At 62.5% G+C, this 114,369-nt stretch carries 103 protein-coding genes, 1 tRNA gene and 1 riboswitch (1 of these 105 running past the window's edge); of the genes, 28 read left to right on the top strand and 76 right to left on the bottom strand.

The window, feature by feature from the left end; genetic code table 11:
* On the bottom strand, positions 1-1,313 hold the 5' portion of the coding sequence (locus D6Z24_RS11755; protein WP_246014648.1) for a proton-conducting transporter transmembrane domain-containing protein. The gene continues 664 nt to the left of window position 1, outside the view; the window shows 1,313 of its 1,977 coding nt (coding positions 1-1,313); its start codon is at positions 1,311-1,313; its stop codon lies off the left edge, out of view.
* 645 nt (positions 1,314-1,958) lie between these two features.
* Between D6Z24_RS11755 and D6Z24_RS11750 the strand changes: the two genes are divergently transcribed.
* The 3 genes from D6Z24_RS11750 to nrfD are packed head-to-tail and all read left to right on the top strand — an operon-like array spanning position 1,959 to position 4,461.
* The gene (locus D6Z24_RS11750; RefSeq protein WP_129126785.1) at positions 1,959-2,435 is read left to right on the top strand and encodes a multiheme c-type cytochrome; all 477 of its coding nucleotides are present in this window, start codon (positions 1,959-1,961) and stop codon (positions 2,433-2,435) included.
* Complete coding sequence (locus D6Z24_RS11745; protein ID WP_129126784.1) at positions 2,432-3,214, top strand: 4Fe-4S dicluster domain-containing protein; 783 nt, start codon at positions 2,432-2,434, stop codon at positions 3,212-3,214. Before D6Z24_RS11750 ends, D6Z24_RS11745 begins: the two co-directional genes overlap by 4 nt.
* 2 nt (positions 3,215-3,216) lie before the next feature.
* A complete protein-coding gene (gene nrfD / locus D6Z24_RS11740; RefSeq protein ID WP_129126783.1) occupies positions 3,217-4,461 on the top strand; it encodes an NrfD/PsrC family molybdoenzyme membrane anchor subunit in 1,245 nt (414 codons plus the stop codon).
* Positions 4,462-4,560: 99 nt separating this feature from the next.
* Here the strand turns inward: nrfD and D6Z24_RS11735 are convergent, their stop codons facing one another.
* From D6Z24_RS11735 to rnc, 6 genes are all read right to left on the bottom strand, one after another.
* A complete protein-coding gene (locus tag D6Z24_RS11735) occupies positions 4,561-6,555 on the bottom strand; it encodes a proton-conducting transporter transmembrane domain-containing protein (RefSeq protein WP_129126782.1) in 1,995 nt (664 codons plus the stop codon).
* Between the two features lie 2 nt (positions 6,556-6,557).
* Positions 6,558-7,235, bottom strand: a complete 678-nt coding sequence (locus tag D6Z24_RS11730) for a PTS sugar transporter subunit IIA (protein WP_129126781.1) — start codon at positions 7,233-7,235, stop codon at positions 6,558-6,560.
* A gap of 180 nt (positions 7,236-7,415) precedes the next feature.
* A complete protein-coding gene (locus tag D6Z24_RS11725) occupies positions 7,416-8,939 on the bottom strand; it encodes a cytochrome c3 family protein (protein WP_129126780.1) in 1,524 nt (507 codons plus the stop codon).
* Between the two features lie 268 nt (positions 8,940-9,207).
* A complete protein-coding gene (era, locus tag D6Z24_RS11720) occupies positions 9,208-10,104 on the bottom strand; it encodes a GTPase Era (RefSeq protein WP_129126779.1) in 897 nt (298 codons plus the stop codon).
* A gap of 137 nt (positions 10,105-10,241) precedes the next feature.
* A complete protein-coding gene (locus D6Z24_RS11715) occupies positions 10,242-11,294 on the bottom strand; it encodes an elongator complex protein 3 (RefSeq protein WP_129126778.1) in 1,053 nt (350 codons plus the stop codon).
* Complete coding sequence (gene rnc, locus D6Z24_RS11710) at positions 11,291-11,989, bottom strand: ribonuclease III (RefSeq protein WP_129126777.1); 699 nt, start codon at positions 11,987-11,989, stop codon at positions 11,291-11,293. The genes D6Z24_RS11715 and rnc overlap by 4 nt, the downstream gene beginning before the upstream one ends.
* 246 nt (positions 11,990-12,235) lie before the next feature.
* On the opposite strand from rnc, the gene tmk reads away from it, so the two are divergent.
* From tmk to metG, 4 genes are all read left to right on the top strand, one after another.
* On the top strand, positions 12,236-12,898 hold the full coding sequence (gene tmk, locus D6Z24_RS11705) for a dTMP kinase (RefSeq protein ID WP_129126776.1): 663 nt from the start codon (positions 12,236-12,238) through the stop codon (positions 12,896-12,898).
* A gap of 3 nt (positions 12,899-12,901) precedes the next feature.
* Positions 12,902-13,864 carry a DNA polymerase III subunit delta' gene (holB, locus tag D6Z24_RS11700; protein WP_129126775.1) on the top strand — a complete coding sequence of 321 codons (963 nt, stop codon included), beginning with the start codon at positions 12,902-12,904 and terminating at the stop codon, positions 13,862-13,864.
* Between the two features lie 73 nt (positions 13,865-13,937).
* On the top strand, positions 13,938-14,876 hold the full coding sequence (locus D6Z24_RS11695) for a PSP1 domain-containing protein (RefSeq protein WP_129126774.1): 939 nt from the start codon (positions 13,938-13,940) through the stop codon (positions 14,874-14,876).
* On the top strand, positions 14,873-16,402 hold the full coding sequence (gene metG, locus D6Z24_RS11690) for a methionine--tRNA ligase (protein ID WP_129126773.1): 1,530 nt from the start codon (positions 14,873-14,875) through the stop codon (positions 16,400-16,402). The genes D6Z24_RS11695 and metG overlap by 4 nt, the downstream gene beginning before the upstream one ends.
* Positions 16,403-16,552: 150 nt before the next feature.
* Here metG and D6Z24_RS11685 read toward each other — a convergent pair whose 3' ends face one another.
* A complete protein-coding gene (locus D6Z24_RS11685; RefSeq protein WP_129126772.1) occupies positions 16,553-17,149 on the bottom strand; it encodes a YdcF family protein in 597 nt (198 codons plus the stop codon).
* 104 nt (positions 17,150-17,253) lie between these two features.
* Between D6Z24_RS11685 and rpmB the strand changes: the two genes are divergently transcribed.
* Entirely contained in the window at positions 17,254-17,445 is a 192-nt protein-coding gene (gene rpmB, locus D6Z24_RS11680; protein ID WP_012531640.1) for a 50S ribosomal protein L28, read from the top strand.
* Positions 17,446-17,517: 72 nt separating this feature from the next.
* Here the strand turns inward: rpmB and D6Z24_RS11675 are convergent, their stop codons facing one another.
* The 12 genes from D6Z24_RS11675 to D6Z24_RS11620 all read right to left on the bottom strand — a co-directional run bounded on the left by D6Z24_RS11675 (position 17,518) and on the right by D6Z24_RS11620 (position 30,902).
* On the bottom strand, positions 17,518-17,898 hold the full coding sequence (locus D6Z24_RS11675; protein WP_129126771.1) for a RidA family protein: 381 nt from the start codon (positions 17,896-17,898) through the stop codon (positions 17,518-17,520).
* A 29-nt stretch (positions 17,899-17,927) separates the two neighbouring features.
* A complete protein-coding gene (locus D6Z24_RS11670; protein WP_129126770.1) occupies positions 17,928-20,078 on the bottom strand; it encodes a RelA/SpoT family protein in 2,151 nt (716 codons plus the stop codon).
* 120 nt (positions 20,079-20,198) lie between these two features.
* Positions 20,199-20,405, bottom strand: a complete 207-nt coding sequence (gene rpoZ / locus D6Z24_RS11665) for a DNA-directed RNA polymerase subunit omega (protein ID WP_085813544.1) — start codon at positions 20,403-20,405, stop codon at positions 20,199-20,201.
* 33 nt (positions 20,406-20,438) lie between these two features.
* Positions 20,439-21,047, bottom strand: a complete 609-nt coding sequence (gene gmk, locus D6Z24_RS11660) for a guanylate kinase (protein ID WP_129126769.1) — start codon at positions 21,045-21,047, stop codon at positions 20,439-20,441.
* A gap of 73 nt (positions 21,048-21,120) precedes the next feature.
* Positions 21,121-21,999: a YicC/YloC family endoribonuclease gene (locus tag D6Z24_RS11655; protein ID WP_129126768.1), complete on the bottom strand. Its 879-nt coding sequence runs from the start codon at positions 21,997-21,999 to the stop codon at positions 21,121-21,123.
* 25 nt (positions 22,000-22,024) lie between these two features.
* Positions 22,025-23,014, bottom strand: a complete 990-nt coding sequence (gene galE, locus D6Z24_RS11650; protein WP_129126767.1) for a UDP-glucose 4-epimerase GalE — start codon at positions 23,012-23,014, stop codon at positions 22,025-22,027.
* A 227-nt stretch (positions 23,015-23,241) separates the two neighbouring features.
* Complete coding sequence (gene pyk, locus D6Z24_RS11645; RefSeq protein WP_129126766.1) at positions 23,242-24,690, bottom strand: pyruvate kinase; 1,449 nt, start codon at positions 24,688-24,690, stop codon at positions 23,242-23,244.
* A 180-nt stretch (positions 24,691-24,870) separates the two neighbouring features.
* On the bottom strand, positions 24,871-25,464 hold the full coding sequence (locus tag D6Z24_RS11640) for a DNA-3-methyladenine glycosylase I (protein ID WP_129126765.1): 594 nt from the start codon (positions 25,462-25,464) through the stop codon (positions 24,871-24,873).
* Complete coding sequence (locus tag D6Z24_RS11635; RefSeq protein ID WP_129126764.1) at positions 25,439-26,116, bottom strand: hypothetical protein; 678 nt, start codon at positions 26,114-26,116, stop codon at positions 25,439-25,441. Before D6Z24_RS11635 ends, D6Z24_RS11640 begins: the two co-directional genes overlap by 26 nt.
* Before the next feature lie 26 nt (positions 26,117-26,142).
* Positions 26,143-27,918: a putative bifunctional diguanylate cyclase/phosphodiesterase gene (locus D6Z24_RS11630; RefSeq protein WP_162605122.1), complete on the bottom strand. Its 1,776-nt coding sequence runs from the start codon at positions 27,916-27,918 to the stop codon at positions 26,143-26,145.
* A 162-nt stretch (positions 27,919-28,080) separates the two neighbouring features.
* Positions 28,081-28,157, bottom strand: a riboswitch (cyclic di-GMP riboswitch).
* A gap of 181 nt (positions 28,158-28,338) precedes the next feature.
* Positions 28,339-30,345, bottom strand: a complete 2,007-nt coding sequence (locus tag D6Z24_RS11625) for a PAS domain-containing protein (RefSeq protein WP_129126762.1) — start codon at positions 30,343-30,345, stop codon at positions 28,339-28,341.
* Positions 30,346-30,389: 44 nt separating this feature from the next.
* Positions 30,390-30,902 carry a tetratricopeptide repeat protein gene (locus D6Z24_RS11620; RefSeq protein WP_129126761.1) on the bottom strand — a complete coding sequence of 171 codons (513 nt, stop codon included), beginning with the start codon at positions 30,900-30,902 and terminating at the stop codon, positions 30,390-30,392.
* A 671-nt stretch (positions 30,903-31,573) separates the two neighbouring features.
* Here D6Z24_RS11620 and D6Z24_RS11615 point away from each other — a divergent pair.
* The gene (locus tag D6Z24_RS11615; RefSeq protein ID WP_129126760.1) at positions 31,574-33,103 is read left to right on the top strand and encodes a sigma-54-dependent transcriptional regulator; all 1,530 of its coding nucleotides are present in this window, start codon (positions 31,574-31,576) and stop codon (positions 33,101-33,103) included.
* A gap of 22 nt (positions 33,104-33,125) precedes the next feature.
* Here D6Z24_RS11615 and D6Z24_RS11610 read toward each other — a convergent pair whose 3' ends face one another.
* Together D6Z24_RS11610 and D6Z24_RS11605 are read right to left on the bottom strand one after the other, a co-directional pair.
* The gene (locus D6Z24_RS11610) at positions 33,126-33,419 is read right to left on the bottom strand and encodes a hypothetical protein (RefSeq protein ID WP_129126759.1); all 294 of its coding nucleotides are present in this window, start codon (positions 33,417-33,419) and stop codon (positions 33,126-33,128) included.
* 334 nt (positions 33,420-33,753) lie between these two features.
* Entirely contained in the window at positions 33,754-34,110 is a 357-nt protein-coding gene (locus tag D6Z24_RS11605; protein ID WP_129126758.1) for a hypothetical protein, read from the bottom strand.
* A gap of 176 nt (positions 34,111-34,286) precedes the next feature.
* On the opposite strand from D6Z24_RS11605, the gene D6Z24_RS21645 reads away from it, so the two are divergent.
* Positions 34,287-34,451: a hypothetical protein gene (locus tag D6Z24_RS21645; RefSeq protein ID WP_198419545.1), complete on the top strand. Its 165-nt coding sequence runs from the start codon at positions 34,287-34,289 to the stop codon at positions 34,449-34,451.
* 168 nt (positions 34,452-34,619) lie between these two features.
* The gene (locus D6Z24_RS11600) at positions 34,620-35,516 is read left to right on the top strand and encodes a CHAD domain-containing protein (RefSeq protein WP_162605121.1); all 897 of its coding nucleotides are present in this window, start codon (positions 34,620-34,622) and stop codon (positions 35,514-35,516) included.
* On the opposite strand, the gene D6Z24_RS11595 is transcribed toward D6Z24_RS11600, so the two are convergent.
* The 14 genes from D6Z24_RS11595 to fusA form a co-directional block, all read right to left on the bottom strand.
* A complete protein-coding gene (locus D6Z24_RS11595) occupies positions 35,485-36,408 on the bottom strand; it encodes a M28 family peptidase (RefSeq protein WP_129126756.1) in 924 nt (307 codons plus the stop codon). The two genes, D6Z24_RS11600 and D6Z24_RS11595, sit on opposite strands and share 32 nt — an antisense overlap.
* Positions 36,405-36,992: a DUF4124 domain-containing protein gene (locus D6Z24_RS11590; RefSeq protein WP_129126755.1), complete on the bottom strand. Its 588-nt coding sequence runs from the start codon at positions 36,990-36,992 to the stop codon at positions 36,405-36,407. The genes D6Z24_RS11595 and D6Z24_RS11590 overlap by 4 nt, the downstream gene beginning before the upstream one ends.
* Positions 36,993-37,407: 415 nt before the next feature.
* Positions 37,408-40,980: a pyruvate:ferredoxin (flavodoxin) oxidoreductase gene (gene nifJ / locus D6Z24_RS11585; protein ID WP_129126754.1), complete on the bottom strand. Its 3,573-nt coding sequence runs from the start codon at positions 40,978-40,980 to the stop codon at positions 37,408-37,410.
* A gap of 43 nt (positions 40,981-41,023) precedes the next feature.
* Entirely contained in the window at positions 41,024-41,185 is a 162-nt protein-coding gene (locus D6Z24_RS11580; RefSeq protein WP_129126753.1) for a DUF6290 family protein, read from the bottom strand.
* Positions 41,186-41,223: 38 nt separating this feature from the next.
* The gene (gene sucD, locus D6Z24_RS11575) at positions 41,224-42,096 is read right to left on the bottom strand and encodes a succinate--CoA ligase subunit alpha (RefSeq protein ID WP_129126752.1); all 873 of its coding nucleotides are present in this window, start codon (positions 42,094-42,096) and stop codon (positions 41,224-41,226) included.
* A gap of 9 nt (positions 42,097-42,105) precedes the next feature.
* Positions 42,106-43,275 carry an ADP-forming succinate--CoA ligase subunit beta gene (sucC, locus tag D6Z24_RS11570; protein ID WP_129126751.1) on the bottom strand — a complete coding sequence of 390 codons (1,170 nt, stop codon included), beginning with the start codon at positions 43,273-43,275 and terminating at the stop codon, positions 42,106-42,108.
* A gap of 494 nt (positions 43,276-43,769) precedes the next feature.
* The gene (locus D6Z24_RS11565; RefSeq protein ID WP_129126750.1) at positions 43,770-46,019 is read right to left on the bottom strand and encodes an NADP-dependent malic enzyme; all 2,250 of its coding nucleotides are present in this window, start codon (positions 46,017-46,019) and stop codon (positions 43,770-43,772) included.
* Positions 46,020-46,161: 142 nt separating this feature from the next.
* Positions 46,162-47,478 (bottom strand): dicarboxylate/amino acid:cation symporter, encoded by a 1,317-nt coding sequence (locus D6Z24_RS11560; protein ID WP_129126749.1) that lies wholly within the window; start codon positions 47,476-47,478, stop codon positions 46,162-46,164.
* Between the two features lie 397 nt (positions 47,479-47,875).
* A complete protein-coding gene (locus D6Z24_RS11555; protein WP_129126748.1) occupies positions 47,876-49,282 on the bottom strand; it encodes a sigma-54-dependent transcriptional regulator in 1,407 nt (468 codons plus the stop codon).
* The gene (locus D6Z24_RS11550) at positions 49,279-51,093 is read right to left on the bottom strand and encodes a transporter substrate-binding domain-containing protein (protein ID WP_129126747.1); all 1,815 of its coding nucleotides are present in this window, start codon (positions 51,091-51,093) and stop codon (positions 49,279-49,281) included. Before D6Z24_RS11550 ends, D6Z24_RS11555 begins: the two co-directional genes overlap by 4 nt.
* A gap of 240 nt (positions 51,094-51,333) precedes the next feature.
* Entirely contained in the window at positions 51,334-53,319 is a 1,986-nt protein-coding gene (locus tag D6Z24_RS11545) for a heterodisulfide reductase-related iron-sulfur binding cluster (RefSeq protein WP_129126746.1), read from the bottom strand.
* Between the two features lie 112 nt (positions 53,320-53,431).
* Positions 53,432-54,391, bottom strand: coding sequence for a YbgA family protein (locus tag D6Z24_RS11540; RefSeq protein WP_129126745.1), 960 nt, complete (start codon positions 54,389-54,391; stop codon positions 53,432-53,434).
* Between the two features lie 47 nt (positions 54,392-54,438).
* Positions 54,439-54,621 (bottom strand): hypothetical protein, encoded by a 183-nt coding sequence (locus D6Z24_RS11535; protein ID WP_129126744.1) that lies wholly within the window; start codon positions 54,619-54,621, stop codon positions 54,439-54,441.
* A 150-nt stretch (positions 54,622-54,771) separates the two neighbouring features.
* Positions 54,772-56,859, bottom strand: coding sequence for an elongation factor G (gene fusA, locus D6Z24_RS11530; RefSeq protein WP_129126743.1), 2,088 nt, complete (start codon positions 56,857-56,859; stop codon positions 54,772-54,774).
* Between the two features lie 219 nt (positions 56,860-57,078).
* Here fusA and D6Z24_RS11525 point away from each other — a divergent pair, with 219 nt between their 5' ends.
* On the top strand, positions 57,079-57,513 hold the full coding sequence (locus tag D6Z24_RS11525) for a BON domain-containing protein (RefSeq protein WP_129126742.1): 435 nt from the start codon (positions 57,079-57,081) through the stop codon (positions 57,511-57,513).
* A 108-nt stretch (positions 57,514-57,621) separates the two neighbouring features.
* Here the strand turns inward: D6Z24_RS11525 and D6Z24_RS11520 are convergent, their stop codons facing one another.
* Complete coding sequence (locus D6Z24_RS11520) at positions 57,622-57,816, bottom strand: hypothetical protein (RefSeq protein ID WP_129126741.1); 195 nt, start codon at positions 57,814-57,816, stop codon at positions 57,622-57,624.
* 15 nt (positions 57,817-57,831) lie between these two features.
* Positions 57,832-58,191, bottom strand: a complete 360-nt coding sequence (locus D6Z24_RS11515; RefSeq protein WP_129126740.1) for a hypothetical protein — start codon at positions 58,189-58,191, stop codon at positions 57,832-57,834.
* A 242-nt stretch (positions 58,192-58,433) separates the two neighbouring features.
* Here D6Z24_RS11515 and D6Z24_RS11510 point away from each other — a divergent pair, with 242 nt between their 5' ends.
* Positions 58,434-58,856, top strand: a complete 423-nt coding sequence (locus D6Z24_RS11510) for a pyridoxamine 5'-phosphate oxidase family protein (RefSeq protein WP_129126739.1) — start codon at positions 58,434-58,436, stop codon at positions 58,854-58,856.
* Between the two features lie 73 nt (positions 58,857-58,929).
* Here the strand turns inward: D6Z24_RS11510 and D6Z24_RS11505 are convergent, their stop codons facing one another.
* From D6Z24_RS11505 to D6Z24_RS11420, 17 genes are all read right to left on the bottom strand, one after another.
* On the bottom strand, positions 58,930-59,556 hold the full coding sequence (locus D6Z24_RS11505) for a fibronectin type III domain-containing protein (protein WP_129126738.1): 627 nt from the start codon (positions 59,554-59,556) through the stop codon (positions 58,930-58,932).
* A 575-nt stretch (positions 59,557-60,131) separates the two neighbouring features.
* On the bottom strand, positions 60,132-60,533 hold the full coding sequence (locus D6Z24_RS11495) for a hypothetical protein (RefSeq protein ID WP_129126737.1): 402 nt from the start codon (positions 60,531-60,533) through the stop codon (positions 60,132-60,134).
* 245 nt (positions 60,534-60,778) lie between these two features.
* Positions 60,779-61,396 carry a hypothetical protein gene (locus D6Z24_RS11490; protein ID WP_162605120.1) on the bottom strand — a complete coding sequence of 206 codons (618 nt, stop codon included), beginning with the start codon at positions 61,394-61,396 and terminating at the stop codon, positions 60,779-60,781.
* Positions 61,397-61,509: 113 nt separating this feature from the next.
* A tRNA-Leu gene (locus tag D6Z24_RS11485) sits at positions 61,510-61,596 on the bottom strand.
* Between the two features lie 21 nt (positions 61,597-61,617).
* Complete coding sequence (locus D6Z24_RS11480) at positions 61,618-61,899, bottom strand: integration host factor subunit beta (RefSeq protein WP_129126735.1); 282 nt, start codon at positions 61,897-61,899, stop codon at positions 61,618-61,620.
* Positions 61,900-61,953: 54 nt separating this feature from the next.
* On the bottom strand, positions 61,954-63,705 hold the full coding sequence (locus D6Z24_RS11475; RefSeq protein ID WP_129126734.1) for a 30S ribosomal protein S1: 1,752 nt from the start codon (positions 63,703-63,705) through the stop codon (positions 61,954-61,956).
* 68 nt (positions 63,706-63,773) lie between these two features.
* Entirely contained in the window at positions 63,774-64,625 is an 852-nt protein-coding gene (gene ispH / locus D6Z24_RS11470) for a 4-hydroxy-3-methylbut-2-enyl diphosphate reductase (protein ID WP_129126733.1), read from the bottom strand.
* Between the two features lie 3 nt (positions 64,626-64,628).
* Positions 64,629-65,333 (bottom strand): (d)CMP kinase, encoded by a 705-nt coding sequence (gene cmk, locus D6Z24_RS11465; RefSeq protein ID WP_129126732.1) that lies wholly within the window; start codon positions 65,331-65,333, stop codon positions 64,629-64,631.
* A complete protein-coding gene (gene aroA / locus D6Z24_RS11460; protein ID WP_129126731.1) occupies positions 65,330-66,619 on the bottom strand; it encodes a 3-phosphoshikimate 1-carboxyvinyltransferase in 1,290 nt (429 codons plus the stop codon). The genes cmk and aroA overlap by 4 nt, the downstream gene beginning before the upstream one ends.
* A 99-nt stretch (positions 66,620-66,718) precedes the next feature.
* Positions 66,719-67,579: a prephenate dehydrogenase gene (locus tag D6Z24_RS11455; protein ID WP_129126730.1), complete on the bottom strand. Its 861-nt coding sequence runs from the start codon at positions 67,577-67,579 to the stop codon at positions 66,719-66,721.
* A 12-nt stretch (positions 67,580-67,591) separates the two neighbouring features.
* Positions 67,592-68,671, bottom strand: coding sequence for a prephenate dehydratase (gene pheA, locus D6Z24_RS11450; RefSeq protein WP_129126729.1), 1,080 nt, complete (start codon positions 68,669-68,671; stop codon positions 67,592-67,594).
* A gap of 93 nt (positions 68,672-68,764) precedes the next feature.
* Positions 68,765-69,508, bottom strand: coding sequence for a hypothetical protein (locus D6Z24_RS11445; RefSeq protein ID WP_129126728.1), 744 nt, complete (start codon positions 69,506-69,508; stop codon positions 68,765-68,767).
* A gap of 187 nt (positions 69,509-69,695) precedes the next feature.
* Complete coding sequence (locus D6Z24_RS11440) at positions 69,696-70,853, bottom strand: ABC transporter permease (RefSeq protein ID WP_129126727.1); 1,158 nt, start codon at positions 70,851-70,853, stop codon at positions 69,696-69,698.
* A 134-nt stretch (positions 70,854-70,987) separates the two neighbouring features.
* Complete coding sequence (locus D6Z24_RS11435; RefSeq protein ID WP_129126726.1) at positions 70,988-72,154, bottom strand: ABC transporter permease; 1,167 nt, start codon at positions 72,152-72,154, stop codon at positions 70,988-70,990.
* Positions 72,155-72,844, bottom strand: coding sequence for an ABC transporter ATP-binding protein (locus D6Z24_RS11430; RefSeq protein WP_129126725.1), 690 nt, complete (start codon positions 72,842-72,844; stop codon positions 72,155-72,157). It abuts the gene before it with no gap.
* Between the two features lies 1 nt (position 72,845).
* Positions 72,846-74,057, bottom strand: coding sequence for an efflux RND transporter periplasmic adaptor subunit (locus tag D6Z24_RS11425; protein WP_129126724.1), 1,212 nt, complete (start codon positions 74,055-74,057; stop codon positions 72,846-72,848).
* Between the two features lie 51 nt (positions 74,058-74,108).
* Entirely contained in the window at positions 74,109-74,414 is a 306-nt protein-coding gene (locus D6Z24_RS11420) for a DUF503 domain-containing protein (protein ID WP_129126723.1), read from the bottom strand.
* Positions 74,415-74,735: 321 nt separating this feature from the next.
* Between D6Z24_RS11420 and D6Z24_RS11415 the strand changes: the two genes are divergently transcribed.
* From D6Z24_RS11415 to rdgC, 3 genes are all read left to right on the top strand, one after another.
* A complete protein-coding gene (locus D6Z24_RS11415) occupies positions 74,736-75,851 on the top strand; it encodes a WD40 repeat domain-containing protein (protein ID WP_129126722.1) in 1,116 nt (371 codons plus the stop codon).
* Entirely contained in the window at positions 75,851-77,125 is a 1,275-nt protein-coding gene (locus tag D6Z24_RS11410) for a multiheme c-type cytochrome (RefSeq protein ID WP_198419544.1), read from the top strand. Before D6Z24_RS11415 ends, D6Z24_RS11410 begins: the two co-directional genes overlap by 1 nt.
* A 239-nt stretch (positions 77,126-77,364) precedes the next feature.
* Complete coding sequence (gene rdgC, locus D6Z24_RS11405; protein WP_129126721.1) at positions 77,365-78,558, top strand: recombination-associated protein RdgC; 1,194 nt, start codon at positions 77,365-77,367, stop codon at positions 78,556-78,558.
* A gap of 197 nt (positions 78,559-78,755) precedes the next feature.
* Here the strand turns inward: rdgC and mnmA are convergent, their stop codons facing one another.
* Positions 78,756-79,835 carry a tRNA 2-thiouridine(34) synthase MnmA gene (gene mnmA, locus D6Z24_RS11400; protein ID WP_129126720.1) on the bottom strand — a complete coding sequence of 360 codons (1,080 nt, stop codon included), beginning with the start codon at positions 79,833-79,835 and terminating at the stop codon, positions 78,756-78,758.
* 205 nt (positions 79,836-80,040) lie between these two features.
* Here mnmA and D6Z24_RS11395 point away from each other — a divergent pair, with 205 nt between their 5' ends.
* Complete coding sequence (locus D6Z24_RS11395; protein ID WP_129126719.1) at positions 80,041-80,871, top strand: HDOD domain-containing protein; 831 nt, start codon at positions 80,041-80,043, stop codon at positions 80,869-80,871.
* On the opposite strand, the gene D6Z24_RS11390 is transcribed toward D6Z24_RS11395, so the two are convergent.
* The 3 genes from D6Z24_RS11390 to D6Z24_RS11380 form a co-directional block, all read right to left on the bottom strand.
* The gene (locus D6Z24_RS11390) at positions 80,868-81,296 is read right to left on the bottom strand and encodes a (deoxy)nucleoside triphosphate pyrophosphohydrolase (protein WP_246014647.1); all 429 of its coding nucleotides are present in this window, start codon (positions 81,294-81,296) and stop codon (positions 80,868-80,870) included. The two genes, D6Z24_RS11395 and D6Z24_RS11390, sit on opposite strands and share 4 nt — an antisense overlap.
* A gap of 209 nt (positions 81,297-81,505) precedes the next feature.
* A complete protein-coding gene (locus tag D6Z24_RS11385) occupies positions 81,506-82,609 on the bottom strand; it encodes a hybrid sensor histidine kinase/response regulator (protein ID WP_129126718.1) in 1,104 nt (367 codons plus the stop codon).
* A gap of 24 nt (positions 82,610-82,633) precedes the next feature.
* Positions 82,634-85,348, bottom strand: coding sequence for a PAS domain S-box protein (locus D6Z24_RS11380; protein WP_246014646.1), 2,715 nt, complete (start codon positions 85,346-85,348; stop codon positions 82,634-82,636).
* Positions 85,349-85,639: 291 nt separating this feature from the next.
* Between D6Z24_RS11380 and D6Z24_RS11375 the strand changes: the two genes are divergently transcribed.
* From D6Z24_RS11375 to D6Z24_RS11365, 3 genes are all read left to right on the top strand, one after another.
* Positions 85,640-86,215 carry an ANTAR domain-containing response regulator gene (locus D6Z24_RS11375; RefSeq protein WP_129126716.1) on the top strand — a complete coding sequence of 192 codons (576 nt, stop codon included), beginning with the start codon at positions 85,640-85,642 and terminating at the stop codon, positions 86,213-86,215.
* Positions 86,216-86,466: 251 nt separating this feature from the next.
* The gene (gene htpX, locus D6Z24_RS11370; RefSeq protein WP_129126715.1) at positions 86,467-87,306 is read left to right on the top strand and encodes a zinc metalloprotease HtpX; all 840 of its coding nucleotides are present in this window, start codon (positions 86,467-86,469) and stop codon (positions 87,304-87,306) included.
* A gap of 12 nt (positions 87,307-87,318) precedes the next feature.
* Positions 87,319-88,239, top strand: a complete 921-nt coding sequence (locus D6Z24_RS11365) for a TerC family protein (protein WP_129126714.1) — start codon at positions 87,319-87,321, stop codon at positions 88,237-88,239.
* 14 nt (positions 88,240-88,253) lie between these two features.
* Here D6Z24_RS11365 and D6Z24_RS11360 read toward each other — a convergent pair whose 3' ends face one another.
* The 6 genes from D6Z24_RS11360 to D6Z24_RS11335 all read right to left on the bottom strand — a co-directional run bounded on the left by D6Z24_RS11360 (position 88,254) and on the right by D6Z24_RS11335 (position 94,911).
* On the bottom strand, positions 88,254-89,576 hold the full coding sequence (locus D6Z24_RS11360) for a hemolysin family protein (RefSeq protein WP_129126713.1): 1,323 nt from the start codon (positions 89,574-89,576) through the stop codon (positions 88,254-88,256).
* Positions 89,577-90,005: 429 nt separating this feature from the next.
* The gene (locus tag D6Z24_RS11355; protein ID WP_129126712.1) at positions 90,006-90,506 is read right to left on the bottom strand and encodes a chemotaxis protein CheX; all 501 of its coding nucleotides are present in this window, start codon (positions 90,504-90,506) and stop codon (positions 90,006-90,008) included.
* A 106-nt stretch (positions 90,507-90,612) separates the two neighbouring features.
* On the bottom strand, positions 90,613-91,818 hold the full coding sequence (locus D6Z24_RS11350) for a methionine adenosyltransferase (RefSeq protein ID WP_129126711.1): 1,206 nt from the start codon (positions 91,816-91,818) through the stop codon (positions 90,613-90,615).
* Between the two features lie 112 nt (positions 91,819-91,930).
* Entirely contained in the window at positions 91,931-92,326 is a 396-nt protein-coding gene (locus D6Z24_RS11345) for an FxsA family protein (protein WP_129126710.1), read from the bottom strand.
* 6 nt (positions 92,327-92,332) lie between these two features.
* The gene (locus D6Z24_RS11340; protein WP_129126709.1) at positions 92,333-93,706 is read right to left on the bottom strand and encodes a sigma-54-dependent transcriptional regulator; all 1,374 of its coding nucleotides are present in this window, start codon (positions 93,704-93,706) and stop codon (positions 92,333-92,335) included.
* An 11-nt stretch (positions 93,707-93,717) separates the two neighbouring features.
* Entirely contained in the window at positions 93,718-94,911 is a 1,194-nt protein-coding gene (locus tag D6Z24_RS11335; RefSeq protein ID WP_129126708.1) for a pyridoxal phosphate-dependent aminotransferase, read from the bottom strand.
* A 178-nt stretch (positions 94,912-95,089) separates the two neighbouring features.
* Here D6Z24_RS11335 and D6Z24_RS11330 point away from each other — a divergent pair, with 178 nt between their 5' ends.
* Positions 95,090-96,373, top strand: a complete 1,284-nt coding sequence (locus D6Z24_RS11330; RefSeq protein ID WP_129126707.1) for an O-acetylhomoserine aminocarboxypropyltransferase/cysteine synthase family protein — start codon at positions 95,090-95,092, stop codon at positions 96,371-96,373.
* A 231-nt stretch (positions 96,374-96,604) separates the two neighbouring features.
* On the opposite strand, the gene D6Z24_RS11325 is transcribed toward D6Z24_RS11330, so the two are convergent.
* Both D6Z24_RS11325 and D6Z24_RS11320 read right to left on the bottom strand, forming a co-directional pair.
* Positions 96,605-97,096, bottom strand: a complete 492-nt coding sequence (locus D6Z24_RS11325; RefSeq protein WP_198419554.1) for a YchJ family protein — start codon at positions 97,094-97,096, stop codon at positions 96,605-96,607.
* 31 nt (positions 97,097-97,127) lie between these two features.
* The gene (locus tag D6Z24_RS11320) at positions 97,128-97,418 is read right to left on the bottom strand and encodes a Dabb family protein (protein ID WP_129126705.1); all 291 of its coding nucleotides are present in this window, start codon (positions 97,416-97,418) and stop codon (positions 97,128-97,130) included.
* 203 nt (positions 97,419-97,621) lie between these two features.
* On the opposite strand from D6Z24_RS11320, the gene D6Z24_RS11315 reads away from it, so the two are divergent.
* Positions 97,622-98,353: a DUF4350 domain-containing protein gene (locus D6Z24_RS11315; protein WP_246014645.1), complete on the top strand. Its 732-nt coding sequence runs from the start codon at positions 97,622-97,624 to the stop codon at positions 98,351-98,353.
* A gap of 37 nt (positions 98,354-98,390) precedes the next feature.
* Entirely contained in the window at positions 98,391-98,765 is a 375-nt protein-coding gene (locus D6Z24_RS11310; RefSeq protein WP_129126703.1) for a desulfoferrodoxin, read from the top strand.
* A 249-nt stretch (positions 98,766-99,014) separates the two neighbouring features.
* Here the strand turns inward: D6Z24_RS11310 and D6Z24_RS11305 are convergent, their stop codons facing one another.
* Entirely contained in the window at positions 99,015-100,388 is a 1,374-nt protein-coding gene (locus tag D6Z24_RS11305) for an HD-GYP domain-containing protein (RefSeq protein ID WP_129126702.1), read from the bottom strand.
* Complete coding sequence (locus D6Z24_RS11300) at positions 100,381-101,991, bottom strand: HEAT repeat domain-containing protein (protein ID WP_162605119.1); 1,611 nt, start codon at positions 101,989-101,991, stop codon at positions 100,381-100,383. The genes D6Z24_RS11305 and D6Z24_RS11300 overlap by 8 nt, the downstream gene beginning before the upstream one ends.
* 270 nt (positions 101,992-102,261) lie before the next feature.
* On the opposite strand from D6Z24_RS11300, the gene D6Z24_RS11295 reads away from it, so the two are divergent.
* Both D6Z24_RS11295 and D6Z24_RS11290 read left to right on the top strand, forming a co-directional pair.
* Positions 102,262-103,545 carry an Nramp family divalent metal transporter gene (locus tag D6Z24_RS11295; RefSeq protein WP_129126700.1) on the top strand — a complete coding sequence of 428 codons (1,284 nt, stop codon included), beginning with the start codon at positions 102,262-102,264 and terminating at the stop codon, positions 103,543-103,545.
* A 5-nt stretch (positions 103,546-103,550) separates the two neighbouring features.
* Entirely contained in the window at positions 103,551-104,459 is a 909-nt protein-coding gene (locus D6Z24_RS11290) for a universal stress protein (RefSeq protein WP_162605118.1), read from the top strand.
* Between the two features lie 86 nt (positions 104,460-104,545).
* On the opposite strand, the gene D6Z24_RS21940 is transcribed toward D6Z24_RS11290, so the two are convergent.
* From D6Z24_RS21940 to D6Z24_RS11280, 3 genes are all read right to left on the bottom strand, one after another.
* Complete coding sequence (locus D6Z24_RS21940) at positions 104,546-104,668, bottom strand: hypothetical protein (protein WP_281275028.1); 123 nt, start codon at positions 104,666-104,668, stop codon at positions 104,546-104,548.
* A gap of 235 nt (positions 104,669-104,903) precedes the next feature.
* Positions 104,904-106,307 carry a DEAD/DEAH box helicase gene (locus tag D6Z24_RS11285; RefSeq protein WP_129126698.1) on the bottom strand — a complete coding sequence of 468 codons (1,404 nt, stop codon included), beginning with the start codon at positions 106,305-106,307 and terminating at the stop codon, positions 104,904-104,906.
* Between the two features lie 218 nt (positions 106,308-106,525).
* Positions 106,526-107,158 (bottom strand): hypothetical protein, encoded by a 633-nt coding sequence (locus D6Z24_RS11280; protein WP_129126697.1) that lies wholly within the window; start codon positions 107,156-107,158, stop codon positions 106,526-106,528.
* A 234-nt stretch (positions 107,159-107,392) separates the two neighbouring features.
* Between D6Z24_RS11280 and D6Z24_RS11275 the strand changes: the two genes are divergently transcribed.
* The 3 genes from D6Z24_RS11275 (at position 107,393) to D6Z24_RS11265 (ending at position 111,514) form a co-directional block, all read left to right on the top strand.
* Positions 107,393-108,865 carry an ATP-binding protein gene (locus tag D6Z24_RS11275; RefSeq protein ID WP_129126696.1) on the top strand — a complete coding sequence of 491 codons (1,473 nt, stop codon included), beginning with the start codon at positions 107,393-107,395 and terminating at the stop codon, positions 108,863-108,865.
* Positions 108,862-109,542 (top strand): response regulator, encoded by a 681-nt coding sequence (locus D6Z24_RS11270; protein ID WP_129126695.1) that lies wholly within the window; start codon positions 108,862-108,864, stop codon positions 109,540-109,542. Before D6Z24_RS11275 ends, D6Z24_RS11270 begins: the two co-directional genes overlap by 4 nt.
* Positions 109,543-109,840: 298 nt before the next feature.
* Positions 109,841-111,514: a methyl-accepting chemotaxis protein gene (locus tag D6Z24_RS11265; protein ID WP_129126694.1), complete on the top strand. Its 1,674-nt coding sequence runs from the start codon at positions 109,841-109,843 to the stop codon at positions 111,512-111,514.
* Positions 111,515-111,606: 92 nt separating this feature from the next.
* Here the strand turns inward: D6Z24_RS11265 and D6Z24_RS11260 are convergent, their stop codons facing one another.
* From D6Z24_RS11260 to D6Z24_RS11245, 4 genes are all read right to left on the bottom strand, one after another.
* Entirely contained in the window at positions 111,607-111,915 is a 309-nt protein-coding gene (locus D6Z24_RS11260; protein WP_129126693.1) for a hypothetical protein, read from the bottom strand.
* 8 nt (positions 111,916-111,923) lie between these two features.
* Positions 111,924-112,577, bottom strand: coding sequence for a CBS domain-containing protein (locus D6Z24_RS11255; RefSeq protein WP_129126692.1), 654 nt, complete (start codon positions 112,575-112,577; stop codon positions 111,924-111,926).
* 38 nt (positions 112,578-112,615) lie between these two features.
* Positions 112,616-113,239: a DUF4124 domain-containing protein gene (locus D6Z24_RS11250; protein ID WP_129126691.1), complete on the bottom strand. Its 624-nt coding sequence runs from the start codon at positions 113,237-113,239 to the stop codon at positions 112,616-112,618.
* Between the two features lie 77 nt (positions 113,240-113,316).
* Entirely contained in the window at positions 113,317-114,192 is an 876-nt protein-coding gene (locus tag D6Z24_RS11245; RefSeq protein WP_129126690.1) for a methylenetetrahydrofolate reductase, read from the bottom strand.
* Positions 114,193-114,369 lie beyond the last annotated feature (177 nt).

Raw genomic sequence — 114,369 nt, 5'->3', positions numbered from 1 at the left:
ATGGCGAGAACCGGCGCCCCCAGCGCGACGAACGGGACCGCGGAGCGGGCCTCGCCGAAGAAGCCCAAGTAGAGGAGCATCTCGGAGGCGAAACCGTTGAAGGGCGGGAGGCCGCAGATGGCGATGGAACCGCACAGGGCGAAGAAGGCGGTGAAGGGAAGACGGCGCGCGAGTCCCCCCATCCGGTCGAGGTCGCGGGTCCCGGCGGCGTGCATGACGCTCCCGGCGCAGAAAAAGAGCAGCGGCTTGAAGATGGCATGGTTCAGGACATGGAACAGCGCGGCGGCAAGCCCCAGGAAGGCGAGGCGCGGGTTGCCGCTCCCCTCACCCAGGAGGAAAAGGCCAATGCCGGTGGTGATGATCCCGAGGTTCTCGATGCTGCTGTAGGCGAGCAGACGCTTGATGTCCTTTTGCGCCGAGGCGACGCAGATCCCGGCAAGGGCCGAGGTGAGCCCCACGGAGGCGAGGAGCGCGCCCCACCAGAGCGGGCGTTCAGACACGAAGGAGATGACCCGCAGCAGTCCGTAGATCCCGACCTTGAGCATCACCCCGGAGAGGAGCGCGGATACGTGGCTCGGCGCGTTGGCGTGTGCCGACGGGAGCCACAGGTGGAGCGGCATCATACCCGCCTTGGAACCGAAACCGGCCAGGGCGAGGAGGAAAAGGGTGCTGGTGACGCCGCCGGCAACGGCAAGGGAGTGCGGTGCCGGAAAGGAGAAGCTCCCGGTGATCCAGAAGAGCGAGGCGAAAAGGGCCGTCAGCGCCGCACCCCCCAGGTGGCTCGCCACCAGGTAGACGATCCCGGCGCTTCTCACCTCTTTCTCGCCATGCTCGGCCACGAGCAGGAAGTAGCCCGAAAGCGCCATCACCTCCCACGACATCATGAAGAGAAACCCGTTTCTCGCTACGACCACCATGGCCATGGCACAGGCGAGGAGACCGTAGAAAAAGGTGACGCTTTTTTCGGAAGCTTGGGACTTTGCGGGCCAGTAACCGAGGGCGTAGAGAGAGCCTGCGGGGAAGATCAGGAAGATGGGGATCAGAAAGAATAGAGAGAGAGGGTCGAGGGCGACTTCGCAGGGGCCGAAGGGGAGGTTCCAGTTCAGGGTGAAGCTTGCTTCTCCACCGCCGAGCAGCAGGTAGAGAATTGAAGGTAGCGCGAGAAGTGAGCTTGTCAGGGCCGCTACCGAGGCCAGCCGCTGTCCCAGTGTTCCGTGTCTCAGAAAGAGACCGGGCAGCCCGGAGCAGCCGGCTAGAACTATTGCGCAGAGAACCAGAAATGCCGGGTCCCGCATCATGTCAAAAAACAACATAACCCACCCTTTCGAACCAGGAACGGATCGCGAATCTGACCATCGAGTTTCAACCTTCCGCGGCGTTCACCACGAAGCGGAAGGGGAGCAAAGCTGCCGGTACTGCCGCCCCCTGTGCGGCGCGGCACTAAGTGTCGCTACTGTTTACAGGGGTGACAGGGACCTCAACATACTCCCTGAAAAACGATTTGTCAAAAAAAGATTTTTAATCTTGAAGATGCGCCGATAAAACAAACGCACCACTCAAGTTCCTTGTTTTCCTGCCGACTGGGGTTATCATTAAGGCCACACGTCCATCTATTTCGAACAATGTTATACAAAATACCAGATAGATCGTTTTTTTCATCCACCGTCGGGACGGATTACGAAGAAAAAGGGGTTCGGCGCGGACTCATGGAGCGCATCTTCAGTTTGTCCACGAAGCGCTGCAGGATCCCCAACGTCCTCCCCTTTGCGAAGGGGAGACAGAGGGGATTTGTCTTGTTGGATCACGGAACCACTAGCTGAAGGGGCTCGAATAAAACCGAAATCCCCCCTGCCCCCCCTTCGCAAAGGGGGGAACGTGGTGCCAATGGTTACTGTTGCCAGGGAACACGCATGTGATTCCCCGGAATTTTCTGAACAACTAAGCAAAAGGAGGGTGACGTGAAGAGTCACGTTTGGCGACCGCTTTTCGTCGCGCTGTTGGTGATCGCCCTGGTGCTCGTGGCGCGCAAGCTCCTGGTGCCGGCCGACTTCGGCATCGGCGCGCGGGGGTACATGTACGGCTGGCACCGCGCCGGCAACGAGCAGCAGTGGAAAGAGGTGACGGTGAAGTACAAGACCGCACAGCACTGCATGCAGTGCCACCGCGACAAGTACGACGAGATGAAGGAGTCCCCGCACCGCAACATCAACTGCGAGAACTGTCACGGACCCGCCCTGAACCACCCGGACGATCCCCACACCCTGACCATAGACCGCAGCCGCGAGCTCTGCGCGCGCTGTCACACCCGCCTCCCCTACCCCGGCAGCAACCGCGGTGTCATGAAGGGAATCGATCCGAAGACGCACAACGTCGGGCTTGACTGCGTGACCTGCCACTGGCCGCACGACCCCAGGAAGGAGGGACACAAGAGATGATCACCAGACGATCCTTCTGTAAAAAGTCGCTCCTCATCGCCGGCGGCCTCGCGGTCCCCCTCGCCGCACTGGAGCTCTTCGATCCGCGCAAACTCCTCGCAGAAAAGGACGAGAAGGGACCCCGCTGGGTCTTCCTGGTGGACACCCGCAAGTGCGTCGGCTGCGGCTTCTGCGTCAAGGGGTGCAAGGTGGAGAACGAGGTCCCTTACGACGCCAACGTGACCCGCACCTGGGTCGAACGCTACGTGGTCACCAAGGACGGCAAGACCCACATCGACTCCCCGAAGGGGGCGCGCGACGGCTTTCCGGAAAAGGGAATCGACATCGGCCACGGCAAGCTGGAGGAGATCAGGGACGATGACATCGAGAAGGCGTTCTTCGTGCCGAAACTGTGCAACCAGTGCGACAACCCGCCCTGCGTGCAGGTCTGCCCGGTCGGGGCGACCTACCAGACCGCGGACGGCGTGGTGCTGATCGACCGCAAGTGGTGCATCGGCTGCGGCTACTGCATCATGGGGTGCCCCTACGGGGTGCGCTTTTTCCACCCGGTCTACCACGTCGCCGAGAAGTGCAACTTCTGCTACCACCGCATCACCAAGGGGATGCAGACCGCCTGCGTCGACAGCTGCGCCTTCGGCGCCCGGCGCGTTGGGAACCTGAGGGACCCGGAAGACCCGGTGACCAAGGTGATCATGACCGAGCGGGTGAACGTGCTTAAGGAAGAGTACGGAACCAAGCCGCAGGTGTTCTACCTGGGGCTCTCCAAGGAGGTGAAATAGCCATGGTGCACGGAGAAGCCTGGACCATAAAGGAGTTTTTCACCTATCCCAACGAGTACATCTACTGGACCATCCAGATCGTCATGTACCCCTTCATGACCGGCCTCGTGGCGGGCGCCTTCGTGCTCTCCTCGCTTTACCACGTCTTCGGGGTGAAGCAGCTAAAAGACATCGCACGCTTCTCGCTGGTCTTCTCGTTCGCGCTGTTGCCCGTCGCCATGCTGCCGCTTTTGATGCACCTGCAGCAGCCGCTCAGGGGGATCGAGGTGATGATGACGCCACACTTCACCTCGGCCATCGCCGCCTTCGGCATCGTCTTCAGCACCTACGGCATGATCGTCGCGTCGGAGCTCTGGTTCGTCTACCGCAAGCACTTCGTCGAAACGGCGCTGGAGCTGAGAGCGCTGCCGCAGCCGGGTGCGGCGGACCGACTGCGCGCCCTCCTCTTCTCGGTCCTCACCCTCGGGGCGTGGGATATCTCGCACGAGGCGCTGGAGGCCGACGAGCGGGCGGTGAAAAAGCTCGCCGCGGCGGGCATCCCGGTCGCCTGCTTCCTGCACGGCTACGCCGGTTTCATCTTCGGGTCGGTGAAGGCGAATGCGCTCTGGATGACGCCGCTCATGCCGGTCATCTTCATATGTTCCGCGGTCGTCTCCGGTATCGCCCTTTGCATCCTCACCTACATCCTCACCATGGAGATCAGGAAGCAGCTCTCGCTCAGGCGCCGCCTCGCCCATCCCGAGATCCCCTCCATGGAGGAGCTTAAGAGCGCCGAGGCGCACGTGGTCGCCATGACCTCGCGCTACCTCCTCATGTTCATGGTGGCTGCGATCACGCTGGAGCTTCTAGACCTGATCTTCAGGGGGTACACGGCGGTGAAATCGTGGGACATCCTGCGGAGCGTCATCTACGAGCGGGACTTCGTGAACATCTTCGTGATCCAGTACGGGCTCGGGAACCTGGTCCCCTTCTTCCTCTTCCTGATACCCGGGCTCACCATAAGGCGTGCCACGGTAGGGACGGTACTCGTGCTTTTGGGGGTCTTCATGATGCGCTGGAACGTCGTCATCGGCGGGCAGGCGTTCTCGTCGTCCTTCTCCGGGTTCATGCACTACGTCCTGCCGATTTGGCCGACCAGCATGGAGACCCTGAAGGAGGGGCTCGTCGGCGCGCTCATCGTCGCCATCGTCCCCTTCTGCATCTTCTACGTGCTGAACAAGGTCATGCCCGTGTTTAAAAAGGCGTAAAGACGTTCTACGTTCTACGTTCTATGTTCTACGTTGCCCCCCTCGCCTTTCGGGAGAGGGGCTGGGGGTGAGGGCCGGGCGGCGTTGAGCTTACGGCACTCAGGTGAGCGCGAGCAAAAGCACCAGCGTAATGAAGGTATAGAAGATGTAGATGTTCAGCCTGCCGTGCTGCAGCCTGCGCACCGGCGCGGCCTTCTCGAAGAGGTACTCCAGGAAGGGAAGGTAGATCTTCTCCAGCGTGGTCTCGGGGACGTGGCTCGCTCGACTGGAAGCTCCCGGGAAAAGCCCCTGCACCTCTTCCCGATGCTCCTCAGGACGCAGCATCACGGAAAACCAGCGCACCACCGTGGAGCCGAACGAGGAGGCGGTGTATTGCATCCTCGGCGACGGCCTCAGATAACCGCACCCCCAAGTGGGGCCGACCTGCACCGGCAACCTGGCGGCGCTTTTGGCAAAGAAAAACCAGAGCAGGACAAGCAACAGAATCAGCCCCAGTCCAAGCAGGGAAATCCAGTTGAAGGGAACCAGGTTCCAGATCCCCTGCGAGGCGAGCGCACCCCGGTACTCAACGAGCGCCCGATTCAAAAGATGCCCGAAGAGCCCTGGGAAGAGCCCGATCAGCGCGCAACACAAAGCAAGCACCCACATCGGCGCCAGCATCCCCGCCCCCCCCTCTTCCCCACCGTCATGCGCGCTCGAGCGCGGCGCGCCGAGGAAGACCACCCCGAAGACCTTCACGAAGCAGGCGACCGCCAGCCCCCCGACCAGCGCCAGCACCGGTGCGGCAAGCGCCGGAAACAACCCGGCGACGCTGCCGGCAGTACCGACGGCGCTGAAGGAGCCGAGGTAGACCATCAGCTCGCTCACGAAACCGTTCAAAGGCGGGAGCCCGCAGATAGCGACGGCACCTACCAGGAAAAAGAGCGCGGTGTAGGGAAGCCGACGCGAGACGCCACCCAAAAGGTCGATCTCGCGGGTGTGCGCGGCATGGATCACCGATCCCGCCGAAAGGAAGAGAAGCGCCTTGAAAAGCGCGTGGTTCATCACGTGCAGCAGCGCCCCCCCCGCTCCGAGCGCCACCAGAGCAGGTCTCCCCTGGCTGTCGCCGATCAGGGCGATCCCAAGCCCCATCATGATGATGCCTATGTTCTCGATGCTGTGGTAGGCGAGGAGCCGCTTCAGGTCGTGCTGTCCGATGGCGTAGACGACCCCGGCAACGGCGGAGACACAGCCAAGCAGCAGCACCAGCCCCCCCCACCAGACCGGCGGTGCCGCGAAACCAGAGAAGATGCGCATCATCCCGTAGATCCCGGTCTTCAGCACCAGCCCGGAAAGGATCGCGGAGATGTGGCTCGGCGCGTTGGCGTGGGCCGAAGGGAGCCAGATGTGCAGCGGCATGACGCCCGCCTTCATCCCGAATCCGACGAGTGCGGTGAGGAAGATGCCGGTAGCGAGGGGGCCCGCGGCGGGGAGCGCCCCCTCGGCCGGGAAAAGGTAGGCGCCGGTCGCGGCGTTGATCAGCGAGAAGGTGGCGAAAAGCGCCAGCGCACCGAGATGCGCCGTGATCAGGTAGAGTACCCCCGCCTCGCGCACCTGCTCCTTCTCGTCTTCGGCGGTGAGGGCGAAGTAGGCGGCGAAGGCCATCACCTCCCAGGCCATGAGAAAGAGCATCATGCTCTTCGCGATGAAAAGCATGGTGAGCGACGCCCCGAGCAGTCCCAGGAAAAAGGCTAGCTTGCCGCCGTGGGCCGGATGATGATCCACGGGCCAGTAGGCGGCGCCGTAAACCGCGCTGCAGCCGATCACGGTATAGACGGGAAGCAGGAAGAAGGCGGAAAGGGGATCGACACCGATCTCGAGGTCGCCGAAGGGAAGTCCGGAGGGGAGCAGATAGCTGCCGGTAACGGGATGAACGAGGGCGAAAAGGGCGCCGGCAAGGCCGAGCAGGGAAGCGGCCGCCATGAAGGCGACGCCGAACTTCTGGGCGGGACGCGACTCCCTCTGCAAGAGAAGCGGGATGCCGGAGACGAGCTGGCAGCCGCCGGCGAGCAACAACAGTACAAGGGACGTCGCAGGCTCGCCGGGGAGGAACATGGTCAGCTCCTTTTGCCGCGTTCGCAGCGCCTTGCCGCCTCCATGATGGCCGCGGGATCACAGGCAAGGTTCAGGGAGGCCCGGAATTCCTTGTCGTGCAGGGCGTAAGCGAGTCGTGAAAGCAGGTGCAGATGCACCTTTACCGTGGGACTGGTGATCAGGAAGAGGATGCGCACCGGGAGGCCGTCGAGGGCGCCGAAGTCGATGGGCTTTTCCAGGAAACAGAGGGTGACGGCGGGTAGCGGCTTGTTCTGCAGGAGAATGGGGTTGCGGACGTGCGGGATGGCGATGCCGTCGCCGATGGCGGTGGTGCCGAGGGCCTCGCGGGCCAAAAGCACCTGGAGCAGGAACTCCGGGTCCATCTGCGGGGGAAGCGGCAGGAGGTTCACCATGTTGCGCAGCACGGAGAGCTTGTCGTCGCCGGCTACGCCGCAGTGCACCCCGCCCGCCTCGAGCGCCTGGCTTAGCGTGGGGAGTTCGACATCGGCCTGCGCGGCCTCGAACAGCTCCGGCGGCACCTTGATGCCGTGCTCGGTCGCCCACTCCAAGAGATCCACCCGGTTGATCTGGTACGTGCCCCGTACCAGGGTGGCCGGCAGTTTATCCCTCTTGATCCATTTCATGACCGTGCTCTCGTCCTGATGCAGCAGCGCGGCCACCTCCGAAGACTTCATCAACATCGGTTGCTCCCCCAAAGGTCCTGAAAACAGGGTAAGGTATAGCACCGTTAAGACAAAGATACAAGATCGTTAATCTGGAAAAACTTGAATCGAACCGCCCCTTTGGGGCCATACACGGACAAGCGGTAAAAAGAAAGCCCCCGGATCACTCCGGGGGCTTTCTGGTGCAGCCTTTAACCGTTATTTCTTGGCGTGTTGCTCGCCGCCCGGGACGTCCTGTCCCCCTGCGCTGTGGCAGTCGCTGCAGTTCGCCTTGTAGAGCTCGTCGCCGATGTCAACCGGGTGCACGAACTCGCTGTGCTTGCTCCCCTCCAGGATATTCTCCTGTTTCTGGCTGAGGACGGTGTGGCACATGTTGCAGTCCTTGGAGATCACCTTGCCGGCTGCCGTCTTGTGCTTGCCGTCGTGGCAGCGGAAGCAGCCAGGGCTGTAGAAGTGCCCGATGTGGTTCGGGTAGGTGTTCCAGTTGACCTTCATGGCCGGGAAGAAGTTCCTGTTGTAGATGTCCTGCACGACGACGACCGCGTGGGCGATCTCCTTGGCCTTGGCCTTGGAAACGTTCGGGTAGTTCTTCGCATAGTACTCCGGCAGCTCCTTGGCGATGGTCGCCTTGGCCTCTTCCTTGTTCTTGTACGGCCTGGTGAGGATCTCGACCGCGGTCTTCTTCAGGTACGGCAGGCCGATGTCGATGCGCTTGGCGGCCAGGGCCTCGTCCATCTCCACGCCCGGGGCGCGGTAGATGTGTGCCGGACGGTTGTGGCAATCGAGGCAGTCCATGACGCGCTTCTCAGCCTTGGCGACATCCGCCTTGGAGAGCGGCTTGTCGGTGTCGAAATACTCGGTGATCGAGCCGTCCTTCTCCTTGACCGCGATGTACGGGATGTTCAGGCGCTGACGGTCTGTCGCGATGTAGCGGACCTCCTGACCGATGTGCCAGTGGATCCCCTTGTGATGCTGGCTCTTCGGTGTGCCCCCTATGTTTATCAGCATGTTGATCTCGCGGGGGGTGTTCTCCTCGTTCGGCGCATAGTGGTAGAACACCTTCTGGCGCCCGGCGTAGAATTTCTCCGGCCAGTGGCACTGCTCGCAGGTGTCGCGCGCCGGGCGGAGGTTGTCGATCGGGGTCTGGATGGTCTCCGGGTAGGTGTGGAAGGCGACTGCGTAGAGCTGCCTCATGCCGGAGATCTTCGCCTTAACGTACCAGGCGGCACCGGGGCCGACGTGGCACTCGACGCATTTGACCTTGGCGTGCGGAGAGTTGGCCCACGCCACGTGCTCCGGCTCCATAACCTTGTGACAGAGCTCGCCGCAGAAGGTGGTCGACTCGGTGAACTCGTAACCCTTAAGCGAAGCTACCGAGACGATGAGGACGAAACCGATGCTGGCGACGACGAAGAAGATGAACAGATGGCGCTTGTGCGCGTCGTTGAAGTCGACCTTCGGGAAGGGCTCGATCTTCTCTTCGGGGTGCCTGCGCCTCTTCTCCCGCACGATGTAGGCTCCGAGCGGGACCAAAAGCAGACCCACGATGAGCATGCCCGGGAAAAGGAAATAGGTCATCAGGCCGAGGTAAGGCTTCTCGACGCCGGTTATCCCCTCGTAAGAGAGGAAGCCGATGATCAAGCCGGTCGCGGTGACGGCCAGGATCATGCCGACCAGACTGATCAGGTTCCAGGCGTAGCCGGCATACTTTCTAAGTGCCATAGTGTCGTCTCCTTGCGTGTTTTCGTATGGTTAGCGAAAATAGGGCAGAACCTTACTATCCGACATGACTTATGTCAAAAAAAACTATGTTAATGTATACGCGAGATTTTAGAACGGCTATCTACAAAAAAGTCGCAGAAATCATGCGGGAAATACCACCAGCACAGGAGCAGCCTTTACCGTTTTCAAAAACGTCGTTATATTATCAGAAGATCTAATGGTGTGCAAGCTTTTACTCATGAGGAACAAAAACCGCCCCCGGCGCTCCTCACAACTCGTAGCCGAATTCCTTCAGCATGCGGCTGTTGTCGCTCCACTCGCCGCTCACCCGCACGAACAGCTCCAGGAAGACCTTGGCGTCGAGCAGGCGCTCGATCTCCTGGCGCGACTGGGAACCGATCTTCTTGAGCATGTCCCCCCTGCGGCCGATGATGATCCCCTTCTGCGAGTCGCGCTCCACGTTGATGGTTGCCTGGATGGCGACGACGCCGTTTTCGCGTTCCTTGAAGCTGTCCACCACGACGGCGACCGAGTACGGGACCTCGTCGCGCGTCAGCCTGAAGATCTTCTCCCTGATGATCTCGGCGACGATGAAGCGCTCCGGCACGTCGGTCAGGATGTCGTCCGGGAAGTAGCAGGGCCCTTCGGGGAGCAGTCCGTGCACCAGTTGCACGAGTTGCTCCACGCCGTCGCCGGTGCTCGCCGAAACCGGGATGATCTCCTTGAACGGGTAGGTGTCGCCGTAGATCCCCATCCGTTCCAGAAGCTCCCCTTTGGGTATCAAGTCGATCTTGTTCATCACGAGGATCACGGGAGCCTCCACGCCGGAGAGCACCTCCTTGATCATCCCCGCCTCCTTTTCCGGCTCGAAGGCGCCATCGACCAGGAAGAGGATCAGGTCGACGCCCTGCACCGAGGAGAGCGCCTCCTCCACCATGAACTGGTTGAGTCGCGTTTTGGCGCGGTGGATGCCCGGGGTATCGAGGAAGACGATCTGCCCGCCGGGTATGTTGTGGATACCCTTGATCTGATTGCGGGTGGTCTGCGGCTTGTCCGAGGTGATCATGAGCTTCTCACCAAGGATGCGGTTTAACAGCGTGGATTTACCGACGTTCGGGCGCCCCACAATTGAGACGAAACCGGAACGGAACACCTGTTCAGACATGAATAGCCCTCCTGGCTCTTATTGCGAAAATTCAAAGCGGTACAACATACGGGAAAAGGTTCAGCAAGGAAAGCTCTCTTTGCGCCCCGGCAGGTGTCGGGGGCACCGACACAGTATACACCGAAGCGGCGCAATGCCTAGTGCTGCGGGTGTAGGTCCGGGCGACGGGCGTGACGCACCCCGCCTTGCCACTTAAGAGAGATGAGTTCCGGGTCGAGTGCGGCGTCCTCATGAACCGAGGCTTGAATGCCGTGGTGCCCGGCCAGGCGGGCGAGGTTCACCCTCTTCTGGCCGACGAGGTCGGAAACCCTGCCGCGCGGCGCGCCGAAGGAAACTTCACTTCCGGGGGGGACCCCTTCAAGCAGGGCGCACATGACGTCGAAGCAGATCTCGGAGGCGACGAGCTGCCCGAAGGCGGGATGGTAAGGGCCCGCGAGGAGCGTGCCGGGACGCTCCAGCTCGGCCGTCGGCTGCAGCCCCATGCGGATCACCGGGATGCCGGCACGTGCGGCGGTGATGAGCATCTCCTTGCAGAGGGAGACCGCGTCCGGGAGTGCAAGCGGCGCATAGGCGCCGCGCCGGTAACGCTCGGCGAGTTCGGTCCCGTCGATGACGAGGGTGGGATAGATGCGCAGAAACGAGGGTCGCAGGGCGAGGGCCGCGCGCAGCGTGGCGAGCGAGCGCTCCGGCGTGTCGCCGGGGAGCCCGGGCATGAGCTGGATCCCGACCTCGATGCCGGCTTCCTTCAGGGCCGCGACGGCAAGGTCCACTTCGACGACGCCGTGGCCGCGCCCGGAAAAAAGGAGCACCTCGGGGTCCATGGACTGGACGCCGAGCTCTACGGTCGCGACGCCTCTTTCGCGCAGAAACAGTGCCGTCCCCGCGTCCACCGCGTCGGGGCGCGTCGAAAGACGGACCGAGGCTACGACCCCGCGCCTTAGAAGCGGCTGCAATGGGGCGAGGAGCGCCTCCTGGTCGGCCGGGGGGAGTGCCGTGAAGGTCCCGCCGTAAAAGGCGACCTCGAGGTTGCGCCCGGGTGCACCGGCACGGTACTCCTCGATGCGCGAGACGAGTTCAGCCTCGGTCGGAAGGACGCCCCGCGCCCCCGCCACCTTCTCCTGGTCGCAGAAGACGCAGCGGTGCGGGCAACCAAGGTGCGGGATGAAGAAGGGGACGAAAAGCGGCCTCAAGGCTTCCCCTTGAGAAGCAGCATCGCGGCGCGGGCCGCGTCCTGCTCGGCCTCCTTCTTGGTGCGCCCCGCCCCTTCCCCCATGAGCTCTTCGCCCACGTACACCTCGACGCTGAAGCGCCGGTCGTGGTCCGGCCCGCTCGCCTCTTTCAGCTGGTAGCGCGGCAGATCGCCGCGAAGAAGCCGGGCGCGCTCCTGAAGTTCCGTCTTGGCGTCGCGTCCGCTCAGGATCTCGGGACAGGAGAGAAGCGGCTCGAAGAGCGCATGCACGACGGCGCGCACCGCGTCGATCCCGCCGTCGAGGTAGACCGCAGCGAGAAGGGCCTCGAAGGCATCGGCCAAAAGCGAGCGCTTCTCACGCCCGCCCCCCTTCTCCTCCCCCTTGCCAAGGCGCAGCGACGCGCCGAGTTCGAGGCTCCCCGCGATGCGGGCGAGGCTCACCTCGTCCACGAGAGCCGCGCGCATCTTGGTGAGCTCCCCTTCCCTGCTTTGCGGAAAACGCACGAGCAGCAGGTCCGAGAGGAGAAAATCGAGCACGGCGTCGCCGAAAAACTCCAGGCGCTGGTTGTCCTTGCCCCCCGCCTCGTTCACGTAGGTGCGGTGGGTGAGCGCCTCTTCCAGAAGTTCGCGCTTGGCGAACCGGTAGTTCAGCCGCTCCTCCACTCTTTGCATCTTATCTTCCCGTATCTCGCTCATGATAAAGCCCGCGTTTCTCCTTAATTTGAGGCAACTATAGTCAAAGGTCTTCGGCATGGCAATAAGGTTCTGCGTGAGCTCGACCAGCGCGGCAATGAACCTGTGCCGGTAACGGTCGCGGCAACTCCGCGCCAGAGGCAGCTGAAACCGGTGCAACCCGGCTCAGAACGGGCATTTAAATCTTGCATAATGATCACCCCTCCCATATAATTCAGTGATTTTATAAGAGATCATGAGACCAGCGACATGGGTTTTTTCATTACATTTGAAGGCGTTGAAGGGTGCGGTAAAACGACCCAGTTGAGGCTCCTGAAGGAGCGTCTCCAGGCTGCGGGAGCGAAGGTGGTTGCGACGCGCGAACCGGGCGGCTGTCCGATCGCGGACCAGATGCGCGCCATCCTGCTCGACGCGAAGAACAGCGCCATCACGCCGCTTGCCGAACTGCTCCTTTACGCCGCCGCACGTGCGCAGCACGTCCAGGAGGTGATCGCCCCGGCGCTCGAGCGCGGCGAAACGGTCCTTTGCGACCGCTTCACCGACGCGACGCTCGCCTACCAGGGGCATGGGCGCGAGCTCGACCTCGCCGTGATCGGGCAGTTGAACGCCCTCGCCACTTCCGGCGTGCAGCCGGCGCTCACCGTGCTCATCGACTGCCCGGTGGAGATCGGGCTTGCCCGCGCACTCTCCCGCATCGAGGCCACCTCCGGCGCGCGCGAGGAACGTTTCGAGCTGGAATCGGTGCGCTTCCACGAGCGGGTGCGTGCGGGATACCTCGCCCTCGCCAAGGCACAGCCCGAGCGGTTCGTCATCGTGGACGGCTCCGGCGACGTGGCCGCCACCGAGAAACTGATGCTCTCCGCGCTGGCCAAGCGCCTTCCCGCGGCAGCCCAAGCGGCGCTCGGGGCGTAGCCGATGCCTTTTTCCGAGATCATAGGGCAGGACCGGGCCATCTCGGTCTTGAAGCGCTCCATAGCTCTTGAGCGGGTGGCGCACGCCTACCTCTTCTCCGGCATCGAGGGGTGCGGCAAGAAAAAGACGGCCCTTGCCATGGTGCAGGCCGTCTTCTGCGGCAAGGAGGACGCCTGCGGCGTCTGCCCCTCCTGCAGGAAGATCGCGAACGGCCAGCACCCGGACCTCCATATCCTGGAGCCGGACGGCGCCTTCATAAAGATCGACCAGGTCCGTGAGCTGCAAAAGGAGCTCGCCTACCGCCCCTTCGAGGCGCCCAAGAAGGCGTGCATCATCGACGGGGCCGAGAAGCTGAACCTCTCTTCGGGGAACGCCCTCTTGAAGACCTTGGAGGAGCCGCCGGGCAACGCGCTGATGATCCTCGTCACCGCCGAGCGCTCCGCGGTCCTGCAGACCATACTCTCCCGCTGCCAGACGCTCGACTTCCAACCGCTGCCGGCCGAGATGGTCGAGGCGCGGCTTTTGCGCGAGCAGTTCCCGGCCGAGGCCGCCCGCGTCGCGGCCTCCCTTTCCGGCGGCAGTTTAAAGCGTGCGGTGGAGATCGCTACCGACGGCGTGCTCGAGGGACGGGTGAACTTCCTGGAGCGGGTGCTCGCGCTGAACCTCAAGGACGTGAACGCGCTCCTTACCGCGGCCGAAGAATTCGCCGCCGACAAGGAAGGGCTGCCCGGGTTTCTGGAGTTGCTCCTTTCCTTCCTGCGGGACGTGCTCATCTACAACTCCACCCCGGAGGCGCTCGCCAACTCGGACCTCGCGCACCTGGTGGCCCGTGAGGCGGAGCGCTCCCCGCAGCAGCGCATCATCGACCTGATCGAGCAGTTGGTCGCCACGCGCCGTATGCTCGTTCGCAACGTGAACGCGAGGCTCGCCCTGGAGGTCTTCTTCATGCGCCTCGCGGAGCGGTAAAACAAAAGGCTTAACGCAGCACCCACACGAACCACAGGTTCATCAAGACCTGTTTTTCTCTTTGGAGGCATTTTTGGCACAGATCGTAAGGATTCAATTCACCACCGCTGGGAAGCTCTACGACTTCAGCTCCGGCAAGACCGCCGTCAAGCCGGGGGACCGCGTCATCGTGGAGACCGAACGGGGTAAAAGCATAGGCCAGGTCGTCGCCGGCCCCATCGAGGTGGAGGACTCGCTCGTCCCCGAAGGGCTCAAGCCGATACAGCGCCTGGCCGATTTAGCCGACCTCGCGACCCTCGCCGCCAACACGGCGAAGGAGAAGGAGGCGCACAAGTTCTGCCTCTCCCGCATCAAGGAACGCGGCATGGACATGAAGCTCGTCCGCGTCGAGTACCTCTTCGACGGCTCCAAGGCGATCTTCTACTTCACCGCCGACGGCCGCGTCGACTTCCGTGAACTCGTGAAGGACCTGGCCCACGCCTTCCACACGAGGATCGAGATGCGCCAGATCGGCGTCAGGGACGAGTCGAAGATGGTCGGCGGCATCGGCATCTGCGGCCGCGAGCTCTGCTGCTCCTCGTACTTAAGGGAATTCGAGCCGGTATCGGTGAAGATGGCCAAGGAACAGAACCTCGCCCTCAACCCGAGCAAGATCTCGGGGCAGTGCGGCAGGCTCTTGTGCTGCCTCTCCTACGAATTCGAGACCTACTGCAATCTGAGAAAGGGGCTCCCGAAATGCGGCAAGCGCGTGCAGTGCGGCTGCGTCGACGGCGAGGTGGTGAAGGTCAACGTACTGGACCAGACGGTGACGCTGAAGACGACGGACGACTCGCTGGTCACCCTGAAGGGGGAGGAGATCAGCCCGGAGAACGTGAGCGACCGGGTTAAGAAACCGCCGCAGCAAAAAGGTGAGCAGCAGGGGGGCGACAAGGGCAAGTCCCAGGGTCCCGGCAAACAGCGCCGCAACCGGCCCGTCGACGTCAAGGAAAGAAAAAAGGAGAAACCACAATGAAACCGGCTTTTTACGTCACCACCCCCATCTACTACGTAAATGACGTCCCGCACATAGGGCACGCTTACACCACCTTGGCCGCGGACGTGCTGGCGCGCTACAAGCGGCTCAAGGGGTTTGACGTCTTCTTTCTGACCGGCACCGACGAGCACGGCCAGAAGGTCGAAAAGGCCGCCAACGCCGCGGGCGAGACGCCGCTCGAGCTCGCCGACCGCGTCATGAAGCGCTTCCAGTCGCTTTGGGAGAAGCTGGAGATCTCCAACACCGACTTCATCCGCACCACCCAGGAGCGTCACAAGAAGGGGGTGTCCGTCCTCTTCGAACGGGTCATGGAGAAAGGCGACATCTACCTGGGCGAGTACGAGGACTGGTACTGCACACCGTGCGAGACCTTCTGGACCGAGACCCAGCTCATCGACTACAAGTGCCCGGACTGCAACCGTCCCACCGAGAAGCTGAAGGAGGAGTCCTACTTCTTCAGGATGAGCAAGTACCAGGACCAGCTGCTCGCCCACATAGAGGCGAACCCGGACTTCATCCAGCCCAAGAGCCGCAGGAACGAGATCATCTCCTTCGTGAAGGAAGGGCTCCGCGACCTCTCCGTTTCCAGGACCACCTTCAGCTGGGGCATCCCGGTCCCGGGTAACGACAAGCACGTCGTCTACGTCTGGTTCGACGCGCTCACCAACTACATCACCGCGCTCGGCTACCCCCAGGAAGGGGGCGACTTCGAGAAGTACTGGCCCTGCGACGTGCACCTGATCGGCAAGGACATCCTTAGGTTCCACACCGTCTACTGGCCCACCTTCCTGATGGCCGCCGGGCTCCCGATCCCGAAGAAGGTCTTCGCCCACGGCTGGTGGACCGTCGAAGGTCAGAAGATGAGCAAGAGCCTGCAGAACGTTGTCGAGCCGAACATGCTGGTCGACAAGTACGGCGTGGACGCGGTGCGCTACTTCCTTTTGCGCGAGGTCCCCTTCGGTCTCGACGGCGACTTCTCGCACCAGGCGCTCATCCACCGCATCAACTCCGACCTCGCCAACGACCTCGGGAACCTCTTGAACCGCTCCACCGCGATGCTCGGCAAGTACTTCGGCGGCGTCCTGCAGACACCGGGCGAGGAGAGCGAGCTGGACAAGGCGTACCGCGAGAAGACCGTGGCGATGATCGAGCAGGTGGACGGCTTCATCGACGAGCTCGCCTTCAGCCGCGCGCTGCAGGCGATCTGGGAAGTGATCTCCGCCGGCAACAAGTACATCGACGAGACCGCCCCGTGGACCCTCGCGAAGGACCCGGAAAAGCGCGAGCGTCTCTCCACGGTCATGTACTACATGCTCGAGAGCCAGAGGATCGTGTACACGCTTCTCTCCGCCTTCATGCCGAAGACGGCGCAGAAGGGGCTTTCGTGCCTCGTCGGGTCGGACGAGGCGAGCGCCGAAGGGCTTGCCTGGGGCGGACTCAAACCCGGCACCGCCATCGCCAAGGCAGAAGCACTCTTCCCGAGGATCGAGGAGAAGGCCGAGTAAGCAAAGGCAATGGACAATGGACAATTGACGATTGACAACTAAAAGCTGAAAGACGAAGGCGCTTCACACATATCGCGTGAAGCGCCTTTTCATTGCCGCCTTCTTTTCTGCCGTCCACCTCAATGTCTTCCGATTCACAATCGTCAATCGTCAATTGTAAATCTTCAATTGGTTTGGTCGCAGCTCGCCGGGGGCGAACATGAAGAAGAAACGGAGGATGCAGTACTTGTAGAACTCGGAGAAGAGGAGCTTGAAACTCCCGGAATGGCTCCACCACTCTTCCTTCAGGTTGCTCGAGTCGACCGGGTGCGGGTAGATCGCGACGTCCTTCGGGAGCGCGTTCCGGAAAAGGATCGTGGAGCGCTTCATGTGGTAGCGCGAGGTGATCAGCTTAATCGACTTCACCTCGTGCTTCATGATCAGGTCGCGCGCGTAGATCGCGTTCTCCAGGGTGTTGCGCGAGGACTGCTCCAGGTAGACGTCCCCCGCCCGCTCCCCCTTGTAAAGCTCCCGCTTCTTGACGGAGGGATCGACCCCGATAAGGAAGAGCTTCTTCCCCTGCCCCGCCCGGTACAGCCGCACCCCTTCCTCGACCCGGCCGCGCCCGCCGGTCAGCACCACGATGGCGTCCGCCTTGACATCGCGCTGGGTGAGCGAGAAGGTCTTGTAGGCGAAGTCCACGAACAGCACACTCAAAACGATCAGTATCAACACCAGCAGGGAGACTAATCCCTTCAATAAAGCCATGATTTAGCACCTGAAAAAACGACAAGTCGCCAACTTTTTGCTTGCATCGGCGGCGCGATTCTGTTAATAGTTACGACTTCAGTAATCACCGGAGGGTACAAAGAATGTCCAGAATATGCGAGATTTGCGGTAAAGGCCCTAGCTTCGGGAACAACGTTAGCCACGCCAACAACAAGACCAGCAAAATTTGGCGCCCGAACCTGCAGAAGATCAAGGCCGTGAAGAACGGTACCGTCAGGAGCATCAAGGTCTGCACCCGCTGCATCCGCTCCGGTCACGTCACCAAGGCTCTCTAAGAAGATCTTCCGCACAGTCCCTAAAGCCGCGGCGCAATTTGCGCCTGCGGCTTTATTTTTGTCCGCGCTCTACTAGCGGCAAAGCGCGGTGACTTCGATCTCCACCAGGACGCCGCGCGGCAGCCCCTTCACCTCCACGGTGCTGCGGGCCGGCGCCGCTTCCTGGAAATAGCCGCCGTAGATGCCGTTCACCGTGGCGAAGTCCGCCATGTTGGCGAGGTAGATGGTGGTCTTCACGACGTCCTGGAAACCCAATCCTGCGGCGGAGAGAAGCGCCCCGATGTTCTTCATCACCTGCTCGGTCTCGGCCACGACGCCACCCTGCACGACCTCGCCGGTCGCCGGGTCGAGCGCGATCGCGCCGGAGAGAAAGAGAAAGCCTCCCGCCTTCACACCCTGGGAGTAAGGCCCGATCGCCTGGGGCGCGTTTTCCGTGCTGATAATTTCCTTCATGCCTTCCTCCTTCACTGTTTCTTCTGCTGCTAACTCTTAAGCCGCTCCACCTTGATGACCCCTTTCACCTTCATGATGGCGGCGAACACCTTTTTCAGGTGATCGAGGTCGGTCACGTCCACCTCGAAGAGGTTTTCCCCGCGTTTGTCGAGGGTGCTCTGGATCGAGGCGCTGGAGATGTTCGCCTCGCAGTTGGTGATCGCGGTCGCGATGTTGGCGAGGATACCCTTCTCGTCGTTGCACACCACGCGGATCTTCACCGGCAGCGCGCTCTTCTTTCCCTTGTTCCAGGCTACCTCGATGCGCCGCTCGGGCTCGAGCGCCATGGCGAAGGGGCAGTCCGCGGTGTGCACGGTGACCCCGCGCCCGCGGGTGATGAAACCGGTGATCTCGTCGCCGGGAAGCGGGTTGCAGCACTTGCCGAAGCGCACGAGAACGTCCTCTACGCCGTTGATCTCGATGGCGGAGGAGGATTTCCCCTTAAGCGCGCCTATCACCTTTCCGATGCGGGTTTCCTTCTGCTCCTTGGCCGCCTCGAGCTTGTCAGCGGGGAGGAGTTTGCCGAGCAGCTGGTTCGCGGAGAGCTTGCCGTAGCCGACCGACGCCATCAGGTCGTCCTCGGTCTGGAAGCCGAACTCCTGGGCGACCTTCTTCAGCTCGCCCCCCTTCTGCAGCTTGGAGAGGTTCAGGGAGTAGCGGCGGAAATCCTTCTCGCAGATCTCGCGCCCTAAAGTGATGCTTCTCAGGCGCTCCTCGGTCTTCACCCAGGCCCGGATCTTGTTGCGCGCCCGCGAGCTCTTGACGATCTTCAGCCAGTCCTTGCTCGGGGTGTGGTGCGGCGAGGTGATCACCTCCACGATGTCGCCGGTCTTCAGCTCGTACTTCAGCGGCACGAGCTTTCCGTTCACCTTGGCGCCGACGCAGCGATGCCCCACGTCGGTGTGCACCGAGTAGGCGAAGTCGATCGGCGTCGACCCCTTCGGGAACCCCTTCACGTCACCCTTCGGGGTGAAGATGAAGACGTCCTCCGGGAAGAGTTCGACCTTCACCGTGTCCATGAACTCCTTGGAGTCGGCGAGTTCCTGCTGCCACTCGAGGAGCTGCCTGATCCAGGTGAAGTGGCGGACCTCCTTCTCGTCGTACCCCTTCCCTTCCTTGTACTTCCAGTGCGCCGCGATGCCGCTCTCGGCGACCCGGTGCATCTCGGCGGTGCGGATCTGCACCTCCATCCGCTCGCCGTAGGGGCCGATCACCGTCGTGTGCAGCGACTGGTACATGTTACCCTTCGGCATCGCGATGTAGTCCTTGAAGCGGCCGGGAATGGGCTTCCAGGTGGAGTGGATGATGCCCAGCACCTCGTAGCACTCGCGTATGTCGTCCACCGAGACGCGGATCGCGATCAGGTCGTAGATCTCGTCGATGTCGACGTTTCTGCTCTGCATCTTGCGGTAGATGGAGTAGAGGTGCTTGGAGCGCCCGGAGACGTCCCCCTTGATGCCGTGCTCCTCGAGCTGCTTCTTGATGATCTCCTTCACCGTGGAGACGTAGGACTCGCGTTCCTGCTTCTTCTTGGCGACCTTGGAGGCGAGATCGTAGTAAAGCTGCGGCTCCAGGTAGCGGAAGGAGAGGTCCTCGAGTTCGCCCTTAACCCAGGAAATGCCGAGCCGGTTCGCGATCGGGGCGTAGATATCCAGCGTCTCCCGCGCGATGGTGCGCTGCTTCGGCTCGGGCTGGTACTGCAGGGTGCGCATGTTGTGCAGACGGTCGGCGAGCTTAACCAGGATGACCCGGATGTCATTGGCCATGGCGAGGAGCATCTTGCGGAAGTTCTCCGCCTGGCTCTCCTCCTTGGTCTTGAAGTGGATCTTGCCGATCTTCGTGACGCCGTCGACCAGGCGCGCCACCTCCTCGCCGAAGAGCGATTCCAGCTCCTCGTGGGTGGTCAGGGTGTCCTCGACGGTATCGTGCAGCAGACCGGTCACCACGGCGGCAAGGTCGAGCCTCAGGTCGGCCAGGATACCGGCCACCTCCATCGGGTGGATCAGGTACGGCTCACCGGAGAGGCGCGTCTGCCCTTGGTGCACCTTGGCGCAGAAGACGTAGGCCTTGCGCAAAAGGTCGAGGTTCGCGCCCGGGTTGTAAGCGGAGACCTTATCGAGTATGTCGTTCAGTCGTATCATCGCGTCCGTTTTAACTGAAAAAGAAGGGGCTAACAGCCCGGGGCCACATTCCCCGTGAGCCGATAGCCCCTGCAGGTTCAAAAAGGGGGGACCGCTGCACGCGAGTCCCCCTCCGATCTACTAACGACCCTTCTTGCCGATCTCACAGCCGATCTTGCCGGCGGCGATTTCCCTCAGGGAGACGACCACGTTCTTGTTGGCGCCCCTGTTGTCGATAAGCGGCTTCGCGCCTTTGAAAAGCTGCTTCACCCTCTTGGAGGCGAGCATGACCAGGAGGAAGCGGTTGTCCACCTTCTCGAGGCAATCTTCTACGGTAACCCTTGCCATAAATGAAATCCCCTTTGTGATTTTACGTAGCTGCTAGATCGTGAAGATCCTGGAAAGCCCCTGCAGAAGACGGGTGGAGCGGCACTGTTCGGCGACCAGCACGCTTTTCAGCTGTTCCAGGGCCTCGGTAAACTTGTCGTTGACGATGATGTAGTCGTACCAGCGCGCTTCCTTGATCTCGCCGGAGGCGTTTTGGATGCGGCGCTCGATGACTTCCTGCGAGTCGGAGGAGCGGTTGTCCAGGCGGCGCCTGAGCTCCTCGATGCTGGGCGGGAGTACGAAGATGTAGACCCCTCCTTCGAAACGCCCCTTCAACTGCCGTGCACCCTGGCAGTCGATGTCAAGGATGAGGTCGATCCCCTCGGCACGGGATTCCTTGAGGGTGGCAAGCGACGTGCCGTAGAAGTTGCCGTGCACCTCGGCCCACTCGGCGAACTCGCCGGCCTCAACCATCCGGTCGAACTCTTCCTTGCCCACAAAAAAATAATCACGCCCGTGCACCTCTCCGTTTCGGGGAGGGCGCGTCGTGTAGCTGACAGAATGCCGCAAGTTGGGGAATATGTCAATTATTTCCTTGCAGAGCGAGGTCTTACCCGCCCCCGAAGGAGCCGAAATCACGTACAGCACGCCTTCACGTTTCATCGTTTCACCCGTTCTCGTTGTCGGGATCCGCTACAAACCGTGACGGCGGACCCACGCAACTGTAAAGTCTGCCTTACTCTATGTTCTGCACCTGTTCACGGATCTTTTCGAGTTCGGCCTTCAACTCCACCACGCACGCCGCCATCCGGGCGTCGTTCGCCTTCGAACCGATCGTGTTCACCTCGCGGTTGATCTCCTGGAGCAGGAAGTCGAGCTTTCTACCCACCGGCTCGCTCTGCGCGAGGGTCTCGTCGAACTGGCGCAGGTGGCTGCCAAGACGCACCAGTTCCTCGGTGACGTCGCACTTGTCGGCCATGACGGCGACCTCCTGTGCGATGCGCTCCTCGGGGAGGCTTCCCTCGCCCAGAAGCTGCGCGATCCTCTCTTTGAGGCGCTGTGCATACTCCGAGACCACGAGCGGCGCGCGCTCCCCCACCTGCCCGATCAGCCGGTCCAGGGTCTCGCGACGCTTCTTGAAGTCGCCTAGGAGCGACTCCCCCTCGAAAAGACGCATCTCGTCCACCCGGCGCAGCGCGTCCTCGACCGCCGCGACCAGCTCCTGCGGGATCTCCTCGAGGGTCGCCTCGGCCTCGGCGGCCACGGTGACCACGTCGCGCTGGGCCGCGATGAGAGAGAGGTCGACCTGCCCGGAAAGCCCGAGTGCCTCGCCGATCGTCTGGTAGGCCTTCAGATACCCGCGCGCAAGCGGCAGGTTCGGGGTGGGAACCCCGAGGGCCACCGCGTTCTCGACCTGGATGAAGACGTCGATCTTGCCGCGCACGAGCCTCTCGCCCACCCGCTTCTTGATCTCGTTCTCGAACTGCATCAGCGCCCGGGGAAGCTTCACGGTCACCTCGCCGTAGCGGTGGTTCACGCAGCGCACCTCCACGATGAAGCGCCCCGCCTCATGGGCCGCCTCCCCCTTGCCATATCCGGTCATGCTCTTGATCATGCCATCTCCCTTTCTCGCGCCCCCATTATCGGCGGGACTCGAACAGTTTCTTTTCCCAGCGCCAGGCGTCCGCCACGATGGTGTGCAGGTCGTCGTACCTGGGTGTCCACCCGAGCACGCTGCGGATCTTTTCCGCCACGGCGACCAGGCTGTCCGGGTCGCCCGGACGGCGCGGCGCTTCGCTCACCTTGAAGTCGACCCCGCTTACCTCCTTGACCACGCGGATCACCTCGCGCACGCTGCTCCCCGCGCCGTACCCCACGTTGATCACGTTCGAGGTACCTCCCTTTTCCAGGTACGAGAGGGCGGCCAGGTGCGCCGAGGCGAGATCCTCGATGTGGATGTAGTCGCGGATGCCGGTGCCGTCGGGGGTCGCGTAGTCGGTGCCGAAGATGGAGACGCCGTCGCGCGCGCCAAGCCCCGCCTGGCAGGCCACCTTGATGAGGTGGGTCGCCTCCGGGGTGCGCTGCCCGATGCGCGCCTCGGGATCGGCCCCGGCGACGTTGAAGTAGCGCAGCGCCACGTAGGAAAAGCCGTGCGCGAAGGCCGCGTCGCGCAGCATCCATTCGCTCATGAGCTTGGAGGTGCCGTAGGGGTTGATGGGGGCCGTGGCGCTCGCCTCAGAGGCGCTCCCCCCCTCGGGCATGCCGTAGACCGCGGCGGTACTGGAGAAGATGAAGCGCTCCACCCCATGCTCGACACACGCCTGCAGCAGGTTCAGGGTGTTGCGCGTGTTGTTGGAATAGTACTTGAGCGGCAGGTGGACCGACTCGGGGGCGATGATGGCGGCGGCGAAGTGCAGCACCGACTTGCACCCCGTCTCCCTGATCACCTCGCCGATCTTCGCCTGGTCCGCCAGGTCACCGACGATCAGGCACTCCCCATGGATCAGGGCGTCCGCCGAACCGGTGGAGAGGTTGTCATAGACCACCACCTCGTGCCCGGCCTCGGAGAGTTGACGCACGACGTGGCTTCCTATGTAACCGGCTCCGCCGGTAACGAGAATGACACTCACAGAGCAACCTCCATGACAAAGATAATGAAAGAGGGTCTAGCCATTTGGACTAAACCCTCGATACGCCGCGGCGGCGAGACATAAAGCCGGCCGTCACACACGCAACGCAGATGCTCAAGCGAGCAATCGCGAGTATTTATAGCACCGCCCCCTCCGCAGCGCAAGGCTAAATCAAACAAAGAAGGGGTCTTTGCCGCGCTTTGGCGCCGGGGCACCTCCCGACTGACTCAGCGCTTTGGATCCGCCACGGGCTCATGCAGACGGTGCACCTTCATCAGATTGGTGGTGCCCGGGCTTGAGAGCGGACTCCCCATGGTTATCACTACGAGTTCCCCGTTTTTGAGCCAGCCGGTATCGAGTACCGCGGCCTCCACCGAGAGGATCTGCGATTCCGTGTCCCCCTCGATGTCGACCCTCAGGGCGTGCACCCCGGCGTACAGGGCGAGCCGGCGGCGCACCTCCTGCGACGGGGTCACCGCGATGATGGGCTGGGCGGGACGGTACTTCGAGACGAGCGCCGCCGTGCTCCCGGTCTGGGTGAAGGCGAGGATGGCGGCGGCCTTGACGCTCTCCGCCGCGCGGCAGGCGGCCATGCCGATCACCTCGGAGATGTTCGGGAGGCCGTTTTTGCCGTCCGGTCCCTTGCAGCACTGCGCCATGAGCTGCGGGTCGTTCTCGATGTCGCGCGCCACCTGGACCATCATGGAGACCGCCTCCACCGGGTATTTCCCGGACGCGGTCTCGGCGGAGAGCATGATGGCGTCGGTGCCGTCCAGGATCGCGTTGGCGACGTCCGAGGTCTCGGCACGGGTCGGGCGCGGGTTGTTGACCATGCTCTCGAGCATCTGGGTCGCCGTGATCACCGGTTTTCCCGCCTCGTTGCAGCTGCGGATGATGCGCTTTTGGATGAGGGGTACCTTCTCGGGGTTCAACTCTACGCCCAGGTCGCCGCGGGCCACCATGACGCCGTCGGAGGCGCGCAGGATGGCGGCGAAGTTGAGCACCGCCTCGGGCTTCTCGATCTTCGCGATGATGCGCAAAGGAGAACCCGCCGCGTCGATGATCTCGCGCAGCTGCAGCACGTCCGACTCCTGGCGCACGAAGGAGAGCGCCACGTAGTCCAGGCGCTGCTCCATGCAGAACTGCAGGTCCTCGCGGTCCTTCTCGGTGAGCGCGGGGGCCGAGACCTTCGCGCCGGGGAGGTTGATCCCTTTGCGGTCCTTCAAAAGACCGCCGGTGACGACGAGGCAACGAACGTCATCCCCCTCGACGCCCAACACCTTTAGCTCCATGAGGCCGTCGTCCAGAAGGATGCGATCGCCGGTCTTCACGTCGTGCGGCAGCCCGCGGTAGATGGTCGGGATCAGGTTCCCCTCGCCGAGCACCTCCCGCGTGGTGACCACCACCTCGCTTCCGGCGGAAAGCGGCATGCTCCCCCCCGCCATGAGGCCGGTGCGGATCTTCGGTCCCTGGAGGTCGCCCAGGATGGCGACGGCGTGCTCGTGCTCCTTGGAAAGGTTGCGGATGTTTTCGATGACCTGTGCCTTCGTTGCGTAATCGCCGTGGGAGAAGTTCAGGCGGAAAACGTCGACACCTGCATGGATCAGGGTATCCAGCATCTCCTTGGAGTCGCTGGCGGGGCCGACGGTGGCTACGATCTTGGTGCGACGAAACATGGGTTCTCCTCATGGAGCCCGCCGGAGCACCGCGGGCGGCATCCGGAAGGGCTTTTACGTAGATGGCGGAAGTGAAAAGCTTGAGGAACGACCCTTCATAATTACCCGAAATCGGGCGAGGGTGCAAATGGTAAGGAAGGTTTTGAGCCGGCTCTACTTTGGGGAAAGGGGGCCTGCCGGTCAGCGCGCCCCCAGCTCTTGCCACCGGAAGCAGCCGACGGTGTGATCGTTGACCATGCCGACCGCCTGCATCAAGGCGTAGCAGATGGTGCTCCCGACGAAGCGAAAGCCGCGCCTTTTCAGGTCGCGGCTCAACCGGTCCGAAACCTCGCTCGTCGCGGGGACCTCGCTCAGGGTGCGCCAGGCGTTTTGCACGGGTGTGCCGTCCACGAAGCGCCAGAGGTACGCGTCGAAACTCCCGAACTCCTCCTGCACCGCGAGATACGCGCGGGCGTTGCCGAGCGTGGAGGAGATCTTCAGCCGGTTCCGTACGATCCCGGCGTCGGCCATGAGACGCGCCTCGTCGGCCGCACCGAAGCGCGCCACCGCCTCGGGATCGAACCCCGCGAAGGCGCGCCGGTACGCCTCGCGCTTTCTGAGCACGGTGATCCAGGAAAGCCCGGCCTGGGCCCCCTCGAGGGTGAGGAACTCGAAGAGGAGGCGGTCGTCGTGCACCGGCACTCCCCATTCGAGGTCATGGTAGGAACAGTAGAGGGGATCGCTCCCCGCCCAGCCGCAGCGGTTCACGCTACCGCCCGTGGTGGTCGCGGTCAAATTCCCGCTCCTCCCTGCGCTGCTCCTTCTCGAAGCGCTTGTCCTCCTTGCGCTGCTCCTTTTCGAAGCGCTTCTCCTCCTTGCGCTGTTCTTTATTGAAGCGCTTATCCTCTTTGCGCTGCTCCTTGGCCTCGTGGCGCACCGCCTTCCAGTACCCCTTGTCACTGCGGTGCCGCCCGCGGTAATGCTCGCGGTCGTGCCGGTACACGTCATACTCGCGGGCACGGTACTCGCGGATGCGCTCGATGCGGTAGCGACGCAGCGACGGCGGCAGTTCGCGGTAGCGCACCGGGTACCATCCCCCCCTGTTGTCCGGAGAGCGGTACCAGCGCCCGTCGCGGAACACGAAGTAGACGTTGTTCAGGTAGAAGAGATCGTACGGCACGCCCACCGCGACGTAGAAGCCGAGCCGCTCCGGATAGACGAACTCCACGTCCTCCTCGACGTCATCGTAATAGGGAGCTGGAGGCGCCGGAGCGACCACCACCGGGCGGGGTGCCGGCGGAGGGGGCGCCACGACCACGGGACGGGGTTGGTTGCCAAGGTGAATGTTGACGTCGACCCCTACGTTGGACGCGTGGATCTCGGGGACCATAAGCGGCAAGGCAACGACCTGCATGAGCGCAAAGAGCGCTTTTCTCTTAAGCGGCATGGATGTACCTCCTCTGGATTGGGGTGTCAGTGTGACGCAGGGGGATGAACGATCTCGCTGCGCCCGCAGAACTCCCTTATGTAGTTTTCGAACTCTTCCGCCGGCATCGGGGTGGCGAAGTAGAACCCCTGCGCCTCGTCGCACTTCCTGCCGGCCAGGAAGTGGAGCTGGTCGCTCGTTTCCACCCCTTCGGCCACCACCTTGAGTTTTAGGCTGCGCGCCATCGAGATGATGGCGACCGCGATGGCGGCATCGTCGCTGTCGCTTGTGAGCTCCGCGATGAAGGAACGGTCGATCTTGATGGCGTCGATGGGGAAGTGCTTCAGGTAGCTAAGCGATGAGTAGCCGGTGCCGAAGTCGTCGATGCTCAGGCGCACCCCCATCTTCTTCAGGGCCCGCAGGGTGTCGATGTTTCTCTCGGCGCGCTCCATGATGACGCTCTCGGTCAACTCGAGCTCCAGCGAGTTCGGGGGAACCCCGGTCGTCTCGATGATGCGCTCCACGGTCTGCAAAAAATCGGGCTGGCGGAACTGCCGCCCGGAGATGTTGACCGCGATCTTCGTCTGCGGACAGATCTTAGACCAGCGCGCCGCGCGGAGGCAGGCCTCGTTCAGCACCAGTTCCCCCAGTTCGAAGATGAGGCCGCTTGTTTCGGCAATCGGTATGAATTCGTCCGGCCCCACCAGGCCGAACTCTGGGCTCTGCCAGCGCAAAAGGGCCTCGGCCCCGGTCAGGCGGAAACTCTTCAGGTCCCACTGGGGCTGGAAGTGCAGGTAGAACTCCCCCCGCCCGATCCCCTGGCGCATGCCGTTTTCCAGGGCGGCCCGGCGCATGTTGCGCTCGTTCATCTCCTGGGAGAAGAAATGGAAGATCCCCTTCCCTTCGCTCTTGGCCTGGTAAAGGGCGGCATCGGCGCAGCGCAGCAGGCTCTCGACGTCGCTTGCGTCGTCCGGGTAAAGGGCGATCCCGATGCTCGTGCTGCCGTAGAGTTCCTCGCCGTCGATGACGAAGGGTGCCGTGAAGAGATCCTGAAGTCTCGCGGCCATCGCCGCGACGCCGACCTCGTCCGGTCCGGAGTTGATCACGATGACGAACTCGTCCCCACCGAGCCGGGCGAGGGTGTTCGACTCCCCGAGGGAGCCTGCCAGACGGGCGGCCACCTCCTGGAGGAACCGGTCGCCGTTTTCGTGCCCTTTCGAGCTGTTCAGGTCCTTGAAGTTGTCCAGGTCGAGGAAGAGCAGGGCGAGCTCCCGGTTCTCCCGCTCGGCCAGGGCGAGCGCCTGGTGCAGGCGGTCCATGAGCAGCGACCGGTTCGGGAGCCGGGTGACGGGATCGTAGTAGGCGAGGGTTTCCAGCTGCTGCTCGCACAGCTTCCGGGCGGTGAGGTCCTCGCAGGCGGTGACGACACCCAGGCAGCGCCCGCTTTGGTCCTTGATGGCACGCGAGGTGAGCTGCACCGGGAATTCCATGCCGTCCTTGCGCACGTTCAGGCACTCCCGGGTCCAGAGACAGAAGCTGCCGGGGCTGATGCGCGGCACGACGTCGTCGCGGCGCGGCGCGAAAATACGCGCCTCCTTGCCGATCAGTTCCCCCGGTGCGTACCCGTGCATCTCCGCATCCACGTTGTTCGTGTAGACGATCCTGCCGTCGGTGTCACTGATGGTGATCCCGAGCCCGATCGGGAGCGAGTCGATCGCTTCCTTCAGCATCGTCAGCCGCTCCTGGTCCTGGGGTGAACCGGTACCGTGCTGCTCGCGGGCCTGGGGAAAACAGGTCATTTCGGCGTTGGCCGCATCATGCATGGGAAAGCTCCTGCCGCGGCAAGCGCCCCGACACGAAAAATGTGATGGATGTAAAGGAGGGAAAAACACCTCCGGTCCGCAGGTTCGGCGCCGGGGTGGTTGGGGAGGGATCATTAAAAGCGGGCGAAAAAAAACGGGTTACCGATATCTTAGCTTAGATATTTCGGCAACCCGGCTGTCTCGGTGAGACCCTATAGGCTTTCCGTCCCATCCTCGCGGATGGTTTAGTATTATCGTTTATCCAGTTTTTCGGCTGTCCGCATAGCACGCTTGCGATCGGCTCGCACCCGCCCTGGAGATCGCCCCAGGTAGCCGGCTTGCCTTGCCATCGAGTCAGACTATTAACCAGATGGAGAGGGAAAAGTCAAATGAAATTAAGCTCATTTTGCGCGTGGTCGTCGAAAAATTCCCGTGCGTGGCTCAGCCGATGATCTGGGACGACCGCATTTGCTGCCGCATCGGCACGGTCACCGTGACTTCGGTCCCCTTGCCGACCGTCGACTGGACGTCGATGTCCCCCCCGTGGCGTTTGATGATGCCGTAGCTCACGGTGAGGCCGAGCCCCGGCCCCTTCCCGGCGGGCTTCGTGGTGAAGAAGGGATCGAAGATCTTCCCCATGTTCTGGGGCGGGATGCCGCAGCCGTTGTCCTTGATCACGACGGCGAGTTGGGGCTGCTCCCCGTACTTGGTCATAAGCCTCGTGCTGATGTCGATCCTGCCGCCGTTTGGCAGCGCGCTCTTCGCGTTTTGCAGCAGGTTGACGTAGACCTCCAGAAGCTTCACGAAGTCCCCCTCGATGGGTGGGACGGCCGGGTCGAGATGCAGCTTCACCTCGATCTTCTGCTCCTTGAAGGGACCCTCCATGATCTCGAGGGTGTCCTTGAGCACCTGGTTTATGTCCATTTCGCTGAAGTTGCAGCGCACCTGGGTGGTGAAGCGGACCAGGTCCTCGACGATCTTTTGGCAGCGGACGGCGGCGCTCTCGATGCTCTCGAGCACGTCGATCCCCTCCATGAGTTCGCTGTCGATGGGGTGGGCGAGCGCGTTGCTGCGCAGCATCTGGATCGCCCCGAGTATCCCGGCCAGCGGGTTGTTGAGCTCGTGCGCCGCCCCCGCGATCACCTCCCCCAGCGTGGTCATCTTCTCGGACTGGATCAGCTTGGCTTGGGCCTCCTTCAGGTGCCGGGTCTTCTCCTCGACCATCTTCTCCAACCGGGCGTTCAGCTCCCTGCGCTGGGCCTCTACCTGCTTTCGTTCGGTGATGTCACGCAGCATCACCTGGATCGCCTCCTGCCCCTGGAAGATGATCCCGGTCGCGGTCGCCTCGACGTCGATGATCGCGCCGTCCTTGCGCACGATCCTCGACTCGCGCAGCGGGCAGGCCTCTCCGGTCTCCTTGATCTGCTGGATGCGCTCGAGCACCATGCCGTGGAAGTCGGGGTGCACGAAGGTGAAGATCGACTTGCCGACCAGATCCTCGGGGTTCTCAAGACCGAAGAGGTTGGAGGCCTCCTTGTTGGCGCATAAGTAGCGCCCCTCGCTTTGCACCACGATCGCTTCCGGTGCGTTCTCGAAGAGCTTCCGGTAGCGATCCTCGCTCTGCATGAGCTCCGCTTCCATAAGCTTGCGCTCGGTGATGTCGCGGAAGATGCCGCGCGTGCTGATCGCCTGCCCCTCGTTCGTGTTGCAGTTGATGCTCCCCTCCAGGATGATGCTGCGGCCGTCCTTGGCGAGGAATTCCACCTCCACCCGGGGTATCTTCTGCCCGCTTTTCAGCTGGGCGAACATGTTGGCGCAGTGGCTCTGGCAGCAGGGCTTGATCACGTCGAAGATGTTCATCGAGGCGAGTTCTTCGTCGCTGTAGCCGAGGGTGCGTTTCCAGGCGCTGTTCACGTAGATGAACTTGCCGGTGGCGTCCACGCTCTGGATGAGGTCGTTGGCGTTGTCGAGGATGTCGCGGTAGCGCTCCTCGCTCTCCTTCAACTCCTCCTCGGCCTTCTTCCGGTCGGAGATGTCCAGGAAGCTCTCGACCAGGTGGTCCCGCCCGTGCAGTCTAACCCTCGCCACCGTTTTCACGATGGTGATGGTCTCGCCGTTGCCCCTGAGAAGGCGACGCTCGGCGTTGTCGATGCGCAGCCCCTGGTCTGTGATCGGGCAGGAGCCGACCTTCTCGGGGCAGATGAAGCAGTGACAGACGGCGCCGACCATGTTTTCCCTGTCGATGCCGATCAGTTCCACCGCTTTGGGATTCGCGTCGACGATGGTGTGGGTCTCCGCATCGATGATGACGATGCCGACCTGCACCGTTTCGAAGACGGCGCTTAGGCGCCTGCGGCTCTCTTCGAGTTCGCCGGCTATGTGGGAGAAGTCGAAGCAGGCCGCGGACGCGGCGCGCTCGGTGTCTTGCGCTTCGAGAGTACTGGACATCTGCTGCTCCTGGAACAGGTTGAGTGAATTGAAACTCCGGCTTCCTACGGTTTTTGCTGCTCTGCGGTCGGGACGGCGGCAAGTTCCTTCAAGACCCTTTTGGCCTCTCGGTGCCCCTGGGTCGACGCCCTCCGAAACCACACCTCGGCTTTCCCCTGGTCCGGGGCCGGCAGGGCGAGCCCCTGCAGGTACATCATGCCCAGGTCGTACTGCGCGTCGGCAAGCCCCGCGTCGGCCGCCTTCTGCATGAGCTCGAAGGCCTTTTTGAAGTCCTGCGGGACTACTTCACCGCGGATATAAACGAAGGCGAGGTTCCATTCCCCCTCGGGGTACCCCTGCTCCGCCGATTTCTGGTACCACTTGAGCCCCTCGAGCCGGTCCTGCTCGACGCCCAACCCGGCGGAAAGCATCACCCCTACCTTCATCTGCGCCTCGGCGTCTCCCTTTTCAGCCAGTTTCTTGATCCCTTTGAAATCGGTGCCGTCGAAGCCGTGGCAGTAGGCAGCCCCGAGCAAAACCGACAGGAAGAGCCAGCAAAATATCCGTATCACTTTCATAAGAACCACCTCGCTCCTTTTCAATGCATGCACGACATATGCACATAACTTGCCATCCGCTGCGGCGTGTTCGCCGTACCGGGCATCTCGGGGGGGCCGGAGACGGGTGCGGCACCGGGCGCCGGCGCGAGGTATGTCGGCACGTATCGTGCTGTACAACGAGGAAAGAGGTTGCCGCAACGGGCTGAATGACGGTACGCCGCTTCGCCGCCGTCACCCGGCAGAGCTCTAAAGGCGCCGAAAACGGTCACCTTTTCGCCAGCAGGTAAAAGTGAGGCCTCCGGGCCGGCGCCGGCTTTCGCGCGCCGTGCTACTGAAAAACCCGCACAAACTGCGCGAAATAGCGCAACCGGCGAGAAATTGTAACACAACGGGACAAAATTAAAAGTAAAAGCCCCCGACCGGCACCACAAGCGGGGCAGATGGCGCACCAAGCGGGGCATTTGCCCCAAGCCGGCATGGTGATATAACCCAACAGTTGACGTGATAGGTTGCGAGCACCGTATTTATATAAAAAAATCTATACACAATTTTCAACATGAATGGTAGTATGTGCCGGCTTTTCGCGGTGCAAGCGGCGACGTTGCCCGCAGTCATTTCCCGTACTTGGGCCACTACGCACGCCGTCCAGCATCACCCACCCGTGACAGGTCGAGGAAGGAACGTTCAACATGAGCAAAAACAGAATCCTGGTTGTTGACGACGAAAAGCTGATCTCATGGTCGCTCGCAGCGAGCCTGAAAAAAGACGGCTACGAGGTCGACACGGCGGCATCGGGCAGCGAAGCACTCCAGAAATTCGAGACCTTCAAGCCCGACCTGGTCATGCTGGACATCTGCCTTCCCGATGTGAACGGCCTCGAGCTTTTGAAGCGCTTCAAGGCCGCCAACGATGATCTCTACGTCATCATGATCACCGCGTACGCCAACGCGGATTCGGCGGTGCAGGCGCTGCAGGACGGGGCCGAGGACTACTTCGGCAAGCCCTTCAACCTGGAAGCGGTGAAGCATGTCGTGGAGCGCGCCTTCGAGAAGCGACGCCTCAAGAAGGAGGTGGACTACTTCAGAAACGAACTGCGCCGCAAGTCGGACCAGGAGAAGATGGTCGGCAACAGCCCCAAGATGATCGAGGTCTTCAAGATGATCAAGATCTGCGCCGACGCCGATGCCAAAACGGTGCTCATCACCGGGGAGAGCGGTACGGGGAAGGAGCTTGTCGCCAAGGCGATCCACTACCACAGCGCCCGCGCGGACGCCCCCTTCATCGAGGTCAACTGCGCATCGATCCCGGAAAACCTCCTGGAGAACGAACTCTTCGGCCACGAGAAGGGGGCATACACCGACGCCTCGCGGCGCCAGAAGGGGGTATTCGAGCTCGCCGAAGGCGGATCGGTTTTCCTGGACGAAATCGGCGACATGCCTTATCAGATGCAGGCCAAGATCCTGAAGGCGACCGAAACCAAACGCTTCAGAAGGCTCGGCGGGCAGGAAGACGTCGAGGCGAACGTAAGGATCATCACCGCAACGCACCAGGACCTCCCGAAGATGGTGAAGGAAGGAAAATTCCGCGGCGACCTCTTCTTCCGCCTGAACGTGATGAACATCTGCCTCCCGAAGCTTAGGGAACGCAAGGAGGACATAGAGTCGCTCGTGCAGTACTTCATAGAGACCCTGAACGAAGAGTACGGCAGGAGCGTGACCAACGCCTCCCCCGAGACGCTCGAGTATCTCACCAGGTACGACTGGCCGGGCAACGTGCGCGAGCTGCGCAACTGCATCGAACGGCTCATGATGCTCGAGCAGGGAAAGGTGCTGACACCCGAGTTCCTGAGCCCGGAGATACGTCAGTGCAAGCTCCCCGCAGGGGAAAGCGAGGTAGGCGGCGTGATCAGCTCCGACTTCGCGGGAGAGCATATCGTGCTCCCCTCCACCGGCATCTCGCTGGAGGAACTCGAGAAGATGCTGATACAGCTGGCGCTCAAGAAGTCCGGCGGCAACCAGTCAAAGGCGGCCAAATTCCTGAAGACCAGCAGGGATACCCTGCGCTACCGCATGAAGAAGTTCGGGCTTTCCGACTCAGGCAAGGAAGGTGAAGTCGAGGGGATGGAAGCAGGCGCAGAAGGCGGCAACGGCGGTGCGGCGGTGTCGGCAGGAGGCAACGGCGGCTCGGCGGTCGCCGGAGAAGGTCTCAGGTGGGTCTAGGGCGGGTTCGCGGTAAATCGGTTTAGATGCCGGAGAGGTTCCCGTTTCCATGGCAGTTGACGGAGCCTCCCCCCGCACAGCTTTGGAAGGCGGGCCTGCCGTCGGCGCGATCCTGCAGGAGGTGCGCCTGCACGCTCTCCCCACCCAGCACCATACGTTCGATCCCGGGCGAGGTGATCGGGAGCTGCGTCACCACCATCAACACCGCCAGATTGATCGCCGCCAAAACGCCCACACAGGTCAAAAGGGCGCCGCTTTTCTCCCGCTCGCACATCTCCGCTTCGCTTCGCCCCGCCGTCCCCAGTACCCTTTCCATCGCTCCTCCCTGCCCTGACGCCCCTTCTCGCAATGATTACGGGCATTTCCTAGCAATTGTCGCACCAGAAGTTGAGTTTTTTGTAATTATCGCGCCCCCCTTCGCCCTCCCGACGATTCAGTCCGCAAAATCAGCAGCTTAGAGTCTCACACCAAGAACTGCCGCCAATTTTTCCTGTCGAACGAGAGAATCGCAGGATGAACGGCGCGTTGCGCTCCCCTCGCTTGGGCGGATTTTGTGGGCGTATTGCCCCCCCGGCGGGTGATTCCGCCTAAAATGCCGCAGCCGCGAAAAAGGCCGTCCTTTTCGGGACGGCCTCTGCGCGGCGCGAGCCTTACTGTCCGGTGGTCCCGTCGGTTCCGGTCCCCTGTCCGGTTCCGCCGGTCCCCATGGTCCCGCTCGGCCCGCCCAGGTCCGGCTTGCCGTAGTTGGGCTTATTGTCCATGCCGGTCGTTCTCCTGGTCTGCTTCCTGGATTTATTCGTCCTCTTCTTTTTCTTCTTGGTCTTCTTGGTCTTCTTCGTCTGGGCGGTGCCGGCAGTTCCCTGGTCGGTCTGATCGCCGGCAGACACGCCGGTTCCCGGTCCCGCATTCCCGTCCATACCCGTCCCGGTGCTCTCCGCAGCCCAAAGCGTTGCCGCGAAGGAAACGGCAACCAGGGCACTGACGATGATGGAAAGAGCTCTTTTCATGACTAACCTCCTGACGTTTAGTGAACAACCGCCCCACTATAACATACGATTAAAATTTACCAATCCGGTCCGACCGCTTTTGCAAAACGCCCCTGTGCACGGACGCCACCTTGACACACGCGGCTCGGACAGTTATAAATATTTAATCTTTATCCCGAGAAAGGGGGAGCGACACCTTGAAAAAGACCAAGGCCTTCGATCTGGCCTATGAACAGTACCATCTGCTACTGACAAGGTTTAAATCGACGGGGGACACCCAGGAAAAGCACAGACTCTTCAGAAGGCTCACCAACCTCCTCGCAGTCATGGATTTCCTCATCTCCATCAACAAGGTCCAGTAGAGTTTCACAACGCGGCTCTTTGCTTGGCTGTCGCGGAAAGTTCACCATGTTTGGGCATGCAGTCACCGGCGCGGTTATCCTGATCATAGGATGGGTGTTATACTACTGCCAGTCCAGGTAATCGCTATGACTGTCAAAAGCACACCCATTTCCGCTCGGCAACTCCACTTGTCGTGTCTCTGGCTTGCCGGTCTCAAACTGCTTGACGCGCTGCAGGACGAGTTTTTCCGCCTCTTCAAGAAGACCGTACGCGGCTTTGACCAGGAAGACGTGCACGATCTGCGCGTCGCCTCCCGGCGCCTGCGCGAGGGACTCGCCCTGTTCGCGCCCATCCTCCCGCGAGGGAGGTTGCGGCGCCTCTCGCACCGGGTGAGAGAGCTTACCCGGCTGCTTGGGGAACTGCGCAACGCCGATGAGGCCGCTCTCTTCTTCGCAGATCTGGAGTCGCAGGCACCGATGGAAGCACGGCCGGAAGCAAGGCGGCTGCGAGAGGAGCTGACCGCGGAGGGGGGACTGATCCGGTTGAAGCTGGAAAAGGACCTCAGGCGCTTCGACGCCGCGGCGCTTCGCAAGGATTTCCAGCGTGGACTCGGCACTCCTGAGCCTTTCAAGAGACGGCAGGCGGACCCGTTTCACCCCTTTCCATCATTTGCGGCAGCGGCGTTTGCCGAGCGCGGTGCACAGGCTGAAGCCCTCCTGCCGACAGCGTTGGAGGGAAAGGACGCCGCGGCGCAGCACCGGCTCCGGATCGCGGTCAAGAAATTGCGCTATCGCCTGGAGATCGTGGCACCGCTGTTATCCGACCAGGGCGAGGAAGCCAGACGGATACTCAAACGCTACCAGGACCTGCTGGGAGAGCTGCATGACGTGGATGTTTTTGCGGGACTGGTCCGGGAGCGCGTTCCCGACGGGGCCGCCAGGGAGGAATTGCTGGAGACGATGGGAAAACTTCGCGGCGAGCTCTTCGCATCCTTTCTGGAGCTGGATGCGAAGCAGCCGCTGGGGCCCCTGACGGCGCGGGTCGGTGCGAGTCTTACCGGCCGGGAGACCCGGCAAGCTCGGTGAGAAGCGCGGCGACCGCCCGACAGACGGCGGCGGCAAAGGGGAGGTTGAGCGTCTCGAAGGTGTCGCCCGCCCCGTGGTAGTGCGGATTGCGGAAATTGGTGGTGTCGGTGAGCATGATGGCGGGGAAGCCAGCGTCCCAAAAGGGTGCGTGGTCGGATCTTCTCGAGTCCGGCAACATCTCGCCGTTGCCTGGGACCACCAGAGGGACCACGGGGAGCGCGGCGCGCCCCGCCCCATCAACGAAGCGCGCGGCAAGGGGGTACGACCGCTCGTTGGCGATCACGGCGAGGAAATCGCCGACAGCGGGGACCTCGACCGGCAACCCGGCAGGAGCCCGCTGCACCACGGATGCGCCGGCAAAGGCCACCGACTCCAGGACCACCACCGCCTCGATATCCCACCCCTCTTCGCGCGCCAGCCGGGCCAGGGCCTTGCTGCCGCGCAGGCCGCTGCCGGACTGCTCCGGCTCCGCGTTTTCCTCGAGGTTCACCCCCACGAACTGCAGGGTCATTTCCGGGACGAGACCGCTGAGCGCTCCCGCCAGTTCCAGCATGACGGCGACACCGCTTGCGTTGTCGTCCGCCCCGGGAGAGCCGGCCACCGTGTCGTAGTGCGCGACGACGAGGACCCTCTTGCCGGGAAGCGAGCGCCCGGTGCGGGTCGCGATGACGTTGTTAAAGGTATTCCCGCCGTCGGTGAAGGGGTGCAGCCCGACGTGGTACCCGAGCGAACGCAGGTTCTCCTCGATGTAGGCCTGTGCCTTGGCGAGAGCGGCGGGAGCCGCCGCGGGATGCCTCACCCCCGCGAGACTCCGGAGGTGGCGCGCGATGCGCTCCTGACTGACCGCCGGCGCCGCGTCCCCCCCTCCCCTGCCACCGGACCGGGGGCTCACTTCAGTGCCTGCAGTTCCTGCTCGAGCTGAGTGATCCGCGCCTCGTCCTTTTGCACCTCTTCGAGCTTGCTCCGGTAGGCGACGCGCGCCGGTATCGTCGAGGAGAGCGGGCTTTTGTTCACGTACGGGTTGTCCGCATAGGTCGCCTTCCCCTTGGCGCGCTTCTTCTCGAACTCCGCGATCTCCTTCGCGGTCGGCGTGCGTCCCTTGGAAACCATCCATTTGTGCTGCAGCCGCGCAAGCTCTTCCTTCTTGAGAACGAGAGCCTCCTTCAGCCGTTTCAGCTCGGCCTCCAGCTTGGCGCGAGGGGTCGACTGGACGGGCTGGGCGACGGGCTTCGCCGCGCTCCCGGAAGCCTCGGACGCGGCGGGCTCCTCCTGCTTTTTTTGCGCCGGGGCCGCCTCCTTGCCGGCAGCGGTCGCATCGGTTTCCGTCACCCGCTTGAGGTACCTCTCCGGGATGCGGTCGGAGTCGTCGGTGAAGTGCAACACCCCGGCGTCGTCACGCCACTGGTAGGTGGCGGCCGAAGCGAGGCACGGTAAGGCTGCGGCAAAAAAGAGGGCCAGCTTGATGAAGGTACGCATCGCTCCTCCGGGGGGTAAATGACGGTAATTCCGAAGTCGAAGATAATATGCATGTGGGAGCGTTTGTCAATTTTCTTTTGCCGCTTCTCATGTTTTTAGAGCGGCACGTCTCTCCCCCCTCCCCCTTTGGGCCTTCTCCCACCGCAGGGCTTCGGCCCGCAGGCGGGAGAGGGACGGGGTGAGGGCGCTGCGGGAAACGATCGAGATCGTTCCTACGCTCCTCCGTCGGAACGCACGTTTGGGACGCTCCGGCGTCCCGGGCGTTACGTTCCCACGCTGGAGCGTAGGAACGATGCAACGCTGGAGCGTAGGATCGATGCAGGAAAGCCGACACCGTTTTGCGAAACGAGAATAGGCCGGGGTCTCCCCCGGCCTATTCCGACGAGCGCCCTAGGCGCCCCTTCCGTATTTATGCTTATTCCTCCGCTCCGAAGCTGAGCGCCGCGAGCTTCTGGTAGTACTCGAAGCGGCTCGCCGCCCAGGCGCCGGCCTTCTCCATCAGCTTCCCGGCGGCCTCCGGGTTCACCTTCTTGAGCACCTTGTAGCGGTTCTCGCCGCCGGCGAACTCCTCGAAGCTCGTGGTAGGCGCCTTGCTGTCCAGCTGCAGCGGGTTCTTTCCGGCGCAGGTTAACTCCGGGTTGTACCGGTACAGCGGCCAGTAACCCGAGGAGACCGCCTTTTTCTGCTCGTCCACGCCGCGGGTCATGTCGATGCCGTGCGCGATGCAGTGCGAGTAGGCGATGATGAGCGACGGCCCGTCGTACGCCTCCGCCTCCATGAACGCCTTCACCACCTGCCCAGGGTTCGCGAGCGACACGCTCGCCACGTAGACGTGGCCGTAGGCCATCGCCATCATGCCGAGGTCCTTTTTGGCCATCCCCTTCCCCCCCGCAGCGAACTGGGCGACCGCGCCGATCGGGGTCGACTTGGAGGCCTGGCCTCCGGTGTTCGAGTAGACCTCGGTATCGAGCACCAGTATGTTCACGTTCTTGCCGGAGGCGATGACGTGGTCCAGGCCGCCGTACCCTATGTCGTAGGCCCAGCCGTCCCCCCCGACGCACCAAACCGATTTCTTCACCAGGTAGTCGGCGATGGGTATGAGCTCCGCCGCCTTCTCGTCGCGGCAGGCGCCAAGCGCCTCCTTGAGGCGTGCCACCCGTTCCCGCTGCGCCTCGATCTCGGCCTGCCCTTCCTGGCCGCAGGCTATGATCTCGCGCATGAGCGGCTCAAGCTCCGCGCAGCACGGAGAAGCGATCAGTTGCGCGAGGATTTCCCGCGCCGCCTCGCTGAACTTGTCCACGGCAAGCCTCATGCCGTAGCCGAACTCGGCGTTGTCCTCGAAGAGCGAGTTGGACCAGGCCGGGCCGCGCCCGTCGGCGCGCTTGGCCCAAGGGGTGGTCGGGAGGTTGCCGCCGTAGATCGAGGTGCAGCCGGTGGCGTTGGCGATGAGGGCCCGGTCCCCGAAAAGCTGGGAGAGAAGCTTAAGGTACGGGGTCTCGCCGCAACCCGCGCATGCGCCGGAGTACTCGAAGAGCGGCCGCACCAGCTGGCTGCCGCGCAGCGTGTCGAGTTTCACCCGCGCGGGATCGAGGTCGGGAAGCGACAGGAAGAAGTGGTAGTTCGCCGCCTCCTTCACGCGCAAAGGCGGCTGGAAGCTCATCTCCAGGGCCTTGCGCGCCGGGTTCTCCTTGTCCTTCGCCGGGCAGTTGTGGGCGCAGGCGCCGCAGCCGGTGCAATCTTCCGGGGCAACCTGGAAGGTGACCTTCATATCCTTCAGGTCGGGCATCTTCGAGTCCGCCGACTTGAAGCCGTCCGGGGCCCCGGCGAGCGCGGAGGAGTCGTACGCCTTCACCCTGATTGCCGCGTGCGGGCAGACGAAGGAGCAGATGGCGCACTGGATGCAGAGCTTGTCGTCCCACACCGGGATGTCCACCGCGATGTTGCGCTTCTCGTACTGCGAGGTTGCGGTCGGGAAGGTGCCGTCGATCGGCATGGCCGAAACGGGAAGCTCGTCGCCGAAGCCCGCGATGATGCGGCCGGTCACCTCCTTCACGAAGTGCGGCGCGCACGCCCCCACCGGCGCGGGCTTCGTGATGCTGCTCGAGGGAGCTGCGGGGACGGCGACCTCGTGGATGTTCAAAAGCGCCTGGTCGACGGCGGCGTTGTTCATCGCCACCACCTTTTCCCCCGCCTTGCCGTAGCTCTTCTTTATGGCCCCCTTGATCTCGGCGATGGCGGTCTCGAGCGGGATGATACCGGAGATCCTGAAGAAGGCGGTCTGCATGATCACGTTGATGCGTGCGCCAAGCCCCAGTTCCTCGGCGAGCTTGATGGCGTTGATCGTGTACACCTTGAGCTTTTTGTCGATGATCTGCTTTTGCACCTCGACCGGCATCTTGTCCCACACCTCGTCGTGCGAAAACGGCGAGCAGAGGAGGAAGGTGCCGCCCGGCTTCGCCTTGCCGAGCATGTCGTACTTCTCCAGGAAGGTGAAGTTGTGGCAGGCGACGAAGTCGGCGTTGTCGATCAGGTACGGCGCGTTGATCGGTTTTTTCCCGAAACGGAGGTGCGAGGTGGTGATGGTCCCCGCCTTCTTCGAGTCGTAGACGAAGTAGGCCTGGGCGTAGTTGTCGGTCGCCTCGCCGATGATCTTGATGGAGTTCTTGTTCGCCCCCACGGTGCCGTCCGAGCCCAGGCCGAAGAACATCGCCTCGTAGGTCCCGTCCATGGCGGTCCGAAACGAGCTGTCGTAGTCGAGGCTCGCGCCGGTCACGTCGTCCTTGATCCCGACGGTGAAGTTGCTCGCCGGCTGGGCCGCCTTCAGGTTGTCGAAGACCGCCTTGGCCATCGCCGGGGTGAACTCCTTGGAACCGAGGCCGTAACGCCCGCCGACCACCACCGGGTAGCCGACGAAACTCGTGAGCCCCGCCGCCATCCCCTCGCCGATCGCGGTCCGGACATCCAGGTAGAGCGGCTCCCCCAAGGCACCCGGTTCCTTGGTGCGGTCGAGCACCGCGATGCGGCGCACCGAGGCGGGAAGCGCGTTCACGAACGCCTTCAGCGGGAAGGGACGGTACAGGTGGATCTTGACCACCCCCACCTTTTCCCCCTGTGCGTTCAGGGCGGCCACCGTCTCCTGTACCGTGTCGGCCCCGGAGCCCATGATGACGACGACCCGCTCCGCGTCCGGCGCCCCTGCGTACTCCACCGTGGCGTACTTGCGCCCCGTGAGCGCGGCGAAGCGCTCCATCTCCTTCTCCACGATATCGATGGCGGCCGGGTAGAAGCCGTTCACCGTCTCGCGCCCCTGGAAGTAGACGTCGGGGTTCTGCGCGCTCCCGCGCAGCACCGGGCGGTCCGGGGTGAGACAGCGGGCGCGATGCGCGTTCACGAGTTCGGCGTCGATCATGGCGCGCATGTCGTCGAAGGTGAGCTCCTCGACCTTCTGGACCTCGTGGGAGGTGCGGAAGCCGTCGAAGAAGTGCAGGAACGGGAGGCGCGAGCGCAGGGTCGCCGCCTGGGCGATGAGGGCGAAGTCCATCACCTCCTGCACGTTGTTGGAACAGAGCATGGCCCAGCCGGTGGAGCGGCAGGACATGACGTCGGAGTGGTCACCGAAGATGGAGAGGGCCTGCGTCGCTATGGCGCGCGCCGAGACGTGGAAGACCGTGGAGGTCAACTCCCCCGCGATCTTGTACATGTTGGGGATCATCAGCAAAAGCCCCTGGCTCGCCGTGAAGGTCGTGGTGAGCGCCCCCGCCTGCAGCGAGCCGTGCACGGCACCCGCCGCCCCACCCTCGGACTGCAGCTCGGACACAAGCGGCACCGTCCCCCAGATGTTCTTCTCCCCCACCGCGCTCTTCGCGTCGGAGATCTCCCCCATCACCGAGGAAGGGGTGATCGGGTAGATGGCGATGACTTCGTTCGTGGCGTGCGCCACGTGGGCCGCCGCCGTGTTGCCGTCTATGGTTACCATTCTTCTGTTCATCTCATGCTCCTCTTGTAAATGCACTGCATTCCCTTTCAGCGGACTAGGAGGTGCTCTGCCAGGGGACCACGTCCTGGAGCGCCTCCCGCATCAAGTCCGACACCTTCATGTTCACCTCTTTGGAAAATTTCTCGATCGCTTCGCGGTCCTCGCGGCTCACCCGAACCGAGAGGACGTGATAACGCGGGTTCTCTTTCTTCTTCATGTCGCTCTCCGCCGCCGCACCGTGGTGCGGCCCCCTTGTCACGGTCTGTAGACCTTCAATAGCGCCTCGGCCATCTCGGCCGGCGTATCCGCCACGCTGATGCCGCACTCCCTCAAGACCGCCACCTTCTCGGTCGCGGTCCCCTTGCCGCCGGAGATGATGGCGCCGGCATGTCCCATCCTCTTTCCCGGAGGGGCGGTGACGCCTGCGATGTAGGCCGCCACGGGCTTCGTCATGTGCTCCTTGACGAAGCGGGCCGCCTCCTCCTCCGCACTCCCCCCGATCTCGCCGATCATGATCACCGCCTCGGTCTCCGGGTCCTCCTCGAAGAGACGCAGGCAGTCGATATGGCTCGTGCCGTTCACCGGGTCGCCGCCGATCCCCACGCAGGTCGACTGCCCGAGGCCTATCGAGGTGAGCTGCCAGACCGCCTCGTAGGTGAGCGTGCCGCTTCGGGAGACCACCCCCACCTTGCCCGGCTTGTGGATGTAGCCGGGCATGATGCCGATCTTGCACTCGCCCGGGGTGATGACGCCCGGGCAGTTGGGGCCGACCAGGCGGGTCTTCTTCCCGACCAGGTACTGCTTGACCTTCACCATGTCGAGCACCGGGATCCCCTCGGTGATGCAGCAGACAAGCTCCACCCCGGCATCCACCGCCTCCATGATCGAGTCGGCGGCGAAGGGGGGGGGGACGTAGATGACGCTCGCGTTGGCGCCGGTCTCATGCACCGCCTCGGCCACCGTGTCGAAAACCGGGAAGCCGTCGACGACGCTCCCCCCCTTGCCCGGGGTGACCCCCCCGACCATCTGAGTGCCGTATTCACGGGCGCCCTGCGCGTGGAAAAGACCGGTGGCGCCGGTGATTCCCTGGGTGATGACCCTGGTCTCCTTGTTGATCATTATGCTCATGACGCCCTCCTAAGCCGCGGCCGTTACGGCGGCGACGATCTTTTTGGCCCCGTCGGCCATGCCGTCCGCGGCGACGATGTTCAGGCCGCTCTCCGCGAGAAGGCGCTTGCCCAGTTCAACGTTGGTCCCCTCGAGCCTGACCACGAGCGGCACCTTGATCTCGACCTGGCGCGCCGCCTCGATGACGCCGGTGGCGATCACGTCGCACTTCATGATGCCGCCGAAGATGTTGACCAGGATCCCCTTCACGTTCCTGTCCGAGAGGATGATCTTGAAGGCCTCGGTGACGCGCTCGATGGTCGCCCCGCCCCCTACGTCCAGGAAGTTCGCCGGGTCGCCGCCGTAGTGCTTGATGATGTCCATGGTCGCCATGGCGAGGCCCGCGCCGTTCACCAGGCAGCCGATGTTGCCGGAAAGCGAGATGTAGGAGAGGTCGTGCTGGGATGCCTCGATCTCGTTCGCGTCCTCCTCGTCGAAGTCGCGCATGTCGCCGATCTGCAGGTGACGAAAGAGCGCGTTGTCGTCGAAGCCGAACTTCGCGTCCAGGGCGACCAGGTCCCCTTCGGCGGTAACCACCAGCGGGTTGATCTCGAGGAGCGAGCAGTCGCAGGCGACGAAGGCGTTATAAAGGTTGCCGAAGAGCTTCACCGCCTTGTTCGTCAGCTTCCCCCTGAGTCCCAGGCTGAAGGCGATCTTGCGGCACTGGAACGGGGTGAGCCCGACCAGGGGATCCACCGCCTCGGTGACGATCTTCTCGGGGGTCTTGGCGGCGACCTCCTCGATGTCCATCCCCCCCTCGGTCGAGGCCATCACCGTGACGCGCGACGTGCCCCGATCCACGAGGAGGCTCACGTAGAGTTCGTTCTCGATGTTGCAGCCGTTTTCCACCAGCACCCGGTGCACCACCTTCCCCTCGGGGCCGGTCTGATGGGTCCTGAGGGTCATCCCCAGCATGTCGCGCGCGATCATCTGCACCTCGCTGGAGGTTCGGGCGAGCTTGACGCCCCCCCCCTTGCCGCGCCCGCCGGCATGGATCTGGGCCTTCACCACCCAAGGCCCCTCCCCCAGCCGCTTCGCCCACTCCCGGGCGCTCGCGCCGTTGTAGCAGACGTGGCCGTCGGGAACCGGCACGCCGAATTTCCTGAGAATCGCCTTGGCCTGGTACTCGTGGATGTTCATCTTCCCTCCTCGCCCCCCGTTTTCATCCCCAGCGAAGGGTGCAACATTAGATTTTGTTTGTTTTATTTTGGCCGAAAATCCGGGGTCGGCCTCGCTCCACACTCATATACTCCTATGCAGAATGTTTGGCAAACACTTTTATACTTCTTTGTAAATAAAATTGGTCTTACCGGATTTACCGTCACGGGCAAACGCTTTTGCATCGCAAGCAAACGTGAAATCGTGTGCGCTACAACCTATTAAAAACGGATATATAGCCCTTAAGTGGCAGCAACCCGAGATGTAGATCGAACGAGCGTTATAAAAATAAAACGTGGCCGGCTCCGTTTCTTGGTAAGCTCTGAACCAGTGAAGGGGCGGGGGTATCAGGGGACGGGTGCAGGGAAGCGTCAAAATAAAACACGACGTAAACGGAGACAAGGCGGGATAAAAAAAATCCCCCGCTCCCGCCTGAGCAGGGGGAACGGGGGACCACGATGAATAAGGGATGAAAATTACAGGTTCTGGGCGTCCGCTACGGCGATGGCGGCCATGTTGACCACGTCGTTCTCGTCATCGCCGCGCTGCAGCACATGCACCGGCTTGTTCATCCCCATGAGGATGGGACCGATCGCCTCGGCGCCCCCGAGACGCCTGAGCAGCTTGTAGCAGATGTTCCCCGAGTTGAGGTCCGGGAAGATGAGCACGTTCGCCGGGGTCTTCAGCTTCGAGAAGGTGAAACCGTCGAGGAGCTCGGGGACCACGGCGGTGTCCGCCTGCATCTCCCCCTCGATGACCAGGTGCGGGGCGCGCTCCTTCACGAGCTCGACGGCGCGCTTCACCTTCTGCGCCTGCGGGTGCTCGACCGAACCGAAGTTGGAGAAGGAAAGCATGGCGATCCTCGGCTCTATGTCGAGCATGGCGACCTTCTCGGCGGCGAGAATGGCGGTCTCGGCCAGCTCCTCGGCGGTCGGGTCGATGGTCACCGTGGTGTCGGCCAGGAAGTAGACCCCCTTCTTGAAAACCATCATGTACAGGCCGTGCACGCTGGAAAGCCCCGCCTGTTTTCCAAGCACCTCCAGCGCCGGACGGATGGTGTCGGGGTAATGGGTGTCGATGCCGCCTAAAAGCGCGTCGGCATCCCCACGGGCCACCATCATGGTGGCGAAGTGGGTCCTCGACTTGCGGCGCATGACGCGCCTGCTCTCGGACAGGGTAAGCCCCTTTCTCTGGCGCAGACGGTAGAGCTCGTCGGCGTACCCCTCGGTCAGCTCCGAGTCGGCCGGGTCGACGATGGGAACGTCGAGATCGAGGTTCAGCTCATCCATCTTCTGCTGGACCTTCTTGCGGTCGCCGACGAGAATCGGCTTGGCGATCCCCTCCTCCACCAGGGTCTGGGCCGCGCGCAGGATCTTCTCGTTGTCACCCTCGGGGAAGACCACCCTTTTGGGATCGCTCTTCGCCTTGTTGATGATCGTGCGCATGATCTCTTTGGATTTTCCCTGCGAGCACTCGAGCTGTTCGAGATAGCGCGCCATGTCCTCGATAGGCTGGCGCGCGACGCCGGAGTCCATGGCGGCCTGAGCGATCGCCGGTGCCACGTGCAAAAGGACGCGGGGATCGAATGGTTTGGGGATGATGTAGTTCGGACCGAAGGAGAACTTCTCGTTGCCGTACGCCTTCGATACAGCGTCGGGCACCTCCTCGCGGGCAAGCTTCGCAAGCGCCTGCACCGCGGCCAGTTTCATCTCCTCGTTGATCGCGGTGGCACGGACGTCCAGAGCACCGCGGAAGATGAACGGGAAGCCGAGCACGTTGTTCACCTGGTTCGGGTAGTCGCTTCTGCCGGTCGCCATGATCACGTCGCCGCGCACCGCGTGCGCCTCCTCCGGGGTGATCTCCGGGTCCGGGTTCGCCAGGGCGAAGATGATCGGGTTGGGCGCCATGGAACGCACCATCTCCGGGGTGAAGGCCCCCTTCACCGAAAGCCCGAAGAGGACGTCCGCACCGGCCGCCGCCTCCTCCAGGGTACGGAAAGGCGTATCGGCGGCGAAAAGCTCCTTGTAGGGGTTCATCCCCTCGACTCTCCCCTTGTAGATGACCCCCTTGGTGTCGCACATGATCATGTTGTTCGGCTTGACACCGAGCGCTATGGCAAGCTTCGCGCAGGAGTTCGCCGAGGCGCCCGCGCCGTTCACCACGATCCTGATCTCCTCGATCTTCTTGCCGGTCAACTGCAGCGCGTTCAGAAGGGCCGCCGAGGAGATGATGGCGGTGCCGTGCTGGTCGTCGTGGAAGACCGGGATGTTCATGGTCTTTTTGAGCGTCTCCTCGATGTAGAAGCACTCGGGCGCCTTGATGTCCTCGAGGTTGATGCCGCCGAAGGTGGGTTCTAAAAGCTGGCACGCCTTGATGATCTCGTCCGGGTTCTCCGTGTTCAGCTCTATGTCGAAGACGTCGATGTCGGCGAAGCGCTTGAAGAGGATACCTTTCCCCTCCATCACCGGTTTGCCGGCCAGCGCCCCGAGGTTACCGAGACCCAGCACCGCGGTGCCGTTCGAGACAACGGCGATCAGGTTCCCCTTGGCGGTGTACTTGTAGGCGTCGTCCGGGTTCTGCTGGATGGCGAGGCAGGGCTCGGCCACCCCCGGAGAGTAGGCGAGCGACAGGTCCGCCGCGGTCTGGCATGGTTTGGTGGCGATGACTTCGATCTTCCCCTTCCTGCCGCCGGAATGGTAGTCGAGGGCTGACAGTTTCTTGCTCACTAGGCGTTCCTCCCGTTGATACTTGAATTTAGTTTAAAAAAAGAGGGGAGCAATAACGGCATGCTCGCCCTCTTCGACAGGGCTCCCCCACGGGGAAGCACCAAACGAAAAGGCGGCCCCGTAAGGGGCCGCCCTAAGCGGTTTAAGCTTCTTCCGGCTCCAGCTCCGGCTCGAGGAGCCCCATCTCGGGCATGTCGACCTCCTCGTGGTTCAGGACGCGCCTCATGCGCTCGACGTCCAGCTCTTTTTCCCAGCGGGAGACCACCACGGTGGCTACGCCGTTGCCGACCAGGTTGGTGAGCGCGCGCGCCTCGGACATGAAGCGGTCGATGCCGAGGATGAGGGCAAGACCCGCAACCGGGATGGTCGGGATCGCGGCGAAGGTGGCGGCTAGGGTGACGAAGCCGCTGCCGGTGACGCCGGCCGCTCCCTTGGAGGTGAGCATCAGTACACCCAGTATGGTGATGGTCTGGGTAAGGGTAAGCGGCGTGTTGGTGGCCTGAGCAACGAAGATCGCCGCCATGGTCAGGTAGATGGAGGTGCCGTCCAGGTTGAAGGAGTAGCCGGTCGGGATGACGAGGCCGACGACGGACTTGGTGCACCCGAGATTCTCGAGCTTCGCCATCATGCGGGGCAGCGCCGACTCGGAAGACGAGGTCCCGAGCACCACCAGGAGCTCTTCCTTGATGTAGGAGATGAACTTGAAGATGTTGAAACCGCAGATCTTGGCGATGGTGCCGAGCACCACGAAGATGAAGAGAAGGCAGGTGAGGTAGAAGCTCCCCATCAGCAGGCCGAGTTTGGCGAGGGAGCCCAGGCCGAATTTGCCGATGGTGAACGCCATCGCGCCGAAGGCGCCGATGGGGGCGAACTTCATGATCAGGTTGACCACCCCGAAAAGGGCGTGGGCTACGTCATCGATGAACTTGTAGATCGGCTTTCCCTTCTCGCCCAGGGCGGAGAGGGCGATGCCGAAGAAGATGGCGAAGAAGAGCACCTGGAGGATCTCACCCTTGGCGAAGGCATCGACTACGCTGTTGGGGATGATGCTCAGGGCGAAATCGGCGAAGCTGTGGGATTTGGCGGCGGTTGCGGTGTAGGTGGCAAGCCCCTTGGTGTCCAGCTTGGTGACGTCCGCGTTCATGCCGACGCCCGGCTGGATCACGTTGATCACCAGCAGACCGATGCCCAGGGCCATGGTAGAGACGAGTTCGAAGTACAAAAGCGCCTTGCCGCCGACGCGCCCGACCTTCTTCATGTCGTCCATGCCGGCGATGCCGGTCACCACGGTACAGAAGATGACGGGGGTGATGATCATCTTGATCATCTTGATGAACCCGTCACCCAGCGGCTTCATCTCCGCCCCGGTCTCGGGCAGGTAGTAGCCCAGGGCCACCCCGATCGAGATCGCCATCAACACCTGGAAGTACAGAACCTGGTAAAACTTCTTCGCTTTCATGGTCTCTCCTTTGAAAATATTTCTATTGCAAAACCGCTCATGGAATCTGCAGCTCTTTTCGCCGGAACATCGTTTGACACCTCATATCAGCAAGACGAATACCAAGGTGTGTATACGAATGTAAGCATCCGGAATCAAATACAAAAATAACGTTTTAAGCGCGAGAAACCCCTTCAAAGGGATTAACCAAAGAAAACACCTTTGCTATTGCAATTGGAAAAGGCGCGTATTTTCGGCGGTATGCGTCACTTAACCCTGGTTAAGATCTTAACCATGGTTAACACCATTGCCGGTTGCGGGACGGTTTGCAGGGTACAGGAGGGGGTGCCGAGGAAAAAAAAGGGAGAAAAAAAAAGCGCCCCGAAGGGCGCGGCGGGCTACTCTCTTCTGTGTCTGGCTACTTACGCGACATCTTGAGACGCTTGTTGAGTGCGGGGGCCGAGATGCCGAGAAGGCGCGCCGCAATGGCCTGCACGCCGTTGGCCCGGGATATCGCCTCCTCGACGAGCAGTTCCGCCGCCTCGGCAAAAGTGGGAAGGCGTTCGAAAACGGCAAAAGGGTTTTGCCCCTGCGCGGGAAGGGGGGCGTCGCTGCGGCTCTGCCCTATGGCTTTAAGGAAGCTGTCCATGCTGAGGATGCGTTCCTTGTGCAGGCTCACCGCGTTGTACACCATGCCGCGCAGCTCCCTCACGTTTCCGGGAAAGCTGTAGGTGGCGAGGATCTGGGCGAGCTCCTTTGGCGGGGTCGGCTTCTTTTTCCCCAGCGATTTAGCCGCCTCGGCCAAAAAATACTCCAGGAGCAAAGGTATGTCGCCCACCCGGTCGCGCAGGGGGGGGATGTGTATCTTATGGGTGCAGAGGCGGTAGTAAAGGTCGCGCCGGAACTCTCCGGCCGCCTCCCGCTCCGCCAGGTCGCGGTGCGTTGCCACGACGATGCGGGCGTTCATCCGCTTGGGGCGGTCCCCCCCCAGCGGGAAGTACTCACCCTCCTGCAGCAGGCGCAAGAGCTTGACCTGCGACGCGATGCTCAGGTCGCCGATCTCGTCCAGAAACAGCGTGCCGTTACCCGCCTGTTCGATCATGCCCGGACGCGCCTGATCGGCACCGGTGTAGGCGCCGCGGACGTGCCCGAAAAGGGTATCGGCAAACACCGTGTCATCGAGGCCCGCAACGTTGACGGCGACAAGCGGCCCGGAACAACCGCTTAAGGTATGCACGGCACGCGCGATCAGCTCCTTGCCGACGCCGCTCTCCCCGGTGATCAGAAGCGGCTGGTGGCTTGGCGAAACGGCCTCGACGTAGTTGAAGAGGTCCTGCATGCGCGGGTCGCCGGTCACGATCTCGGTGAACGCCTCGGGATGCTGCAACTGCCTCGACAGCATGCGGTCCGACATGGTGCGGAACTCCTGCTGCAGCTCCAGAATCCGGATGGCGCGCATCACTCCGCCGACCAGCCGGTCCTCCTCATCGGTCTTCACGATGTAGTCGAAGGCGCCGAGCTTCATGCAGCGCACCGCGGTCTCCAGCTGATTCATGCCGCTCACGATGATGGTCATGATCCCGGGATGCCGCTCGCCGATCTGCTGCAAGAGTGTTTCACCGGCCACCTGCGGCATGGTGAGATCCAGGAGCACGAGGCCGATCCCCCCCTGGTCGAGAAGCCTCATCACCTCGCGGCTCTCCTGGCAGGTCACGATGTTGTTGATCCCGGCGCAGCTCTTCAACGTGAGCGAGAAGGACTTGAGCCAGGCCGGCTCGTCGTCCACAAGCAGGATGCTGAACGCGGGGAAAAGGGTCTTTTTCATGCTTTCCTACTCCTGTCGGGGACGGGCAGCGAGAGGGTGACGGTGGTGCCGGAGCCGGCAACGGAATAAAACTGCAGCGCGCCGCCGTGCTCCTCCACGATACCCGCGGAGACCGAAAGCCCGAGGCCGGTTCCGCCGCTGTCCCTTTTGGTGGTGAAGAAGGGGTCCATGAGGTACGGCAGATGCTCTTCCGCCACCCCCACCCCCTGGTCGGTTACCTGGAGCCGGACCACCCCTTCCGTCTGCTCATAGCTCGTGCCGATGAACACGCCGCACTCCCGGTCCGGGAGCGCCTGGCAGGCGTTCAGCACGAGATTGACGACGACCTGCTCCAGGCGCTGGCCGTTGCCGAGCACGTTCGGAAGCGAGCCGTGCAGTACAGCCTGGAAATGGTTCGTCGAGGAGCGGATGGTCGGGTCGACGAGGCGCAGCGCCGTTCGCACCACCGCGTCCAGGTCGATGAGCGTCTTCTGCCCCATGTCCTTGCGGGCGAAGTCCTTGAGATCGTTGACGATGCGCTTGATGCGCTGGGCGCCGTCCTGCATCTCGTCCAGGATGCGCGGGATCTCCTCGCGCATCTCCGAGTAAGGAACGCCCCCCAGCATGAAGTCGCCGTGATCCTGGAAATGGGCCTCCAGGATCTCACCCGCGTCGTCGTGCACGCGCTTCAAGACCGGGATGTCGAGGAGCAACAGGCCGTTTGGGTTGTTGATCTCGTGGGCGACGCCGGAGACGAGCGTGCCTAGCGAGGCCATCTTGTCCGCCTGGATCAGCTTGTCCTGGTGGCGCTTCAGCGCGTCCAGCGCCTTGTTGCGCTCGGCCACCTCCTGGGCTAGAGCGGTGGTGCGCTCGGCGACCCGTTTGTGCAGGGTCTTCGACCAGAGCGCGGTGACCGCCAGGATCACGAGAAGCGGCACGAGGATCATGGCGCCGTACCTGATGGCGAGCTCCCGCGTCACCCGTGGGGGATCGTTCACGCCGAGCCAGCGGTTGTAGATCTCGGCGTACTGGCCGGTCTTGATCACGATGGCGAGCCCCTCGTTGAACCGGGACAGCAGTTCCTTGTTGCCGCGGCTCACCGCGTAGCAGTACTGCTCGCTCACCACCGCTTTCGCCACCGGGACCACGTTGGTCAAACGCAGTTCGCGGATCAGGTACATCCCCGGAAGCTGCGCCACCACGGCGTAGTCGCACTGCCCGGAGGCTAAAAGCCGCATCGCCTCGGCCGGGGTGGGGGTGAGGACCAGATCCTTCGCGAAGCCCAGCTGCTTCAGGCGCTCGTGCATGATGCCGTCCTGGAAGACCAGCACCTTCTTGCCGCGCAGCCCCTCGAGCCCCTTCACCGGTTTCGTGTCGCGTCTTGCGAAGATGGCGTGGTGCACGATGGTGTGCGGCGGAGAGAAGTCGACCGATTGCAGACGCTGCGCCGAGTAGGAAAGCCCCTGCAGGATGTCGATGTGGCCGTCCTGGAGCCCGGCGCGCACCTCGGACCAGTTGCCGAAGCGGAACTCGACCTTCATCCCCATCACCTCGGCGATGGCGCGCGTCAGGTCGACGTTGTAACCGGCGGGGTTGCCGTCCTTGTCGATGAATTCGTAAGGTGGATAGGCCCGGTCTCCCCCCACCACGATGGTCGAGGCGGGGTCGAAATGGACCGGTTGGTCGGGGAGGAGCCCCCCGGCAGCGGCGAGTGCCGCTTGGGTGATGAGCAGGAAGGTGAGGAAGATAAGACCGGCTACGGGATGGAAGATGCGGGTCCTGAACTTCTTATCGAAGGACTTTCCTGTGCCTGTGCAGGCGTCGTGAACCACTGTTCCATCCTTGTGCGTTGGTGCGGCGCTCACCGCCCGGGGATTGCAGCGGGATAGCCCGTCACACTATCGCACGCGCAAGGCGCACAAGTCAATGAAGCTCATTGGAAAAAAATGTCCCGCCTCGGCTCCCTCTCCCTTTGGGAGAGGGTCGGGGTGAGGGCGCCGCAAGGGCTGAGACACCGCTGCAAGCACCTCCCTCACCCGCCCTGCGGGCACCCTCTCCCGAGGGGAGAGGGTTTAAGCTAGCCGTTGCGCCACGAGTTCCGCGAGGTCACGCGCCGCCATCTCCCCCTCGTAGCCGCCGGTCTTGATGCCGTCTTCGAACATGGTGAGGCAGAAGGGGCAGTTGGAGACGAGCATCGGCGCGCGGGTCTCCCCGGCCATCTGCACGCGCGCCACGTTCACCCGGGTCCCCACCCGCTCTTCGGCGAGGATACGCCCCCCTCCCCCGCCGCAGCAGAAACTCTCCATGCGGCTTCTGTCCATCTCGGTGATGTTCCCGCCGAGCCTCTCTACGATCTCGCGCGGCGGCTCGAAGATGTCGGCGTAGCGCCCGATGTAGCAGGAATCATGATAGGTGCAGTCGAAGCTCTCCCCCTTCGCCAACTTCAGGCGCCCCTGTTCGATCAGTTCGGCGAGGAAGACGGTGTAATGCTGCACGGGCAGATCGAAGTCCAGCTCACGGTAATCGCGGGCGAGCGTGTTGAAGCAGTGCGGGCAGGTGGTGACGATTCTCTTGACGCCGTACCCCTTGATCCTCTCTATGTTCTCCCGTGCCATGGTCTGGTACAGGTACTCGTTCCCAAGCTTCCTCGGGGGCTCGCCGCAACACTTCTCCTCCTTCCCCAGGATGCCGAGCCTCACCCCGGCGGCGGAGCAGATCTTCGCGAAGGCCCGTGCCACATCCTGGTTCCTGCGGTCGAAGGAGGCGTAACAGCCGACGAAGTACATGACGTCGAAAGGCTCGCCGCTCTCCAGGGTCACCACGTCGAGCCCTTCCGCCCAGGCGCCCCGCTCGGCCCAGCCGAGCCCGAAGGGGTTGCCGTTCACCTCGTAGTTGGCGATGGCGCCGCGCACCTCGTCGCCGGGAAACTTACCTTCCATGAGGGCCAGGTTTCTGCGCATTTCGAGGATCTTGTTCACGTGCTCGATGTCGACCGGACAGATCTCCTGGCAGGCCCGGCAGGTGGTGCAATCCCAAAGCACCTCTTCGGTCACGTAGCGGCAGAGATCCCCCTGCGGGTCGTTCAGCGCCATCTCCCCGACCTGCTGCACCACCCGCATCGGCGAGAGCGGCTTGCCAGTGGTCCAGGCGGGACAGCGGTCCTGGCAGCGCTTGCAAAGGGTACAGGCGTCGGCGTCGTAGACGTCCTTCCAGGCGAGATCGGTCGCCTTGGCGGCGCCGAACTGCTCCGCGCTCTCGTCCTCGAGATCTATGGTCGCGATGCTCCCCTTCGGGCGCAGGTCGGTGAAGAGGTAGTTCGCCGGGTCGGTGAAAAGATGCCGCAACTTGGTGCCGGGGATGGCGACGATGAACCCCATGGCGAGAAAGAAGTGCCCCCACCAAAGCGCCTTGTGCGCCGCCGAGATCTTCCCGAGATCCCAGCCGGCGAAAAGCGGCGTGAGCAGGAGCCCGCCTGGGGAAAAGCGGGCGAGCTCCGGGTTGACGGTCACCTCGGTGGCCGCCATGCGCAGCGCCTCCACGACGAAGCCGGTCACGAGGATGGTGAAGAGGAGGGCGTGGGCCAGGTAGTCGTCCCGCTTGGTCACGAGCCCCTCCGGCTTCACGAAGAAGCGGCGCACGAAGAGCCCTGCCAGCATGAGGATGGCAACCATCCCGGCGATATCGAGAACGATGGAGTAGGTCTTGTAGAAAGTACCCTTCAAAAAGGTGAGGTCGAAGAGGGGAACGGTGAAATCGACCTGCAGCATGATGAGGAGGGTGCCGATGAACAGCAGCAAAAAGCCCCAGAAGAAAAAGGCATGCAGCGTTCCCGGCTCGGGGACCCGGAGCACCTTGACCTGGGTCAGTGCACCCTGCAGCATGAGTTTCACGCGCAGCGCGAGGCGATCGAGGCGGTCGAGGGGCTTTGCCTGCCGGTACATGGGAAGCCGTTTCCAGAATCCGAAACCGCAGGTCCCTACGGCCAGGAACGCGAAGAGGTACATGACCCAGATGAGGCCGTGGTTGACGTTCCAGTAGATCTCGCGCGTCGCTTCCATTGATTCCCCCCGAGGTTCGGAATTGGGAAACTATAACCGAAGCGGGACGCGAGTGACAGGAAATTATACAGGGAGGACCGGCTACGTCAGGTGCCACCCCCCGGATGGACCTTTAGGCGTGGTTGCGCAGCATCAGTTCGGCGGGATGTGGGGCGAGGTAGACCTGCTTTGCCAGGTACTCCTGCCGGTATTTGGCGACGTAGTGCCGCAGCAGGGTGATGGGAACTACGAGGGGGACGAGGCCGTCGTGATAATCGCCGATGACGCCCAAAAGCTCCTGCTTTTCTTCCGCGGAGAGGTCCTTCTTGAAATACCCCATCACATGCATCAGCACGTTGGTCTGCTTCTTTACCGTGGCGTGCAGTTCCAGGGCAGTCATGAAAAGCTCCTCGTAGCGCTCAAGGAGTTCGGAAAGTGCGATCTCACGGCCGTGCGCCACCAGCGCCCCCATCTCCCGGTAATGCTGCGTCGAGTGGGACATGACGAGGAGCTTGTGCCGGGTGTGAAACTCGACGAGGCCGCCGAGCTCGGGGTTGCCGGCGAGGAAATCCTTAAAGCGCCTGAAGCCGAAGACGCGCTCGATGAAGTTCTCACGCAGCACCGGGTCGTTCAGCCGCCCCTCTTCCTCCATGGGTAGGTGCGGAAACCGCCTGACCATCGCCTGCGCGAAGAGGCCGCTGCCGCTTCTGGCCGGCATGCCGTCACGGTACACCTTGACGCGGAAGAGCCCCGAAGAGGGGGACCCCTTTTTGAAGACGAACCCGCACAGGTCCTCCCGGGCAAGGGCCTCGACCTTATCGCGGCAGAAGGCAAGCATCTGCTCGGTTTTGTCGATGCGGGTCTTGTGGGTCATGAGGCGCGGATGCTCCGGGTCACCCTCCAGGCGCATCGCCTCGCGCGGCACGCTCATGCCGGACTCGACCTCGGGACAGACCGGAACAAAGGCGAAGAAACGCCCGAGCACATCGGTCAGGTACCGGTCGTGCTTGTGGCCGCCATCATAGCGGACCTTCTCGCCCAAAAGGCAGGAGCTTACCCCGATCTTTATGGGTGCGGTGCTCGTTTGCGTCATGGTGAAGACCTCAAGTAAAAATAACGGCTAAGGAGTTTTTCGGCGCCTCATGCCATAAGAGGAAACGGCTGGGCGAAGACCCCCTCCCCGACGGAAAGCCTCACCTGCCTGGTGGGCTGCGGGGTCCTTAAATCGTGCTTTGCGGCAGAGGGTACGTAGCGGTGGAGCAGCGGCTGCTTCTTCAGCGAGTTCTCGCGGTGAGTTGGGTGGGACTGGAACGATGAAAGCACGTCTTGCTCCTTTTGCGACAGGGTCTTTGATACCATATCACAGGAGCAATTTTCCGGCCAAACCCGTAACAGGCTGATTTTACGGCAAACCACTCACCAAAGGGGTGCGAAAAACACGACAGCCGCAAAAATAGCGTCATTAAGCCGACGCTAACCGCCGGACCTTCCCTTTCCGGCCAGGCCGAAGCGTTCCTGCACCTCCGCAGGCGCCTCGTCGAAGCCCTGGAACTCCATGGTGTAGCTTCCCCTCCCCTTGGTCGCACTGCGCAGCTCGGTCATGTAGCCGAACATCTCCGCCAAAGGGACGCTCGCCCGCACGACTTCCACCTCGCCGCGCCGGTCCAGCCCTTCCACCTTCCCCCTCTTCTGCTGCAGCCCTCCGAGCACCTTTCCGAGGTAATCGGCAGGGGTCTCGAGCTCCAGCTTCATGATCGGCTCGAGGAGCATCGGCTCCCCCTCCCGGGCCGCCAGCACCACTCCCCGCTGCGCCGCCCCCCTCAAAGCCGGCTCGCTTGGGGCGACACCCGGCTCGACGGGAACTTCCACGACCTGCACCTCGAGATCGGTCATGGCATAGCCTGTGAGGCACCCTCCACGGCACGCCTCCAGGATCCCCTGCTCGACCACGGCTAGCAGTTCGGGGGTGATCGGTGCGACCGGGGTGGGCAAGACGATGCGGACCCCGGACCCGCGTGACGAGGGTGTAAGGCGCAGGAGAAGCTCCGCCTGCTCGGGGCGGCGCTCCGCGATGGTCTGGAAGACCTCGCGGCGCACCACCTCGCGGCGCAGGGCCTCACGGTACACCACGCGCGGACGCCCCGTCTTCACCTGAACACCGTACTCGCGGCGCAGCCGGTCGACGATGATCTCTAGGTGCAGTTCCCCCATCCCGGTCAGGATGGTCTGCCCGGTCTCCTTGTCCTCGTGCACCTTGAAGGTCGGATCTTCCCACTGGAAGTAATCCAGCGTACCGAGAAGGTTCCCGCGATCCTCAACCCCTTTCGCTTCCACCGCCACCGACACCACCGGCTCGGGCACGGCGACCCCCTCGAGCAGCAGGGGATGCTCGGGGTCGCAAAGGGTGTCGCCGGTAAGGGTCGTCTGGCACCCGGTCACCGCGACGATGTCCCCCGCCACGGCCTCGGCAACCTCCTCCCTGCGATGGGCGTGCATCCTGAAGAGGTGCCTGATGCGCTCGCTTGCGCCGCGCCCGGGGTTGAGGACGCTTGCCCCCTGCTTCATCCTGCCGCTGTAGATGCGCACATAGGTAAGCCGCCGTCCCTCCTCCGCCATCACCTTGAAGGCCAGGGCGCGTAGCGGCAGGCCGGCATCGCAACTGAAGCTTTCCGCATCACCGCTTCCGGGATGCCGCCCTATCATCGCCGGAAGGTCCAGTGGTGACGGGAGGAAGAAGCAAACCGCGTCCAGTACCGGCTGCACCCCTTTGTTGCGCAAGGCCGATCCGAGCAGCACGGGGAAGATACTACAGGATATGGTTCCGCGGCGCAGCGCGCGCTTCAGGCGGTGGCTCTCTACCGCGCGCCCCTCGAGAAAATCGGACATGACCTGGTCGTCGAAGTCCGCAGCGGCCTCGGTGACGGCCATGCGGGCGTTTCGGAGTGCTTCCTCGTGCTGAGCGGGGACGGGCTTACGCTCTACCGTCCTTCCGAGGTCGGTCTCCGAGAAAACGATCATCTCCTCCTCGATCACGTCGATGACGCCGGAAAAGCCCCCCTCGGTGCCGACGGGAAGCTGCAGGAGCACCGGCCTCGCCGCAAGGCGTTGCTCCATCTGGCGCAGCACATGCTCGTGATCCGCCCCGAGGCGGTCCATCTTGTTGATGAGGCAGACCCTCGGCACCCGGTAGCGATCCGCCTGGCGCCAGACCAGTTCACTTTGCGGCTGCACCCCTTCCACTGCGCTGAAGATCGCCACCGCCCCGTCCAGGACACGGACGCTCCGTTCCACCTCGATGGTGAAGTCGATGTGCCCGGGCGTGTCGATCAGGTTGATGCGGTGCTCGCCCCAGCGGCAGGAGGTCGCGCTTGCCGTGATGGTGATGCCGCGCTCCTGTTCCTGCGGCATCCAGTCCATGACCGCCTGACCGTCGTGCACCTCCCCCATCTTGTGCGTTTCACCGCTGTAGAAGAGGATACGCTCGGTGACGGTGGTCTTGCCCGCGTCGATATGGGAGATGATGCCGATGTTGCGTATGTGGGAAACGTCGCTGTCGGTAATGGCGCTGCTCCTTTCGCCGATTTTTCACGTCACTCTTTGAAAAGTTCAATGATATCGGACCAGACGCAGAAGTCAAAACGTCGTCTCTGCCAGTCGTCGCTCCGGCCTCATTGCATGTTCCTCACGCGTTGCGTTGACATTTTCACATTATATATTAAGTTTTCCCAATTCAACCGAATTGGGCATCCCTTACACCAAAGCCAAGGAGGAAGTCAAAGCATGAAAAAGATGAGCATGATGCTGGCAGTAAGCCTGTCGGCTGCCGTCGCACTGAGCGCCCCGATCCGGATCCATGCCGCCCAACAAAGCACAAGCAAAGCGGACAACACCAAAAAGAACGCCGAAAAGGGAGCCACCGCCGAGCAGCAGAAAGAGAACAAGACGGACCGCGAGATAACCAGGGAAATTCGGCGCAGCATCATAAAGGACAAGACCCTTTCGATATATGCGCACAACGTGAAGATCATCACCAAAGACGGTCACGTGACATTGAAAGGCCCTGTAAAAAACGCAGACGAAAAGAAAACAGTTGAGAAGGCAGCGGAAGAGGTTGTTGGGAAAGGTAAGATAACCAACGAGATCGAGATTGCCCACGACAAGACCAAGAAGGAAAACAAGGAAGAGAAAGAGAAAAAGGAACATACGGGGAAGTAACCGCGAACTGACGGCAGCGGCCGTGAGTCCTCCCCCTCCCGCATTACGGACCTGGGCATCGCGGCGCCTGGTGTCCGCGAGGCTGGAGGGGGAGGAGCGACACACAGCTTACGTCCCGGGATCACCCTTTTGTCCCGACCGGCGCTGCTGCTTGCGGGCCAGGATTGCCGCCCATTGCTGCTGCACCTCCTCAGGAGCGTACTTTTTGAAAAAGCGCGGGAAGAAGCGCGCGATGAGCCGGTCTTCCCAGGTAAAAGTCGCCACCCAGCGCTCCGCCGGGTCGGCGCGCTTCTCTTCTTTCATAACCCTGCCTCCGGATCACCAATGCCCCGTCAGGCTGACCCGGCTGGGCGACGCGGAGATCCACAGCTTGCCGTTGATCAGCTCCCCGGCCACCACCCCGGTCACAGACCCCAGTCCATCAGCCAGCAGGTCATACCAACTGAAGTGCGTTCCGCTGAATTCATCGACCACCTCGATGGCAAAACCGGGAATGAAAGCGAGCCCCCCGGAAAAGGCCATACGCTGTGGCTGCCCCCAGTCCTTCGTGTGATAGATGATTGTATCAGCGGTGAGGCCCAACACGCCCCCCCCTGCGAAGTGGGAGATTTTGTCTTTTTCGATGGCGTAGGCCGGAACCGTCGTAAACAGCACGATCAGAAAAACCAACGTTCTCATGGTTGCTCGCCCTCCTGTCATGATGCGTTTGCGAGCTATGGCATCAGTACGCTTGCAGGAAGCACTGCTGCTTTTAATTGTACCGGACAGGAGCCATCTCACCATGCCCTCAGGCGTTTTTTGCAGGTGAAACAAAGGACCTGCCGTTACTCATCTGATCATTCTTGCAGATAACGGGATTGTTGTATAATATCCCGTATCTCAGCCACCGGCGATGATCACCGCCCGTAAAGGAGTGCCCCATGACTAGAAACGAGATACTGGAGTTTCTGAACTCGAATCCTATTTTCCACATGGCCACCGCCGACGGCGACATCCCGCATGTAAGGGGGATGCTGCTGTACCGGGCAGATGAAGACGGCATCGTCTTCAACACCGGGAAGATCAAGGATCTATACCATCAATTGAACAGGAACCCGAGGGTCGAGCTCTGTTTCAGCAACGGCATCTTTGAAAACCTGATCCAGGTCAGGATCGCCGGAACGGTGGAAGCGCTGGACGATCTTGATCTGAAAAAGGAGATCGTGGCCAAGCGGGAGTTTCTGAGGCCGTGGGTCGAAAAGGTGGGTTACGACCAGCTTGCCGTCTACGTGCTGAGAAAGGGATCCGCAACAGTATGGACCATGGCCACCAACACCGAACCCAAGGAGTACATCCAACTCTAGCCGCCAGCATCCGCTCCAGGCAATAATCAAAGGCGTCTCCCTTAGGGGAGACGCCTTTTTCTTTGCATCGACGCTATTTAGGAATGAACGTCACAGGTGGAGACCAGGGCCCTGCTCCGGCACGGTTATGCCCCCTGACCCGGAAGCCGTGTTCCCGGTCGACGGTCAAGCCGTGAAGCACCATCGCTTCACCGACGTTGAAGACATGAGGACGCCAATTACTATCGACAGAAAGGTCCCCTTCCCCCACCTGCAGTTCCCATAGAATCACTCCAGGGAGAGGATTGACAGTAACAGCGGCGCTGCCGGAAACGGGCCCCTGATATATCGCGACCCCTTGCGCCATCAGCAGGGTGGGATCGCCCTTGCGGGATATGTTGGGGGTGAAACCGGTGTATAGAAGTACGCTCGGATCATTTACAGCCACAAGGGTGTAGTAAGCCGCTACCGAGTCCAGTTTTTTCACAGCTTCCGCCTCAGCCGCCTTGCGCTCCTTGATCTTGTTCGAATCATGGGTCAAAGATCCCTCGTGGGCGTACTTGAGCCGTTCTCTGGTGGCCAGCAACTCTGCCGCACTTGCCACACCTTGAGGTACTCCGTTTTTGAAAGCGGGGTTGTTTTCCATCGCCGCGGCCACCGACCCCAGCTCATTAATCAAGCCAACCGCGTTCATCCTGCGATACAAGCAGCCTATTGACATAGGAACCCTCCAGTTGGTTGGATTTTTTTAACAAACCAGAGTATACGGCTCGCAGTGATTTTGGCAAGTAGCAAAGTGGAGGCAGACATGTGCGGGGTGCAAGACCTCTTGCGCGCGGTGCGAGACCCCTTGCGCGCGGTGCGAGACCCCTTGCGCGCGGTGCAAGACCCTTTGCGCGCGGTGCAAGACCCTTTGCGCGCGGTGCGAGACCCTTTGCGCGCGGTGCGAGACCTCTTGCGCGCGGTGCGAGACCTCTTGCGCGCGGTGCGAGACCCTTTGCGCGCGGTGCGAGACCCTTTGCGCGCGGTGCGAGACCCTTTGCGCGCGGTGCGAGACCCTTTGCACGCGGTGCGAGACCCTTTGCGCGCGGTGCGAGACCCTTTGCGCGCGGTGCGAGACCCTTTGCGCGCGGTGCAAGACCTCTTGCGCGCGGTGCGAGACCTCTTGCGCGCGGTGCGAGCCCCTTTGCGCGCGGTGCGAGACCTCTTGCGAACGACTCGTCAGGCAGCGTGCAGACAAAAAAGCCCCGCCACCGTTAAGGGGCAGGGCTCTAAGGATGCCTGGCTGCGCGGACGCTAGAAGTTTTCGGGTGTGGAAGTGGTCTGCGCCGCAGGCTGGTGCATGGCGGCATGGGCGAGAGCCCTGTCCTTCATGGACTGCTGCATAGTCGACTGCTGCATAGTCGACTGCTTCGAAGTCGCCGCGGCCGACATGGTCTGGCCGGTCATCGACGCGGAAGCGCTGGTTCCTTGGTGGGTGCCCCCCATGGTTGCCCCCATAGTCGCCCCCGTCCCCATTCCTGCGCCCGTGCCCATCCCGGTACCTGCGCCGGCGCCCATGCCTGCAGCACCGTGGCTGCCCCCCATGCCGGAACCGTGGTCGGAGCCACCTCCCATCCCCCCACGCGCCATGCCTTGGGAGGCGAAGGAAAGCAGGGTAAGCGCGGTCACCGCATAAATGGCCATTGTTCTCTTCATGATGGTTCTCCTTTGAAGGTTTTTTGCGACTACACCTCCTCTATTACATAAGACGTGCCAAGGAAACGGTCGGGACCGGGCAGTGTCGTTACACACACTTACCGCTCCACCGCGATCAGTACTGGTACAAAGCTGCGGTGGGTCGGTGAAACATGTTGCACCGAACGATACACAGATGCGAGGTCAAAGGGGAAACAGGAAAGGGGATTTTATGGGCGGGAAAGGGAACCGGCGGCCTTTTTCGTCTAAGGTTTTGCGCGCTCGATGATCTCCTCCAGGGAGAGCCCGCGGTTGGCCCAGAGCGGAAGCTGGTCGACCGTCTCGAAGAAGGCCATCTCCTCGGCGAACGCCTCCTGCCAGGGTTCTCCATCCGGAGTGAATTTGCCGCAGGGAACGAAGGTGACGTAGCCTGGGTAGGAGGCATCGACGAAGTCGGGATCGGGTTCGCCGGGCATGGGAGGGGGAGCCAGTTCTCCCTCCTGGATGGTGAGCGGGAAGAGCCAGCAGGCGGTCGGTTTGAAGGTCCACTTGTGGACGCCGAGTTCGACGGCCAGCGCCTGCAGCAGACACATGTGATCCGCGGTGGCGAAGACGCACTTGGTCTGGTTGAAGTGGGGAGGGAAGTCATCTATCGAGAAGCCGAACGGCCGCGTCGCGGTCTTCACCCCCTCGGTTCCATCCGGCCATGCACCGTTGACGATGAATTCGTCGGGGAGACTCGGGAAGTGCTCAGGGTATCTCTGCACCACGGCGCGGACAAGCTCGGCCTCCCCGGGCAGGAGATAAACGCCGTCATAGCAGCAAAGGGCCTGACACCCGGCCGGATCGCACCCCTTGACCATCATCTGTGCATCTTTTCCCATAACCGTTTCTTCCATCACCCGGGTTAAGGCCGCCGTTGCCATCGCGGACCGAACTGAAAAAAAGAGGGGCCGCTGTAGGCGGCCCCTCTTCGTGTTCAACTTTCGGGTATGCGTGGTGCCCGGAGCCGGGGTCGAACCGGCACGTCCTTGCGAACGAGGGATTTTAAGTCCCTTGCGTCTACCAATTCCGCCATCCGGGCCGATTCCCGTTCAACTTGCTGCTAGAGGTTGTTCACACGCTCACGCAGGTCTTTGCCGGTCTTGAAGAACGGGGTTTTCTTGCTCGGAATGCTGACGATCTCGCCGCTCTTCGGGTTTCTGGCTTCGCGCGGCTCGCGGTCACGGATGGTGAAGCTGCCAAAGCCGCGGATCTCCACCTTGTCCCCCTTGGTGAGGGCCTCGCTCATGGCGTCGAATACCATGGAGACTACTGCTTCGGAATCTTTGCGGGTGAGGGCACCACGCACTTCCACCAGTTTGTCGATCAGTTCGCTCTTTGTCATTTAAACACCTCAGTCAAAAAACTATTAGATTACTCAGTCGGCGAAGTGACTGGTCTATTCTTCAGTGCTCTTCTTCAGCTTCTCCTTGAGGAGATCGCCGAAGCTGGAGGTTGCCTCGCCCTGGCTACCCATGTAGGAGGCCATCTCGGCTTTTTCCATCGCGGTCTGCAGCGCCTTGATGGAGAGGGCGATCTTCTTCTCGACCATGTCCACGTTCAGGACGGCCGCCTCGAGCTCATCGCCGACGTTGGCGAAGTCTTTCGGGGAAGCAACCTTCTCGTAGGAGATCTCGGAGACGTGGATGAGACCTTCGATCCCTTCCTCGATCTCGACGAAGATGCCGAAGTCGGTCACGGAGGTCACTTTGCCGTTGACCTTGGAGCCCGGCTTGTACTTCCTGGGGATCTCTTCCCACGGATCCGGTACCAGCTGCTTGATGCCGAGGGAGAGACGCTCGTTCTCGACGTCGATGTTGAGAACGACGGCCTGAACGGTCTGCCCTTTGGAGAAGAGCTCGCCCGGGTGCTTCACGCGGCGGGTCCAGGAGATGTCGGAGACGTGGACCAGGCCGTCGATACCGTCCTCGATGCCGATGAAGACGCCGAAGTCGGTGATGTTTTTGATCTGACCTTCGATCTTGGTACCGACCGGGTAACGCTCGCCGATCACGGTCCAGGGGTTCACTTCGGTCTGCTTGATGCCCAGGGAGATCCTGCGGTTGCCCGGATCGACACCGAGGATCACCGCCTCGACTTCCTCACCTACCTTGAGGATTTCGGACGGATGACGCACGCGGCGGGTCCAGGACATCTCGGAGACGTGCACCAGACCTTCGATGCCGTCCTCGAGGGAGATGAATGCGCCGTAGTCGGTGAGGCTCACAACCTTGCCGCTGACGCGCTCGCCTTCCCTGTAACGCTCGCCCACGTTGAGCCACGGATCGGGCACGGTCTGCTTGAGGCCCAGGGAGATCTTCCCTTTCTCGCGGTCGTACTTGAGGACCATCACCTTCAGGGTATCGCCCACCTTAACCATCTCGGAGGGGTGGCCGAGCCTGCCCCAGGACATGTCGGTGACGTGGAGGAGACCGTCGACGCCGCCGAGGTCGACGAACGCACCGTACTCGGCGATGTTCTTCACCTGGCCGTCCACGATATCGCCTTCTTTCAGGGTCGCGAGGGTCTCGGTCCTTGCCTTGTCACGCTCCTCCTCGAGGAGAACGCGGCGGGAAAGCACGAGGTTGCCGCGCTTTCTGTTCAGCTTGAGGATGCGGAACTGGTAGGTCTGGCCGATGAAGCGGTCCATGTTGCCGCCGGGGCGCAGGTCAACCTGCGATGCCGGGAGGAACGCCTCGACGCCGACGTCTACGGTCATGCCGCCTTTCACCTTGCCGGTGATCTTGCCTTCGATTACGCCACCCTCGCCGGCTGCGGCGATGGTTTCCCAGGCAACCTGGGAATCGGCCTTTTTCTTGGAAAGGACCATGTGGCCGCGGATGTTCTCACCGCGCTCGAAGTAGACGTTCACCTCGTCGCCGACCTTGACGGTCAGGTCGCCGTTCTCGTCGATGAACTCGGCGATGCGGATGGCGCCCTCGGACTTGTAGCCGACATCGACCAGCACCACGTCCTGCTCGATCTGGACCACGACGGCCTTGACCACTTCGCCGCTCTGCGGCTGCCTCAGGCTGTCCTGGAAAAGGTCGGCAAACTCGCCGCCTTCGGCCTGGTCCAGCTCCTCGTCATTATCGTGTAACCGCCTAATCGGCATATCTTTTTTCTTGAAGCTGCGTTTTTCTTCACCCATCGAAAACTGTACCCCCTCGTGTAATCTCCGTATAAAATCGAGCTAATCTAGCACATCGGTCAAAAATATCAACCTATTTTATCTTCATCTATGGCCGAAATGCGAGCTATCACCTCATCGATCAACCACTTCGGCGTCGAAGCGCCCGCCGTGACCCCGACGCGGCTCACCCCCTCGAACCAGGCCGGATCGATCTGCCCGGCGGTCTCGATGTGGTGCGTGCGCGGCAGGAGTTCCCGGCAGATCTGCGCCAGGCGTTTCGTGTTCGCGCTGTTGAAACCGCCGATGACGACCATGCAATCGACCTCTCCGGCAAGCTTCTTGGTCTCGTACTGGCGCACCGCCGTGGCGTCGCAGATGGTGTTGTAGACGCGGGTTTCCCCCCCGCGCTCCAGGCAGGCGGCAACGACGTCGTTTAAGTGCTCGAAGGACTGGGTGGTCTGCGCCACCACCCCCATCTTGGCCATGCGCGGCAGCCGGTCGACCTCCTTGCCGGAGCTGACCACGTAGACCCGCCCCGTCGCATAGGAGACGATCCCCTGCACCTCGGGGTGCACGGCGTCACCCACGACGATCACGTCGTATCCCTCCTTGGAAAGGGTCGCCACGTGCTCCTGGGCCTTCTTGACGAACGGGCAGGTCGCGTCCACCACCTCGAGTTCCGCCTGCACCGCGGCCTCGAGTTCGCTAGAGGCGACGCCGTGGGAACGGATGATGATGGTGCCGCCGTTTTCGACCTCCTCGACGCTCTCCACCGACTTGACTCCCATCTCTTCGAGACGCTGCACGACCTGCGGCGAATGGATGATGGGGCCCAGGGTGTAGGTGTCACCGCCGCGATCGGCGGCGTCGAAGGCCAGATGCGTCGCCCTTTTGACACCGAAACAGAACCCTGCGTGCTTTGCCAGTATGACTTCCATGTTTTACCCCTTCTCCCCCTTGGCGATGCGTTCGCGCACCGCCGTCTCCATGACCGCTAGCACCTCATCGATGGAGAGGCTGGTCGAGTCGATGGGGAGTGCGTCGGCGGCCTGCTTAAGCGGCGCGTGCTCGCGCCCCTCGTCCTGCCGGTCGCGCTGGATCACCTTGGCGATGGTCTCTTCGAGGGTGGCGCCGTCGCCCCGGGCGGCAAGCTCTAAGTAGCGGCGCCTGCCGCGCTCTTCGGCACTGGCGGAGAGGAAGAATTTCACCTCGGCGTCGGGGAAGACCACCGTGCCGATGTCGCGTCCCTCGAGGATCACCCCACCCTTGGCGCCCATGGCGCGCTGCATGGTCAAAAGCGCCGCGCGCACCGGCTTTCTGGCCGATACTGCGGAGGTCAAAAGGCCGATTTCCTCGGTGCGTATCTCCCTGGAGACGTCCTCGCCGTTGGCAAGGACGCGGCACCCCTCGCCGTCCCGCACGAAGGTGATCTCGAGGGTACGGCAGAGCTCGGCAAGCCCCACGTCGTCGTTCGCGGCGATGCCCGAGCGCTTGGCCATCAGTGCCACGGCGCGGAACATGGCGCCGGTGTCTATGTGAATGTATCCGAGCCGCTTTGCCAGGAGCTTCGTGAGGCTGCTCTTCCCCGCCCCGGAGGGGCCGTCTATCGCTACGATTACGCCGTTTTCTCTTACTGTGTCGCTCAACGCCTTACTACCCCCTCGAGGAGTTCGCGGAAGCCGGGGAAGGATGTGGCGATGCACTCGACGTCGGAGATCGTGGTATTTCCTTCGGCGGTAAGACCTGCGACCGTCATGGACATGGCGATCCTGTGGTCTCCGAAGCTGTCGGCCGCACACCCTTTAAGCGAGGCGACGCCGGTTATTTCCATGCCGTCCGGCGTCTCCGTCACGGTGACCCCGGCGCGTCTTAAGTTGTCGGCCATGGCGGCGATGCGGTCGGTTTCCTTCACCCTCAACTCGGAGGCGTCCCGCACGACGGTGGTCCCTTCGGCGAGCGCTGCCGCGACGCAGATGGAGGGGAACTCGTCGATGGCGCGCGGCACCACCTCACCGGAGATCTCCATCGCCTTTAGCTTCGAGGAGCGCACCAGGAGGTCCGCCACCGGTTCACCGGATTCCTCGCGCTCGTTCAGGAGCTCGATGTCTCCCCCCATCCCCTTCAGGATGTCGAGGATCCCGGTGCGGGTCGGGTTGACGCCGACGCCGCGGATCATAAGCTCGGAGCCCGGCACGACTAGCGCGGCCACCATGAAGAAGGCGGCCGACGAGATGTCGCCCGGGACCACGATATCGCGCCCGGTAAGCTCGGGGCCGCCGAAGACCCGCACGCCGCCTTCGAAGGTCTCGACCCTGGCGCCGAAGGCGCGCAGCATGCGCTCCGAGTGGTCACGGGAGAGGTGCGGTTCGCGCACCACGGTCTCGCCGTCCGCGTACAGGCCTGCGAGCATGATGGCGGACTTGACCTGTGCGCTGGAGACCGGGGAGTCGTACTCGATCCCGGTGAGCTTTCCCCCCTGGATGGCAAGAGGCGCCTTTTCGCCGCCGGCACGTCCGCTGATGCGGGCGCCCATCCGGCTCAAGGGGCCGACCACGCGCTTCATCGGGCGGGCGCGCAGGTACTTGTCCCCTGAGAGGACGGAGAAGAAGTTCTGGCCGGCAAGAAGGCCGGTGAGAAGGCGCATGGAGGTGCCGGAGTTGCCGCAATCAAGCACGTCGCCCGGCTCTTCAAGGCCGTGCAGCCCCTTGCCGTGGATGGTGACCGTCTCGCCGTCGTCGTCGATCCGCACCCCCATGGCGCGAAAGGCCTCCAGGGTCGCCAGGGCGTCTTCGCCGCGCAGGAAGCCGGAGACCCGGGTGATCCCGCTGGCGATGGAGCCGAACATGATGGAGCGGTGCGAAATGGACTTGTCCCCGGGGACACGGATTTCGCCGCGGATGCCGGTGGCGGGTTCAACGGTATAGCTTTGCATGAAGCACCTCGGTGCGGCTTTCAGTTTTTTGGTCGGACTGGTCGGACTGGTCGGCTTGCTGCCTGCTGCCTGAGGCCGCTGTTGCGGCGGCTGCGGCTGTTAAAGAATCGCGTCCCGCTTCTGCTTGGAGTTCAGGAAGAAGGAACGCAGCCCTTCGGCGTCTTCGGTTGCGACCAGTCCGCGCAGCTTCTCCAGATAGCCGGAGAAGAAATCCATCATCTCCAGAATCGCCTCCTTGTTGGTGAGCGCGATGTCGCGCCACATCACCGGATCGGACGAGGCAATCCGCGTAAAATCCCGGAAACCGCCGGCGGAAAAGCTGAGCAGATCCCCGCCGAACCGGTCGTAACCGTCGACGGCGTTCACGAGCGAATAGGCGACCATGTGGGGGAGATGCGAGATCGCCGCCACCACCAGGTCGTGCTGCACCGGATCCATGAGCGGCACGCTTGACCCGGCCACCTTCCAAAGCTCGACTACTTTCTCCAGGGCGTCCGCATCGGTGTTACCGGTCGGGGTGACGATGCACCGCCTCCCCTGGTACAGGGTGGAGAAGGACGCTTCCACACCGGAGTGTTCGGTACCGGCTATGGGATGCCCGCCGACGAAGTGGGTCCCCTCGGGCATGAGCGGCTCGCACGCGGCGACCACGTACTCCTTGACGCTCCCCCCGTCGGTCACGATGCACCCCTTTGAGAGATGCGGCGCGATCTCGGCCACCACCTGCGGAATGCTGCAAACCGGCGTGGCGATAAAGACCAGATCGGCCCCTTCGACCCCCTTTTTCGCATCGGTGGTGTAGCTGTCCAAAACGCCCAGCTCGACGCCGCGCTTCAGGTTCGCCTCGCCGCGGCCGATGCCGACCACCTCACCCACGGCCTTCTTCTCACGCAGGACACGTGCGAGCGAACCGCCGATCAGACCGACGCCGATCACGGCCATCTTCTTGAAGTAGACCATGCTAGGACTCCCTCATTGACGTGCCCGGGGGTAGGAGCCCAGCACCTTCACGAATTGGCAGCAGGAGGAGAGTTCCTTCACCGCCTCGGCGACGTCCGGATCGTCTATGTGCCCGGTGAGGTCGAGGTAGAAGATGTACTCCCACGCCTTCTTCTTGAGCGGACGCGACTCGATCTTGGAGAGGTTTATGTTGCGCTTGGCGAACGGCTCCAGCATGCGGTGCAGAATACCGGCCTCGTCGCGAACCGAGAACATGAGAGAGGTCTTGTCGTCGCCGCAACGCTCGGCCATCTTCCGTCCGATGACCAGGAACCGGGTGAAGTTGTTCACCTGGTCCTCGATGCGCGCCTTGACGATCTTCAGGTTGTAGATCGAAGAGGCGTACTCGCTGGCGATGGCCGCAGCGGTGTAGTCCTCGGCGACGATCTGCGCCGCGAGCGTCGTCGAGGCGACATCCACGAGCGGCACGTTGGGCAGGTTCTCGGCGAGCCACTTGCGGCACTGGGCCAGGGGCTGCGGGTGCGAGTAGACCTTCTTGATGTCCTCGAAGCGCCCGGTGCGGGAAAGCAGGAAGTGGGAAACCTCGAGGAGCACCTCCGCGTTGATCTTCAGCTCGCTCTCCATGAACATGTCGAGCGTGTGCGAGATCATCCCCTCGGTGGTGTTCTCCACCGGGACCACGCCGTAGTACGCCTCGCCCTTCTCGACCGCCTCGAAGACGGCCGGGATGGAGCGCTCCGGCGAAAGAGAGGCGGAGAGCCCGAAATGCTGCATGGCGGCCAGATGACTGAAAGTGGCGTTGGGCCCCAGGAAGGCGACCTTGAGCGGCTTCTCCAGGGCAAGGGACGCGGAGATGATCTCACGGAAAACGCCAAGCACCGCCTCGGACGGGAATGGTCCCGGGTTCTCCGCGGTGAGCCGGTCGTAGATCTCCCTCTCGCGGCTGGGGACGTGGAAGTCGCTGCGGTTCTCGGTCTTCACCGCACCGACCTGCATCACGAGCCTTGCCCGCTCGTTCAGAAGTTCCAGGATGTGGTCGTCAACCGCATCTATGTCCTGACGGAGTTTTGCCAGAGTCTGCTTTTCTTTCAAAGCTTTGGGTCGCCTTTCAGGAGGGATGGTGGCTCTTTGCGGAGCTGATACTTATAAGATACCCGCCGCAAAGATGCAACTTTTTTCTGTTTACTAGGAGACCTCGGCGCGCGCCTCGGGGTTCATCGGGTTCATGCGGACCGCCAGCGAAAAGAGGTATGGGTAGTCCTTCTGCAAGTGCGCCATGTAGGAAAGCCACTCGATGAGCAGGTAGGTGTGGGCGCGTTTCATGTCGCAGCTTAGGTGCTCCATGTCGCTTGCCGGCAGACCGGAGAGAGAATGACGCGCCTGGAGTTCTTCGATCAGGTGGAAAACGGCCCAGAGGAGGTCGGTGAAGGAATCGTGCTCGAGGAGGTTCGGGTTCTCCATGAGGGACAGCATCACCCCCTTCTTCTCGGCGAGGAAGCTTTTCAGTGCGGCGAGGTCGCCGACGCGGGAATCGGGACGGACGTCGTGCGTGTCGAGGAAAAGGCGGGCGGAGCGGTAATCACCCTCCTTCCAGCGCACGTTGACCCTGAGATGCCCGGAGAGCTCCTCTCCGTCGTGGTAAAAGGCCTGCAGATCCTTTAAAAGCGGCGTACCCACCTCGCTGAAAAAGATGCCGATCACCATGTTGAGCTTCTTGATCATCGCCTCGCGTTCGCGCTCCTTCAGCACCCGCTCGATCATAAGGGTGACGAAGAGGACGTAGACCGGCAGAAAAGCGACGTTGGACATGAACCCGAAGCCGATCTCCTGCAGGCGGCCGAACGCGAAGTAATCCGCCAGGTAGAGGACGAGGGAGACCACGAGCAAAAGCAAGACGATGCGGTCCTTAGGCATGCGGAGAAATTTCAAGAAAACCTCCAGACAAAAGCGCTCACGTAAAGACGCAAAGACGCAAAGCAAAACAGGAGTGGTTGAAAAGCAAAGGCAGGGGGGTCTTATACTGGGTTTTCATAGAAAATACAAGAGCTTGGTTTTTTCAGCATCACCGCGAGGGGGACAGGCACCTGCGGAGCCAGTCCCCTTCCGTACCATTATCTCACCCGATTCTCTTCAAGCCGTCGGCGATGCGGATGGTGGCACCGCGCCAGGTGGGGAAGATACCGGAGACGACACCTACCGTGAGCGCCGCCAAGAGCTCGAAGAGCAGGGTCTTCGGCGAAACGGTGAAGTAGGGGAAGTACTGGGCTAGCTCGGTTTCGATCCAGTGTGCGGCCGGGAAGGTCAGCGCCACACCGAGGATCCCGCCCAAAAGGGAAATGGCGACCGATTCCCCGAAGATGAGCCCTGCCAGGTGTCCCCCCTTGAACCCCAGCGTCTTCAGGGTCGCGTACTCGCCGATCCTTTCGCGTGCCGTCATGGCCATGGTGTTGGCCGCGACCACCATGATGATGGCGATCACCATGTAGGAGACGATCTGGATCGCAACCATGATCGCCTCGGTCATCGAGACGAAACTCATATGGAAGGCCTTCTCCGTCTCGGTCAGGGTCTCGGCCAGGGAATTCTTGAACATGGAATCCACGGCGAGCGCCACGTCGGGGGCAAGCCCCGGACTCTTCACGCCGACGACGAAGTAGCCTACCTGGTCGGCGCGCCTGGGCACGCTGCGGCGCATGGTCTCGTTCAGGTAGTTCCAGTGGAAAAGGAAGATGCGCTCCTCGGTCGCCTTCTCCTTGCCGTGGTAAATGCCGCGCAGCACGAACTCCCAGTCACCCGGGTAGATGGTCCCTTTCAGGGTGATCAGGTCCCCCACCTTCCAGCCGTAGGTCCGGGCCAGGCGCTCCCCGACGATGCACCCCTTGCGGTCGAGGAGAAAGTCGTTTTTCTCCTTGGGGGGGAGGATGAACTCGGGGTAGAGCTCGAGGTAGCTGCGCGGCTCGATGGCGTAGTTGGCGAAGAAGTTCTTCTGCTCCTTGTAGTAGGCGCCGAACCAGTTGCCGTAGGAGGCCGTGGTGACCCCGGGCACGCCGCGGATCCTCTCCAGGTAGGAGATGGGGAGCGGGAAGACGAGCGAGATGGCGTTGCGGGTGATGAGCCTCGTGTCCGAGGCATGCTCGGCGCCCGAATACCAAAGGCCGACCAGGGTCGTCAAAAGACCGTAGGCGAGCACCGCCACCGCCACTCCGACGATGGTGAGTACGGAGCGGAGCCTGTGCCGGAAAAGATTCCTGAGGATGTATTTCAGGATGAACATCAAAACCTCTCGAAAACCGAAAGCCTTACCACAGAGGACACCGGGGAGCACAGAGGACACAGAGACGGTCATATCGTCCAAGCCTCTCCCTTTGTGTTCCTCCGTGCACCTCTGCGACCTCTGTGGTGATGCTTTTATGTCGCCCTGAGCGCCTCCACTATCTTCATGCGCGAGGCCCGGAAAGCAGGGAGAGCACCTCCCACCAGCCCCATGACGACGGAAAAGAGAAGCGACTTCCAGATGATGCCGAAGTTGAGCGTGAAGGAAAAGGCAAGCTCTGAGAACGAGGCCCAGTTCATGGTGGAGATGGTGATGAGCTGCATGAACGAGGCCGCGAAGATGCCGAGGATGCCGCCGCACAATCCCAAAAGTAGAGATTCGATGATGAAGGCGGAGAGGATGCTCTTCCTCTGGAAGCCGAGCGCCCTCAGGGTGCCGATCTCGGTCACCCGGTTGGCGACCGCGGCGTACATGGTGATGGTGGCGCCGATCACCGCCCCGATCGAGAAAACGATGGTGAGCACCATCCCGAGGATGCGCAAAAACTTCGCCATCGCCTCGGACTGGTCCAGGTAGTACCGGGTCTCCCGCTTCGCCTCTACGGTGAGGCGCGGGTCCCCCTCCACGCGCACCTTGTAGGCGTCGAAAGAGGTGGTGTCGCGCAGCCTGAAGATGATCGAGGAGTACACCGGCCGCCTGAAGGCCTGCATCATCTGGTCGCGGTCGCCCCAGATCTCCGAGGAGAAGCCGGTCGCCCCGGCATCGAACACCCCAACGACGCGCCAGTCGCGCATGGCAAAACGCAGCGTCTCGCCCAGTCCGCACCCCTTGAAGCGGCGCGCCACGCTCTCCCCGGTCACCACCTCGGCCGACCCGGGCCTAGGCATACGCCCTTCCTTCAGACGGACCGCCGGCCGCAGCTTGAGGGAGGCGGGGGTGATCCCCCTGATGATGACGTTGGACGGCGTGTCGGTCACCCGTTTCTTCAGGTTGATGAGAACCACGAGTTCCTTGGCGAGAAGCGGCTCGCCGTCCTCCCCCACGGCGACCTCAGGCTGGCTCTCCAGGAGCGCAGCCTGGTCCCGTTCCACCGCGCTTTGCACCTCTGAATTGGACGATTTGCGCAAAAGCACGACGTTGTCGGGCGAGCCGGTCTGCACCAGGGTCTTTTGCAACCCCTCGGTGAGCATCAGCGTCGCGGCGAAGACGAAGACGACGAGCCCCATGCCGCTCGCGGTGAGGACCGTGGTGAGCCGCCGGGTCCAGAGGTTTCTGAAGCTGTAGGAGTAGGGAATGCCCATCTAGGTCACGCTCAGTTCGCCCTTCTCCAGGTGCCTTACGAGATGGGCCTTCTCGGCGGCGCGGGGATCGTGGGTCACCATGATGACGGTCTTGCCGAACTCGTGTACCAGGCGGTCCATGAGCTGCAGGATCTCTTCCGCGGAGGCGCGGTCCAGGTCCCCGGTCGGCTCGTCGGCCACGAGGATCTCAGGATCGGTGACGATGGCGCGGGCGATGGCGACGCGCTGCTGCTGTCCGCCGGAGAGCTGGGAGGGGTAGTGGTCCATCCGGTCGGCAAGCCCCACCACGTTCAGCACCGCCTCCACGTGTTCGCGGCGCTCGCGCCGGTTCAGGTGGGTGAGCAAAAGGGGGAGTTCGACGTTCTCGAAGGCGGTCAGGACAGGGATCAGGTTGTAGAACTGGAAAATGAAGCCGACACTGACGGCGCGCCAGCGGGCTAGATCGCTCTCCCCGAGACGGGTGATCTCAACGCCGCCTATCTCGATCTCCCCCTCGTCGGCACTGTCGATCCCCGCGATCAGGTTCAACAGCGTGCTCTTGCCGGAGCCGGACGGCCCCATGAGGGCGACGAATTCGCCCCTCGCAATATCGAAGCTGATGCCGGAGAGGACCGGGATGATCTGGGTACCGCGGCGGTAGGACTTGGAGAGGTTCCTGATCCTGACGATGGGCTCGGTCGCTTGCTCCATGCTACTTTTCCGCCGTCTTCACGCGGCTGCCGTCGCGCAGCTTGTCCAGGGGCTTCGTGGCGATGCGGTCTCCCGCTTTCACGCCGGAGTCGACCTGCACCAGGTCGCCCAGCTTCCCCCCCAGCGCAACCGGGGTGAGCTGCGCCCGGTCCCGCACCACCTTGAAGACGTAATCCTTGCCGTCACGGTGCAGGACGGCAGCGGGAGGAAGGCCCACGCGCGGCGTCCCCTCACCCGGCCGCAGCTCGCGCTCCAAAAAGGCGACCTTGGCGCTCATCTCCGGGAGGATGCGCGGGTCCTTGTCCAGGAAGCGGACCTTCACCATGACGCTCCCCTTGCTGCGGTCCGCGGTCGGGACGATGGTGTAGAGCGCGCCGCGGAAGCGGACGTCGGGAAGGGCGTCTAAAAGGATCTCGCACGGCTGCCCCACCTTCACCCTGGCGAGGTTCGCCTCGGAGACGTCGGCCTCCACCTGCAGGGACCCCATGTCGGCCATGGTGACCACGGCGGCCTTCGCGTTGGCCGCGGCGGCAAGGGGCGAAACTATGTCGCCGACGTCGGCGTTCTTGGTGAGGACCACGCCGTCGAAGGGGGCGCGGATCAGGGTGTAGTCGAGGGAGGCGTCGGCCCCCTTGAGGGCGCTTTGCGCCTGCCTCACGTTGGCGCGGGCCGCGGCCACCGCTGCCACGGCGCGCTGGTAGCGGGCTTCGGCCGTGTCGTAATCCGCCTGGGCGATGATCCCCTGGCCTATCAATTCTTTTGCGCGGGAAAGCGCCCTGGCGGCGTCCTTTTGTTCGACACCGGCCTGTTCCAGGTTGTCCTGCGCCGCGGAGACGGCAGCCGAGGCCTCTCCTTTCGCCGCGGCGACATCGCGGTTCTCCAGGCGGGCGAGCAGCTGTCCCTGTCGCACCACGCTCCCCTCCTCCACGCCGAGCCATTCGAGGCGTCCGGTCGCCTTGGAGGAAACGGCCGCCTTCCGCTGCGCCACCACGTAGCCGCTTGCGTTCAAAAGGGAAAAGGTCTGGGAAGGGTAGATGAGGGAAACGGTGGCCACCTCGACCTCTACGCTGCGCCTGGAAATGAAGGTCCAAAGTCCCAGGAGAAGGGCGATGAGCACCACGGCGGCGACGATGCGCGGGCGCCGGGTTCCGGTGCCGCCGGGAGTATAGCGTTTCTTGTCGATGGTCAGTCTGTTCAGGTCGTCTTGCGCCATGCCCGGTCACCCCGATAAAGCGGATTCAATAAAAGCGGAAGCTAACACATTTTAAGGCAGCGGGGAAGTCCGCAATCTTCCTATAGCTCCTCGAGCAGGACCTATCTCCACGTCCGGACGCTCCGAAACGAGCCAGGATTCCAGTTCCTGCAGCAGTTGCCTCGCGCGCGTCGGGCTCGCCGCCACGGTGACGAAGCAGAGTTCCGCGTCGGCGGGCTGGTCGTGCAGAGCGCTCTCGGAGCAGGCGACGTTGAAGCGGTTGCGGGCCCGCGACAGCACGCTCTTCACGATGGAGCGCTTTTCCTTCAGGGTGCGGCTGGGGAGGAGAAGCCTCATTTGCAGTAGGGCCACGTGCATGGCGTTGCTCCTTTTTCGACATCCCCTCTCCCTCCGGGAGAGGGTCAGGGTGAGGGCGTCGGCAGTTGGGACATCCCGCTTCGGGGCAACGCCCTCACCCGCCCTCCGGGCACCCTCTCCCGGGGGGGAGAGGGGACTAGCGCACAGTCCCTGGTCAAATTCCCATTTTTGCCCTGCTTCCACCGAAGGCGGCTTAAAGCGAGCTCAGCAGCGGCTTCGGCGGTAATCCAGTATACACGGGGACCCTGCCGTCGCAGCCTTTGCGTGTTGTTTTGCGGGGATAAATTGAGTACACTGGCGCCTCGCCAAACGGAGGGTCCCATGAAGAAAACTCTGTCCACCCTGCTGCTCGCACTCGCCTTCGGTTCGTTGACCGGCTGTGCCACGACCATGCCGGCGCAGGTTCCCGAACGTTTTCAGGTGCAGGAGATCACCGACTGCGATGCTGGTTCCCCGTTCGATGCCGGCGCGAAGGGCACGGTCGCGTACGTCGAGCACGGTTCGCTGCGGCTCGTCAACCTGCACGGAAACGTTAAAGCCGTTGCGGGAACGGGAGTCAGGCTCCTCAGCTTCTCCCCCTCGGGGGACAGGCTGGCGGTCGCCCTGACGCCGGCCGAAAGCACCGTCCTCCGCATCCTCGACACCGCCGGGAACATCTTGGCCGAGACGCTGGTCGAGGGACGCGTGACGTCCATCACTTGGCGGTCCGAAAAGGAGTTGCTTGCCGGCGCACTCATGGTCAAGAAGTTCAGCTTCGGGACCCAGATGGCGTCACGCCTTTACCGGTGGGACGGCGATGCGAAACCGGAAATGACGGCTCTGGGCGACGTTACGCTGCGCCCCAAGGTGGCGCGCCTCCCGGAAGCCCTGCTTTACGACCAGATGATCGTGGCGCTTTCGCCGTACCGCGACGAGATCGCCTACACGACGGTGAAGGACCCGCCGCTTTTCAACCCGTACCTGAAGGTGAACATCTGGAATCTGACGACGGGCTCCAGCAAAAGCATCGCCGAGGCGCCGCTTGGCGCAGGCAAGGTGGTCTACGCCCCGGACGGCGAGTCGCTCATACTGGGGGGAACGCCGGGACGCCGCGTTTCCCTACCGGCGGGGAAGGACCTCGAGACCTGGAACGGCCCGGGAAGAGCGCCCTCCCTATCTCCCTCCGGGAACTATCTCCTCCTCGGCGGCCACCTCTACCTGCATAACAAGGAAATCGCCACCTTCCCCCCCGACGCGAAAGGGATGTTCCTGCCGGACGGCACGGGCGCACTGGTCATGTACAAAGAGCAGCTGTACCTCGTCTCCGGACTGGCGGACGAACCGCCGCCTCCCCTTGCAGAGAACATGGAGCGGACGCTCAAACTGCGCGCCCTGCGCAGCCAGGGGCTCATCACCGACGCGGAGTACTTGGAACAGCTTAAGAAGGAGACCAAATGATGAACCGAGCAGTCCTGACGGCGACCGTTCTCGCCGCACTCATGGCACCCCGTCTGTCGGGCGCCGCCGAACCCTGCATCCCCTGCCACACCGAGAAGACCCCGGCCGCGGTGGCCCAGTGGCAGGGAAGCGCGCACGCCAAAGCCGGTGTCGGGTGCGAGAAGTGCCACGGCAGCGACCACGACAAGATCGTGAGGGGCGAGGCGAAGGTCGGCATGAAGGTCTGCGCCCCCTGTCACAAGAAGGCGTACGAGGAGCATCGCTTAAGCAGGCACGGCATGGGGCTCCACTCCGGGTGGGGATGCACCAGGGGGCTTCCCGACCGCAAGAAGGACGAGTGCCGCTTCTGCCACCAGCCGGGCGACGAGATGCCGCGCTCGGACGTGCAGTGCGCGCGCTTTTTGAAACAGTCCCCGGAGATGGGGGAGATCGGCTGCAACTACTGCCACAGCGTCGAGGACGCCTGCGATTCCTGCCACTCCAAACACATGACCGACCTTAAGATCGTGCGTGATCCGAACTCCTGTGCGAAGTGCCACATGGGGCCGGACCACCCGCAATGGGAGATGTGGCAGACCTCGCTGCACGGCACGCTGAACGTGAGTGCGGGCGCTAAGGCGGGGCCGGACTGCCAGACCTGCCACATGCCCAAGGGGACCCACAACGTCTCCATCGGCATCACCATGAACTCGGGCGGCGTCCCCTATCCCGCCGCCAAGGCCGAACCGGCACGCAAGGAGATGCTGAACATCTGCAGCGCCTGCCATGCGCCTACCTTCGCCAAACGCGAACTCGAGCGCGGCGACCTCGTGCGCAGCCAAAGCCTCGCCATCCTGAAGGAGGCGGAGCACATCATCTGGGACCTGAACGACCGTGGGCTCCTCGACCCCATGCCGGAAAACCGGCCGCCGCACCCGTTGAGCGGTCCGCGCCTGGTGACCGACAGCCAGATGCTCTACGAGGACACCTCCCACATCGAGCGCCTCTTCTTCAAGATGAAGAAGTACGACTACGCCCGCACCGTGAAGGGGGCCTACCACCAGAATCCCTCATACACCCACTGGTACGGCAACGCCGAGCTGAAGATGGACTTAGTCGACATCAAGAGCGAAGCGAGCCGCTTGAAGGAGCGGGGGCAAAAGGGTGCGGGCGCGAAGACGCAACCCGGTGCGGAGGACGAGCTGAAGGCGCTCAAGAACAAGTTCGACAGGGGGGCGCTGAGCGCCGAGGAGTACGCCAAAGAGAAGGGCAAGGTACTCGAAAGAATGAGGTAAAACAAAACCTGTAGCCACGGAGAAAATCTGAGGACTTCTGAGAGAAGCAGAGTCAAAGTCTAAAAAGATTCAAAGGTTTAACATCCAAAGCCTTCCGGGTTTTCTCAGATTTTCTCAGATTTTCTCCGTGGCCGATGGTTTTAGGCTTTCGGCCTTTTTACTTGCCCCTCGGGGGCAAAAGGTGTATCCATGCTCTCCCCGCTCGCGCGGGATAAGAAATACACGAAGGAGAAACATCGATGGGCATTCTCGCCAACACAGTAAGCGTCTGTCACTTCAAGGTTCAGGGTGAGATCCCGCAACAGCAGGACCTCCACGACTTCGTCACCAAGCAGTTAGCGGCGAACCGGTTCAACCCGATCGACCAGGGGAGCGAGGAGATCTCGGTCGGCTGGGCGCACCTGGACGACCCCAGGGTCTCCGACTTCGATTCCCCCGCGGCCTGCTGCCGCGAGCACTACTTCATGTTCACCCTGCGCCGCGACAAGCGCTCCGTTCCTTCCGCGGTGCTGAAGGCACACCTGGAAAAAGCGCAGGAGGAATTCCTGGCGGAAAACCCCGGCATGACCAAGGTGCCCAAGCAGAAGAGGGAGGACCTGAAGGAGGCGGTGCGCGCCATGCTCCTCTCCCAAACCCTCCCCACCCCGGCGACCTATGACGCGGTCTGGGACACGAAGAGCGGCATCCTCACCTTCAGCTCGCTTTCGCCCAAGGTGATCGAACTCTTCGAGGAGCAGTTCAAGAAGACCTTCGAGGGGCTCAGGGTCTCCGCGTTCCACCCGTACGCCCGCGCCGAGAGCGTCCTCGACGACGAGCACAAGGCGCTCCTGCAGCAGGCTAACAAGGCGGGGGGCGACAACTACCTGGAGCTCATCAAGGAGAACCAGTGGTTAGGGGCCGACTTCATGCTCTGGCTCATGTACCAGACCATGAACGAGTCTTCTGAGTACACCGTGAACCAGCCGGGAGTGCTCCTCGCCAAGGAGGGTTTCGTAGCCTACCTGGACGACCGCGTCGTCCTCCTGGGCTCCGGCGAGAACGGGGCCCAGAAGATCACCGTGGCTGGTCCGCAGGACCACTTCAACGAGGTGAGAAGTGCGCTCCTCAACAAGAAGCAGATCACCGAGGCGACCCTGCACATGGAGACCGGCGACGACCACTACAAGCTGACGCTCAAGGGGGAGCTCTTCCACTTCGCCTCCTTCAAGTCTCCTGCGGTTAAGCTCGAGAAGGACAGCACGGTGGACGAGGCGATGGAGCGCGAGGCGGTGTTCTTCGAGAGGATGCTCCTTCTGGAGAAGGGGAATCAGCTCTTCGATTCCGTGTTCGCGACCTTCCTCGAGCTGAGGCTGGGGAACCAGTGGGCGGAGCAGGCCGAGGCGATCCAGAAGTGGCTCAACGTCTGCTGCTTCTGCAACAGGCCGCTGGAATAGGAGACCGAGGGATTCGTCCTCTTCAGATGTCAGCCATCCGGGGGGATATTGATGCTAGCGTCCCCCCTCCCCTTGCGGGAGGGGGTAAGGGGGTGGGGTAAATTGCCATCTTTTCCGCTGCTTGCGGCTTCACCCACCCCCCTGCCCCCTCCCGTCAAGGGAGGGGGGGGACTGAGCGCCTTTAACGGTAAGAGCCTTTACTCCTCGCTTCCGAGGGCTCGGACGATGCGGCCGCCGCCGACCAGCTCGTCCCCTTGGTAAAAGACCACGGACTGTCCCGGGGTGACCGACTTCTGCGGCTCGGCGAAGCGGACCTCGCCGCGCCCGTCCCCCAGAAGCTTCACGCTGCACTCGATCGGCTCCTGCCGGTACCTGATCTTGCAGGTGGTTCGCACCTCGTCCCCCTCCGCCGGAACGACCCAGCTGAGCTCGCAGGCAACGAGCCCGGAAGCGTAGAGGATACCCACCTCGCCCACCACCACCTTTCCCCCGACCGCGTCGATGGCCACGACGTAGAGCGGTTCCTTCCAGGCGATGCCGAGCCCCCTTCTCTGCCCGATGGTGTAGCGGTGCGTGCCGTTGTGACGCCCGAGCACGGTCCCGTTCACGTGGACGATCTCCCCCTTTTTACCGGCAAGACGTCCTCCCTGCTCCAGAAATGCTACGTAGTCGTCGCCGGGAACGAAGCAGATCTCCTGGCTGTCGCTTTTCTGGGCCACGGGGATGCCGAACCCTTCCGCCAGCCTTCTCACCTCGTCCTTGCTCGGCATCTCCCCAAGCGGGAAGATCACGTGGGCGAGCTGCCGCTGGGTGAGCGTGTAAAGGAAGTAGGACTGGTCCTTTGCGAGGTAATGCGCCTTCAGCAGGTGGTAGGTCCCCGCCTCGTCGCAACTGGTACGCACGTAATGGCCGGTGGCAAGGTAATCGGCGCCGAGCTCAAGCGCCTTGTCCAGGAGAAGGCCGAACTTCACGTAACGGTTGCAGCGCACGCAGGGGTTCGGCGTCTCCCCCGCCTGGTACTGGGCGCGAAAATCCTCCATGATGAGGCGCCCGAACTCCTCTTCCAGATGCACCTGGTGAAACTCTATCCCGAGGTACTCGGCGACCACCTGGGCGTCCCCCTTTGCCTGCGGGTCCTCCCCCTCGCGCCGAAACAGCTTCATGTTGATGCCGATCACCTCCGCACCCTGCTCTTTCAAAAGGGCGGCGACCGTCGATGAATCCACCCCGCCGCTCATGGCGACGGCAATCTTCCTGCCTTTATAATCTGCCGACATATCTGCTCCGTGTTCCTGATTAGCTGCGCATCCATACTTGACCGAATCGCCTTCGTAAGGCAACACTTTTTCGCCTGCCCATACCTCGAGGGGAATGCTGCGCTGCGTACTCAAGTTTGGACGCCTTCTGCCGATTCTTACTGGTATCACCTTCTTTTCTGAACTACACCGGCCGCCGGCCCGTAAACCGTTCAAGGAGATCACCATGGCCCTCTCCCTCACCATCAGGCGTCTGCTGGGCAACCAGCCGATCGACCTTCCCGTATTCCACCCCATCGCGCTGAGGCTCGTCCACCTTTTGCAGACGACGGACTTCACGATGGGCCAGGTGACGGACCTGGTCAACGAGGACCAGTCGCTCGCCGGCCAGATCCTCAAGATGGCGAACTCCCCGCTGTACATCGGGCGGGTACGCGCCGAGACGGTGAAGGAGGCGACGGTGCGCCTGGGGGCGCAGGAGATCACCAACCTCGCCATGGCGGCCTCACAGGCGAGCCTCCACGCCTCGGAGAACCGCACCATCAACGGTTTCATGCAGTCGCTTTGGCTCCACAGCCATGCCTGCGCCCTGGGCAGCCGCTGGCTCATGCGCCGGGCCGGATACCCGCAGCACGCCGACCAGGCGTACATGGCGGGGCTTCTGCACGACATCGGCAAGCTCTACCTTTTGAAGGCGCTGGAGCGGCTGAACCAGATGGGGGTGGCACAGGCGGCGCTGGAAGAGGACCTGTTGCTGGAGATCTTCGAGGAGTTGCACATCGAGCAGGGATGCCGGCTCATGGAGCACTGGAACATGCCGAAGGTCTATTACAACGTGGTCGCCAATCACCACGATGAGAACTTCGACACCCAGGACATCGTGCTGACCGTGGTGCGGCTCGTGAACACGGCGTGCCGGATGAAGGGGATCGGGCTGGTGAGGGATGCGGACCTCGACCTCGCCGAGCAGACCGAGGCGGCGATCCTGCAGCTTACCCAGGAAGAGATGGACGACCTTTTGGACGTTCTCGAGGATTCCCAGGAGCTGGTTCTCTAGAAAAGCCCCTGATACTCCAGGATGATGGGGAGGTCGGCGTCGGCCCAGTCGAGCTCCAGCATCCGCTCCGGAGAAAGCCAGGTCATCGCCGAATGTTCATGCAGGGTGATTTCACCGGATACGATGCTGCAGATGTAGGGATAGAGCGTCACATCGAAGGCGGGATAGCTGTGGGTGACCGGCGTGAGCGGGCGCCCGACGGCGATCTCCACACCCATTTCCTCCACCAGTTCACGCTTCAGGCATTCCTCCCGCCCTTCTCCGGGCTCGATCTTCCCGCCCGGAAACTCCCACCTAAGCGGCAGGTTCATGGATGCGCTGCGCCGGGCCGACAGGACCAGCCCGTCCCGCTCGATGACGGCGCAGGCTACGTGGACGTGCTTTCGCGCATGCGGACTCGCAGCGCTGGCGGAAGCCATGTTCATTTCAATCACCTCGTGCAGGAAAATACAGCAACGGGAAGAAAGAGGTCAAGGGAATCCGGAAGCGACGCCACTCTCTTCTGCAACCAGAGGTGGATGAATACGCGCCCGCGTAGCAGGGAGATTGCATCTGCCGGCGCCCTCACCCTGACCCTCTCCCGGAGGGAGAGGGGATGTGGACATAGCTTTTTTGGGGGGCAGGAAGCCGGGGGTTACGGTAGCACCAGCGGGATCTGCAGCTGGAAGACGGAGCCTCCCTCGGGCGCGTTCTCGGCCCAGATGCTGCCGTCCATAAGCTCGGTCATGCGGCGCGCGAGGGTTAGCCCAAGGCCCAGCCCAGGGAAGGAGCGGGTGATCGAGCCGTCGGACTGGGTGAAGTCGCTGAAGATGCGCTCGAGATCCGCGGGATCGATGCCGACCCCGGTATCGGAAACCGAGAACTGCAGCATCGGGATCCCGGCCGTCTCCTGAACGCGCACCTCCAGCCCCACCCCTCCCTCGCTTGTGAACTTCACCGCGTTCCCGAGCAGCATGCTGAGCACCTTGTGCAGCATCCCCTGGTCGCTCACGACGGCGGCCGGCAGTGCCGGGTCGAGCAGGACGGCGCACTGCAGACCCTTCGCCTGCGCCAGGGCGCGTGCTTCCATGGTTACGGTGTCCAGGAAGGGCTTCAACTGGAACGGCGCGTTCTCCGGGGCTCCACCCTCCCCTTCCAGCCTGCTGGTCTCGATGAGGTCCTCCACGATCCCCAGAAGCCGCAGGGCCGATTTCTGGACCATCCCCAAATACTTGCGTTTGTTGTCGTCCTCCTCGCTGTTCAGCACGAGGTCGGTCATACCGATGATCGGGGTGAGCGGCGTGCGCAGTTCGTGACTTACGCTGCGCAGGAACTCTTTCTTGGCCCGGTCGGCGGCGCTCGCCAGGGTCTCCAGTAGGTCGCGGTAGCGCTTCAGCTCCAGGTGGTTCTTTACGCGCGCCCTCACGATGTGCGGGCTGATCGGCTTGGTGAGGTAGTCGATGGCGCCAAGCTCCAGCCCCTTGATCTCCTGTTCCTCCTCGATCATGGCGGTGACGAAGATGATCGGGATGTCGCGCGTGGCGGGGTCGCTTTTCAGGATGGTACAGAGCTCGAAGCCGTCCATCCCCGGCATCATGATGTCGAGCAGGATCAGGTCCGGCTTGTCCGCACGGATGAGCTCCAGGGCATCGGCGCCGCTGGTGGCGAAGAAGAGCTCGTAGTCGTCCCCGAGGCTCTCGCTCAGGATCTCGATGTTGGCTGGTGTATCGTCGACGATCATGACCGTCTGGCGTTTCATGTATTCTCCCTCGCTCGGGGCGCGCTACTGGGGCGCCGGGAATATGGCGAGCAGTTGCCGCGCCTTTCTGAAATCGAGTTTTTCCATGCAGGCCTGCAGCGCCTGCAACTCGTTGGTGTACTCGCCGCGGGGAACCTGGGCGCAGAACTTCTCGAACTGCCGCTTGGCATCGAGGCTGTTGCGGGCCAAAAGCCGCTCCAGCTTCCCCTTCTCCGCGGTGAAGCGCTGCGGCTCGAAAGCACCTTCGGGTGCGGTCTTCACCGGCCTTGCCGCGCCCGCAGCGGTCGGTCGCACCTGCGGTTGCTCCGCCGCGCGCGAGAGGGCCCGGATCATGCCGTCGACCATGAGCGAAGGACGTACCGGAGCCGCGTACACCGCACTCACCCCCCACTCGTCCCCGGACCGTTGCACCTCTTCCAACTGCCCAGCGGCGGCGGTAACGATCACCGGAACGCGACCGTGGTACCGGCTGGCGGTACCGCGGCACAGCTTTTCCACCCCACCAACGCCCGCAGTGGCGCCGTCGACGACCACCAGGTCGAAAGGATGCGCCGCCTCGTCCTCCAGGGCATCCAGCGCCTCGGCCACGCCGGCAACGGCACAGAGCTCCATCGGCATCCCCTGCAGCATCTCGCCGACCCCCTCGACCGACGCGGCGTCACCGTCCACGAAGAGCAGGCGCATGCTGCGCAACTGCACCTCTTTGCTCTCGACCACGGCGTTGCCGGCGGGTGGCAGGGCGAAGCCGACCGTGAAGAAGAAGCTGCTTCCGGTGCCGGGAATGCTATGCACCTTGAGCTCGCTCCCCATGAGCTCGACCAGTTGACGGCTGATGGAGAGGCCGAGCCCCGTGCCGCCGAAGCGCCGCGTGGTGGAGCTGTCCGCCTGCGTGAACGGGGTGAAGATGCGTTCCATCTGCTCGGGGGTGATGCCGATGCCGGTGTCCTGGACGCTGAACTCCACGGCAACCTCCCCCTCACCCTGCCCGACCGGCTTCACGGCTAGTACCACCTCGCCGCGCTCGGTGAACTTGAGGGCGTTGCCTATCAGGTTGTTCAGCACCTGGGTAAGGCGCAGCGGGTCCCCCATGAGCTTTCCGGGGAGCTCGGGGGCGAGACGCACCCTGAACTCGATCCCCTTCTCCTGCGCCTTCAGGTGGTGCATGTCGGAGATGTTTCCCAGCACCTCGTGCAGGCTCAGTTCGGTCTTTTCCAGCTCGACCTTGCCGGCCTCGATCTTGGAGAAGTCGAGGATGTCGTTGATGATGTTCAAAAGGGTCCGGCTCGACGAGCAGATCTTCTCCAGGTAGTCACGCTGTTTCGCGGTGAGCTCGGTCTTCAGGGCCAGGCGGCTGAGCCCCATCACGGCGTTCATCGGGGTGCGGATCTCGTGCCCCATGTTGGCAAGGAATTCGCTCTTCGCGCGGCTTGCCGCCTGCACCAGGTCACGCTCGCGGCGCAACTCCAGCGCCTCGCGCTTCGCGGTCACGTCCTCGACCACGCCGATCAGGTATTTGGGTTCCCCCCCCGGTGCGCAGACGAGCGACTTGGTCAGGTTGACCCAGACGAGCGAGCCGTCCTTGCGGATCTGCCGGATCTCTATGCTGTAATTGTCGATCTCCCGGTTGATGAGCCGCGAGAGGTGGCTCTGCTCGGCGGCACGGTCTTCCGGATGGATGGTCTGCTCGAGGGTCCACCCCATGAGTTCGTCCTGGCCGTACCCCAGGATGTCGCAGAAGCGGCTGTTGATCCTGATCAGGATGTCGCTCAGGGCGATGTGGCAGATGCCGACCGCGGCCTGCTCGAAGGTGTTGCGGAAGCGCTCCTCGCTTTCCTTCAGCTGTTCCTCGGCCCTTTTCCTGAAGGTGATGTCGGTAAGGACGCCAAGAAGGCCGTAGACCCGGCCGCGGTCGTCCTTAAGGGGGGTGAGGGACTTGCTGACCCAGGTGCCGTCCTTCTCGCGCAGCTCGTCGTGCTCAACGGCGCAGCCTTCCTGCATCACCCTGGCGTCCTCTTCCTGCCGCTTTTTGGCGAGGGGGGGGGCGACGATATCGTAGTCGGTCTTGCCGAAGACCTCGGCGGGCTGCAGCCCCAGTTCACGCGCGAAGCTCGAGTTGCAGGAGAGGTAGACGAGGTTGCAGTCCTTTAGGAAGATGCGCTGCGGCAGGTTCTCGATCAGGCCGCGGTAGCGCTTTTCGAAGAAGAGGGCGCTTTCCGCCTCCTTGCGCTCGGTTACGTCGTGCACCACGCTCACCACCCTAAGCGGCGTCCCGGAGGTGTCACGGAAAACCTCGCCGACCTCCTCGAGGATGCGCTCCCCCCCACCCGGCCGGAGCAGGGCGTACTCCACGGCGAAGGAATCGACGCCGTTCAGCGCCTTTTCGACCGCGGCGGCCACGGCCTCGCGCCCATTGCCCGGCAGCAGCGCGAGAAAAGCCTCGTAACTTGCCGGGGCCTCCTCGAAGGGAACGGCGAAGATCCGGCAGAGCTCTTCGGAGCAGTCCAGCCTGCCGCTTGCCATGTCCCAGTCCCAGCTGCCGATCTGCGCTATGCGCTGCGAGATGCGCAGCTGCTCTTCGCTGCGGCGCAGGTCTTCCTCGGCCTGCCGGCGCCACTTAAGGCGCAGGACGTGAATGCCTGCCACGAAAACCATCGCCAGCGCACTCACCGACCAAGCCTGGGGGCGCAACGCAGCGACGTAGAGCACGAGCAGCAGCAAGGCGCAAACCGCCAGGAGCATGGTATTTCTGCTAACGCAAGTAAGTGACCTGTAACCAGAGGGCATGGGTGACCTTTGCACCTGAATTGCGGCGTTGTTGACGCGACGATGATCTTATCGGCGCCACGCCGGAAAACATTAATGAAATTAGCGGAGAAGGGAGGGGTTTCGTAGTGCGCACCGCTCCCGGCATCCGGCGACTTTTTTCCGCCCTTATCGGATCGAGCGCCGTTTTTGGAACGCTCTGTGCTCTTCTACTTGTTATCCTGTCATTTTCAAGGCGGTGTCAATCGTCGTAAGGGGGTGAAACACATGGGAAAAGCGGTCCTGTACATTCGCGACGAGGAACTCCTGGGGAGCCTAAAAAAGAGGCTCAGGGATCGAGGTTTTGCTGAAATAATAGCGCCGGGGAGTCCGGGAGAGCTTTTGAACGAGGCGCTGTCCAGCCATCCGGAGGTGGCCGTCATCGAATACGGCGCCGCAGACCAGGAGGTAAGCGGCGTCGCGAAAAGGCTTTGGGAAAAGCTCAGCCTGCCGATCATCATGATCGCGGAGAGCTCCGAGGTGGAGGAGGTGCAGACCTGGGGCGAGGCGACGGTGTCCACCATCCTCGCCAAGCCGGTGCGCGAGGACGAGCTGGTGGCGGCGGTCGCGCTCTCCATCGCGGCCGCACGTCGCGTGGAGCGCTTGAAGGAGGAGGTGACCTCGCTCAAGGAGAGCATCGAGAGCAGGAAGGTGATCGAGAAGGCGAAGGGGCGCCTCATGGAGCGGGACAAGCTCTCCGAGGCGGAGGCGTTCCGCCGGATGCAGAGGCTCGCCATGGACCGGAGGATTTCCATGCGCCAGCTGGCCGACGCCATCCTCCTCACCGAGAGCATCGCCGGCTGAAGCCGTTTCCCCACCGCGGCGGGGGAAAAGAAACGGTTGACACCCGGCCGACCATTACCTATATTTCACCAAGGTAAAGGGGAGTAGCCAACGGTTGAACCGCAACCGACCCGTGTTCGTCAGGACGGCCGGAAAGCCCGGACATGGGGCATGACAATCCAGTCAGCAGGCAAGACCTTTATCCAGTGCTTCAAGCGCCTGGGTAAAGGTCTTTTTATTTGATCAGTCAACCAGGCTCAGGAGGTAACGTCATGAACAGATTCAAGACCGCAGTCCTGCTCACCACGCTCACGCTGATCATGGTAGCCCTGGGAAGCGCCATCGGCGGCCGGGGGGGCATGTACCTCGCCTTCTTCATGGCGTGCGTGATGAACCTCTTCTCCTACTGGTTCTCGGACAAGATCGTGCTGCGCATGTACGGTGCCCAGGAGATCACCGAAAGCGAGAACCCCGCCTTCTACGGCATGGTGCGCCGGCTCGCCCTCCAGGGGGGGCTTCCCATGCCGAAGGTCTACATCATCCCGTCCGAATCCCCCAACGCCTTCGCCACCGGGAGAAACCCCGAGCATGCGGCGGTGGCCGCGACCGAGGGGATCCTGCGCATCCTCACCCCGGAGGAACTGGAGGGGGTGATGGCACACGAACTAAGCCACGTGGCGAACCGCGACATCCTCATCTCCACCATAGCCGCGACCATAGCGGGCGCCATCTCAATGCTGGCGAACATGGTGCAGTGGGCCGCCATCTTCGGCTCCCGCAGTGACGATGATGAGGGAGGGGGATGGGGAGGCTTGGCGCTCGCCATCATAGCCCCCATCGCCGCCATGCTGATCCAGCTCGCGGTGTCGAGAAGCCGCGAGTACCTGGCGGACGAGAGCGGCGCGAGGCTTTGCGGCAAGCCGCGCTCGCTCGCCAACGCGCTCAGGAAGCTGGACCAGGCCTCGCACGTTTTGCCGATGCAGGAGGCGCGCCCCGCAACGGCGCACATGTTCATCGTGAACCCGCTCACCGCCGGTGCCCTCATGAAACTTTTTTCCACGCACCCTCCCATGGAGGAGCGGATCGCGCGGCTTGAACAGATGGAACGTTAACCGGAGGGAGTTTTGACAAACAACGAGATGATGTGGATCGCCTTCGCGGTGATCATGACGGTGATGTTCGTCCTGGACCTCTTCGTCTTCAACCGGAAGAGCCATGAAATCAGGTTCCGGGAGGCGCTCGCCTGGACCGTGGTCTGGGTCGGGCTCGCCATGCTCTTCAACGCCGGGGTGTGGTATTTCCTGGGTTCGGCGAAGGCTTTGGAGTTCTTCACCGGTTACGTCATCGAGGAATCGCTCTCCGTCGACAACCTCTTCGTCTTCATCATGATCTTCTCCTACTTCAAGGTCCCGCGGGCGCTGCAGCCCAAGATACTTAAGTGGGGGATCATAGGCGCGCTGGTGATGCGCGGCATCTTCATCATGGTCGGCATCGGACTGATCGAGCGCTTCCACTGGATGGTGTACGTCTTCGGCGTCATCCTGATCTACACTGGCTTCAAAATGGCCTTCGGCGGCGACGAGGAGGTGCACCCGGAGAACAACCCGATGGTGCGTCTGGTCCGGCGCTTCGTCCCCATCACCAAAAGGGCGCGGGGGGACCGCTTCTTCATAAAAAGGCGCGGCATATGGGCCGCCACCCCTCTTTTTCTCACCCTGGTCGTGGTGGAATCAAGCGACGTGATCTTCGCGGTGGACTCCATTCCGGCGGTGCTCGCGGTCACCCACGATCCTTTCATCGTGTACAGTTCCAACATCTTCGCCATCATGGGGCTGCGCTCGCTCTACTATCTGCTGGCCCACGTCATGGAGATGTTCACCCACCTGAAACTTGGGGTGTCGGTCATCCTCGCCTTCGTCGGCGCGAAGATGCTCCTTTCCAACGTGGTGGAGATCCCGCTCGTGCTCTCCTTAGGCGTCATCATCGGCGCCCTCACCATCTCCATCCTGGCTTCGGTGCTCCTGACCAAAAAGCAGCACAGGTAAAGGTCGGCCCGGCGTCATTCCGGCTCCGGGGCGTTCTCCTCCTCCCGCTTCACGATCCGGACCTGGGTGATCCCGGTCCGGGTCACCTCCTCGCAGGTGAGCAGGTACTCGCCCAACGCAACCTTTTCGCCCTGGTCCGGGAAACGACCGATCCGGTCCAGGATGAGCCCGGCCAGGGTGTCGTAGGGAAGGTCCTCACCCAGGTCGATCTCCAGCAGGTCTTCCAGATCGGAGATGGAGATGAGGGCGTCCACCAGGTAGCTCCCGTCCGCCAGCACCTGCACCCGGCTCGGCTCCCCGACATCGTGTTCGTCCTCGATCTCCCCGACCAACTCCTCGAGCAGGTCCTCGGTGGTGACGATGCCGCTGATACTGCCGTACTCGTCCACCACGAACGCCATATGCACGCGGGTCTTCTGCATCTCCTTCAAAAGGTCGCTCACCTTCTTCCCTTCCGGAACGAAGAAGGGGGGACGGACGATGGAGCGGATGTCGAAGTCAGGCTCGCGCACCATGCGCCCCAGGAGGTCCTTGCCGTGGATGAAGCCCACCGTTTCCTCGATGGAGCCCAGGTAGACCGGGTAGCGCGAGTACATGTTGTCCAGCACCCCGTTCAGGATCTCCTCGTTTGATTGGTTCAGGTCGAAGGAGACGATGCGGGTACGCGGCACCATGACCTCGCGTACCGCGGTATGGGTGAAATCGAAGAGGTTGTCGATGAAGGTGTGCTCGGTCTCGCTGAAGATGCCGCTCTCATGCCCCTCGGCGACGATATGCTGCACCTCCTCCCGCGTGACGAAGGCCTCCCCCTGGCTCTTCAGCCCGAACAGGGCGAGCGTCGCCTTGGTGGAGAAGCTGAGCACCGAGACCAGCACCACGGCGAAGCGGGCGAGGAGGTTGATCGGTTGCGCCACGCGCAGCGCCACCTGCTCCGCGTACTGAAGTCCGATGGTCTTAGGGACCAGTTCGCCGAGGATGAGGGAGAGGTAGGAGATGGCGCTTACCACGAGGCCTATGGCAAGCGGTTCAGCGGCGTTTCTGACCATCGCAATGGGGGACATCAGAAAAACGGGACGGATGTAATCGACCGCGATGACACCGCCCACCGCGGACGCGGTCGAACCGACTACGGTTACGCCGATCTGAACGATGGCGAGCAGCCGGTGCGGGTCCTTTTGCAGCGACTCGATCAGCGCGGCGCGCTGGTTGCCCATGGACACGAGCTGCGCTACGCGGCTTTTTCGTATGGAGACGATGGCAAATTCGGCGCAGGAGAAAAATCCGTTCAGCAGTATGAGGACGGCTATGACCAGCAGTTCGATGAAGACGGTGTCCAATTACCCTCCGGTAGTTCATGGCTCGCCAAGAAGTTGCCTTGGCTTGCTAATCTCAACAGGTGCTCATTTTCAACGCTAACCGGCACCTTGTCAACCTTTTGTAGCTCTTGGACGGCAGAATCAATAGCGCGGAGGGGGAAGATGCGGAGGGAAAGTGCAGCGTGGGCGATCGCCGCGTAGGAGGGAGCTTGTAGGGGGGCGGGGCAAGGCAAATCCCCCCTGTCCCCGAACGACTTTCACCCTTGACTCCGGTCTATACACCCTTCGCAAAGGGGGGGACGCTGGGCTCGTGAAGCGCTTGGTGGCTACTGTACTTAACGTTCCACGGAATTTCTGAAAAAGTGTTCACAGTATGGAACAGAGTGAATTTGTCCGCGACACCTCGGGAGGTGCGGCGGCCACCGCCTGGGTGGCCGCTCAAAGGTGGGGCTACTTGCCTATCTTGAAGGAAAGCAGGAAGCGGTCGTCGCCGCAGATGAAGGGCATCACGAGGGACTCGGCACTGGAGACGCTCTCAAGGGCGTAGTCGTTGCCGTAGATGACGGTGGGGATGGAAAGGTTTATGTCCGCCCCGCCGGGGGAGAAGATGTGCTTCACGTCCCCGCCGACCATGTTGGCGATCTCTCCCATGGCGTCATTCACATCGTCATCCACCTCGGTGATGTCCATCCCGAGCATGTTCGAGGTGACCTGGAGCGCCAGCCGCTTCGGGCAGTGTATGGCGAGGATCCCGGTGTGACTCCCGGCGAGGCCGACCATGCTGGTGACCGTCTCGTGGAATTTGAGCACCGGCTCGTCGAGCGGGGGTTCGTCCGTCACGTCGAGCATGACCATCGTGGAGAACACCCCGCGGGTTATATCGGCTATGGTCTTCCGGACCGCTTCTTCGGTGGTATTGGCATCGCTCAAGACCGCGGCATCAAGCCCCATTTCCATCCTCCTCGCTTCCGAGTTGAACTACCATATCGGCTACCGTCAGCCGGCAAAACAGTACACAAGTGTATTCGGCAGTAATCACTGCGACTTTAGAAACTTTTCAGCAGACCCGGTACTCTCCCCTGGCGAGGGCGAGACAGAAGTCGTTGATCGAGGCGAACTCCTGCCGCATGACCTCACGCACCGCCTCTTCAACCCGGGCGACCTCCATCCCCGGTTCCATGACTAGTTGGGCGTTGGCCATCTGCGGCTCGTCCACCGGCGCGCCGATCCGGCTTAAGAGCATGACGTTCGCACCCTGTACCCCGGGGACCGACTTGCAGATGGAGCGCGCCATCTTGTGCGAGAGGAGGTTGTAGATCTTGCCGACATGGCTTACCGGGTTCTTACCGGCCGCGGCCTCGGTGCCGATGGGACGCCCGATCGGGATGACGCCGTTCACCCGGTTGCCGCGCCCGACCTGACCTGAATCAGCGTCCTCGGCCGAGGTGCCGAGAAGCGAGAGGTAGACGCCCCCAAGTCCCCGCCCCGCCTGATCCAGGGTGTTGTAGTAGACTCGCACCCGGCCGAAGCCGGTACAGGCCGCCTCCAAAAAGCGCCGCATCTCGGCCACGACGGCCTCTTTCCTCTCGAAGTATTCCCGCTCGGAGTTCACCATTGCTGCAAGCAGTGGCATCGCGACGGTCAGCTCCAGTTCGTCGCCGTTGCGAAGCCCCATCACCTTCACGTCCTCGCCGGTCTCCGGGAAGAGGTCCTTGAAGCGCTCGCCGTTCAACTCCCGTTCGAGGGAAAGCACGGCACGCTCGGTGGGACTCAAGGGATAGTAGCCGACCGCGGCGGAGGTGTCGTTTGCCCCACGCACCGCTCCGGGCCTGGCGAAGATGTCGGTCAACTCCTGGGAGCCTGGGGCGAGCTTGAAGCGGTAGATGAGGTGCCGGTCCGGGTCGACGTGGCGCAGGTTTTCCCTGATCCACCCTTTCGCCGCATCGAGGGCTATGTCGCGTACCGGGATCTCCTTCCCGGCAACCGAAAAGGTAGCGCGGTCGCCGATGGTGAGTTCCATGGGCTCCAGCACCTCGCCGCCGCCGAAGCGCTTCTCAATGCGCCCGGCCGCTAGGAGCCCCTTGTCGATGTTGTGGTGCAGGATGACGCCGAACTCGGCGAGGTAGGCCTGGGAAAGGGCGACCGAGACGGCATCCATGATGCAGTCGCAGATCTGGTCCGGGTGCCCGGTCCCCTTGCGCTCCACCATCTCGACCCGCTGCTCGGTCACTTTAGCGCCGCGAAACTCCTCTACAACCAGCATCGGTTCCTCCTTTCCTCCCGGACGGCGCGGCAGTCCGGGGAACTGAAGAATAGTAGCGGAAAAAGAAGGGGGTGCAATTAATGGGAAATGCGGGGTGAGGAATAGGGTCGGATCAGAAGTGCCGGCGCACCACGAAACCGCCGCGTGCTATTTTCGCCTGCAGCCAGAGACCGAGCCACATCTTGATGACGCGCCTTGTAGCGGGGATGAGGAAGAAGATGCCGAGAAAGTCGGTGAAAAAGCCGGGCGTGGTGAGGAGCACGCCGCCGATGAAGATGAGGGCGCCGTCCAGAAGCTGCGCCGCGGGAAGCCGCCCCAGGGACAGTTCGTCGCGGATCTGCCCGAGCACACGCCCTCCCTGGTGGCGTATGAGCCAGGCGCCCATGAGGCTCATGGCAAGGAGGACCGAGACGGTGGCGACGCCCCCGATCACCTGTCCCACCTTGATGATGAGGTAGATCTCGATGACCGGGACGATGAGGAAGATGAGAAACAATCTGAAGAACATGGACGCCTACTTCTTCATGTCGATGCCGTAGCTCTTGATCTTTCTGTGCAGGTTGCTCCGCTCCAGTTCGATCGCTTCGGCGGTCTTGGAGACGTTCCAGTCGTTCTCCTCGAGCTTCTGGATGATGAACTCGCGCTCGAACTCCTCGCGCGCCTCCCTCAAGCTCGAAAGCTCCAGCACGCTGTCGAGTTTCCCCGCTCCCGCCTCACGCTCGGCCGCGGTGTTCAGATAGTCGGGGAGGTGGTTCAGGGTGATGGTGCCGCCCGGGGTCATGATCACCAGGCGCTCGACGATGTTCTTCAGCTCGCGGACGTTGCCGGGCCAGTCGTAGCGCTTGAGCGCATCCATCGCCTCGGGGACGATCCGCTTTCGCTCCCTTCCCTCCTGGTCGCAGAAGGCCTCCAGGAAGTACCCGGCAAGAAGCGGGATGTCCTCGCGACGCTCGCGCAGGGGAGGAACCTTGAAGGGAACCACGTTGAGACGATAGTAGAGGTCCTCGCGGAAGGTGCCGTTTTTGATCTCCTCCTCGAGGAGCTTGTTGGTGGCGGCGACGACGCGGACGTCGACCTCCATGGTCCGCGTCCCCCCCACCCTTTCGAACTTCTTCTCCTGCAGGATGCGCAGCACCTTCGCCTGGGTCTTGAGCGACATGTCGCCGATCTCGTCCAGGAAAAGGGTCCCGCCGTCGGCCAGGTCGAACTTCCCCTTCTTCTGCGCCACGGCACCTGTGAAGGCGCCCCGCTCGTGACCGAAGAGTTCGCTCTCGATGAGCTCCTCGGGGATGGCGGCGCAGTTGATCTCGATGAAGGGCTTGTCGCGGCGCTGGCTGTGGTAGTGCACCGAGCGGGCCACGAGCTCCTTGCCGGTGCCGTTTTCGCCGGTGATGAGGACCGAGGCGTTGGTGGGGGCAACGAGGCGGATCTGCTCGGCAAGCTGCTGCATGGGGGCCGAGGTTCCTATCATCTCGTGCCCCTGCTGCACCTGGCCTCTGAGCGCCGCGTTCTCCTCCTTAAGCCGCGTCATGGCGAGGGCGTTTTCTACCGTGACCACCACCTTCTCGAGGGAGAGCGGCTTCTCGATGAAATCGTAGGCACCGAGTTTCGTGGACTTGACCGCGGTCTCGATGGTGCCGTGACCGCTCATCATGATGACGTTCAGCCCCGGATGCTGCTCCTTCAGGCGCTTGAGCGTCTCGATGCCGTCCATCCTCGGCATCCAGATGTCGAGGAGCACGAGCCCCGGGAGCTCCTTTTGGCACATGGCGAGCGCCTCGGCGCCGTCCGCGGCGCACACGGTGCGGTACCCCTCGTCCTCGAGGATCCCGGCGAGCGAGGAGCGGATCCCCTCCTCGTCGTCCACTATGAGAATGGTGTCGGTCATGGCGCTCCTTGCTAACCGGAAAGCCCCGCTTCGCGCGCGAGGTTCCTCCAGGCGGGGAGGCTTCTCTCGATCATCCCTTTGTCCACGCAGTAGGCGATGCGGAAAAAGCCCGGCGCGCCGAAGCCTGCCCCGGGGACGAGGAGGATGCGGTGCTTCTGGGCCATCTTGACGAACTCGACGTCGTCGGAGAGGGGGGATTTCGGGAAGAGGTAGAAGGCGCCGTCCGGCTTCACCATGGAGAAGCCCATGGCGGTCAGCGAATCGTAGAGGAGGTCGCGCTTCACGCGATAGGCGTCGATGTCGACGGAGACGTGCTGCAGCCCCGCCACCAGGCGCTGCATGAGGGCGGGCGCGTTCACGAAGCCGAGCACGCGGTTTGAGAAAACCGCCCCCTCCATGAACTGCTCCACGTTCTTCATGTTCGGGCTCGCAGCTAAGTAGCCGATGCGCTCGCCGGGAAGGGCTAAGTCTTTGGAGTGCGAGGTGACGATGACCGAGTTCTGGACGTAACGGAAGATGTTAGGGACGCTCTTGCCGTCGTAGGCGATGCGGGCGTACGGTTCGTCGGAGATGACCAGTATCAGCCGGGAAAACTCCTTCTCCTTTGCCGCCACCATGTCGCCCAGGGCCTTCAGGCTTTCCGCCGGGTAGATGACGCCGGTCGGGTTGTTCGGGGAGCAGATGATGATGGCGCGGGTCTTCGCGGTGATCGCGGCGGCGATGGCCGGAACGTCCAACTGGAAGGTCTCGCGGTCGGTCCAGACCTCGACCGGGACGCCGCCGTGGTTGTCGATGTAGAAGCGGTACTCGACGAAGAACGGCGTAAGGAGGATCACCTCGTCGCCCTGGTTCAGGATCGTCTTCAGCACCACGTTGAGCGCGCCGCCGGCGCCGCAGGTCATCACCACCTGGCCGCCCTGGACCGGGAGCTCGCTCGCCGCGGCCAGCATGCGGGCGACGGCATCCCGGGTCTCCTGGTACCCCGCGTTGTTCATGTAACGGTGCATGCCCGGAACCGGTTCCTTGGCGAGCTTTGCGAACTCGTCCTGGAACGCCGCCGGGGGCTCGACGTCGGGGTTCCCCAGAGTGAAGTCGTACACGCGGTCGGCGCCGAATTCCTTTCTGAGCTTCTCCCCTTCCTCGAACATCTTCCTGATCCACGACGATTTCGCAATGAAACCGGCTATCTTGTCGGCAACAGGCATGCTACCCTCCTTGGTTTGGTGTCCAGTTTTATTAACACATTACGTAAACCGGGGCAAGGCGTATTCCCCCCGGCGATCACCCTACCGGCGCACCATTTTAATATTTCCCTGCATTCGCCCGGACAATCTGCTATGATACGCGCCTTGCCTTGTCATAAGAACCTAGAAGGAGGGAACAATGAAGAAGCATTGGCGCATCGAGACCCAGGCGATCCAGGAGGGATTCACCCCTAAGGACGGTGACCCGCGCATCCTGCCCATCTACCAGAGCACCACCTACAAGTTTTCCAGCGCGGAGCACGTGGCGAAGCTGTTCGACCTCGAGGTGGGGGGACACTTCTACACCCGGCTTTCCAACCCGACCGCGGAAGGTTTCGAGCTTAAGATCGCGGCCATGGAGGGGGGCGTCGCAGCCATGGCGACCTCGAGCGGCCAGGCGGCCTCAACCATCGCGGTGATGAACATATGCTGCGCCGGCCAGCACGTGGTAGCCGCCAGCACCCTCTACGGCGGCACCTACTCGCTCTTCGCCAACACCTTCCCGAAGATGGGGATCGAGGTGACCTTCGTGGACCCGGAGGCGGACGAGGCGACCATCTGCGCGGCCTTCCGCCCGGAGACCCGCTGCCTCTTCGGTGAGACCATAGGGAACCCGGGCCTCAACATCCTCGATTTCGACAAGTTCTCCCGCATCGCCAAGAAGATGCAGGTTCCCCTCATCATCGACAACACCTTCCCGACGCCGTACCTCTGCCGTCCGCTCGAGCTTGGCGCGGACATCGTGGTCCACTCGGCGACTAAGTACATCGACGGACACGCGACCAGCGTCGGCGGGGTAATCGTCGACAGCGGCAATTTCGACTGGGGGTGCGGCAAGTACCCGGAGATGACCGAGCCGGACGAGAGCTACCACGGTCTCAAGTACCTGGAGACCTTCGGCAAGCTCGCCTACATCGTTAAGGCGCGCGTGCAGCTCATGCGCGACCTCGGCCCCTGCCCGGCGCCCATGAACGCGTTTCTCTTCAACCTCGGGCTCGAGACGCTCCCGCTTCGCATGCAGCGCCACTCCGAGAACGCGCTCGCCATGGCTAAATACCTCGAGAAGCACGAGGCGGTCTCGTGGGTCAACTACCCGGGGCTTGAGAGCCACAAGAGCCATGAGCGGGCGAAGAAGTACCTTCCCAAGGGGGCGAGCGGCGTGCTCACCTTCGGCATCAAGGGTGGTGCCGCGGCCGGCAAGAAGTTCATGGAAAGCTGCCGGCTCGTGGCGCTCGTGGTGCACGTAGGGGACGCGAGGAGCTGCGTCCTGCACCCTGCAAGCACGACGCACCGTCAGCTCTCCGAGGAGCAGCAGATCGCCTCCGGCGTCTCGCCGGACCTGATCAGGCTCTCGGTGGGGATCGAGCACATCGACGACCTGATCGAGGACGTGAACCAGGCGCTTCTCGCCAGCCAGAAGTAAGCGGTAACGGGGGATGGCGGAAGGGACAGGCTCCGTTTAGGTGCCTGTCCCTATCGCGGAACGCTCCATTCCGCCCGGGCACCCGACCCAAGCACTAAGGGGCCAGGCACCTGGCGGAGCCAGGCCCCTCCTGCTTCGCAAAGGTTGGAGGTCAGGGAGGCAGCAACGGGTTCCCAAAAAAGAAAGGGGCGAGTGGATTTCCACTCGCCCCTTTTACTTTCCCGCGGCGGCTTACTTGCCGCAGCACTTCTTGTACTTGATACCGCTGCCGCAGCTGCAGGGATCGTTACGACCGATCTTCGGCTCAGTCCTCACGATCGGCTGCCGGGTCACCGGCTTGCCGTCGGTGAAGAGCCAACCCTGCTTCTCCTTCTTGAACAGGGCGCGCTCGTGATGCACGCGGTCCTGCCCCTGCTCCTTCCAGCGCGCGATGAACTCGACCTCACCGGTCGCATCGTCCTTGCCGCCGTCCTTGGTGGCGACGATCTCCAGCCCCTGCCATTCGGACTTCTCCGCCCACTCGCGGGTCCCCTCGGCGTCATACCCTTCGCGGTGCTTCGGGTGGGTGCTCTCGAAGATGAAATCGGTCTCCACGTTGACGTACGCGGCGTAACGCGCACGCATCAACGCCTCGGCCGTCTCGGCTGCGCGCTCACCCTTGATGATGGGGCGGCAGCATTCGGCGTAAGCCAGGGCGCTGCCACAGGCACAAAGCTCCATCAGTTACTCCTCCTCTTGTTGTTTATAGTTCCCGTTAGATCTCGTAGTCGGCGGCTACCACGGAAGAGCAGACGCTCCTCATGTAGGCGGCGACCTCGTTGGCGTGATACGGGTGTACCTGGTAGGCCTGCAGGTCCTCCAGGGAGTCGAACTTGGTGTAAAGGGCGACGTCGGCGGAACGCTCGGAACGGATCAGGTCGACACCGACCTCCAGGTGGCGCAGCATCTCGACCTTCCCCTCCATGCTGAGCAGGCGCTCCTTTGCCTTCTCCACGTTCTCTGCGGTCGCCTCTTTCAGCTTGAACAGCACTATATGCACGATCATCGTCATCCCCCAATAAGGTAGTGGCGTCACAAGGACATCTGTTAATACATCGGCGCCCGCCCCCCTGTCAACGATGGCGGGCCATGCGGTAAAAAAAAGGTTGCATGGCCAAAATAATGCTGCTATAAGGACCAACAGGATCGAAAAGGTCTTATTTAAAATTTTATGCAATGGAGGATTAAATGACTGGCGCTTTGAAATTCATGAGTATAATTGTACTGGCCTGCCTCGCCTTCGTCTCGAACGGGGAGGCGGCCCAGAAGGTCCTTTTCGACAACGCCCACGGTGAACGCTTCCAGATCGGGGACAAGGGTCCCCTGCAGCTCTCCGGTCTCGCCGAGGTGTTCCAGGGCGCCGGGCTCCAGGTAGGGGTGATCGACCAGCCCTTCACCGACGCGACCCTCTCGGGTGCCGGAGCGCTGGTGATCTCGGGCGCTTTCACGCCGCTGCTTCCCAGCGAGGTCGAGGCGGTGGCGAGGTTCCTGCAAAACGGCGGCAAGCTGGTGGTGATGCTCCACATCGCTCCCCCGCTCAGGTCGATCCTGGACCGGCTCGACGTGGCCTACACGAACGGCGTCATCCTGGAGCATGAGAACGTCATCGACGGGGATCCCCTCAAGTTCAAGGTGAGCCGCCTCGAGGCGCACCCGGTCCTCACCGGACTGAGCGACTTCAGCCTTTACGGCGTATGGGGCGTCATCAACCGCACCGAGGCCGCAAGGGTCATCGCTTCCACCGGCCCGAGCGCCTGGGTCGACCTGAACCAGGACAAGGTGCAGACCAAGGAGGAAACCGCGAGCATCGGCGTTGCCGTTGCAGGCGACCTCGGCAAAGGCAGCTTCCTCGTCTTCGGCGACGACGCCATCTTCCAGAACAAGTTCCTCGAAGGGAACAATAAGACTCTCGCAGCAAACTTGGCCGCCTGGCTAAAGTAGCGCTGTACTCATCAAGCAAACCGACAGGAGGGATTCAATGGCACAGGCTTTGGAAATCTACAAGTGTGAGATGTGCGGCAACATAGTCGAGGTGTTCCACCCGGGCGGCGGCCAGCTGGTCTGCTGCGGCGAGGCGATGGCCCTGCAGAAAGAGAACACGGTCGACGCCGCCAAGGAGAAGCACGTACCGGTAATCGAGCGCGGCGAGGGGACCATCACCGTCAAGGTCGGCAGCGTGCCGCACCCGATGGAGAGCGCCCACTACATCGAGTGGATCGAGCTGATCGCAGACGGCAAGATCTACCGCGCCCAGCTGCAGCCGGGCCAGGCACCGGAAGCGACCTTCCAGGTCACCGCAACCGACGTGAAAGCCCGCGAGTACTGCAACCTGCACGGCCACTGGGCCGCATAGGCAGGCTCCCGCATCCACGCATGCAAAAGGGGGGACGGCTTGAAGCCGTCCCCCCTTTCTTTTTAGTTCTTCCCAGGGAGCAAAGAGCAAATCCCCTTAAGGCAAATCCCCCCTGCCCCCCCTTCGCCAAGGCTACGTGGGGCAGGCTCCCCCTTCGCAAAGGGGGGAACGCGAGGTCAGCTGCGGCGCTTCGTGGACACACTTGTCGCCATCCCCCGGAATTTACTAAAGCACCTTCTCTTTTCCGGCTCAGGCCGCCAGGAGATGCTGCGCCAGCGATACGTTTTTCAAAAGCGGGTCGACCGGGGCGACGATGCTCGCGTAGCGCCTGCCGTTTTCCTCGGCGAGGCTCACGAGGCGCGGCGTCTCCAGGGTCTCCCCGTACGCCCCGATGAGCACCTTCACCGCAGGCTCCACGCTCTCCATCGGGTGGGGTCTCAGCACCAGGGCGATCTCGTTCGTGTCGAGACGCACGAGACTCCCTACCGGGTATTCCCCCATCATCGCCTCGAACTTTTCCACGAGCTCCCCGTTCAGCGAGGTCCCCGACAGGCGCCGCATGATCTCCATCGCCTCCTTGGGGAGGGTCGGCCTCTGGTAGGTGCGCAGCGTGGTGATGGCGTCGTAGCAGTCCGCGACGGAGACGATCTCGGTGTAGAGCCCGAAGGGGATCTCCCTCGCCCACTCCGGATACCCGGTGCGGTCGTGCCTTATGTGATGCCCGAGCACCGCCTCGGCCACCTGCGGCGGGATGTTCTTCATCTGGCGGACGATCTCCGCCCCCTCCTCGGTGTGCCGCTTCATCTGCTTGAACTCGTCGTCGGAGAGTCTCCCCGGGCTGTTCAGGATGGTCTTGTCGATCCGGGTCTTGCCGATGTCATGCAAAAGTCCGGCGGTGTTCACCTCGTGCAGCGCGTCCTTGTCGAGCCCGAGGAACGCGGCAAGGGTGAGGGCCAGAATGCCGACGTTCACCGAGTGACTGAAGGTGTAGTTGTCGTAGTCCTTGATCATGGCGAGCCCGAGGAGGGTGGTAGGCTCCTCCATGGTCACCTGGACCATATTTTCCACGACGCCGTTGATCCAGTCGCCGCTCGGGATCCTGCCGTTGTCGATCTCGCGCATGGTGTCGCGCACCGCCTTAAGGGCGTCCCGGTAGATGGCGGCGGGCACCAGCGCCTCACCCTTTTCGCCCCCCTCGCCCGCCACCACGTCTTCGATCCCGAGCCGGATGTTGACGATACCCTTGCCTTCCAGCTCGGCGGGGATGGTGTCGACGCTGCTGTTGCGGGCGGCGAGGGCCGCGGCGAACCCGAAGAGGTCGTCCGGGGTCACTCCGGGAAAAACGGTGCAGGCGTCGATCCCTTTCTGGGTCAGACGCTCCACCAGTTCGGTGACGGCGGCGTTCGGGGCGACCAGGAGGCACCCCTCTATGAAGAAGGTCCCCTCGACCACCCCGAAGTGCAGCTCGTGCTTCTCTCCCATCATGGAGGTCAAAAGCCCGATGAGCTCCTGCAGGGGCTGGCGCACCGCGGGGTGTGCCAGGGGGTAGAGCAGCACCGACTTGATCGAGGCGGTCAAGAGCATCGCCGCCCGTTGCACGTCTTGTTTGTTGATCTCACTCATGCTCGTCGCCTCTGTGCTGCATCGCTTCCAGCACCACCTGGGCGGGGCGCGCAAGTTCGCCGCCGCCTGCCGAGATCTCCTGCAAAAAGGCCCGTGCCTGCTCTCCGCCAAGCGCCGCTATCGCCTCGATGGCGGATAACTTCTGCTCCAGGCGGCGCGCGGGGGCGATCAGATGGCGCCTGCGCACGAGCCGGAACAGCGAATCGAGCGCCCTCCGGTCACCGATGCGCCCGACGGCCCGCAGCGCCTCCTTCTTGAGCACCTGCAGCTTTCCCATCAGATCGCGGCGCGCCACGAGCTGCAAAAGCGGCTCGAGGGCCGCGTGGTTGCGGCAATTGCCGAGCCAGGTGATCGCCTGTACCGCGGCGGCCTCGTCCTCCGCCTGGATGAGCGAGAGGACGACCCCGGTCGCCTCCATGCCGCCTATGCGCGCGAGGGAGCGGATGCTTTCCATGCGCACGCGCTGGTCCGGATGCTGGAGCGTCACGGTGAGCGCCCGGACCGCTTCACGGGTGCCGATCTCGCCCAGTATGGCGACGCCCATCTGCACCACCGCGACCCTGCCGTCCTTTAACAGCGGCAGCACCTGAGGCTGGGCTGCGGTTCCCATGCGCACGAGGGCGGTGCCGAGGGCCTTGCGTGAGGCCCTGCTGCCGGTTGCCGCCAGACGCCGGGCAATCGCCTCCGCCACGCCCCCGCCGCCCAGCTTCAGGATGCGGCAGACCTCTTCCTTCTGCGGAAAATCGACGTCCTCAAGGTGGTCCAGCAGGTGCTCGGCCGTCTCGCCCAGACACAGCTGCTCCAAAATCTCCTGCGCCGCTTCACGGCAGGCCGCGCTGCGCGCGGGTTCGGACAGTTGCGGTATCAAACGCAGAAAGACCACGTAGAGCCGGTCGAAGTTCCCCTCGAGCTTCAGGGGGAGCGCCTTCTTCAGCAAAAGGCGCGTAAGCTGCCGGTAGCGGGACTCGTCCTTTTCGGCCGCCAGCGCGGCGATGATCTGGTCGATCCCCGGCTCGGCCTGCGGCGCCGCACCGCTTTGCGCTGTCACCGTTTCCGGCTCCGGCTCGGACTCCGGCTCACGCTCCTCGTCGCCGACCGCCCCTTCTTCGGGGGCATCCTGTTCGGGCTGACCAGCGGTCTTTTTGGTGAAGACGGCGGTGACGTCGATCTGGTTCACCGTGACAGCCGCGACACCGGCCTTCAAAAGCATCTCGCCCACCCCCCCCTCCTCGGCGATCTTCTGTGGGGCGACCGCGAGAATGGAGAGCAGGGCCGAAAAGTCGGCGAGTGACAGCTCAGGGTGGATGGTGATGCGCTGCAGTTCGCGAGCGAAGAGTTCCTGGGCGAGCGCCTTGGTCATCGGGTTGGTTTCGATGACGCTCTGGCTGCCGGCGACGGCGAAGCCGCCACGTTGCACGATGAGGGAGATGCGGCCCATTGCGGCGAGGGCTGCCATGGATTGATAGGCGGAGTCGAAGATCTGCCGGCGCAGGGGATGGTTTTCCGGGTAGAAGGCAAACGCCTTCAAGGCCTTGGAGGTATCGCCCAGCGCTTTTTGACATGCCTGGGCGAGGCTCTCGCTGTCATCGGCTATGTTTTTCATGTCTTCCGGCATTTCCCATTCCCGTTAAGAGGAGGCGGACGCCAGATTCTAGCCGAGGTAATGATAATTATCAAACAATTTCAGCGATAGCTCCGCCGACACAGGGCGCCGCCTGCCTGGTTTTGCAAGGCCTTCGCGCGCGTTGCCATGCGATTTCAGTAAAAAAAGCAGCTTTGAGACGGTAAAGAGAGGCGTAACTGTTGAACTTGAGCCTGCCGCAGCTAGAATTAGCTGGACGTTAAGCCAGACAAGCCCCGCAGTGAGGACTTAGTGCCAAAGAACAACCTTGATTCAAAGACCGTCCAGTCCGCCCTCGATGCACTTTCGCGCCAACCGCGCGGGTCCCGCCTCACCCGCGTTCTCCCTTTCCTCGGCCCGGCCTTCATCGCCAGCGTCGCCTACGTGGACCCCGGCAACTTCGCCACCAACATCCAAGGGGGCGCCCAGTTCGGCTACCTCCTTTTGTGGGTGATCATTGCGAGCAACCTGATCGCCATGCTCATTCAGACCCTCTCCGCGAAGCTCGGGCTCGCCACCGGTCACAACCTCGCCGAGCACTGCCGCCTTCACTTCCCGAAGCCGGTTTCCCTAGGCATGTGGCTCATCATGGAGGCGGTGGCCATGGCCACGGATCTCGCCGAATTCATGGGGGCGGCGCTAGGCTTCCAGCTTTTGTTCGGCATTCCGCTCCTGGCCGGCGCCCTTTTGACCGCGCTCGCCACCATCGGCATCCTCGGCATGGAGCGCTTCGGCTTCAGGCCGCTCGAGGCGGTGATCTCCGCCATGGTCGCGGTGATCGCCCTTTGCTACGTGGCGGAGATCTTCATCGTGAAGCCGGACTGGTCCGACATCGCGGCGCACGTCGTGCGTCCGGGCTTCAGCGGCAGCGAAAGCGTCCTCCTCGCCACAGGTATCATCGGGGCCACGGTGATGCCGCACGCGATCTTTTTGCACTCCTCGCTCATGCAGGGGAGGATCGTCGTGAAGGACAGGAAGAAGCTGCGCACCCTGTTCCGCTACGAAATCATGGACGTGGTGATCGCCATGGGGATCGCGAGCTTCGTGAACATGTCCATGCTCATCATGGCGGCGGCCACCTTCTACGCCACTGGGAAGACCTCGATCGCGACCATCGAGGAGGCGTACCGTACCCTGGAGCCGCTTTTGGGCCCGGCCGCCAAATTCATCTTCGGCGTTTCCCTGCTCTTCTCGGGGCTCTCCTCGAGCAGCGTCGGCACGAGTGCGGGGCAGGTGATCATGCAGGGGTTCATACAGCGCCACATACCGCTCTGGATCAGGCGCATCATCACCATGGCCCCCTCGCTCTTCGTCATCGCCATGGGGTTCGACCCCACCCGCACCCTCGTCATCAGCCAGGTGGTGCTGAGCTTCGGCCTCCCCTTCGCCATCATCCCGCTGGTCATGTTCACCCGCCGCGCCGACATCATGGGTGACCTCGTAAACCGGCGCACCACCACGATGCTTGCCGGGTTCGCCGCCGCCGTCATCGTGGCGCTCAACATGTACCTGCTCTACACAACATTCACAGGATGACCGTCATGTTCAAGCACATACTAGTACCGATGGATGGCTCCAAACTGGCCGAGGCCGCGCTTCCCGCCGCGCGCTACATGGCCGACAGGTTCGCGGCCCAGGTGACCCTGTTCCACGTCGTGGAGAAGGACGCCCCGAGCCAGGTGCACGGCCAGAAGCACTTGACCGGCTTCGAGGAGGCCGGGCGCTACCTCGAGGAGGTGGCGCTGCGGTGGTTCCAGGGGGTACCCCAGGTCGAGTGTCACGTGCACGAGACCGAGACGGAGTTGGTCTCCCAGAGCATCATCGCGCACGCCGCGGAACTGGGTCACGACCTGGTGGTGATGTGCTCCCACGGGCGGGGCAAGGCCTTCCACCTCCTCTTCGGCAGCATCGCCCAGAAGGTCATCGCCGGCGGGACCCTGCCGGTGCTCATCACCCACCCCGACGAACAGGGGGAGCCTCCCCCCTTTGCCTGCCGGCAGATCCTCGTACCGCTCGACACCGACCCCGAGCACGAGAAGGGGCTCCCCGTGGTACGTGCCGTGGCCCTTGCCTGCTCTTCAGAGCTGCACATCGCCACGGTGATCCCGACCTACGAATCGCTCCCCCCCGAGGAGAAGGTCTCGGCCCGCACCCTGCCCTCGACCGCCTCGCGCATGCTGGAGCTTGAGGTGCGCGACGCGTCCGAGCACCTGGACCTTCTGGCACGGGAACTGACCGACGCCGGCATACGCGCCTCCTCGCACGTGCTACGGGGAGATCCGGCGGAAACCATCGCGCTGGCCGCCACCGAGGCCAAGATCGACCTGATGGTGCTGGCGACCCACGGCAAGACCGGCATGAAGGCCTTCTGGACCGGAAGCGTCGCCCACGCCATCTGCAGCCGCAGCCGTTGTCCACTTCTGCTGGTACCGATCAGCGAGGCGTCCTGACCGCGTTCGTGCCTGCACCCTGACACACAAAAAGGGGGGGAACCGCAAAGGCTCCTCCCCTTTTTCACTGTCCGCGTGAAGCTCTTCTATTTCTTCCCGCTCCCTTTGCACATGGTGCAGGGAACTTCCACCGGGTCGTATCCTGTCTGGCGGGAAGCGGTCATGATTTTGCCTTTGCCGTTGCATTTCGGGCATCTGGATTCAAACATGGCGTTCCTCCTTTATCTGCCGTAACTGCTTTCTTTATCTATATATTTTATCAAATCGAGATAAAAGAAAGTAGCGGCAACTGCCTCAGAGTTCGGCCCGTGCGGGGATGACGGCATCGAAAAGAAGAGGGGGAAAGGCGCCTGCCTTTTCCCCTCTTTTCTTGTCAGTTGCCGAAACGGTACCCGCTGCAGCGCCGCACGCACCTACCCATTAAAGGAGCAGGGGCGAAAGGCGCTAGTTGCCGCGACGGGGGCGGTTCCCGGGACGGTTTCCGGGGCGTCCGCCGGGTCGTGCCGGCTTGGGGGCCGCGCCGTTTGCGCCCGGCGCACCGGGGCCGCGCCTTTGCTCGCCGCCTTGACCGGCAGGACGGCCGGAACCGGCACTCCTGTTGCCGTGGGAGGTTTTGGCAGGGGCCGCTCCCTTCGCTTCGGCGGGCTTTCCGGCGGGTTTGGCCTCCTTCCTGCGCTGCGGCTCGCGGGGGGGACGAGCAAACTCGACGTCTTTCTTCGGTGCCGGAACGGTGTAGTCGAAACCGTCCACCCGGCGCCGCTCGATCTTCGCGCCGAGCACCCGCTCTATGCTGCGCACCATGGCCTCGTCTTCACCGGTCACCATGGTGAAGGCATCGCCGGTCTTCGCGGCGCGGCCGGTGCGGCCGATCCGGTGCGTGTACGCCTCGGGGGTGTCCGGGATGTCGTAGTTGATCACGTGCGAGATCTGGGAGACGTCGATACCGCGGGCGGCGATATCGGTCGCCACCATGATCTGGTAGGTGCCGTCCCTGAAACCGTCCAGCGCCGCCTGCCTGCGGTTCTGGGAGAGGTTCCCCTGCAGGCTGGTCGCCTTGTAGCCGCTTTTCTCGAGCTGTTCGCCCAGCCGCTTCGCACGGTACTTGGTCTTGGTGAAGATGAGCACGCTCTCCGTGTCGGAATGCTTCAAAAGCTCGAAGAGAAGCGGGGTCTTCAGGTGCTGGGCGACCGGGTAGAGCGCGTGCGAGACCGTTGCCGCGGGGGCGATGCGGCTCACCTGGATCGTTTTCGGGCGGTGCAGGATCTCGTGGGCGAGGACGCGGATGTCGTCGGGCATGGTGGCCGAGAACATGAGGTTCTGCCGTTTGTTGGGAAGCGCCCTCAGGATCTTCCTGACGTCGGGGAGAAAGCCCATGTCGAACATCTGGTCCGCCTCGTCGAGCACGAGGATCTCGACGCGGGAGAGGTCGACGGTCCCCTGGCCGATGTGGTCGAGCAGACGCCCCGGACAGGCGACGACGATGTCCACCCCTTCCTTCAGCCTCTTGATCTGGGTGTTGATGTTGACGCCGCCGTAGACGGTGATGCTTTTAAGCCTGGTCTTTTCACCCAGTGCGTTCAGCGAATCGTTGATCTGCTCGGCGAGCTCGCGCGTCGGGGCGAGCACGAGGCCGCGCACCCGGCCGCGCTCCCCGTCGACCAGGCGGTGCAGCATGGGGAGGCCGAAGGCCGCCGTCTTGCCGGTGCCGGTCTGGGCCAGGCCGAGAACGTCCTGCCCTTCCATTACGGTGGGGATTGCCTGCAGCTGGATGGGTGTCGGGGTGAGATACCCCACGGCCTCGACGCCGGCCTGGACCTTGGGGTGCAAATTGAACTCTTTGAAATCCACTACTACTCCTGTTTCTGCGTTGTCGCGCCACAAAAAACCCCAGAAGCCTTTAAAGCCCATGGGGTCCGTGACTCATTAGAATGGCGACTATAACACGAAACGGGAGAAAAGACGGCTCAAATTTATCTAATAGTGCGATTTTCCGATATCCATCTTTTCCATCCCTACCCCTCTCACCCCGTCCCTCTCCCGGAGGGAGAGGGGATGTGGACGGAAAATCAGTGGCGTTCGCGGTAATCCCTGCGGTCGTCGTGCCTGTCGTCCCTGCGGTCATCACGGTGCTCGTCGCGCCGGCCGTCGCGATACCCGTCACGGTACGTGTTGTCCCTGTAGTAATCCCTGCGCTCGCCCCAGCGGCCGTCGCGCTTTTCCGCAACCGGACGGTACCAGTTGCCGCGGTAGTGGTCGCGGTCATGCAGGTAGGCGCGGTATTCATAGTCGCGGAAGTAACGGATCTGTTCGTAGCGGTGACGGCTCAAGCCGTAAGGGAGCCTGCGGTAGGACGTGTAGGTCCAGGGTCCGCGGTAGCTGGCTGCGGTGTACCATCTGCCGTCACGGTACTGGTAGTAGCAGTTGTCGAGGTACACCACGTCGTAGGGGAGCCCGACCGAAACGTAGAAACCAAGTGCCGGCGAGAAGATGAAGCTTGGCGGTTCGGCATAGGCCACCGGGACGGCGGGCGCCGGGTATGCTACCGGAGCGGGTGCCGGATACACTACCTGAGGGGGTGCCACGGGTACCGGGGTGACCGCCACAGGCACTCCGATATTAACGCTGACGTCGAATCTCGCCTGTGCCGTTGCAGCCCCGGCGAGCACGAAAAGAGCTGCGAGTGCGATGAACCTTTTCATGATGTCCTCCTTGCGGCCTGGGCCGTCTTTCGTTTCGATGATCGTTCCGGCCAACTGTTGAGAGTGTCAATGCGACTGTTCGCCCTGTCTATCTTTTGAGAACAAAGCTAACAGCACAATGAGGAACAATTGTGGAGCAAATATGGAATTTCCTGACCCACTAAAGATGCAATGGAAGAATCACGACAACTGTGTTAATAACAAATTGTGTAACGACTTTAACGGTGGATCGTCATGAAGATAAAGATCAAATACAGACTTTTCTGCGCCATACTGGCCGCGACCGGCGTCGTCGTGATCAGCATGTTCCTCATCATGCAGTGGAGTGTCGGGCGCGGCTTTCTCGCCTACGTCAACACCATGGAGAAGGACCGTCTGCAGCGGCTGGCGCACGTGCTGGAGCGCTCCTACGACAGCAATGGGAGTTGGGAGTTTCTGCGCGAGAACCCCGAGGTATGGCCGGAGCTGCTTGCATCGACCCGCGAAGGACGCGAGGGGCGCGAGGGACGCGAAAGCGGTGAAACGGAGAACGTGCAGCGTCGAATGGGGCGGCGCGACCTTGCCTTCTCCAACCTAAGCGGCCAGGGACGGCACATGCCGCAACGTTTCGCCTACCGTTTCGAGGCGCGCGTGGTGCTGTTAGATGCCGCAAAATCGCCCGTAGTAGGCACCCCCGGCAACCTGGACAGTGCGCAGGTGAGAAAACTCACCAGCGGCGGCGACCTGGTAGGTTACGTGGCGCTCCGCCCGAGGCAGCGCCTCACCGACACCTATCAGCTTCTCTTCGTGAAGCAGCAAAAACTCACCATGGGGCTCGTCGCCGTCATCATGCTACTGGTCTCCGCGGCGCTCTCCCTGCCGCTCTCGAACCGCCTCGTCGAGCCGATCAAGCGGCTCGCCGCCTCCATGCACCGCCTCGCCTCCGGCGAGTTCGGCACGCGGGTTCCGGTGTGGTCACAGGACGAGTTGGGACAGCTCGCGCGCGACTTCAACACGCTCGCCCTTGCCCTCGAAAACAACGAGCGGGCGCGCCGGCGCTACCTGGCCGACATATCCCACGAGCTGCGCACCCCCCTTTCCATCCTGCGGGGCGAGATCGAGGCGCTGCAGGACGGCGTGCGCCCCATGGGTCCCGATTCCATGCGCTCGCTGCACGCCGAGGTGATGCACTTGAACCGGCTGGTCGAGGACCTGTACCAGATATCCATGTCCGACATCGGCGCGCTCAACTACCGTAAGGAGATGCTGGACCTGAGCGAGCTCCTGGAGGATGCCCTGGCCCCCTTCGCCCAGGAGTTCAAGAACAAGGGGGTCGCTCTCTTTGCCGAACTTCCGGCCGGCGAGTTCCCCGTCTTCGCCGACCCGGTGCGGCTCAACCAGCTCTTCACGAACCTCTTGGAGAACTCGCTCAAGTACACCGACGCCGGAGGTGAGCTGTCGGTGCAACTTATCCGTAGCGAGGCCTTCGCCGTGATCGAGTTCGCCGACAGCGCGCCGGGCGTGCCGCCGGACGATCTGGAGCGGCTTTTCGAACGTCTTTACCGAGTGGAAAGTTCCCGGAACCGATCCTTGGGCGGGGCGGGCTTGGGGCTTGCCATCTGCAAGAACATCGTCGAAGCGCACGAGGGGACCATAGCGGCGCTCCCCTCCCCCACCGGCGGGATCCTGGTGCGGGTGGAACTGCCGCTTGAGGGGAACGTGACATGACACAGACCATCATGATCGTCGAGGACGAGGAGAAGCTCGCGAGCCTTCTGGCCGATTACCTCAGGCAGTCCGGCTTCGAAACGGTATGGATCCCCAACGGCACCGACGTTGTGCCGCGGGTGAAGGAAAGACAGCCGGACCTCATACTTTTGGACCTGATGCTTCCGGGGCGGGACGGCCTGGAGATCTGCAAGGAGATCCGCACCTTCTCGCAGCTCCCCATCATCATGATCACCGCGCGCGTGGAGGAAATCGACCGGTTGCTGGGCCTCGAGCTCGGTGCGGACGACTACATCTGCAAGCCGTTCAGCCCGCGGGAGGTGGTGGCCCGGGTGAAGACGGTGCTGCGCAGAAGCGGCGAACATACCGCCCCCGCCTCCGGCGGCCTCACCCTCGACCCGGAGCGCTACTCGGCGCAGTGGAAGGGGCACGACCTCGACCTGACCGTGGTCGAATTCAAGCTGCTGCACTTTCTCTACCAGAACCCGGGGCGCATCTACTCACGCACCCAGCTCATGGACCGGATCTATTCGGATCAGCGCATCGTGAGCGACCGCACCATCGACAGCCACATCAAGAAGTTGCGCAAGAAGATCGCCGCCGTGGCCCCGGAAGAGGAACTGATCCATTCCATCTACGGTGCCGGGTACAAGTACGAACCGCCGGGGGCGTCCTAGCCCCCCGCTCTTCGCCTCCTTTTTCGTCCCACCTTTTTGCCGTTCAGGCAAAGAGCCCCCGCGTTGCACTCTCAGCGGCCGGTCATGGCCAAACTATGTTTGAAAAAATTCCTTAAAGTAGACATAGATCCGCTCCGATACCCTCATTAACACCTGGTGATTGTGACAATGGTGCGTACCCTATCGGCATAGGCCGCAGGAGAAAGCGAAACAGCGCTTCGCAAAAGTACCATTAAATCGAATTGTGTCTGGTCGATTGCTTGCAGTATGTGGCAAACAGCCTTGAGGAGGGGCAAAAATGTTAAAAAACATGAAAATCGGTACACGGTTGATGCTCTGTTTCAGTCTCGTCACGATGCTGCTTTTAATCGTCGCCGGAACCGGGTACTGGGGGGTCAAGCAAGGTGAGACCACCATGGTGACCGTCCTTGACGGCGAAGGGCAGATAGCCGAGCACTCGGCGAGGGCCCGAGCCAACGTCCTGGGCATGAGGCGCTACGAAAAGGACATCTTCCTTAACATCACCGATCTTAAAAAGGTCGAGGGGTATGTCGAGAAGTGGAACGAGGAGGCGACCAAGACAGAGGAGCGCGTCACGGACCTCGGCAAGGTTGTCGTGGACAAGGAGGATGTCGAGAAACTGAAGCTGATCAAGGAAAACTTCGCCCTTTACAAGGCGGGGTTTCTTAAGGTCATAACGGGGATAAGAGAGGGGCACATCAAAACACCCGCCGATGGGAACGCGGCGATGGCCACCTTCAAAGATGAGACGCACAAGATGGAAAACACTACCGTACTGCTCGCCCAGGAAGCGAATAAGGCGATGCAGGCGGAAAAAGCAGTGGTCCAGAAAGCCACGAAGCAGGTGGTCATGCTGCTTCTGTCGATCTCCGTGATCGCCGTTCTCCTGGCTGTCGCGCTCAGCATCCTGGTCACCGGCAGCATCAAAAAACCGCTGCAGATAGGGGTCGACACGGCCAACCGCCTAGCCGGTGGCGATCTGACCATGGAGATCGGGCAGACCTCCAAGGACGAAACCGGCCAGTTGCTGGCCTCGATGAAGGCCATGCTGAACAAACTGAGGGAGGTGGTGAGCGAGGTGAAGGCGGCCACCGACTACGTGGCGCAGGGGAGCCAGGAGCTGTCCTCCAGCTCCGAGGAGATGTCGCAGGGTGCAAGCGAGCAGGCCGCGGCGGCCGAGGAAGCCTCTTCCAGCATGGAACAGATGACCTCCAACATCAGGCAAAACGCCGACAACGCCATCCAGACCGAGAAGATCGCGGTGAAGTCGGCGGAGGACGCGAAAGAAGGGGGCAAGGCGGTCCTGGAAACGGTCCACGCCATGAAGGAGATCGCCAGCAAGATCAACATCATCGAGGAGATCGCGCGTCAGACCAACCTGCTCGCGCTCAACGCCGCCATCGAGGCGGCCCGCGCCGGCGAACACGGCAAGGGATTCGCGGTGGTGGCAAGCGAGGTGAGAAAACTCGCCGAGCGGAGCCAGAAGGCGGCGGGGGAGATTTCGGAACTCTCCGCCAACAGCGTCAACATCGCCGAACGCGCGGGTGAACTTTTGGCCAAGATGGTTCCCGACATCCAGAGAACCGCCGAACTGGTCCAGGAGATCAGCGCCGCCAGCCGCGAGCAGGATACCGGTGCCGAGCAGATCAACAAGGCGATCCAGCAGCTCGACCAGGTCATCCAGCAAAACGCCAGCGCCTCCGAAGAGATGTCCTCGACCGCGGAGGAGCTCGCTTCGCAGGCCGAACAGTTACAGGGGACCATCGCCTTCTTCAACATCGGCGACACTGGCAGGGGCAGAGGCGGCGCCGCCAAAGCGGCCAAAGCCGCGCAAAAACAACCTGCCAAAACGATGACCGCGGCAAAGAGCGCGCCCCATCCGGCCGGCGCACACCTCGGCAAAGCGGTCGGTGCCGACCTCGACATGGACGAGGATTTCGAGAGGTTCTAAAAAGTCTGCAGGTGCAATGAAAAAAGCCGGGTGCCCGGTGACCATCTAGGTCGCCTCGGCACCCGGCTTTTTACGTTTTTCCACTCCGACAGCTAGAGAAGCTCCACCTCGCTCACCCGCACGATCAAGAGCGCCTGTCGGAAAGAGGCGGTGAGTTGCTTCCGGTACTTCGTCCACCAGGCCCGGTCCAGCGCCTCGGTCATCACCTCGTAGATGACGATGTCGTCATGGACCGTGGTATCCTTGGTCTCTTTCCAGAGCCCGCGCGCCGGCGAGCGCATGTAGGTGGTGATGCCGCCGAAACGCTCGGAAAGCTCGTCGCGCACCTTGAGGAATTCGTCCTGGGTGAACGGCTTTCCCTCGTTGTCGTATAGCGGCAGGAGAATCTGGATCAGGTGCATGGCGCCCCCTACGAGGTTTCGCGCACGTCCCTGATTTCCCTTACGTGCGGCCGGATCGCCTCGACGAGCTTCTCCATGGGAACCCCCTGGACCTTGAAGGTGTTCACCCAGGTGTCGCTCGTGTTGCCGTCGACCTCGCTGAAGCCGAGCCCCACGATGTCCCCGCCCACCTCGTAGATGGTCTTCGCGACGTCGGCCAGGGTTCCCTTCGCGCCGGTGGTGGCGACGGTGATGCGTACGCCCTTACGGCGCCCTCCCAAAAGCTCGAGAAGGATGTTGAAGAGATCGGACTCGGTGATGATGCCGACGAGCTTGCCGTCGGTAACCACCGGCAGACCGCCTACCCTGCTGTCAGCCATGATGCGCGCGGCCTCCTCCAGAGGGGTGTCCTCGGAAACGGTGATCACGTCCTTTGCCATGCACTTCTCAACCGTGAGCTTGGCAAGCAGGTCGTGGATCTCCCAGATGGCGAGCGAAGTCGCCGGTGAGGGGGAGGCTTGAAGCAGATCGCGGTCCGATACGATCCCGACCAGTCGGCCGGAACGGTCTACTACGGGGAGGCGCCGGATCTTCTTTTCCCCCATCAGACGCAGCCCTTCGGTCACCGAAATGTCCGGAATGATGGTTATCGGGTTTTTCGTCATCCTGTCTCGTACTAGCATTGTGGCACCCTCCTAGATGTATTGTGCTGCAGCCGGCTTCATTGCCGATTCATGTTTTCCGAAGACGGTACGGCGGACGGCAGTGAGGTGCCGTAAGGGGCCGCCCCACCGCCCTCTGGAACTTCGCGGTTGGAAGCTTTCTTCATCATGATCACCGCCCGGTCCTTGAGCTTCATGCTCCCGTCGACCAGGTAAGTCACATAACTCTTGTAAAGGAACACCATGACGCCCGCGAAAAAGGAGATGTAGATAACCCTCGAGAGCATGGGAGAGGAGAGCCAGGAGGCTAGCTTCAAGACGGCAAGAAACAGCAGTGTTATCGCCGCGACGACGGCAAGCGGTTTTACCCACACATGCCGCGAGGCCAACTGGGCGAAAAGTCCCTGCTTCTGCTCCGACGCCTCCTGCGGCGCCGACACGCTCTCACTGGCAGAGTCGAGAGCAGGGGCCGCTTGGCCGGCGGCCTCCTTTTTCGGCTCTTCGCGTATCACCCTCATGGATGCGCGAAATTTCTGGGGGACCGAATCGAGGCGGTTCGTCATGTGAACGATACCGCGGCTATCGGTGTACCTGTAATAATCGGCGAGAAGTCGTGATGGAAGTGCACAGGAAAGGCAAATGACTACGAACAGCAGAAGTGGCAGTAGTACGTTCTTATTCATCTTCCCTCCGAACAACGGCTATTTCGGCCGCCATCACATTTGAAATTGCATCACACTCCTACGGCTGCATCACACCCCTACGGTAACAGCCCGTCGACCAGATCTAGCACGACCTGATCGCGGTTCAACGTGTAGATGTGCACCCCGGGCACCCCCGCGGCCAGAAGCTCCTCGGCCTGTTTGCGTGCATGCGCAACGCCCACCTTCTGCACCGCGGCCGCCCCTCCCCGGCGATCGGCTTCCTCGAGCTCGGCGAGGTACGCCGCGGGGAGCGTCGCCCCGCAAAGCGAGATGATGCGCTGGATCACCTTGAGGCTCACCACCGGGATGATACCGGGAATGATAGGCTTGTCAACGCCGATGGAACGGGCCTTGGCGACGAAATCGAAGTAAAGATCGTTATCGAAGAAGAGCTGGGTGATGGCGAAGTCCCCCCCCTGGTCCAGCTTGAGCTTCAGGTAGGAAAGGTCGTGCTCCGCGTCCACCGCCTCCGGGTGCACCTCGGGGTACCCGGCTACGCCGATCCCCATGTCCGGGTGGCACTCCTTGATGAAGGCGGCCAGGTCGGAGGCATGCAGCAGGGTACGGCAGGCGGAGAATTCCGGCGGGGCGTCCTGCGGAAGATCGCCCCTGAGGGCCAGGACGTTGTCGACCCCGGTCGCGACCAGCCGGTCCAGGAAGAGCTGCAGGTCGCCGCGGTAGGCGCCGATGCAGGTGAGATGCGCCATGGTGTCGAGGCCGTGCTCGTTTCTAAGCCGGCTCACGATTTCGAGGGTGTCCCCCTTGGTGCTCCCGCCGGCGCCGTAGGTGACCGAGGCGAAGAGCGGCTGCAACTGCGCCAGACGGTCCGCCACCCGGAAGAAGGCGGGCCATTCGTTCTTGTCTTTTGGTGGAAAGAATTCAAGGGAGATGAACTGCTTTTGCAGGCGGTCCATCTTTTCAACTATCTTCATGCAATCTCCGTAGCTGATCGGTCCGCCACAGGCATCACGGCGCTTGTGACAGACGTCTTTGTCTCCTCGACAGGGACAAGGTGGACTTTAGCATTTTTTTATAAGGAAATCGACTACAGTGTGCTACGTCACAAAGCCCGGAATATCCCGCGAAAATCAGGCAGTAAGAGAAAAAAT

This window comes from Geomonas oryzae (assembly GCF_004117875.1).
GTDB lineage: Bacteria > Desulfobacterota > Desulfuromonadia > Geobacterales > Geobacteraceae > Geomonas > Geomonas oryzae.
The sequence above is the reverse complement of the archived record's forward strand: the minus strand, read 5'-3'. Positions and strand labels throughout refer to the sequence as shown.

Bases quoted from the DNA above. Each gene is read 5' to 3' on its own strand.
- D6Z24_RS11745 (WP_129126784.1), top strand. From the start codon at position 2,432: ATGATCACCAGACGATCCTTCTGTAAAAAGTCGCTCCTCATCGCCGGC.
- nrfD (WP_129126783.1), top strand. From the start codon at position 3,217: ATGGTGCACGGAGAAGCCTGGACCATAAAGGAGTTTTTCACCTATCCC.
- D6Z24_RS11735 (WP_129126782.1), bottom strand. From the start codon at position 6,555: ATGTTCCTCCCCGGCGAGCCTGCGACGTCCCTTGTACTGTTGTTGCTC.
- D6Z24_RS11730 (WP_129126781.1), bottom strand. From the start codon at position 7,235: ATGTTGATGAAGTCTTCGGAGGTGGCCGCGCTGCTGCATCAGGACGAG.
- D6Z24_RS11725 (WP_129126780.1), bottom strand. From the start codon at position 8,939: ATGGCACTTAGAAAGTATGCCGGCTACGCCTGGAACCTGATCAGTCTG.
- era (WP_129126779.1), bottom strand. From the start codon at position 10,104: ATGTCTGAACAGGTGTTCCGTTCCGGTTTCGTCTCAATTGTGGGGCGC.
- rnc (WP_129126777.1), bottom strand. From the start codon at position 11,989: ATGAGCGAGATACGGGAAGATAAGATGCAAAGAGTGGAGGAGCGGCTG.
- tmk (WP_129126776.1), top strand. From the start codon at position 12,236: ATGGGTTTTTTCATTACATTTGAAGGCGTTGAAGGGTGCGGTAAAACG.
- holB (WP_129126775.1), top strand. From the start codon at position 12,902: ATGCCTTTTTCCGAGATCATAGGGCAGGACCGGGCCATCTCGGTCTTG.
- metG (WP_129126773.1), top strand. From the start codon at position 14,873: ATGAAACCGGCTTTTTACGTCACCACCCCCATCTACTACGTAAATGAC.
- D6Z24_RS11685 (WP_129126772.1), bottom strand. From the start codon at position 17,149: ATGGCTTTATTGAAGGGATTAGTCTCCCTGCTGGTGTTGATACTGATC.
- rpmB (WP_012531640.1), top strand. From the start codon at position 17,254: ATGTCCAGAATATGCGAGATTTGCGGTAAAGGCCCTAGCTTCGGGAAC.
- D6Z24_RS11675 (WP_129126771.1), bottom strand. From the start codon at position 17,898: ATGAAGGAAATTATCAGCACGGAAAACGCGCCCCAGGCGATCGGGCCT.
- D6Z24_RS11670 (WP_129126770.1), bottom strand. From the start codon at position 20,078: ATGATACGACTGAACGACATACTCGATAAGGTCTCCGCTTACAACCCG.
- rpoZ (WP_085813544.1), bottom strand. From the start codon at position 20,405: ATGGCAAGGGTTACCGTAGAAGATTGCCTCGAGAAGGTGGACAACCGC.
- gmk (WP_129126769.1), bottom strand. From the start codon at position 21,047: ATGAAACGTGAAGGCGTGCTGTACGTGATTTCGGCTCCTTCGGGGGCG.
- D6Z24_RS11655 (WP_129126768.1), bottom strand. From the start codon at position 21,999: ATGATCAAGAGCATGACCGGATATGGCAAGGGGGAGGCGGCCCATGAG.
- pyk (WP_129126766.1), bottom strand. From the start codon at position 24,690: ATGTTTCGTCGCACCAAGATCGTAGCCACCGTCGGCCCCGCCAGCGAC.
- D6Z24_RS11635 (WP_129126764.1), bottom strand. From the start codon at position 26,116: ATGCCGCTTAAGAGAAAAGCGCTCTTTGCGCTCATGCAGGTCGTTGCC.
- D6Z24_RS11630 (WP_162605122.1), bottom strand. From the start codon at position 27,918: ATGCATGATGCGGCCAACGCCGAAATGACCTGTTTTCCCCAGGCCCGC.
- D6Z24_RS11625 (WP_129126762.1), bottom strand. From the start codon at position 30,345: ATGTCCAGTACTCTCGAAGCGCAAGACACCGAGCGCGCCGCGTCCGCG.
- D6Z24_RS11620 (WP_129126761.1), bottom strand. From the start codon at position 30,902: ATGAAAGTGATACGGATATTTTGCTGGCTCTTCCTGTCGGTTTTGCTC.
- D6Z24_RS11615 (WP_129126760.1), top strand. From the start codon at position 31,574: ATGAGCAAAAACAGAATCCTGGTTGTTGACGACGAAAAGCTGATCTCA.
- D6Z24_RS11610 (WP_129126759.1), bottom strand. From the start codon at position 33,419: ATGGAAAGGGTACTGGGGACGGCGGGGCGAAGCGAAGCGGAGATGTGC.
- D6Z24_RS11605 (WP_129126758.1), bottom strand. From the start codon at position 34,110: ATGAAAAGAGCTCTTTCCATCATCGTCAGTGCCCTGGTTGCCGTTTCC.
- D6Z24_RS11590 (WP_129126755.1), bottom strand. From the start codon at position 36,992: ATGCGTACCTTCATCAAGCTGGCCCTCTTTTTTGCCGCAGCCTTACCG.
- nifJ (WP_129126754.1), bottom strand. From the start codon at position 40,980: ATGAACAGAAGAATGGTAACCATAGACGGCAACACGGCGGCGGCCCAC.
- D6Z24_RS11580 (WP_129126753.1), bottom strand. From the start codon at position 41,185: ATGAAGAAGAAAGAGAACCCGCGTTATCACGTCCTCTCGGTTCGGGTG.
- sucD (WP_129126752.1), bottom strand. From the start codon at position 42,096: ATGAGCATAATGATCAACAAGGAGACCAGGGTCATCACCCAGGGAATC.
- sucC (WP_129126751.1), bottom strand. From the start codon at position 43,275: ATGAACATCCACGAGTACCAGGCCAAGGCGATTCTCAGGAAATTCGGC.
- D6Z24_RS11560 (WP_129126749.1), bottom strand. From the start codon at position 47,478: ATGAAAGCGAAGAAGTTTTACCAGGTTCTGTACTTCCAGGTGTTGATG.
- D6Z24_RS11555 (WP_129126748.1), bottom strand. From the start codon at position 49,282: ATGAAAAAGACCCTTTTCCCCGCGTTCAGCATCCTGCTTGTGGACGAC.
- D6Z24_RS11545 (WP_129126746.1), bottom strand. From the start codon at position 53,319: ATGGAAGCGACGCGCGAGATCTACTGGAACGTCAACCACGGCCTCATC.
- D6Z24_RS11540 (WP_129126745.1), bottom strand. From the start codon at position 54,391: ATGACGCAAACGAGCACCGCACCCATAAAGATCGGGGTAAGCTCCTGC.
- D6Z24_RS11525 (WP_129126742.1), top strand. From the start codon at position 57,079: ATGAAAAAGATGAGCATGATGCTGGCAGTAAGCCTGTCGGCTGCCGTC.
- D6Z24_RS11520 (WP_129126741.1), bottom strand. From the start codon at position 57,816: ATGAAAGAAGAGAAGCGCGCCGACCCGGCGGAGCGCTGGGTGGCGACT.
- D6Z24_RS11515 (WP_129126740.1), bottom strand. From the start codon at position 58,191: ATGAGAACGTTGGTTTTTCTGATCGTGCTGTTTACGACGGTTCCGGCC.
- D6Z24_RS11510 (WP_129126739.1), top strand. From the start codon at position 58,434: ATGACTAGAAACGAGATACTGGAGTTTCTGAACTCGAATCCTATTTTC.
- D6Z24_RS11505 (WP_129126738.1), bottom strand. From the start codon at position 59,556: ATGTCAATAGGCTGCTTGTATCGCAGGATGAACGCGGTTGGCTTGATT.
- D6Z24_RS11495 (WP_129126737.1), bottom strand. From the start codon at position 60,533: ATGAAGAGAACAATGGCCATTTATGCGGTGACCGCGCTTACCCTGCTT.
- D6Z24_RS11490 (WP_162605120.1), bottom strand. From the start codon at position 61,396: ATGGGAAAAGATGCACAGATGATGGTCAAGGGGTGCGATCCGGCCGGG.
- D6Z24_RS11480 (WP_129126735.1), bottom strand. From the start codon at position 61,899: ATGACAAAGAGCGAACTGATCGACAAACTGGTGGAAGTGCGTGGTGCC.
- D6Z24_RS11475 (WP_129126734.1), bottom strand. From the start codon at position 63,705: ATGGGTGAAGAAAAACGCAGCTTCAAGAAAAAAGATATGCCGATTAGG.
- ispH (WP_129126733.1), bottom strand. From the start codon at position 64,625: ATGGAAGTCATACTGGCAAAGCACGCAGGGTTCTGTTTCGGTGTCAAA.
- aroA (WP_129126731.1), bottom strand. From the start codon at position 66,619: ATGCAAAGCTATACCGTTGAACCCGCCACCGGCATCCGCGGCGAAATC.
- D6Z24_RS11455 (WP_129126730.1), bottom strand. From the start codon at position 67,579: ATGGTCTACTTCAAGAAGATGGCCGTGATCGGCGTCGGTCTGATCGGC.
- D6Z24_RS11440 (WP_129126727.1), bottom strand. From the start codon at position 70,853: ATGTTCATCCTGAAATACATCCTCAGGAATCTTTTCCGGCACAGGCTC.
- D6Z24_RS11435 (WP_129126726.1), bottom strand. From the start codon at position 72,154: ATGGGCATTCCCTACTCCTACAGCTTCAGAAACCTCTGGACCCGGCGG.
- D6Z24_RS11430 (WP_129126725.1), bottom strand. From the start codon at position 72,844: ATGGAGCAAGCGACCGAGCCCATCGTCAGGATCAGGAACCTCTCCAAG.
- D6Z24_RS11425 (WP_129126724.1), bottom strand. From the start codon at position 74,057: ATGGCGCAAGACGACCTGAACAGACTGACCATCGACAAGAAACGCTAT.
- D6Z24_RS11420 (WP_129126723.1), bottom strand. From the start codon at position 74,414: ATGCACGTGGCCCTACTGCAAATGAGGCTTCTCCTCCCCAGCCGCACC.
- D6Z24_RS11415 (WP_129126722.1), top strand. From the start codon at position 74,736: ATGAAGAAAACTCTGTCCACCCTGCTGCTCGCACTCGCCTTCGGTTCG.
- D6Z24_RS11410 (WP_198419544.1), top strand. From the start codon at position 75,851: ATGAACCGAGCAGTCCTGACGGCGACCGTTCTCGCCGCACTCATGGCA.
- rdgC (WP_129126721.1), top strand. From the start codon at position 77,365: ATGGGCATTCTCGCCAACACAGTAAGCGTCTGTCACTTCAAGGTTCAG.
- mnmA (WP_129126720.1), bottom strand. From the start codon at position 79,835: ATGTCGGCAGATTATAAAGGCAGGAAGATTGCCGTCGCCATGAGCGGC.
- D6Z24_RS11395 (WP_129126719.1), top strand. From the start codon at position 80,041: ATGGCCCTCTCCCTCACCATCAGGCGTCTGCTGGGCAACCAGCCGATC.
- D6Z24_RS11390 (WP_246014647.1), bottom strand. From the start codon at position 81,296: ATGAACATGGCTTCCGCCAGCGCTGCGAGTCCGCATGCGCGAAAGCAC.
- D6Z24_RS11385 (WP_129126718.1), bottom strand. From the start codon at position 82,609: ATGAAACGCCAGACGGTCATGATCGTCGACGATACACCAGCCAACATC.
- D6Z24_RS11380 (WP_246014646.1), bottom strand. From the start codon at position 85,348: ATGCTCCTGGCGGTTTGCGCCTTGCTGCTGCTCGTGCTCTACGTCGCT.
- D6Z24_RS11375 (WP_129126716.1), top strand. From the start codon at position 85,640: ATGGGAAAAGCGGTCCTGTACATTCGCGACGAGGAACTCCTGGGGAGC.
- htpX (WP_129126715.1), top strand. From the start codon at position 86,467: ATGAACAGATTCAAGACCGCAGTCCTGCTCACCACGCTCACGCTGATC.
- D6Z24_RS11355 (WP_129126712.1), bottom strand. From the start codon at position 90,506: ATGGGGCTTGATGCCGCGGTCTTGAGCGATGCCAATACCACCGAAGAA.
- D6Z24_RS11350 (WP_129126711.1), bottom strand. From the start codon at position 91,818: ATGCTGGTTGTAGAGGAGTTTCGCGGCGCTAAAGTGACCGAGCAGCGG.
- D6Z24_RS11345 (WP_129126710.1), bottom strand. From the start codon at position 92,326: ATGTTCTTCAGATTGTTTCTCATCTTCCTCATCGTCCCGGTCATCGAG.
- D6Z24_RS11340 (WP_129126709.1), bottom strand. From the start codon at position 93,706: ATGACCGACACCATTCTCATAGTGGACGACGAGGAGGGGATCCGCTCC.
- D6Z24_RS11335 (WP_129126708.1), bottom strand. From the start codon at position 94,911: ATGCCTGTTGCCGACAAGATAGCCGGTTTCATTGCGAAATCGTCGTGG.
- D6Z24_RS11330 (WP_129126707.1), top strand. From the start codon at position 95,090: ATGAAGAAGCATTGGCGCATCGAGACCCAGGCGATCCAGGAGGGATTC.
- D6Z24_RS11320 (WP_129126705.1), bottom strand. From the start codon at position 97,418: ATGATCGTGCATATAGTGCTGTTCAAGCTGAAAGAGGCGACCGCAGAG.
- D6Z24_RS11315 (WP_246014645.1), top strand. From the start codon at position 97,622: ATGAGTATAATTGTACTGGCCTGCCTCGCCTTCGTCTCGAACGGGGAG.
- D6Z24_RS11310 (WP_129126703.1), top strand. From the start codon at position 98,391: ATGGCACAGGCTTTGGAAATCTACAAGTGTGAGATGTGCGGCAACATA.
- D6Z24_RS11305 (WP_129126702.1), bottom strand. From the start codon at position 100,388: ATGAGTGAGATCAACAAACAAGACGTGCAACGGGCGGCGATGCTCTTG.
- D6Z24_RS11300 (WP_162605119.1), bottom strand. From the start codon at position 101,991: ATGAAAAACATAGCCGATGACAGCGAGAGCCTCGCCCAGGCATGTCAA.
- D6Z24_RS11290 (WP_162605118.1), top strand. From the start codon at position 103,551: ATGTTCAAGCACATACTAGTACCGATGGATGGCTCCAAACTGGCCGAG.
- D6Z24_RS21940 (WP_281275028.1), bottom strand. From the start codon at position 104,668: ATGTTTGAATCCAGATGCCCGAAATGCAACGGCAAAGGCAAAATCATG.
- D6Z24_RS11280 (WP_129126697.1), bottom strand. From the start codon at position 107,158: ATGAAAAGGTTCATCGCACTCGCAGCTCTTTTCGTGCTCGCCGGGGCT.
- D6Z24_RS11275 (WP_129126696.1), top strand. From the start codon at position 107,393: ATGAAGATAAAGATCAAATACAGACTTTTCTGCGCCATACTGGCCGCG.
- D6Z24_RS11270 (WP_129126695.1), top strand. From the start codon at position 108,862: ATGACACAGACCATCATGATCGTCGAGGACGAGGAGAAGCTCGCGAGC.
- D6Z24_RS11265 (WP_129126694.1), top strand. From the start codon at position 109,841: ATGTTAAAAAACATGAAAATCGGTACACGGTTGATGCTCTGTTTCAGT.
- D6Z24_RS11260 (WP_129126693.1), bottom strand. From the start codon at position 111,915: ATGCACCTGATCCAGATTCTCCTGCCGCTATACGACAACGAGGGAAAG.
- D6Z24_RS11255 (WP_129126692.1), bottom strand. From the start codon at position 112,577: ATGCTAGTACGAGACAGGATGACGAAAAACCCGATAACCATCATTCCG.
- D6Z24_RS11250 (WP_129126691.1), bottom strand. From the start codon at position 113,239: ATGAATAAGAACGTACTACTGCCACTTCTGCTGTTCGTAGTCATTTGC.
- D6Z24_RS11245 (WP_129126690.1), bottom strand. From the start codon at position 114,192: ATGAAGATAGTTGAAAAGATGGACCGCCTGCAAAAGCAGTTCATCTCC.